This is a genomic window from Pseudomonas sp. 5.2, assembly GCF_059025405.1.
On the sequence record NZ_JBYBHH010000008.1, the window covers coordinates 172459 to 271348 of the forward strand.

General features: G+C 62.7%; 93 protein-coding genes (1 of these 93 cut by a window edge). 38 read left to right on the forward strand and 55 right to left on the reverse strand.

The genetic code is table 11. From position 1 onward, the window contains the following. From alaS to acs, 14 genes are all read right to left on the reverse strand, one after another. Nucleotides 1-618, reverse strand: partial view of an alanine--tRNA ligase gene (gene alaS, locus AC5PZ0_RS14690; protein WP_085272489.1) — the start only. 2007 nt of this gene lie to the left of the window's left edge; the window shows 618 of its 2625 coding nt (coding positions 1-618); the start codon lies at nucleotides 616-618; the stop codon falls past the left edge of the window. Between the two features lie 393 nt (nucleotides 619-1011). After that, nucleotides 1012-2019 (reverse strand): succinylglutamate desuccinylase, encoded by a 1008-nt coding sequence (astE, locus tag AC5PZ0_RS14695; RefSeq protein ID WP_493855274.1) that lies wholly within the window; start codon nucleotides 2017-2019, stop codon nucleotides 1012-1014. A 10-nt stretch (nucleotides 2020-2029) separates the two neighbouring features. Beyond that, on the reverse strand, nucleotides 2030-2320 hold the full coding sequence (locus tag AC5PZ0_RS14700; protein ID WP_027593079.1) for a hypothetical protein: 291 nt from the start codon (nucleotides 2318-2320) through the stop codon (nucleotides 2030-2032). Between the two features lie 14 nt (nucleotides 2321-2334). After that, nucleotides 2335-3684, reverse strand: coding sequence for an N-succinylarginine dihydrolase (astB, locus tag AC5PZ0_RS14705; protein WP_274885209.1), 1350 nt, complete (start codon nucleotides 3682-3684; stop codon nucleotides 2335-2337). 23 nt (nucleotides 3685-3707) lie between these two features. Beyond that, on the reverse strand, nucleotides 3708-5171 hold the full coding sequence (astD, locus tag AC5PZ0_RS14710; RefSeq protein ID WP_238215455.1) for a succinylglutamate-semialdehyde dehydrogenase: 1464 nt from the start codon (nucleotides 5169-5171) through the stop codon (nucleotides 3708-3710). Beyond that, complete coding sequence (gene astA, locus AC5PZ0_RS14715; RefSeq protein WP_493855250.1) at nucleotides 5172-6200, reverse strand: arginine N-succinyltransferase; 1029 nt, start codon at nucleotides 6198-6200, stop codon at nucleotides 5172-5174. A gap of 86 nt (nucleotides 6201-6286) precedes the next feature. Then, nucleotides 6287-7306: an arginine/ornithine succinyltransferase subunit alpha gene (aruF, locus tag AC5PZ0_RS14720; RefSeq protein WP_027593083.1), complete on the reverse strand. Its 1020-nt coding sequence runs from the start codon at nucleotides 7304-7306 to the stop codon at nucleotides 6287-6289. 142 nt (nucleotides 7307-7448) lie between these two features. Further along, on the reverse strand, nucleotides 7449-8669 hold the full coding sequence (locus AC5PZ0_RS14725) for an aspartate aminotransferase family protein (RefSeq protein WP_027593084.1): 1221 nt from the start codon (nucleotides 8667-8669) through the stop codon (nucleotides 7449-7451). A gap of 532 nt (nucleotides 8670-9201) precedes the next feature. Further along, on the reverse strand, nucleotides 9202-10182 hold the full coding sequence (gene argR, locus AC5PZ0_RS14730; protein ID WP_027593085.1) for a transcriptional regulator ArgR: 981 nt from the start codon (nucleotides 10180-10182) through the stop codon (nucleotides 9202-9204). A gap of 104 nt (nucleotides 10183-10286) precedes the next feature. Next, the gene (aotP, locus tag AC5PZ0_RS14735; protein ID WP_027593086.1) at nucleotides 10287-11051 is read right to left on the reverse strand and encodes an arginine/ornithine transport ATP-binding protein AotP; all 765 of its coding nucleotides are present in this window, start codon (nucleotides 11049-11051) and stop codon (nucleotides 10287-10289) included. A 22-nt stretch (nucleotides 11052-11073) separates the two neighbouring features. After that, the gene (locus AC5PZ0_RS14740; RefSeq protein ID WP_027593087.1) at nucleotides 11074-11772 is read right to left on the reverse strand and encodes an ABC transporter permease; all 699 of its coding nucleotides are present in this window, start codon (nucleotides 11770-11772) and stop codon (nucleotides 11074-11076) included. Continuing rightward, nucleotides 11769-12458, reverse strand: a complete 690-nt coding sequence (locus AC5PZ0_RS14745) for an ABC transporter permease (protein WP_027593088.1) — start codon at nucleotides 12456-12458, stop codon at nucleotides 11769-11771. The genes AC5PZ0_RS14740 and AC5PZ0_RS14745 overlap by 4 nt, the downstream gene beginning before the upstream one ends. Before the next feature lie 88 nt (nucleotides 12459-12546). Next, nucleotides 12547-13332 (reverse strand): ABC transporter substrate-binding protein, encoded by a 786-nt coding sequence (locus AC5PZ0_RS14750; protein WP_027593089.1) that lies wholly within the window; start codon nucleotides 13330-13332, stop codon nucleotides 12547-12549. Nucleotides 13333-13938: 606 nt separating this feature from the next. Then, a complete protein-coding gene (acs, locus tag AC5PZ0_RS14755) occupies nucleotides 13939-15900 on the reverse strand; it encodes an acetate--CoA ligase (protein ID WP_027593090.1) in 1962 nt (653 codons plus the stop codon). A gap of 408 nt (nucleotides 15901-16308) precedes the next feature. Here acs and AC5PZ0_RS14760 point away from each other — a divergent pair, with 408 nt between their 5' ends. Continuing rightward, nucleotides 16309-16563, forward strand: coding sequence for a DUF2790 domain-containing protein (locus AC5PZ0_RS14760; protein WP_027593091.1), 255 nt, complete (start codon nucleotides 16309-16311; stop codon nucleotides 16561-16563). Between the two features lie 72 nt (nucleotides 16564-16635). On the opposite strand, the gene AC5PZ0_RS14765 is transcribed toward AC5PZ0_RS14760, so the two are convergent. Further along, nucleotides 16636-18195: a sigma-54-dependent phenylalanine hydroxylase transcriptional regulator PhhR gene (locus AC5PZ0_RS14765; protein ID WP_027593092.1), complete on the reverse strand. Its 1560-nt coding sequence runs from the start codon at nucleotides 18193-18195 to the stop codon at nucleotides 16636-16638. 256 nt (nucleotides 18196-18451) lie between these two features. Between AC5PZ0_RS14765 and phhA the strand changes: the two genes are divergently transcribed. The 4 genes from phhA to AC5PZ0_RS14785 all read left to right on the forward strand — a co-directional run bounded on the left by phhA (nucleotide 18452) and on the right by AC5PZ0_RS14785 (nucleotide 21347). Next, on the forward strand, nucleotides 18452-19240 hold the full coding sequence (gene phhA, locus AC5PZ0_RS14770) for a phenylalanine 4-monooxygenase (protein ID WP_493855251.1): 789 nt from the start codon (nucleotides 18452-18454) through the stop codon (nucleotides 19238-19240). Between the two features lie 37 nt (nucleotides 19241-19277). Further along, nucleotides 19278-19634 carry a 4a-hydroxytetrahydrobiopterin dehydratase gene (locus tag AC5PZ0_RS14775; RefSeq protein WP_027593094.1) on the forward strand — a complete coding sequence of 119 codons (357 nt, stop codon included), beginning with the start codon at nucleotides 19278-19280 and terminating at the stop codon, nucleotides 19632-19634. 289 nt (nucleotides 19635-19923) lie between these two features. Further along, entirely contained in the window at nucleotides 19924-20052 is a 129-nt protein-coding gene (locus AC5PZ0_RS14780; protein WP_256214942.1) for a hypothetical protein, read from the forward strand. A 95-nt stretch (nucleotides 20053-20147) separates the two neighbouring features. After that, nucleotides 20148-21347, forward strand: coding sequence for an MFS transporter (locus AC5PZ0_RS14785; protein ID WP_493855252.1), 1200 nt, complete (start codon nucleotides 20148-20150; stop codon nucleotides 21345-21347). A gap of 119 nt (nucleotides 21348-21466) precedes the next feature. On the opposite strand, the gene ydiJ is transcribed toward AC5PZ0_RS14785, so the two are convergent. Next, nucleotides 21467-24487 (reverse strand): D-2-hydroxyglutarate dehydrogenase YdiJ, encoded by a 3021-nt coding sequence (gene ydiJ, locus AC5PZ0_RS14790; protein WP_493855253.1) that lies wholly within the window; start codon nucleotides 24485-24487, stop codon nucleotides 21467-21469. A 151-nt stretch (nucleotides 24488-24638) separates the two neighbouring features. Between ydiJ and AC5PZ0_RS14795 the strand changes: the two genes are divergently transcribed. After that, on the forward strand, nucleotides 24639-25523 hold the full coding sequence (locus AC5PZ0_RS14795) for a LysR substrate-binding domain-containing protein (protein WP_027593098.1): 885 nt from the start codon (nucleotides 24639-24641) through the stop codon (nucleotides 25521-25523). Nucleotides 25524-25642: 119 nt separating this feature from the next. Here AC5PZ0_RS14795 and AC5PZ0_RS14800 read toward each other — a convergent pair whose 3' ends face one another. The 6 genes from AC5PZ0_RS14800 to AC5PZ0_RS14825 form a co-directional block, all read right to left on the reverse strand. Then, nucleotides 25643-27061 carry an amino acid permease gene (locus tag AC5PZ0_RS14800; protein ID WP_172960378.1) on the reverse strand — a complete coding sequence of 473 codons (1419 nt, stop codon included), beginning with the start codon at nucleotides 27059-27061 and terminating at the stop codon, nucleotides 25643-25645. A gap of 659 nt (nucleotides 27062-27720) precedes the next feature. Further along, a complete protein-coding gene (gene rluB / locus AC5PZ0_RS14805; RefSeq protein WP_027593100.1) occupies nucleotides 27721-28821 on the reverse strand; it encodes a 23S rRNA pseudouridine(2605) synthase RluB in 1101 nt (366 codons plus the stop codon). Between the two features lie 271 nt (nucleotides 28822-29092). Next, complete coding sequence (gene scpB, locus AC5PZ0_RS14810; protein WP_099430132.1) at nucleotides 29093-29872, reverse strand: SMC-Scp complex subunit ScpB; 780 nt, start codon at nucleotides 29870-29872, stop codon at nucleotides 29093-29095. Continuing rightward, the gene (locus AC5PZ0_RS14815; RefSeq protein ID WP_493855254.1) at nucleotides 29859-30713 is read right to left on the reverse strand and encodes a segregation and condensation protein A; all 855 of its coding nucleotides are present in this window, start codon (nucleotides 30711-30713) and stop codon (nucleotides 29859-29861) included. Before AC5PZ0_RS14815 ends, scpB begins: the two co-directional genes overlap by 14 nt. Continuing rightward, nucleotides 30710-31339: an L-threonylcarbamoyladenylate synthase gene (locus AC5PZ0_RS14820; protein ID WP_033694002.1), complete on the reverse strand. Its 630-nt coding sequence runs from the start codon at nucleotides 31337-31339 to the stop codon at nucleotides 30710-30712. The genes AC5PZ0_RS14815 and AC5PZ0_RS14820 overlap by 4 nt, the downstream gene beginning before the upstream one ends. 13 nt (nucleotides 31340-31352) lie before the next feature. Then, complete coding sequence (locus AC5PZ0_RS14825) at nucleotides 31353-32213, reverse strand: PHP domain-containing protein (protein ID WP_099430134.1); 861 nt, start codon at nucleotides 32211-32213, stop codon at nucleotides 31353-31355. A gap of 67 nt (nucleotides 32214-32280) precedes the next feature. On the opposite strand from AC5PZ0_RS14825, the gene AC5PZ0_RS14830 reads away from it, so the two are divergent. From AC5PZ0_RS14830 to AC5PZ0_RS14850, 5 genes are all read left to right on the forward strand, one after another. Then, nucleotides 32281-32874, forward strand: a complete 594-nt coding sequence (locus tag AC5PZ0_RS14830) for a septation protein A (protein WP_027593105.1) — start codon at nucleotides 32281-32283, stop codon at nucleotides 32872-32874. 1 nt (nucleotide 32875) lies between these two features. Further along, nucleotides 32876-33175, forward strand: a complete 300-nt coding sequence (locus tag AC5PZ0_RS14835; RefSeq protein WP_027593106.1) for a YciI family protein — start codon at nucleotides 32876-32878, stop codon at nucleotides 33173-33175. 206 nt (nucleotides 33176-33381) lie between these two features. Then, entirely contained in the window at nucleotides 33382-34059 is a 678-nt protein-coding gene (locus AC5PZ0_RS14840) for a response regulator (RefSeq protein WP_493855255.1), read from the forward strand. Nucleotides 34060-34294: 235 nt separating this feature from the next. Continuing rightward, nucleotides 34295-34711, forward strand: coding sequence for a Spy/CpxP family protein refolding chaperone (locus tag AC5PZ0_RS14845; RefSeq protein WP_493855256.1), 417 nt, complete (start codon nucleotides 34295-34297; stop codon nucleotides 34709-34711). 60 nt (nucleotides 34712-34771) lie between these two features. Continuing rightward, on the forward strand, nucleotides 34772-36109 hold the full coding sequence (locus AC5PZ0_RS14850; RefSeq protein ID WP_493855257.1) for a sensor histidine kinase: 1338 nt from the start codon (nucleotides 34772-34774) through the stop codon (nucleotides 36107-36109). Between the two features lie 89 nt (nucleotides 36110-36198). Here the strand turns inward: AC5PZ0_RS14850 and AC5PZ0_RS14855 are convergent, their stop codons facing one another. Then, on the reverse strand, nucleotides 36199-36756 hold the full coding sequence (locus AC5PZ0_RS14855; RefSeq protein ID WP_027593110.1) for an NAD(P)H nitroreductase: 558 nt from the start codon (nucleotides 36754-36756) through the stop codon (nucleotides 36199-36201). A 102-nt stretch (nucleotides 36757-36858) separates the two neighbouring features. Here AC5PZ0_RS14855 and AC5PZ0_RS14860 point away from each other — a divergent pair, with 102 nt between their 5' ends. Continuing rightward, a complete protein-coding gene (locus AC5PZ0_RS14860; protein WP_238215485.1) occupies nucleotides 36859-38313 on the forward strand; it encodes a TrkH family potassium uptake protein in 1455 nt (484 codons plus the stop codon). On the opposite strand, the gene AC5PZ0_RS14865 is transcribed toward AC5PZ0_RS14860, so the two are convergent. Continuing rightward, nucleotides 38270-39331 (reverse strand): AraC family transcriptional regulator, encoded by a 1062-nt coding sequence (locus AC5PZ0_RS14865; RefSeq protein WP_027593112.1) that lies wholly within the window; start codon nucleotides 39329-39331, stop codon nucleotides 38270-38272. The two genes, AC5PZ0_RS14860 and AC5PZ0_RS14865, sit on opposite strands and share 44 nt — an antisense overlap. 153 nt (nucleotides 39332-39484) lie before the next feature. On the opposite strand from AC5PZ0_RS14865, the gene AC5PZ0_RS14870 reads away from it, so the two are divergent. Beyond that, a complete protein-coding gene (locus AC5PZ0_RS14870; protein ID WP_027593113.1) occupies nucleotides 39485-39796 on the forward strand; it encodes an Mpo1-like protein in 312 nt (103 codons plus the stop codon). Here the strand turns inward: AC5PZ0_RS14870 and AC5PZ0_RS14875 are convergent. After that, on the reverse strand, nucleotides 39793-40602 hold the full coding sequence (locus AC5PZ0_RS14875) for a UDP-2,3-diacylglucosamine diphosphatase (protein WP_493855258.1): 810 nt from the start codon (nucleotides 40600-40602) through the stop codon (nucleotides 39793-39795). The two genes, AC5PZ0_RS14870 and AC5PZ0_RS14875, sit on opposite strands and share 4 nt — an antisense overlap. 128 nt (nucleotides 40603-40730) lie before the next feature. On the opposite strand from AC5PZ0_RS14875, the gene AC5PZ0_RS14880 reads away from it, so the two are divergent. After that, nucleotides 40731-41504, forward strand: coding sequence for a helix-turn-helix domain-containing protein (locus AC5PZ0_RS14880; RefSeq protein WP_493855259.1), 774 nt, complete (start codon nucleotides 40731-40733; stop codon nucleotides 41502-41504). 173 nt (nucleotides 41505-41677) lie between these two features. Next, complete coding sequence (locus AC5PZ0_RS14885) at nucleotides 41678-42568, forward strand: DMT family transporter (protein ID WP_027593116.1); 891 nt, start codon at nucleotides 41678-41680, stop codon at nucleotides 42566-42568. Here the strand turns inward: AC5PZ0_RS14885 and AC5PZ0_RS14890 are convergent, their stop codons facing one another. After that, entirely contained in the window at nucleotides 42569-42850 is a 282-nt protein-coding gene (locus tag AC5PZ0_RS14890) for an Rdx family protein (RefSeq protein ID WP_027593117.1), read from the reverse strand. Nucleotides 42851-42917: 67 nt separating this feature from the next. Between AC5PZ0_RS14890 and AC5PZ0_RS14895 the strand changes: the two genes are divergently transcribed. Then, a complete protein-coding gene (locus tag AC5PZ0_RS14895; RefSeq protein WP_493855260.1) occupies nucleotides 42918-45104 on the forward strand; it encodes a patatin-like phospholipase family protein in 2187 nt (728 codons plus the stop codon). Between the two features lie 27 nt (nucleotides 45105-45131). Here AC5PZ0_RS14895 and AC5PZ0_RS14900 read toward each other — a convergent pair whose 3' ends face one another. Both AC5PZ0_RS14900 and recQ read right to left on the reverse strand, forming a co-directional pair. After that, nucleotides 45132-45569 carry a MarR family transcriptional regulator gene (locus AC5PZ0_RS14900; RefSeq protein WP_027593119.1) on the reverse strand — a complete coding sequence of 146 codons (438 nt, stop codon included), beginning with the start codon at nucleotides 45567-45569 and terminating at the stop codon, nucleotides 45132-45134. A 150-nt stretch (nucleotides 45570-45719) separates the two neighbouring features. Continuing rightward, on the reverse strand, nucleotides 45720-47864 hold the full coding sequence (gene recQ / locus AC5PZ0_RS14905) for a DNA helicase RecQ (protein ID WP_027593120.1): 2145 nt from the start codon (nucleotides 47862-47864) through the stop codon (nucleotides 45720-45722). A 246-nt stretch (nucleotides 47865-48110) separates the two neighbouring features. Here recQ and AC5PZ0_RS14910 point away from each other — a divergent pair, with 246 nt between their 5' ends. The 3 genes from AC5PZ0_RS14910 (at nucleotide 48111) to AC5PZ0_RS14920 (ending at nucleotide 50822) form a co-directional block, all read left to right on the forward strand. Further along, on the forward strand, nucleotides 48111-48698 hold the full coding sequence (locus AC5PZ0_RS14910) for a YecA/YgfB family protein (protein ID WP_027593121.1): 588 nt from the start codon (nucleotides 48111-48113) through the stop codon (nucleotides 48696-48698). Between the two features lie 7 nt (nucleotides 48699-48705). Next, nucleotides 48706-49068 (forward strand): YbaN family protein, encoded by a 363-nt coding sequence (locus AC5PZ0_RS14915; protein ID WP_085272474.1) that lies wholly within the window; start codon nucleotides 48706-48708, stop codon nucleotides 49066-49068. A gap of 380 nt (nucleotides 49069-49448) precedes the next feature. Next, on the forward strand, nucleotides 49449-50822 hold the full coding sequence (locus AC5PZ0_RS14920) for a TolC family outer membrane protein (protein ID WP_027593123.1): 1374 nt from the start codon (nucleotides 49449-49451) through the stop codon (nucleotides 50820-50822). 137 nt (nucleotides 50823-50959) lie between these two features. Here AC5PZ0_RS14920 and AC5PZ0_RS14925 read toward each other — a convergent pair whose 3' ends face one another. The 3 genes from AC5PZ0_RS14925 to AC5PZ0_RS14935 all read right to left on the reverse strand — a co-directional run bounded on the left by AC5PZ0_RS14925 (nucleotide 50960) and on the right by AC5PZ0_RS14935 (nucleotide 54230). After that, on the reverse strand, nucleotides 50960-51559 hold the full coding sequence (locus tag AC5PZ0_RS14925; RefSeq protein ID WP_493855261.1) for a tRNA-uridine aminocarboxypropyltransferase: 600 nt from the start codon (nucleotides 51557-51559) through the stop codon (nucleotides 50960-50962). Between the two features lie 75 nt (nucleotides 51560-51634). Beyond that, nucleotides 51635-53200 carry a methyl-accepting chemotaxis protein gene (locus tag AC5PZ0_RS14930; protein ID WP_493855262.1) on the reverse strand — a complete coding sequence of 522 codons (1566 nt, stop codon included), beginning with the start codon at nucleotides 53198-53200 and terminating at the stop codon, nucleotides 51635-51637. Nucleotides 53201-53336: 136 nt separating this feature from the next. Continuing rightward, on the reverse strand, nucleotides 53337-54230 hold the full coding sequence (locus AC5PZ0_RS14935; protein WP_027593126.1) for a LysR family transcriptional regulator: 894 nt from the start codon (nucleotides 54228-54230) through the stop codon (nucleotides 53337-53339). A 224-nt stretch (nucleotides 54231-54454) separates the two neighbouring features. On the opposite strand from AC5PZ0_RS14935, the gene speB reads away from it, so the two are divergent. After that, nucleotides 54455-55405 carry an agmatinase gene (gene speB / locus AC5PZ0_RS14940; RefSeq protein WP_027593127.1) on the forward strand — a complete coding sequence of 317 codons (951 nt, stop codon included), beginning with the start codon at nucleotides 54455-54457 and terminating at the stop codon, nucleotides 55403-55405. A gap of 154 nt (nucleotides 55406-55559) precedes the next feature. Beyond that, nucleotides 55560-56939, forward strand: coding sequence for a sodium:solute symporter family protein (locus tag AC5PZ0_RS14945; RefSeq protein ID WP_454243110.1), 1380 nt, complete (start codon nucleotides 55560-55562; stop codon nucleotides 56937-56939). A 78-nt stretch (nucleotides 56940-57017) separates the two neighbouring features. On the opposite strand, the gene AC5PZ0_RS14950 is transcribed toward AC5PZ0_RS14945, so the two are convergent. Both AC5PZ0_RS14950 and ptrR read right to left on the reverse strand, forming a co-directional pair. Next, a complete protein-coding gene (locus tag AC5PZ0_RS14950; protein WP_256214945.1) occupies nucleotides 57018-57146 on the reverse strand; it encodes a PA1414 family protein in 129 nt (42 codons plus the stop codon). Nucleotides 57147-57270: 124 nt separating this feature from the next. After that, nucleotides 57271-58164 (reverse strand): putrescine utilization regulator PtrR, encoded by an 894-nt coding sequence (gene ptrR / locus AC5PZ0_RS14955; protein ID WP_265968464.1) that lies wholly within the window; start codon nucleotides 58162-58164, stop codon nucleotides 57271-57273. A gap of 106 nt (nucleotides 58165-58270) precedes the next feature. Between ptrR and AC5PZ0_RS14960 the strand changes: the two genes are divergently transcribed. Continuing rightward, nucleotides 58271-59452 carry a YbfB/YjiJ family MFS transporter gene (locus tag AC5PZ0_RS14960; protein ID WP_493855263.1) on the forward strand — a complete coding sequence of 394 codons (1182 nt, stop codon included), beginning with the start codon at nucleotides 58271-58273 and terminating at the stop codon, nucleotides 59450-59452. A gap of 133 nt (nucleotides 59453-59585) precedes the next feature. On the opposite strand, the gene AC5PZ0_RS14965 is transcribed toward AC5PZ0_RS14960, so the two are convergent. After that, on the reverse strand, nucleotides 59586-60512 hold the full coding sequence (locus AC5PZ0_RS14965; protein WP_493855264.1) for a DMT family transporter: 927 nt from the start codon (nucleotides 60510-60512) through the stop codon (nucleotides 59586-59588). Nucleotides 60513-60617: 105 nt separating this feature from the next. Beyond that, nucleotides 60618-61013, reverse strand: coding sequence for a hypothetical protein (locus AC5PZ0_RS14970; RefSeq protein WP_027593132.1), 396 nt, complete (start codon nucleotides 61011-61013; stop codon nucleotides 60618-60620). A 130-nt stretch (nucleotides 61014-61143) separates the two neighbouring features. Here AC5PZ0_RS14970 and AC5PZ0_RS14975 point away from each other — a divergent pair, with 130 nt between their 5' ends. The 3 genes from AC5PZ0_RS14975 (at nucleotide 61144) to AC5PZ0_RS14985 (ending at nucleotide 62115) form a co-directional block, all read left to right on the forward strand. Continuing rightward, a complete protein-coding gene (locus tag AC5PZ0_RS14975) occupies nucleotides 61144-61446 on the forward strand; it encodes a type II toxin-antitoxin system RelE/ParE family toxin (protein ID WP_493855265.1) in 303 nt (100 codons plus the stop codon). Continuing rightward, nucleotides 61439-61732, forward strand: coding sequence for an addiction module antidote protein (locus tag AC5PZ0_RS14980; RefSeq protein WP_027593133.1), 294 nt, complete (start codon nucleotides 61439-61441; stop codon nucleotides 61730-61732). Before AC5PZ0_RS14975 ends, AC5PZ0_RS14980 begins: the two co-directional genes overlap by 8 nt. A 110-nt stretch (nucleotides 61733-61842) precedes the next feature. After that, nucleotides 61843-62115 (forward strand): hypothetical protein, encoded by a 273-nt coding sequence (locus AC5PZ0_RS14985; protein ID WP_027593134.1) that lies wholly within the window; start codon nucleotides 61843-61845, stop codon nucleotides 62113-62115. Nucleotides 62116-62171: 56 nt separating this feature from the next. Here the strand turns inward: AC5PZ0_RS14985 and AC5PZ0_RS14990 are convergent, their stop codons facing one another. Continuing rightward, nucleotides 62172-63533 carry a DEAD/DEAH box helicase gene (locus AC5PZ0_RS14990; protein ID WP_027593135.1) on the reverse strand — a complete coding sequence of 454 codons (1362 nt, stop codon included), beginning with the start codon at nucleotides 63531-63533 and terminating at the stop codon, nucleotides 62172-62174. A gap of 104 nt (nucleotides 63534-63637) precedes the next feature. Between AC5PZ0_RS14990 and AC5PZ0_RS14995 the strand changes: the two genes are divergently transcribed. Then, entirely contained in the window at nucleotides 63638-64924 is a 1287-nt protein-coding gene (locus AC5PZ0_RS14995) for a mechanosensitive ion channel family protein (RefSeq protein ID WP_085272469.1), read from the forward strand. Nucleotides 64925-65038: 114 nt separating this feature from the next. Here AC5PZ0_RS14995 and AC5PZ0_RS15000 read toward each other — a convergent pair whose 3' ends face one another. The 4 genes from AC5PZ0_RS15000 to AC5PZ0_RS15015 all read right to left on the reverse strand — a co-directional run bounded on the left by AC5PZ0_RS15000 (nucleotide 65039) and on the right by AC5PZ0_RS15015 (nucleotide 68160). Beyond that, nucleotides 65039-65974: an AEC family transporter gene (locus tag AC5PZ0_RS15000; RefSeq protein ID WP_493855266.1), complete on the reverse strand. Its 936-nt coding sequence runs from the start codon at nucleotides 65972-65974 to the stop codon at nucleotides 65039-65041. A 1-nt stretch (nucleotide 65975) separates the two neighbouring features. Beyond that, nucleotides 65976-66851: a carboxylate/amino acid/amine transporter gene (locus AC5PZ0_RS15005; RefSeq protein ID WP_085272467.1), complete on the reverse strand. Its 876-nt coding sequence runs from the start codon at nucleotides 66849-66851 to the stop codon at nucleotides 65976-65978. Between the two features lie 283 nt (nucleotides 66852-67134). After that, nucleotides 67135-67734 (reverse strand): FMN-dependent NADH-azoreductase, encoded by a 600-nt coding sequence (locus AC5PZ0_RS15010; RefSeq protein ID WP_454243108.1) that lies wholly within the window; start codon nucleotides 67732-67734, stop codon nucleotides 67135-67137. 108 nt (nucleotides 67735-67842) lie between these two features. After that, nucleotides 67843-68160, reverse strand: coding sequence for a 3-phosphoglycerate kinase (locus AC5PZ0_RS15015; protein WP_085272465.1), 318 nt, complete (start codon nucleotides 68158-68160; stop codon nucleotides 67843-67845). A gap of 48 nt (nucleotides 68161-68208) precedes the next feature. Between AC5PZ0_RS15015 and AC5PZ0_RS15020 the strand changes: the two genes are divergently transcribed. The 4 genes from AC5PZ0_RS15020 (at nucleotide 68209) to AC5PZ0_RS15035 (ending at nucleotide 72404) form a co-directional block, all read left to right on the forward strand. Further along, a complete protein-coding gene (locus tag AC5PZ0_RS15020; RefSeq protein ID WP_027593141.1) occupies nucleotides 68209-69132 on the forward strand; it encodes a LysR family transcriptional regulator in 924 nt (307 codons plus the stop codon). A 13-nt stretch (nucleotides 69133-69145) separates the two neighbouring features. Further along, entirely contained in the window at nucleotides 69146-69958 is an 813-nt protein-coding gene (locus AC5PZ0_RS15025) for an alpha/beta fold hydrolase (RefSeq protein ID WP_027593142.1), read from the forward strand. Then, entirely contained in the window at nucleotides 69952-70509 is a 558-nt protein-coding gene (locus AC5PZ0_RS15030) for a peptidylprolyl isomerase (protein ID WP_493855267.1), read from the forward strand. Before AC5PZ0_RS15025 ends, AC5PZ0_RS15030 begins: the two co-directional genes overlap by 7 nt. 62 nt (nucleotides 70510-70571) lie before the next feature. Beyond that, nucleotides 70572-72404 (forward strand): ABC transporter ATP-binding protein, encoded by a 1833-nt coding sequence (locus AC5PZ0_RS15035; protein WP_493855268.1) that lies wholly within the window; start codon nucleotides 70572-70574, stop codon nucleotides 72402-72404. Between the two features lie 181 nt (nucleotides 72405-72585). On the opposite strand, the gene AC5PZ0_RS15040 is transcribed toward AC5PZ0_RS15035, so the two are convergent. Beyond that, the gene (locus AC5PZ0_RS15040; protein ID WP_412765376.1) at nucleotides 72586-73713 is read right to left on the reverse strand and encodes a GNAT family N-acetyltransferase; all 1128 of its coding nucleotides are present in this window, start codon (nucleotides 73711-73713) and stop codon (nucleotides 72586-72588) included. A 263-nt stretch (nucleotides 73714-73976) separates the two neighbouring features. Here AC5PZ0_RS15040 and AC5PZ0_RS15045 point away from each other — a divergent pair, with 263 nt between their 5' ends. Continuing rightward, nucleotides 73977-75221, forward strand: a complete 1245-nt coding sequence (locus tag AC5PZ0_RS15045) for a putative porin (RefSeq protein WP_027593146.1) — start codon at nucleotides 73977-73979, stop codon at nucleotides 75219-75221. A gap of 195 nt (nucleotides 75222-75416) precedes the next feature. On the opposite strand, the gene AC5PZ0_RS15050 is transcribed toward AC5PZ0_RS15045, so the two are convergent. Together AC5PZ0_RS15050 and hrpA are read right to left on the reverse strand one after the other, a co-directional pair. Beyond that, nucleotides 75417-76538, reverse strand: coding sequence for a beta-ketoacyl-ACP synthase III (locus tag AC5PZ0_RS15050; protein ID WP_099430154.1), 1122 nt, complete (start codon nucleotides 76536-76538; stop codon nucleotides 75417-75419). Nucleotides 76539-76712: 174 nt separating this feature from the next. Continuing rightward, a complete protein-coding gene (gene hrpA, locus AC5PZ0_RS15055) occupies nucleotides 76713-80618 on the reverse strand; it encodes an ATP-dependent RNA helicase HrpA (protein WP_265968484.1) in 3906 nt (1301 codons plus the stop codon). Between the two features lie 554 nt (nucleotides 80619-81172). Between hrpA and AC5PZ0_RS15060 the strand changes: the two genes are divergently transcribed. Then, nucleotides 81173-82537 carry a glutamine synthetase family protein gene (locus AC5PZ0_RS15060; RefSeq protein WP_238217015.1) on the forward strand — a complete coding sequence of 455 codons (1365 nt, stop codon included), beginning with the start codon at nucleotides 81173-81175 and terminating at the stop codon, nucleotides 82535-82537. Nucleotides 82538-82562: 25 nt separating this feature from the next. After that, nucleotides 82563-83870, forward strand: a complete 1308-nt coding sequence (locus AC5PZ0_RS15065) for an NAD(P)/FAD-dependent oxidoreductase (protein WP_099430156.1) — start codon at nucleotides 82563-82565, stop codon at nucleotides 83868-83870. A gap of 101 nt (nucleotides 83871-83971) precedes the next feature. Here the strand turns inward: AC5PZ0_RS15065 and fadD1 are convergent, their stop codons facing one another. Both fadD1 and fadD2 read right to left on the reverse strand, forming a co-directional pair. Beyond that, on the reverse strand, nucleotides 83972-85669 hold the full coding sequence (fadD1, locus tag AC5PZ0_RS15070) for a long-chain-fatty-acid--CoA ligase FadD1 (RefSeq protein ID WP_027593151.1): 1698 nt from the start codon (nucleotides 85667-85669) through the stop codon (nucleotides 83972-83974). Nucleotides 85670-85933: 264 nt separating this feature from the next. Continuing rightward, nucleotides 85934-87622 carry a long-chain-fatty-acid--CoA ligase FadD2 gene (fadD2, locus tag AC5PZ0_RS15075; RefSeq protein WP_274885189.1) on the reverse strand — a complete coding sequence of 563 codons (1689 nt, stop codon included), beginning with the start codon at nucleotides 87620-87622 and terminating at the stop codon, nucleotides 85934-85936. A 230-nt stretch (nucleotides 87623-87852) separates the two neighbouring features. On the opposite strand from fadD2, the gene AC5PZ0_RS15080 reads away from it, so the two are divergent. Continuing rightward, nucleotides 87853-88797, forward strand: coding sequence for an alpha/beta hydrolase (locus AC5PZ0_RS15080; RefSeq protein WP_493855269.1), 945 nt, complete (start codon nucleotides 87853-87855; stop codon nucleotides 88795-88797). A 34-nt stretch (nucleotides 88798-88831) separates the two neighbouring features. Continuing rightward, a complete protein-coding gene (locus tag AC5PZ0_RS15085; protein ID WP_265968488.1) occupies nucleotides 88832-89302 on the forward strand; it encodes a MaoC family dehydratase in 471 nt (156 codons plus the stop codon). A 133-nt stretch (nucleotides 89303-89435) separates the two neighbouring features. Here AC5PZ0_RS15085 and AC5PZ0_RS15090 read toward each other — a convergent pair whose 3' ends face one another. The 7 genes from AC5PZ0_RS15090 to AC5PZ0_RS15120 form a co-directional block, all read right to left on the reverse strand. Next, a complete protein-coding gene (locus tag AC5PZ0_RS15090) occupies nucleotides 89436-90674 on the reverse strand; it encodes an RNA polymerase sigma factor (protein ID WP_493855270.1) in 1239 nt (412 codons plus the stop codon). After that, nucleotides 90674-91159 carry an SRPBCC family protein gene (locus AC5PZ0_RS15095; RefSeq protein WP_027593156.1) on the reverse strand — a complete coding sequence of 162 codons (486 nt, stop codon included), beginning with the start codon at nucleotides 91157-91159 and terminating at the stop codon, nucleotides 90674-90676. The genes AC5PZ0_RS15090 and AC5PZ0_RS15095 overlap by 1 nt, the downstream gene beginning before the upstream one ends. A 21-nt stretch (nucleotides 91160-91180) precedes the next feature. Continuing rightward, entirely contained in the window at nucleotides 91181-91525 is a 345-nt protein-coding gene (locus tag AC5PZ0_RS15100; RefSeq protein WP_027593157.1) for a YciI family protein, read from the reverse strand. Between the two features lie 44 nt (nucleotides 91526-91569). Next, nucleotides 91570-91995: a YybH family protein gene (locus tag AC5PZ0_RS15105; protein WP_027593158.1), complete on the reverse strand. Its 426-nt coding sequence runs from the start codon at nucleotides 91993-91995 to the stop codon at nucleotides 91570-91572. Nucleotides 91996-92420: 425 nt separating this feature from the next. Continuing rightward, nucleotides 92421-93065, reverse strand: a complete 645-nt coding sequence (locus AC5PZ0_RS15110; RefSeq protein ID WP_027593159.1) for a LysE family translocator — start codon at nucleotides 93063-93065, stop codon at nucleotides 92421-92423. A 79-nt stretch (nucleotides 93066-93144) separates the two neighbouring features. Continuing rightward, entirely contained in the window at nucleotides 93145-93477 is a 333-nt protein-coding gene (locus AC5PZ0_RS15115; protein WP_008098794.1) for a type II toxin-antitoxin system HicB family antitoxin, read from the reverse strand. 54 nt (nucleotides 93478-93531) lie between these two features. Beyond that, nucleotides 93532-94497, reverse strand: a complete 966-nt coding sequence (locus AC5PZ0_RS15120; RefSeq protein WP_027593160.1) for a threonine dehydratase — start codon at nucleotides 94495-94497, stop codon at nucleotides 93532-93534. 91 nt (nucleotides 94498-94588) lie between these two features. Between AC5PZ0_RS15120 and AC5PZ0_RS15125 the strand changes: the two genes are divergently transcribed. Further along, on the forward strand, nucleotides 94589-95935 hold the full coding sequence (locus AC5PZ0_RS15125) for an aminotransferase-like domain-containing protein (RefSeq protein WP_493855275.1): 1347 nt from the start codon (nucleotides 94589-94591) through the stop codon (nucleotides 95933-95935). A gap of 66 nt (nucleotides 95936-96001) precedes the next feature. Here AC5PZ0_RS15125 and AC5PZ0_RS15130 read toward each other — a convergent pair whose 3' ends face one another. Next, nucleotides 96002-96259 (reverse strand): DUF2790 domain-containing protein, encoded by a 258-nt coding sequence (locus AC5PZ0_RS15130; RefSeq protein ID WP_027593162.1) that lies wholly within the window; start codon nucleotides 96257-96259, stop codon nucleotides 96002-96004. 340 nt (nucleotides 96260-96599) lie between these two features. On the opposite strand from AC5PZ0_RS15130, the gene AC5PZ0_RS15135 reads away from it, so the two are divergent. Further along, the gene (locus AC5PZ0_RS15135) at nucleotides 96600-97004 is read left to right on the forward strand and encodes a GNAT family N-acetyltransferase (protein WP_493855276.1); all 405 of its coding nucleotides are present in this window, start codon (nucleotides 96600-96602) and stop codon (nucleotides 97002-97004) included. Here AC5PZ0_RS15135 and def read toward each other — a convergent pair. Both def and AC5PZ0_RS15145 read right to left on the reverse strand, forming a co-directional pair. Further along, nucleotides 96959-97495 carry a peptide deformylase gene (gene def / locus AC5PZ0_RS15140; RefSeq protein ID WP_027593164.1) on the reverse strand — a complete coding sequence of 179 codons (537 nt, stop codon included), beginning with the start codon at nucleotides 97493-97495 and terminating at the stop codon, nucleotides 96959-96961. The two genes, AC5PZ0_RS15135 and def, sit on opposite strands and share 46 nt — an antisense overlap. Continuing rightward, the gene (locus AC5PZ0_RS15145) at nucleotides 97492-98445 is read right to left on the reverse strand and encodes a YihY/virulence factor BrkB family protein (protein ID WP_027593165.1); all 954 of its coding nucleotides are present in this window, start codon (nucleotides 98443-98445) and stop codon (nucleotides 97492-97494) included. Before AC5PZ0_RS15145 ends, def begins: the two co-directional genes overlap by 4 nt. 261 nt (nucleotides 98446-98706) lie before the next feature. Between AC5PZ0_RS15145 and AC5PZ0_RS15150 the strand changes: the two genes are divergently transcribed. Continuing rightward, the coding region (locus AC5PZ0_RS15150) for a transposase (protein ID WP_493855271.1) at nucleotides 98707-98890 on the forward strand (184 nt) is incomplete at its 3' end.

Sequence of the window (98890 nt, forward strand, 5' to 3'; positions counted from 1 at the left end):
GTAGCGGTCGCCGTCTTCTTCCGGCGAGCCGGGTGGGCCGCCCCAGATGTCGGCGCCGTGGTCGTAGAAGATCTCGGTGCAAGGGCCGCACGGGCCGGTATCGCCCATGGTCCAGAAGTTGTCGGACGCGTACGGGGCGCCTTTGTTGTCACCGATGCGCACCATGCGCTCGGCCGGCACGCCGATTTCCTTGGTCCAGATGTCGTACGCTTCGTCATCGGTGGCGTAGACGGTGACCCAGAGCTTTTCCTTCGGCAGGTTCAGCCACTTGTCCGAGGTCAGGAAGGTCCAGGCGTAGGTGATCGCGTCGCGCTTGAAATAGTCGCCGAAGCTGAAGTTGCCCAGCATCTCGAAGAACGTATGGTGACGCGCGGTGTAGCCGACGTTTTCCAGGTCGTTGTGCTTGCCACCGGCGCGTACGCATTTCTGGCTGCTGACGGCGCGGGTGTAGGCGCGCTTTTCCTGGCCGAGGAAGCAGTCCTTGAACTGGTTCATGCCGGCGTTGGTAAACAGCAGGGTCGGGTCATTGCCCGGGATCAGGGAGCTGGAGGCAACTCGGGTGTGTCCCTGCTCTTCGAAGAAGCGAAGGAAGGCTTCACGGATTTCTGCGCTTTTCATAGGTTCTTCCACGGAAACGGCGGCCCTGGTGGGCAAACGCGTCGACGAAACGACGGCAAAGGGCCGCATTATATCGGTCCTGCAAACTCGGTGCAGTGTGTTTATGCGATGGAAAACGTCGAATAGACGGTTTTCAGGCGGTTGCAAACGAAAATGACATGATCGGATGCTAATTGCAGCCTTTCGCCACTGGCAAGCCCATTACGGCCGAAGGGAAGGGAAAATGGAATAGACGGTGAATTAAAAGGTTTTCATGGTGAAACAGGATCCAATAATCCTGCACTTCCGGTAGGCGCAGCCTTGTGCTGCGAAGCGGCCAGTGCAAGCACAATGAATGCTCGCTGCTTGCACTGGCCGCTTCGCAGCACAAGGCTGCTCCTACAAGGAGGGTATTCAGCCTAGGCGCTGGCCCGAATCCGGTACTACCAGAATTCCCGCGCGCAGCCCGTTTTTTACCTTGGGGTTGGGGAAGATGATCCGCGCGCCCTCCTCCTCGACCACCCAGCGCGTTTCGGCCAGGTCTTCGGCCAGCAGGTAACCCTTGCTCAACTCGGAGAAGTTTTCGATATCCGCCGGCAAGTGCAGGTGGAAGTTGTCACTGTGCTTGATGATCTCGCGGGCGACGCTGAACAGTTTCAAGCCCTCCAGCGAGTCGTCAGTCTCAGGCTCGGTGCCTTCGATGATCTGGATCAGGCGCTCTTCCAGCTTGTCGAGGTTGACCTGCTCGTTCTGCCCGAACGGCCGCGCCTTGCCAAGCTCCAGGGTGAACGCCTCGGCGTCGAGCTGCTCGTAAGTGAAGGCGCTGAAGGTAATGGACGACTTGCTCTGCAACAGCACGGCCTCCATACCCGCTGCGGCCAGGCGCGCCAGCTCCCGGCGGGAATGCTTGCGCCCTTCCTTGTAGGGGTACAGGGCAAACTGCTCGATCTTCGAGCCACGGATGGCGGTATGCAGGTCGTAATGCAGGCGGGGGCGGCCCGGCTTGCTGAAGAACACCCGGGCAAACTGTTCAAGCTCGGCGGCGCGCAGCGCCTCGAAACCACTGGACAGCTCGTGGCGACCATTGAACAGGCGGTTGATGTCCTGCTCGACGAAGCGCTCGCCCTTGCGGATGGCCGCCGGGTTGCCGAACAGGAACAACACCCGCGAACGCGGCTTGATCTTGCCATTGGCCACGCCATGCAACAGGCGCTCGAGCAACTCGATCGGCGCCGTTTCGTTACCATGGATACCGGCCGACAGCAGCAGGTCAAGCCCACTGTCCTCATGCTCGGGTGGGCGCACCTCAAGGGCGCCCTCCCCCAGCCAGCGCAAACGCACGCCCTTGGGTGTAACTTGGGTCTTCTCGGCCGGTTCGTGATCGGTCAAGGTCAGCTCAAGCAATTTGCCGAGGGCGAGCATAGGCACTTCCTTAGTGGTGGTGGCCGCAATCAGGGCCATGGACGTGATCGTCGCCATCAGCGGCTTCAGCCAGCTCCATTTCCAGCTGCAGGCTGACCAGGTTGGTAGCCATCGGGCGCAGCAGCAGGTTGGCATACTCGGTGTCGTTTTCATCGACATCCACGCCAATCAGCAACTGGCCGCGGCCGTCCTGCTGAATCCACACTTCCTTGCCTTGCCAGACCACAGCAAAACGGGTGCAGGAGGTTTCCAGCTGGGTGCCGTCTTCGTCTTCGAGGATCAGGCGCAGGGCATCGGTCATTACTTAGTCTCTCTTCAAGGTTGGCGTTGGAACGGATAGACCGAACCCAATTTCAGAATCTGGGTCAACTCATCCAGTGCCGTACGGCATTCGACCAGCAGTTGCGGATCGGCCAGCTCCGCTTCGCCAAGGCGATCGCGGTAATGCTTGTCGACCCATTGCAGCAGGGTGTCGTACAGCGGCGCGGTCATGATAACGCCTGGATTCACCGCCGCCAGTTCCGATTCCTTCAATGCCACGCGCAGACGCAGGCAAGCAGGGCCTCCGCCGTTCTGCATGCTCTGCTTGAGGTCGAACACTTTGACCTCTTTGACCGGGCCGCCCTGCTGGGTCAGTTGTTCCAGGTAGGCCCAGACGCGCTCGTTACTGCGGCACTCTTCCGGCACTACCAGCAGCATGGAGCCGTCGTCACGGCTGAGCAGCTGGCTGTTGAACAGGTACGAACGCACGGCGTCGTCTACTGCCACCGCCGCACGCGGCACACGGATGGCCTGGAAGTTGCCACCCTTGTTGGCCAGTTTAGCTTGCAGCTGGCCAAGCACCGCATCGGTCTCGAGGAAGGCGTCCTCGTGGTAGAACAGCACCTCGCCGTTGCCCACCGAAATCACGTCGTTGTGGAACACGCCCTGGTCGATCACTGCCGGGTTCTGTTGAGCGTAGACCACGCCGTCATCGCGCAGGCCGTGCAGCCGCACCACGGCCTGGGACGCCTCCAGGGTTTGCCGCGCCGGGTACTTCTGCGGCGCAGGGTAGCGGCTGTCGAAGGCGCTTCGGCCGTAGACGAAGAATTCGACGCCCGCCTCACCATAGCTGCGGCAGAAGCGAGTGTGGTTGGCCGCGCCCTCGTCACCGAACTGCGCCACCGCCGGCAATGCCTCGTGGTGGGCGAAGTGCTTGGCATCGGCGAACATCGCCCCCAGCACACGGCTGGTGGTCGGGTGCTCGATGCTGCGGTGGTATTTGCAGTTGAGGTTGGCAGCAGTGAAATGCACGCGGCCATCGGCGGTGTCGGCACTGGGGCTGACCGTGGCAGCGTTGGCCACCCACATGCTTGAGGCCGAGCAGCTGGCCACCAGCAACGGCATGGCCTCCTTGGCGGCGCGCTGGATCACTTCGGCATCGCTGCCAGTGAAGCCCAGGCGGCGCAGCGCAGCCACGTCCGGGCGCTCCTGCGGGGCCAGCACGCCCTGCTTGAAGCCCATGTCGGCCAAGGCCTTCATTTTTGCCAGGCCCTGGCGCGCCGCTTCACGCGGGTTGGACGCCTGCTGGCTGTTGCTTTGCGAAGCCACATTGCCGTAAGACAAGCCGCCATAGTTGTGGGTAGGCCCCACCAGGCCATCAAAATTCACTTCATAGGATTTCATCGGCTAGGCTCCGAGACCGTTTGTTATAGGGTGACGCCCGGCGTCAAGGTTGCCGGCAAGGCGAGGCTGGCGGTCTCCAGCGAAGCCACGGGGTAAGCGCAGTAGTCGGCCGCGTAATAGGCGCTGGCGCGGTGGTTGCCGCTGTTGCCGACACCCCCGAACGGCGCGCTGCTGGCGGCGCCGGTCAACTGTTTGTTCCAGTTGACGATGCCCGCCCGGCTGCGCAGCCAGAAGTACTGGTAACGGGCGCGGGAGTCGGACAGCAGCCCGGCGGCCAGGCCGTACTGGGTGTTGTTGGCCTCATCGATGGCGGCCTCGAAATCGGCGTAGCGAATCACCTGCAGCAACGGGCCGAAGAACTCTTCGTCCGGGCGGTCGGCAACGGCGCTGACATCGAGAATGCCCGGTGTCAGCAACGCGGCATCAGCCTCGGGCTGGGTCATTTCCAGCAACTTCACGGCGCCCTTGCCCACCAGCTCGGCCTGGGCTGCGATCAGCGCCTGCGCTGCCTGCAGCGAAATCACCGAACCCATGAACGGCGCTGGCTGCTGGTCGAAAGCGCCAACGGTGATGCTTTTACACACCTCGACCAGCCGCGTGATCAACGAATCGCCCCACGCCCCTTGCGGCACCAGCAGGCGTCGTGCACAGGTGCAGCGCTGGCCAGCAGAAATGAAGGCCGACTGGATGATGGTGTACACCGCAGCGTCCAGGTCCTTGACCTCGTCCACCAGCAACGGGTTGTTGCCGCCCATCTCCAGCGCGAGGATCTTGTCCGGGCGCCCGGCGAACTGCTGGTGCAACAGGTTGCCAGTGCGGCTGGAGCCGGTGAAGAACAATCCGTCGATACCCGGGTTGGCCGCCAGCGCCACGCCTGTTTCGCGCGCGCCCTGGACCAGGTTGAGCACTCCGGCAGGCAAGCCGGCGGCGATCCAGCAGTTGACCGTCAGTTCGGCCACCTTGGGCGTCAGCTCGCTGGGCTTGAAGACCACGCAGTTACCCGCCAGCAGTGCCGGCACAATGTGCCCATTGGGCAAGTGGCCGGGGAAGTTGTAGGGCCCGAACACCGCCACCACACCGTGGGGCTTGTGCCGCAGCACGGCCGTGGCATCGGCCAGTGGGCCGCTTTTTTCACCGGTGCGCTCGCGGTAGCTCTGTACCGAAATCGCCACCTTGTTGATCATGCTGGTGACTTCGGTCGCCGATTCCCACAGCGGCTTGCCGGTTTCTTCGCCGATGCAATGCGCCAGCGCTTCAGCATGCTGCTTCAGCTGTTCGGCAAACTTTTCCAGCACATCGATACGTGCCTCCAGGCTCAACTGTGCCCAGGCCGGAAAGGTCTGGCGCGCAGCCTTCACGGCAGCGTCAACCTGGCTGGCGTCGGCGCCCTGCCCGTCCCAGACAACGGCCTGGGTCACGGGATTGAGCGATTGCAGGGGTGCTCCCTGGCCGGCCTGCCAGTGGCCGGCAATGTAATGCGTGGTCATTTACTGGGCCTCCCGGCTTGCCGACAGCGGCACGGCACGCACGTTGTCGCCAGCCCCCATGCGCAGGCGCTTGGCGGTCAGCGGGTCGACCACCAGGGTGCCAGCCGCCAGGCGTGCAGGCGCGGCCGTGATGCGGCAGTCGTCGCGTTTGCGGTTGTGGATGATGTAAGGGGTGGCGTCATCGCCCGGGGTACCGACCGCCAGCACCAGGGTCTGGCTTTCGCGCACGGCACGAATCTTCGCGGTCTCGCACTCGATGGCGGGGCCTGCGTCGAAGATGTCGACATAGCCCTGGTAGCTGAAACCTTCCTGCTTGAGCATGGCCAGCGCAGGCTCGGTGTCGGTGTGCACACGCCCGATCACGTTGCGCGCGGTTTCGGAGAGGAAGCAGGTGTACAGCGGGAACTTGGGCATCAGCTCGGCGATGAACGACTTGTTGCCCACCCCGGTCAGGTAGTCGGCCTGGCTGAACTCCATCTTGAAGAAGTGCCGGCCCAGGCTTTCCCAGAACGGCGAGCGACCCTGCTCGTCGGACATGCCGCGCATCTCGGCAATGATCTTCTTGCCGAACAGCTCCGGGAACTCGGCGATGAACAACATCCGCGCCCGCGACAGCAAGCGGCCATTGAGGCCGGAACGGTAGTCACTGCGCAAAAACAACGAGCACAGCTCGGAGTTGCCGGTCAGGTCGTTGGCCAGGAACAGGGTGGGGATCTCGCGGTAGATGTTCAGCTCCTGCGAGGCGCTGACGGTGAGCCCGACCCGGTAGTTGTACCAAGGCTCACGCAGGCCGACGGCCCCGGCGATTGCACTGATGCCCACCACCAGGCCCTCGTCGTTTTCCAGCACGAACAGGTAGTCGGTATCGCCCCGCTCGGCTTCGCCACGGAAGCTCTTCTCGGCCCAGCCCACGCGATGCCCAAGGCGCTCTTCATTGGCTGGCAGCGTGGTCAGCCCGGTGGTACCGGTGCTGCGAGCCAATTCGATCAGCGCGGGTAAATCGCTGCTGCGTACGGGACGAACGATCATGCTATCTCCTTGAGCGGCGACCTCTGCCACCGCGAAACGCTTCGTTTCGAGCTTGCTGTTTCGAGCTGCCTGCGCAGGCTCACGCCTTAGACGGCAACCAGCCGCACGCTTGCACCCTCACCGACCCCCAGGGCCTCGGCTGCGTCGCGCCCCAGGCTGACCGGCTTGCCGGGCACCCAGTCGAGTTCCAGCAACACCGCGCGGTAGTCCTGCAACTGGCCGTTGCACACCAGGTACGGGCGCCCCCCCTTGGCCGGGGCCTCCTCCAGCTTGACCGGTACTACACGGCTCTGGGCAATCGAGCGGATGCCCGAAGCCCGTGCGTGCAAGGTCGGCCCGCCGTCGAAGATGTCGATGTAGTGCTCGGTCTCAAAGCCTTCACGCATCAGGATGTCGAAGGTGATCTGCGCCCGCGGATGCACTTGGCCCATGGCCTCCTGGGCTTCGTCGGGCAGCAGCGGCACGTAGATCGGGTAGTGGGGCATCAGTTCGGCCAGGAAGGTACGGCTCTTCAGCCCGCACAGGCGCTCGGCATGGGCGTAGTTGAGGTCGAAGAAGTTGCGGCCTATGGCATCCCAGAAGGGCGACTCGCCCTGATCGTCGCTGTAGCCCACGATCTCGGTCACCACCGAATCGGCAAAACGCTCCGGGTGCGAGGCCATGAACAGCAGGCGGCCACGCGAGTTGAGCTCGGCCCAGCCGCTGCCGACCAATTCGGGCAGCACGTAGAAGCTGGTCAGCAAGCTGTTGCCAGTCAGGTCGTGGCACAGCGAGAGAACGTGGATCTTGTTGTGGATCTTCAGCTCGCGCGAGGCGTGCACGAAGGTCTCGTTACGGAAACTGTAGAACGGCTCGGAGTAACCGGCCGAGGCGACGATGGCCGAGCAGCCGGCAAGCTTGCCGGTGTCGCTGTCTTCGAGCACGAAGAAGTAGCTTTCTTCGCCATTGAAGCTGACCTCGGCGGCGAAGGAGGTTTCCGACGCGGCGATCTTGTCGCCCAGACGGGCAGTATCGTCCGGCAGCGAGGTGACACCAATGGGGCTGTCGGCAGCCATGCGCTGCACTTCGTTCAGGTCAGCCATTTGCGCGGGGCGCATCACCAGCATGGTGTCACTCCTTTGGTAAAGCGGGCCGTTCGTGACGGCACGAAAAAACGGCGGGCGCGTGATTGAAACGGCAAGCACGCGCCCGCACTGGAATTCAGCTATCGCCGGCCCGCTAAGGGCCGGCGAAGGGACCGCAGGCGAATCAGCCTTGGGTCAGTTTGGCCACGGCGCGCTCGAAGCGGTCCAGGCCTTCATCGATGTCGGCGTCTTCAACCACCAGGCTAGGCGCGAAACGCACCACGTCCGGGCCGGCCTGCAGCACCATCACACCTTCTTTCTCGGCGGCGTTGAGCACGTCCTTGGCCTTGCCCTGCCAGGCGTCGGTCAGCACGCAACCGATCAGCAGGCCGACGCCACGCACCTGGGAGAACAGGCCGTACTGCTGGCCGATCTGCTCCAGGCGGGTTTTGAAACGCGTGTGCTTGGCCTTGATGCCGGCCAAGGTTTCAGGGGTGTTGATCACGTCCAGGACGGCGCAGGCGACGGCGCAACCCAGCGGGTTACCGCCATAGGTGGTGCCGTGGGTGCCGACGGCCAGGTGTTTGGCCAGCTCGGTGGTGGTCAGCATGGCGCCGATTGGGAAGCCGCCACCCAGGCTTTTGGCACTGGTCAGGATATCCGGGGTTACACCGTAGTGCTGGTAAGCGTACAGCGAACCGGTACGGCCAACGCCGGTCTGCACTTCGTCGAAGATCAGCAGGGCATTGTGCTCATCGCACAGCTTGCGTGCGCCTTCCAGGTACGCCTTGTCGGCCGGTACCACACCACTTTCGCCCTGGATCGGTTCGATTACCACGGCGCAGGTCTTGTCGGAAATCTGTGCTTTCAGTGCTTCCAGGTCGTTGTACGGCACATGGCTGATGCCGGTGATCTTCGGCCCGAAGCCATCGGAGTACTTCGGCTGGCCACCGACGCTGACGGTGAACAGGGTACGCCCGTGGAAGCTGTTCACGGTGGCGATGATTTCGTGCTTTTCAGGGCCGAAGCGGTCATGGGCCACGCGACGGGCCAGCTTGAAGGCGGCCTCGTTGGCCTCGGCGCCGGAGTTACAGAAGAAGGCACGGTCGGCAAAGGTCGCGTCTACCAGCTTGTGCGCCAGGCGCAGGGCCGGTTCGTTGGTGAAGACGTTGGACACGTGCCAGAGGGTGTTGGCCTGCTCGGTCAGCGCCTTGACCAGTGCCGGATGGCAGTGACCCAGGGCATTGACGGCGATACCGCCAGCAAAGTCGATCAGCTCGCGACCCGACTGGTCCCAAACCCGGGAACCCTCGCCTCGGACAGGAATGAAGGCCGCCGGCGAATAGTTGGGAACCATGACCTGGTCGAAATCGGCACGTTGCACCGGGGCTTGCTCAACGGACATCTGAGTCTCCTGAAGAGGAACGCTGGCCTGGAAGTGGCGAGCGATGGGGGGATTGTAAGGACTGATCAGCGCCTGTCCTTGCGGCCAAGCGACAACTTGTTACAGCGCAAAACCCAGTTTTACCCAGGCTTTCGGCAATGCGACAAACACTGTCGCAATCGCGCAGTGTAACGGGAGTGGGTGGCTGGGTGAACGGGTGTTCACACGGAATTGGGCGGGGGGGCGGCGCGGGTGTAGGGCGAAGATGTGGCGGTGGCGCGGAAATCGAGCGCCGCCCGCGCGGCGCTTCGCAGCACAAGGCTGCTCCTACATCTGTTTCGGGCCAGTTACGCCTGTACCTACGCGCGCGACCGCCTTGTTTGTTCCGCACGATATCGAGGTGGACGCCAAAGGGCCGCGCGCCTCTGCCTCAGGACTCATTGGCCCGAAACAGATGTGGGAGCAGCCTTGTGCTGCGAAGCGCCGCGCGGGCGGCGCTCGATTTCGGCGCCACCCTCACCCCCAAGGCATTCGCCCGAACCCAACCAAAATCTCAGCCCTTTTCAGCCGGCGCCGAGCTCAACTCGAACGGGCTGCTGTTACGCCGCTGGTTGCGATCTTCCCGCGGCGTCGCGCCAAAGAAATTGCGGTAGGCACTGGAAAAATGCGGCCCCGAAGAGAACCCGCACGACAAGCCGATCTGGATGATCGACTTGCTGGTCTGCATCAGCATCTGCCGCGCCTTGTTCAGCCGCAACTCGAGGTAATACTGGCTGGGCACGCGGTTCAGGTACTGCTTGAAGATCCGCTCCAACTGCCGACGCGACACGCACACATGCTGGGCGATCTCGTCGGTGGTCAGCGGCTCTTCGATGTTGGCTTCCATCAGCAGCACAGCCTGGGTCAGTTTGGGGTGGCTGGAGCCCAAGCGGTTTTGCAACGGAATGCGCTGACGCTCGCCGCCCTCGCGAATGCGCTCGACCACCAGCTCCTCGGACACCGCACCCGCCAGCTCCGCGCCATGATCACGCGCCAGCACGGCCAGCAACAGGTCGGTCACCGCCATGCCACCACAGGCAGTCAGGCGGTCACGGTCCCAGTCGAACAGGTGGCTGGTAGCGATGACCTTGGGGAAGCGCTCGGCAAAATCATCCTGCCAGCGCCAGTGCACCGCCGCGCGGTAACCGTCGAGCAGGCCAAGCTGCGCCAGCGGATACACACCGGCAGACAAGCCACCGATCATGCAACCACTGCGCGCCAGTTGCTTGAGTGCAGTCGAGAGCACCGAACCCACGGCCTGCGGCGGCTCGTCGGCCAGCAACAAGAGCTTCTGGCACCCTTCGAGGCGGCCATTCCACGGCTCGCCCGGCAGGCGCCAGGCGCCCTCCACCGCCGGCTCGGCCTGCAGAAACGCCAAGTCGTAGACCACATCCGGATGCACCCGCTGGGCCACCTGCAACACTTCCTCGGCCAGCGCCAGGGTCAAGGGCTTGGTGCTGGGCCAGATGAGAAAACCGATTCGCTGGGTGGTCATAGGGTGCGGTCCGAAACCTTGGGGGGCGTTCACGTCAGTGGCACAGGGTCAGGCTGCGCTCGCTGCGCAGCATGCCCTATTCTGGTGCAAAGATGCAGCCTACTTTACTTGAGGCTGCCGGAGAGGAACTGCTTGAGCCGCTCCGATTGCGGGTTGGCCAGCACCTCGCGCGGGCAGCCGGTCTCTTCGACCAGGCCCTTGTGCAGGAACACCAACTGGTTCGACACCTCGCGGGCAAAGCCCATCTCGTGGGTCACCACCACCATGGTCCGGCCTTCCTGGGCCAGCGCCTGCATGACCTTGAGCACATCGCCCACCAGCTCGGGGTCCAGGGCCGAGGTCGGCTCGTCGAACAGCATCACCTCAGGCTCGACGGCCAGGGCACGGGCAATCGCCACGCGCTGCTGCTCACCACCGGACATGTGCCCCGGGAAGGCATCCTTGCGGTGGGCCACACCCACCTTGGCCAGGTAGTACTCGGCCTTTTCCAGGGCCTCTTTCTTGCTCACCCCGAGCACGTGCACGGGGGCTTCGATGACGTTCTCCAACGCGGTCATGTGCGACCACAGGTTGAAATGCTGGAACACCATCGACAGGCGCGAGCGCATGCGCTGCAACTGGCGCGCGTCGGCCGCCTTGAGCGCGCCATCCTTGCCGGCAACCAGTTTCAGCTCTTCGTTATTGAGCAGGATCTTGCCGGCGTGGGGCTGCTCCAGCAGGTTGATGCAGCGCAGGAAGGTTGACTTGCCCGAACCGCTGGAGCCGATGATGCTGATCACATCGCCTGCCTTGGCCGCCAGGGACACGCCCTTGAGCACTTCATGGCTGCCATAGCGCTTGTGCAGGTCTTGGACTTCGAGTTTGTACATGCTGTCGATTCTCACAAAGCGGTCAGTGCTTGCGCGGCGCCAGGTAGCCGAGCCAGCGGCGTTCGGCCATCTTGAACAGGCGCACCAGGATGAAGGTCAGGCACAGGTAGAACACGCCCGCCGTGATGTAGGCCTCGAAAGGCAGGTAGTACTGGGCATTGACCGTGCGCGCCGCACCCGTGATGTCGATCAGGGTGACGATCGACGCCAGGCTGGTGGTCTGCAGCATCATGATCACTTCGTTGCTGTACTGCGGCAATGCCCGGCGCAAGGCCGAGGGCAGCAGGATGCGGCGGTACATCTTGAAGCGCGACATGCCCATGGCCTTGGCCGCTTCGATCTCGCCATGGGGCGTGGCCTTGAGGCTGCCGGCGATGATTTCTGCGGTGTAGGCGCTGGTGTTGACGGCAAAGGCCAGGCAAGCGCAGAAGGTCGCACTGGACAGCAGCGGCCAGAAGATGCTCTCGCGCACCGCTTCGAACTGGGCCAGGCCGTAGTAGATCAGGAACAACTGCACCAGCATCGGCGTACCGCGGATCACATAGGTGTACAACCAGGCGGTGAGGTTCACCAGCGGCTGCTTGGACACCCGCATCAGCCCCAACGGAATCGCCGCGAGCAAACCGAACAACAGCGACAGCGCCAGCAGCTTCAGGGTGGTCAGCAACCCGCCCAAGTACAGCGGCATGGCCTCCCACACCACGTTGTAGTCGAAGATCATAGCTCAACCACCTTGACGCCTACCGAGTAGCGTTTTTCAAGATACTTCAGCGCCAGCAGCGAGACACTGGTCAGCACCAGGTACAGGGCCGCCACCGCCAGGAAGAAGGTGAAGGGTTCACGGGTAGCGTCCGCCGCCTGCTTGGCCTTGAACATCATGTCCTGCAGGCCGACCACCGAAATCAGCGCCGTGGCCTTGGTCAGCACCAGCCAGTTGTTGGTGAAGCCCGGGATGGCCAGGCGGATCATCTGCGGCACCTGGATGCGGAAGAACACCTGACGGTTGCTCATACCATAGGCCACGCCGGCTTCGGCCTGGCCCTTGGGGATGCCGAGGAAGGCGCCGCGGAAGGTTTCCGACAGGTAGGCGCCAAAAATGAAGCCCAAGGTCCCGATACCCGCCGCCAGCGGATTCAGGTCGATGTAGTCTTCGTAGCCGAGCAGCGGCGCTACCCGGTTGATGATGTCTTGCCCGCCGTAGAAGATCAGCAGGATCAGTACCAAGTCCGGAATACCACGGATGACCGTGGCATACATATCGCCCAGCCAAGCCAGCCAGCGCACCGGCGACAAGCGCAGCGCCACACCGATCAGGCCGAGCACGATGGCCAGGGCCATCGACGACAGGGCGAGCTGCAGCGTCAGCCACGCCCCGTCGAGGATGACTGCCCCGTAGCCTTTCAACATGATGAGGTCCTCGACCTAGAGAATGAAAAATGGTGCAAACCTCAGAGCCTCTGCTGTTTGCACCATTGCACAGGTTTAACCCGACGTCTTACTTCGAGTCTGGACCGTAGATATCGAAATTGAAGTACTTGGCTTCGATTTGTTTGTACTTGCCGTTGGCACGGATGGCGTCGATGGCCGCGTTGATGCGGTCGACGTTGGCCTTGTCGCCCTTGCGCACGGCAATGCCGATGCCGTCACCGAAGTACTTGGCGTCGGTGAATGCGGGGCCTACGAACGCGAAGCCTTTGCCAGCGTCGGTCTTCAGGAAGCCATCTTCCAGCAGGGTGGCGTCAGCCACGGTGCCATCGAGGCGACCGGCCGCGACATCCAGGTAGATTTCGTTCTGGGTGCCGTAAGGGACCACGGTGGCACCTTTGGCGCCCAGTACTTCCTTGGCGAAGCGGTCATGGATCGAGCCACGCTGCACGCCGATCTTCTTGCCCTGCAGTTCGTTGAGGCTGTCGCTGACGGTGGTGCCTTCCTTCATGACCAGGCGCGCTGGGGTCAGGTAGTAGCGCTTGGTGAAGTCGACCGATTTCTTGCGGTCTTCGGTGATCGACATCGACGACAGGATAGCGTCGATCTTGCGCACCTTCAGTGCCGGGATCAGGCCGTCGAACTCTTGCTCGACCCAGGTGCACTTGGCTTTCATCTCTTCACACAGGGCATTGCCGATGTCGTAGTCGAAACCGGCGATGCTGCCGTCGGGCTGCTTGAAGGCGAAGGGTGGGTAAGCGGCTTCGATGCCGATTTTCAACGGTTTTTCATCGGCCTGCGACACCAGGGAAAACACGGACAGCGCCAGGGCGCCAAGCAGTGCGAGCTTCTTCATCAGGTAACTCCATCGGTACGGGGCAATACAAGGCAGGGTAACAACTGCCCGATATGCGAATGGGTACAACGCGAGCCGCGCAGGGTTCGACCAAGGCCGCAGACCACGAGCGAGTGAGTGGCATTTTAACGACAGCCCGGTAGTCGATATTTCTTCAAAGCGACAACTACTTACAGAAGCGCTTGAAACCACTGCGGGCGATGTTGACAGCCATTGCAAAACATGCAAAGGCGCAAGGAAAATAACCTATAGACCTAGCAATTACTGGGCCTATTATTCGCAAAGCCTTGTACGACGGCAAGTGTAGCGTGCTGTGTTGCAGAAAATGGCTCGGCGAACGCACCGAAACAGGTCATGACTGTTTCCGCTCGCCCCGTGCCTGTGCGTAATCGGTGACAGAAGAGTTACCGATGAATGTCGGGTAACAGTAAAGCAAAAAACCCCGCCGGTTGCCCGTGCGGGGTTTCTACTTGGAGGGGACTGCGCTGCAGTCCAATCGCCGGCAAGCCGGCTCCCACAGGTTCGGCGGTGCTCCTGAAAACTCTGCGCCCCCTGTGGGAGCCGGCTTGCCGGCGATAGGGCTGCAAGGCAGCCCCGCTCATAGCATCAGGCCGTAGCCAGGTTCATGGCCTTGTGCGTGTCGATCAGATGCTGCACCACACCCGGGTCCGCCAGGGTCGAGATATCACCCAGCGAGCCGTATTCTGCCGTGGCGATCTTGCGCAGGATACGCCGCATGATCTTGCCCGAGCGTGTCTTCGGCAACCCTGGCGCCCACTGGATCACATCCGGCGAGGCAATCGGGCCGATCTCCTTGCGCACCCAGTTCTTCAGCTCCAGGCGCAATTGCTCGCTAGGCTCCACGCCGGCATTGAGGGTGACATAGACATAGATGCCCTGGCCCTTGATGTCGTGCGGCACGCCCACCACTGCCGCTTCGGCAACCTTGGAATGGGCAACCATGGCGCTTTCGATCTCGGCAGTACCCATGCGGTGGCCAGACACGTTGAGCACGTCGTCAACACGCCCGGTGATCCAGTAGTAGCCATCCTCGTCGCGGCGCGCGCCGTCGCCGGTGAAGTACATGCCCCGGAAGGTTTTGAAGTAGGTGTCGACGAAGCGGTCGTGGTCGCCATACAGCGAGCGCGACTGGCCCGGCCAGGAATCGAGAATCACCAGGTTGCCTTCGGCAGCGCCATCGATCAGGTTGCCCAGGTTATCCACCAGCGCCGGCACCACGCCGAAGAACGGACGGGTCGCCGAACCCGGCTTGAGACCAGTGGCGCCCGGCAGCGGGCTGATCAGGATGCCGCCGGTCTCGGTCTGCCACCAGGTGTCGACGATCGGGCAACGCTCCTTGCCGACGGTCTTGTAGTACCAGTTCCACGCTTCGGGGTTGATCGGCTCGCCGACCGAACCCAACAGGCGCAGGCTGGAACCATCAGCACCCTCTACCGCAGCCTGCCCTTCGGCCATCATGGCGCGGATTGCGGTCGGTGCGGTGTAAAGGATATTGACCTTGTGCTTGTCGACGATCTTCGACACACGGGTGATGTCCGGGTAGTTCGGCACGCCTTCGAACAGCAAGGTGGTGGCGCCGTTGGCCAGCGGGCCGTAGACGATGTAGCTGTGGCCGGTGACCCAGCCAACGTCGGCGGTGCACCAGTAGACTTCACCTGGGCGGTAGTCGAACACGCGCTCGTGGGTCAGCGCGGCGTAAACCAGGTAACCCCCGGTGGTGTGCAGCACGCCCTTGGGCTTGCCGGTGGAGCCGGAGGTGTAAAGGATGAACAGCGCTTCTTCAGCGCCCATCTCTTTCGGCGCGCAGTGGCTGGAGGCCACTTTCATCAGGTCTTCGTACCAGATGTCGCGGTGTTGGTGCCAGGCGATATCGCCACCGGTGCGCTTGCACACGATGATCTTCTGCACGCTGCTGGTCTCAGGGTTGGTCAGCGCCAGGTCGACGTTGCCTTTGAGCGGCGTACGGCGCCCGCCACGCACACCTTCGTCGGCGGTGATCACCACCTTGGACTTGCAGTCGATGATTCGGCCAGCCAACGCCTCAGGGGAGAAGCCGCCGAATACCACCGAGTGGATTGCACCGATGCGGGCACAGGCCAGCATGGCGACCACGGCCTCGGGGATCATCGGCATATAGATAGTCACCACATCGCCACGGTGCACGTCTTGGCCACGCAGGGCGTTGGCGAACTTGCAGACCTGCTCGTGGAGCTCGCGGTAGGTGATGTTGCGGTGCTCGGAAGGGTCGTCGCCCTCCCAGATAATCGCCAGTTGGTCGCCACGCTCTTCGAGGTGACGGTCCAGGCAGTTGGAGGAAACGTTCAGAGTGCCGTCGGCAAACCACTTGATATCGACATGGTGGTCATCGAACGAGGTCTGCTTGACCTTGGTGAACGGCTTGATCCAGTCGAGACGCTGGGCCTGCTCGCGCCAGAAGCCGTCCGGGTTGATCACCGATTGCTGGTACATGGCCTTGTAGGTGGCCTCGTCGGTCAGGGTAGTGGCCGCAACCTCGGGACGAACGGGATACAGTGGAGCCGCACTCATCTGTGTTACCTCGGTGTAATAGTTGTTTTTGTATGGAACCGTTTGTAACTGTACCAGAGCGGCAAAAGCCATTCGACGTTGGTAGTAAAGCAGCGGATTTTGGTACTGACGTACGAGCAAAGCGCTCTAGTACGCGGCTCGCAGCCCTGGGCAGAAAGAATCGCGGTTTTTTTCGCGCGATTGTTACGGATTCTGTCAAAACACTTTATCAAAAGTCCCACTGTTTCAGCGGTTGCCACCTGCCTAGAATTCATCTCGCCAACAACGGCAAGGCGATTAACTTCTGGCAACAGCCCCCACGAAGGCAAGCGTTAATCACCCGCTAAATCCCGATCGTTAAAACTAGCAGTACTCGCGGCGCCACAAGCGCCGCGCACCCCCTCACGACCTTAGACAGGTAAATAGAAAATGAAAGCGTTACTGGTATTGGTACTTGGCAGTCTTTGCGGCGCGGCAATGGCCGGCGAAGCAAACGATGCCGAGCAGATTCCGGTTGAACAGTACAGTTACTCGCAGCACTTGGACATTGCCCGCGTCATCTCCATGAGCGAAGTGCCCAACGTCTGTGAAGTCGTGCCCGCCCGCATGACCTACGAGGACTCCCAGGGCCAGAAGCACATTCTTGAATACCGCGTGATGGGGAACGGTTGCTCTAACGGCTAACCCTTGAGATCGGGGCCCCGCTGGGGCCCTTCGCGGGTTTCCCCGCGAACAAATAAACCCAGTCGGCTGGCATTATTCAGTTGACTTGCCCAACGCATAATCCCGCAACTTATTGGCAATCGTGGTGTGCGAAACACCCAGTCTTTTGCCCAGTGCGCGACTACTTGTAAATTCCCCCATCAAACTTTCCAGCACGGCTTTTTCAAAACGGCCGACAATCTGTGAAAGGTCCCCTTCCAATGAAAACTCCCCCAACGGCTGCCGCACACCGTAGTCCGGCAACCGTATATGTTCGCTTTTAACTACACCGCCTTCACATAACGAAACCGCCTGAAACAATACGTTCTCCAGTTGCCGTACGTTGCCTGGCCAGTGGTACTGGCTTAGTTTATCCATCGCGGCCGGTAATAACCGTGGCAAGGCGCAGCCGATCTGCCGGCTGGCCTGGTCGAGAAAGTGCTGCACCAATCCTTCCAGCCCGTCCATGCACTCACGCAATGGGGGAATGTGCAGCGACAGCACGTTGAGGCGATGGTACAGGTCCTGGCGGAACTCACCGCGCGCGCACAGCTCGGACAAATCCACCTGGGTGGCGCAGATCACCCGCACATCCAGGTACACCTCTTCATCACTGCCTACGCGGCGAAAGCAACCGTCCTGCAGAAAGCGCAGCAGTTTCACCTGTAAACGCGGGCTCATCTCCCCTACCCCATCAAGGAACAGCGTGCCGCCGGCCGTCAGCTCCAGCAGGCCCAGCTTGCCCTCGGCCCGCGCACCCTCGAAAGCACCCGGCCCGTAGCCGAACAGCTCGGTCTCGGCCATGGATTCTGGCAACCCCGCACAATTGAGCGCCATGAGCGGCGACTGCCCGCGCGGGCTGGCCAGGTGGCAGGCACGTGCCAGCAACTCCTTGCCGGTACCGGTCTCCCCTTCGATCAGCAAAGGGGCATCCAAGGGCGCCATGCGCCGTGCCTCGCGCACCACCGCCGCCATCACCCGCGAGCTCTGGAAGATACTGTCAAAACCGCGCAGCTCCTGCTTGCGCACGTTGTAGATGCGCTCACCGATACGATCCGCGCGGTGCAGGGTCAGCACCGCGCCGGCCAGCGCCTCGCTGTCGTCATGCTCGGATTGCAAGGGGGCGATGTCGGCGAGAAACACATCCCCTTTTACCTTGACCCGCAGGCCATTGATGCGCGACTTGTTGGCGCGCACCAACTCGGGCAGGTCGAAGTCTTCCACATAACGCGCCAGCGGCATGCCCGGCACCTCGTCGACGCGCACCCCGAGCAACTGCGCCGCAGTGCGGTTGGCGGCGACGATGCTGCCGCCCATGTCGATCGACAGCACCGGAAAGTCCAACGCACCTAGCAACGCATTTAGCTCCATGTGCCGGCGCTCGCTGGGCATCAAGCCGACGCGTTTGACGCCGAACACCCCGGCAATGGCTTCAAACTTGGGCCGCAGTGCCTGAAACTGCAGGTTGATCAGGTTCGGGCAGTGCAGGTAGATGGCGTTGCCATGGTCGCCGCCCACCTCACCACGCAGTACGTTGATGCCGTACTCCACCAACAGGTTGAGGATGTCGCGAAGGATGCCGATGCGGTTCTGGCAATGCACTTTGATACGCATGAACGCTCTCGAAGCGCCGAAGTTTTTCAACCCGACGCAGAAAATTCGTAAAGATAAGCTGACAAAAACCCGTAAACCATCAGCCCTTTGCCCCGGATTTTCCGACACCTACGCCTTTTTGTAAAATTATCGTTACGAACCAGGGCCGATCCTGGCCCCAGGTGGCCACCCTACCCCAGTGCAAATCGGGCAATGAGGGGATATTCCTTAGGTATGTCGTGGACATAACAAGAAAAGCCCTCACCAGGAGAGCCACATGAAACAGACGCAATACGTGGCACGCGAGCCCGATGCGCATGGTTTTATCGACTACCCGCAGCAAGAGCATGCGGTGTGGAACACGCTGATCACGCGTCAGCTGAAAGTCATCGAAGGCCGTGCCTGCCAGGAATACCTGGACGGCATCGATCAGTTGAAGCTGCCCCACGACCGTATCCCGCAATTGGGCGAGGTCAACAAGGTCTTGGGCGCCACCACCGGCTGGCAGGTTGCCAGGGTGCCAGCGCTGATCCCCTTCCAGACGTTCTTCGAACTGCTGGCCAGCAAGCGCTTCCCGGTCGCCACGTTCATCCGCACGCCGGAAGAACTCGACTACCTGCAGGAGCCCGACATCTTCCACGAGATCTTCGGCCACTGCCCGCTGCTGACCAACCCGTATTTCGCCGAATTCACCCACACCTACGGCAAGCTCGGCTTGGCTGCGACCAAGGAACAGCGCGTGTACCTGGCGCGCCTGTACTGGATGACCATCGAGTTCGGCCAGATGGAGACCCCGCAAGGTCGCAAGATCTATGGCGGCGGCATCCTCTCTTCGCCGAAAGAAACGGTCTACAGTCTGTCCAACGAACCGGAACATCAGGCGTTCGACCCGATCGAGGCGATGCGCACGCCGTACCGTATCGACATTCTGCAGCCGCTGTACTTCGTGCTGCCGAACCTCAAGCGCCTGTTCGACCTGGCCCATGAAGACATCATGGGCATGGTGCAGCAGGCCATGCAGTTGGGCCTGCACACCCCCAAGTTTCCACCCAAGGTTGCTGCCTGAAGCCACCTGATAACAACTCGAACTGGAAAAAGACACCATGAATGCCTTGAACCAAGCCCACTGCGAAGCCTGCCGCGCCGACGCCCCGAAAGTCAGTGACGAAGAGTTGGCCGAGCTGATTCGCGAAATCCCGGACTGGAACATCGAAGTGCGTGACGGCCACATGGAGCTGGAGCGCGTGTTCAAGTTCAAGAACTTCAAGCACGCCCTGGACTTCACCAACGCCGTGGGTGAAATCGCTGAAGCCGAAGGCCACCACCCCGGCCTGCTGACCGAGTGGGGCAAGGTCACCGTGACCTGGTGGAGCCACTCGATCAAAGGCCTGCACCGCAACGACTTCATCATGTGCGCGCGCACCGACAAGGTCGCCGAGACGGCCGAAGGCCGTAAGTAACAAGCGAAAACGGGGCCGCTGTGCGGCCTTTCGCGGGCAAGCCCGCTCCCACAGGTACCGCGCAAGCTTCAGCTGTTCGCGCCTCCTGTGGGAGCGGGCTTGCCCGCGAAAGGCAGCGCAGCGGCCCCGTTTTTTGTAAGGCAAATGTCCGCTATTCGCCCGTAAAACCGACAAACGAACGGGAAAAATTTCAAACTGTCATCCAGACTGCTGTATCCTGCCCCAGCTTTTTAAAGCCCCACACGCGCCTGGCGCAGCCTTTTCACTCACACTTGCGAGGAACGACGAGATGCATGAAATCCCGAATCTTCCCTTCCCAAGCCTGAACCCAGAAGAGCAAACCGTTACCGTCCATGCCGAGCCGACGCCTGCCGTCGATCAGGATGGTGACGATCAATCCAGCGCTGACCAGGAATAACTGCGCATCCCCCGACTGTGTGAAAACGGCTGACCTGCGGGCCACCCCCGTCATCACGTTTTCACACCGTCCAGAACTCTGCCACGAAGGCCCCCATGCCCCACTCACCGCGCCCTCTTGCGGTCACCCTGCAAGTCGTCTCCATCGTCCTCTTCACCTTTATTGGCTACCTGAACATCGGCATCCCCCTGGCCGTATTGCCCAGCTATGTGCATAACGACCTGGGCTTCAGCGCCGTGGTCGCTGGCCTGGTGATCAGCGTGCAATACCTCGCCACGTTGCTCAGCCGCCCGACGGCCAGCCGCATCATCGACAACCTCGGCAGCAAGAAGGCGGTGATGTATGGCCTGGCCGGTTGTGGGCTCAGCGGCGTATTCATGCTGGCTTGCGCCTTTCTCACCCACCTGCCCTGGCTGAGCCTGACCTGCTTGCTGATCGGCCGCCTGGTGCTGGGCAGCGCCGAAAGCCTGGTGGGCTCTGGCGCGATCGGCTGGGGCATCGGCCGAGTGGGCGCTGAGAATACCGCCAAGGTCATCTCCTGGAACGGCATTGCCAGCTATGGCGCTCTGGCCATTGGCGCGCCGCTGGGGGTGCTGATGGTCAAGACACTGGGGCTATGGAGCATGGGCGTGAGCATCATGCTGCTGTGCGCGGCCGGCCTTCTGCTGGCCTGGCCCAAGCGCGCGGCGCCCATCGTCAGCGGCGTGCGCCTGCCATTCCTGAGCGTATTGGGCAAGGTGTTCCCGCATGGCTCAGGCCTGGCCTTGGGCTCGATCGGCTTTGGCACCATCGCCACGTTCATCACCTTGTACTACGCCAGCCGCGACTGGCCGAATGCCGCACTGACCTTGAGCCTGTTCGGCGCCAGCTTCATCAGTGCCCGCTTGTTGTTCGGCAACCTGATCAATCGCATCGGTGGTTTTCGCGTGGCGATCGCCTGCCTTTCGGTGGAGACCGTGGGGTTGTTGATGCTGTGGCTGGCCCCCAGTGCCGAGCTGGCATTGGCAGGTGCGGCACTGAGTGGGTTTGGTTTTTCGCTGGTGTTCCCGGCGCTGGGCGTGGAAGCGGTGAACCAGGTGTCGGCGGCCAACCGCGGCGCTGCGGTTGGCGCGTATTCGCTGTTCATCGATTTGTCGCTGGGGATTACCGGCCCGCTGGTGGGCGCAGTGGCGGCGGGGTTCGGGTTTGCTTCGATGTTCTTGTTTGCGTCAGGGGCTGCGGCGTGCGGGCTGGTGTTGAGCCTTTACCTGTACAGGCAGGCGCGCCGGGCTCGGGATACCCTGCAGCAGTCCTGATTATGCAGTGGCTGTACCGGCCTCTTCGCGGGCAAGCCCGCACACAGGAATCACCACAACCGTCAAGTCAACGGTCTCCCTGTGGGAGCGGGCTTGCCCGCGAAGAGGCCGGTGCAGGTTTAACGCTGCGCGTACTGCAACACCACTTCCAGCGGATGGCGCATCTGCCGTTCGGTCATGCGCTTGACCTGGCTACGGCACGAATACCCCGTCGCCAGCGGCTCGTCTTGCTTGTCCAGCTTGGTCGCCCAGGACTGCTCGAAGATGGTCCGCGAGGTCTCCTGGTTTCGCGCTTCATGCCCATAAGTACCGGACATGCCACAGCAACCCGTAGCCTCGGTCACCAGCTTCAAGCCCAGGCGGGCAAACACTTGCTCCCATTGCCGGGTGCTGGCCGGTACGTTGGTCTTCTCGGTGCAGTGCGCCATCAGGCGGAAGCTGCCAGCATTGGCAGCCGCTTGCTCGGGCAATGCATCCATCAACCATTCCTGCGGCAACAGCACCTTCGGGCAGTCTTCCAGGCCTGGTACCTTCTGGTACTCCTGGCGATAGACCAAGGTCATCGCCGGGTCCAACCCCACCAGCGGTACACCACAATCGGCCAGTGCCTTGAGCTGGGTGCCATTACGGATCGCCGCCTTGGCGAACGCGCCAAGGAAGCCCTGTACGTGCAGCGGTTTGCCGTTGGCACTGTACGGCGCCAGGAACACCCGGTGGCCAAGGCGGTGCGCCAGGTCGATGAACGCGGCCAGCAGCGGCGTCTCGAAGTAACGGGTGAAGGCATCCTGCACCAGCACGATGCTGCGCTCACGCTGGGCCGGGGTCAGCTCGCGCAGCGCTGGCACGCTGGCCACGCCAACGCGGCAGCGGGTCAGGGTCGCCTGGAAGTTGAAACGGCTGATCAGCGGGCTGTCGACCATGCCGACCTTGTCGGCCAACAGCTTGCTCACCCACTTCGAGCCCATCACCGCGTTATACAGCCCCGGCGCATGCGCCAGGTACGGAATGGTGAACTCCAGCGAACCGATCAGGTAATCCCGCAATGGGCGCTGGTAGCGGCCGTGGTACAGCTCGAGAAAACGCGAGCGGAAGTCCGGCACGTTGACCTTGATCGGGCACTGCCCCGCGCAGGACTTGCACGCCAGGCAACCGGCCATGGCGTCGTAGACCTCGTGGGAGAAATCCGCCTGCCCCTGGTCACGCCCGCGGTTGTTGCGCAGCCGTGCCGGCAGGCCCTTGAGCCAGGACACCTTGTTACGCGCTGCCGCCAGCACGTCGATATCCGCCGCGCCTTGCAAACGCAGCCACTCACGCATCAACGAGGCACGGCCCTTGGGCGAATGCTGACGCTCTCGGGTGGCCTTCCACGACGGGCACATGGCATCGTTGGGGTCGTAGTTGTAGCAGGCGCCATTGCCGTTACAGTGCACAGCGCTGCTGAAGTCCTGCCAGACACGCTCGTCGATGGTGCGGTCGAGGTCGCCGCGCAAGGTCACGCCATCGACCCGGGTCAGGCCTTCGGCGCTGTCGGGTGGGGTGCAGATCTTGCCGGGGTTGAGCTGGTTGCGCGGGTCGAAAGCGCCTTTCAGGCGCTGCAGCGCCGGGTACAGCTCGCCAAAATATTCGGGCACGTATTCTGAACGCAGGCCCTTGCCGTGCTCACCCCACAGCAGGCCGCCGTAGCTTCTGGTCAGCGCCGCCACGGCATCGGAGATCGGCTTGACCAGCGCGGCCTGGGCCGGGTCTTTCATGTCCAGCGCCGGGCGCACGTGCAGTACACCGGCATCGACGTGGCCAAACATGCCATAGGCCAGGCCGTAGCCATCCAGCAATGCGCGGAAGTCGGCGATGTAGTCGGCCAACTGCTCCGGCGGTACTGCGGTGTCTTCCACGAACGGCTGCGGGCGCACCTCGCCCTCGACGTTGCCCAGCAGGCCCACCGAGCGTTTACGCATGGTGTAAACGCGGGTGACCGCCTCGGCGCCCTCGGCCAGGGTGTGCCCCAGGCGCTCGACGCTGGTGTCGTTTTCCAGGTGCTGGATGAACGCCTGCACCCGTGCATTGACCTCGTCCGGCTGATCGCCGCAGAACTCCACCAAGTTGATGCCCAGGGTCGGGCGCTCGGGGTCAGCCGGGAAATACTCGGCCACGCTGTGCCAGACGATGTCCTTCATGGCCAGCATCAGCACCTTGGAGTCGACCGTTTCGATCGACAGCGGCTTGTGCGCCATCAGCGCATTGGCGTCACGCAGGGCGTCCATGAAGCTGGTGTAGCGGACGTTGACCAGTACCGCGTATTTCGGGATCGGCAGCACATTGAGCTTGGCTTCGACCACGTAGCCCAGCGAGCCTTCCGCGCCGCACAGCACGCTGTTGAGGTTGAAGCGCCCCTGTTCATCGCGCAGGTGTGCCAGGTCGTAGCCCGTCAGGCAGCGGTTGAGCTTGGGGAAGGTGCTTTCGATCAGCTCGGCCTGGGTTTCCTGGATCTCGCGGGCCACGCGGTAGACCTCGCCAACCCGGCCAGGCGCGGCGCAGGCCTGCGCCAGCGCAGCGTCATCGATGGGCAGGCTGTGCAGGCGCTCACCACCGAGCAGCACGCTGTGCAGTTCGAGCACGTGATCGCGGGTCTTGCCGTAGGTGCAGCTGCCCTGGCCGCTGGCATCAGTGTTGATCATGCCGCCAACAGTGGCGCGGTTGGAGGTGGACAGCTCAGGGGCGAAGAACAGCCCGTGGGGCTTGAGCGCGGCATTGAGCTGGTCCTTGACCACACCGGCCTGGACCCGCACCCAACGCTCCTCGGCGTTGATTTCGAGGATGGTGTTCATGTGCCGCGACAGGTCGACGACGATGCCATCGGTCAGCGACTGGCCGTTGGTGCCGGTGCCGCCGCCACGCGGGGTCAGCTTGACCTGGGCAAAGCGCGCCTCGGCCATCAGCGTGGCGACCCGCGCCACGTCATCGGCGTCACGCGGGAACACCGCTGCCTGGGGCAGGCGCTGGTAAATCGAGTTGTCGGTGGCCAGCACGGTACGGGTGGCGTAATCGGCACTGATCTGGCCACGGAAGCCGCTGTTACGCAGGGCCTCGAGGAATTCGGGGTAGTTGGCGGTCGGTGCACTGGTCGGCAGCTGGGCGATCATCGACGGATGGCCTCTTGATATGGGCTAATTCACGGAAAACCTGTCATGCCGGCATGGGTTGTTTCACACCAGATGACGAATAGGCCAATGTTCCTGTAGTTTCGCGCCAAGGGCAAACGGATAATCCTGCCGCTATCGATGACTTTTATGAATGAATTACCGCCACCTGACACCGTCCATGTCGCTGCTGCTGGCGTTCGAGGCTGCCGCCCGGCATGAAAGCTATACCCGCGCCGCCGCCGAACTGTCGTTGACCCAAAGCGCTGTCAGCCGCCAGGTGCAGGCACTGGAGCAGCAATTGGGGCTGACGCTGTTCCGCCGTGAAGGGCGCCAGGTGCAGCTGACCGACGTCGGCCGGCTGTACCAGCGCGAGCTGAGCGAAGCCTTGGGGCGCATCCGCAGCGCCACCTTGCAGGCGCTGGCCTACCAGTCGGGTGTCGGCACGTTGCGCCTGGCCACCCTGCCCACCTTCGGCTCGAAATGGCTGCTGCCGCGGCTGCATGCGTTCTACAGCGCCCACCCGGGCATGCTGGTGCATATCCATTCACGGATCGAAGCGATCAACTTCGACACCAGCGAGATCGATGCGGCAATCGGCGTGGCGAGCCACGACCTGCCGGGGCTGATCTGCCACCGCCTGCACGCCGAAGAACTGCTGGTGATTCTGCCGCCAGAGGCCGGCGCCGACGCGCATGGCTGGAGCCCTGCCCGGGTTAGCGAAGAAGTGCTGCTAAACGTCGCCAACAACCCGCATGCCTGGGGCGAGTGGTTCTCGCACCACAGCCTGCCGCACCGGGCGATGCGCCTGGGGCCGAGCTTCGAGCTGACGTCGCATTTGATCCAAGCGGTACGGGCCGGCATCGGCATCGGCCTGGTGCCGCGGATACTGGTGGAAGAGGAACTGGCCAAGGGCGAGCTGTTCAGCCCCGGCGAGGCGTTTGCCAGCCAACGCAGCTATTACCTGATCTATCCGCCACGCAACGAAGCGCTGCCGTCGTTGCGGGCGTTTCGCAGCTGGTTGCTGGAGCAGATCTGAGTTTTGTGCTGGTTGCACTGGCCTCTTCGCAGCACAAGGCTGCTCCTACAAGGGGCGCATAACCCAAAAAACCCGATGCCAGTCACCTGGCATCGGGTTTTTCTTGCCGCCTATGGCGATTACTTGGCCACAGTACCGGCAGCCCCGTTAGCCTGTGCGTCACGCTTAGGCTTGATGAGGTAGAAGAGGAACATCACCACCACCCACACCGGGATCGCATACACCGAGATCTGGATACCCGGGATCTGCAGCATGATGCCCAGGATCAGCACCACGAAAGCCAGGCAGATGTAGTTGCCGTAGGGGTACCACAGCGCCTTGAACAGCGGCTTCTGGCCGGTGCGGTTCAGGTGCTGGCGGAACTTCAGGTGCGAGTAGCTGATCATCGCCCAGTTGATCACCAGGGTCGCCACGACCAGCGACATCAGCAACTCCAGCGCATTCTGCGGGATGAAGTAGTTGAGCAGCACGGCAATCAGGGTCACCGCCGCCGAGACCAGGATCGAACGCACCGGCACACCGCGCTTGTCGACCTTGGCCAGGGCCGCCGGGGCATCACCCTGCTCGGCCATGCCCAGCAGCATGCGGGCGTTGCAGTAGGTGCCGCTGTTGTACACCGACAATGCTGCGGTCAGGACCACGAAGTTCAGCAGGTGGGCGGCCACATCGCTGCCCAGCAGGGAGAACACCTGCACGAACGGGCTGCTGCCGTAGCTGCCGCCGGACGCGTCGATGCTGGCGACCAGGTTGTCCCATGGGGTCAGCGACAACAGCACGACCAACGCGCCGATGTAGAAGATCAGGATGCGGTAGATGACCTGGTTGATAGCCTTGGGGATCACGGTTTTCGGTTTGTCGGCCTCGGCTGCGGTAAAACCGAGCATCTCCAGGCCACCGAAGGAGAACATGATGAACGCCAGGGCCATGACCAGGCCGCTGACACCATGCGGGAAGAACCCACCGTGTGCCCACAGGTTGGTCACCGACGCGTCCGGGCCACCGCTGCCGCTGGTCAGCAGGTAGGCACCCAGGCCGATCATGCCGACGATGGCCACGACCTTGATGATCGCGAACCAGAACTCGGCCTCACCGAATACTTTCACGTTCATCAGGTTGATGAAGTTGATCAGCAGGAAGAAGCCCGCCGCCGTGACCCAGGTCGGGATCTCTGGCCACCAGTAGTGGATGTACTTGCCGACCGCCGTCAGTTCCGACATGCCCACCAGGATGTACAGCACCCAGCAGTTCCAGCCCGACATGAAGCCTGCGAAACCGCCCCAGTATTTGTGGGCAAAGTGGCTGAACGAACCGGCCACCGGCTCTTCGACGATCATCTCGCCCAACTGGCGCATGATCATGAAGGCGATGAAGCCGCAGATGGCGTAGCCAAGGATCATCGACGGGCCGGCGGATTTCATCACGCCTGCCGAGCCGAGGAACAGACCCGTACCAATCGCACCACCGAGAGCGATCAACTGGATGTGGCGGTTCTTCAGGCCCCGCTTTAGCTCGCCTGAATGCATGTTTTGTCCACTCATGAACGAAGTCACCTGCATTGTTTTTATCTGTGACGAAATCGGACCCACCGCGCTCGTGGCGCAGCGGAATGGGCAAGGTGGTTACCTTGGGTTTCTTGAACGCGGGCGCCGCCGAGGCGGTTCAGCCGGGTGTGATCAAGAGTGCGCGGTACGCAAGAGGGTCACAGGTAAAACGCGGCGCACTGTATACCCCTGCAAGCGCGCAGGCGTCAACGCGTTGCGTCATTTCCTTGGGAAAAAACGCAGCGATCCTGTGGTGTGAGCCTTGAAAGGCGGAGTGATCGGCGTACATGGCGCCTCCATTTGTTGTTTTGTCAGCACGCCTCTGTGGGCGAGCTCTTGCACACGGCAATGCCTGCTATATCAGCGTGCGGCGGGGGTTTGGGCAATAGGTAGGCAGGGTAGACGGGGTGTGCTGGCGACGTGGGCGCGGCAAGTTCTGTTTACAGGTCTAGGAAAATACGCATTCGATGGCCAGAAAGGGATGATTTTGTATAAAAAACGTTACACGGTGGTTTGCCAGCTTTCCACTCGTCAGAAAAAGGGTGATTGATCAATGAGTTGGGGCCGCTTCACGCCCCAGGTCCGCGCTTCATTCGGGTTGGGTGGAGGCGAAAAAAAACCAGCCCGAAGGCTGGTTTTTTATCTCACGCTGCGGATCAACCGCGCGGCTTGCCGCGGCCACGGCCTGCCGGCTTGTCGCCCTCTGGCTTGCCGGTACGCTTGCGCATCTCGCTCGGGCGCTCGGCCACCGTGCTGCCACGGTTGCCTTTGCGTGGCGCTTCATCACGCGACGGGCGCGCTGGGCGCTCGGCGGCGGTGTCACGCGGCTGACGCGCTGGACGCTCGCCAGCCGTCGCATCGCTGGCCGGGCGCAGGTTACGCACGCGCTCGCCACGCCCCATCGGACGGCTCGACTTGCGCTGCATGCGCTCCATCTTGTCCTTGGCCTTGAGGTTCAAGGTCGGCAGCGCAACCGGCTGCAGGCCCACTTCGGCGGCCAGGATGTCGATTTCGCCCTGGGTCATTTCGCGCCAGCGGCCCATCGGCAAGTCGGAGTTGAGGAACACCGGGCCGAAACGCACGCGCTTCAGGCGGCTGACCACCATGCCCTGGGACTCCCACAGACGACGCACTTCGCGGTTACGGCCTTCCATCACCACGCAGTGGTACCAATGGTTGAAGCCTTCGCCGCCCGGGGCCTTCTGGATGTCGGTGAACTTGGCCGGGCCGTCTTCGAGCATCACGCCCGCCTTCAGGCGCTCGATCATCTCGTCGTCGACCTCACCCCGTACACGCACCGCGTATTCACGGTCCATCTCGTAGGACGGGTGCATCAGGCGGTTGGCCAATTCACCGTCGGTGGTGAACAGCAACAGGCCGGTGGTGTTGATGTCCAGGCGGCCGATGTTGATCCAGCGCCCTTCTTTCGGGCGTGGCAGGCGGTCGAACACCGTCGGGCGGCCTTCCGGGTCGTCACGGGTGCAGATTTCGCCGTCGGGCTTGTTGTACATGATCACGCGGCGGGTGGCCTCGGCGGCTTCCTCGCGCTTGATCAGCTTGCCGTCGACAGCGATGGCATCGTGCAGGTCGACGCGCTGGCCGAGGGTGGCGGCAACGCCATTGACCTTGATCCGGCCCTGGCTGATCCAGGCCTCGACGTCACGGCGCGAACCGACGCCGATGCGCGCCAATACTTTCTGCAGCTTTTCGCCGGATGGAGGGGTAATTTCGGTATTTTGCAGGTCTTGCTCACTCATCTGGGCACCTCCCGGTGTAGGAATGAAAAAGGGGTCTTGGCGACGAACGCGCCAAAGGGCCGCGCATCATACGCGGTTCGTGTCGGGAACGCACTGGAGCGTAGTGGGTTTTGTGGGGGGGGGGGCGGTGATTTTCAGCCCAGTGGTTCTTTAGTGGGCTGTACCGGCCTCTTCGCGGGTAAACCCGCTCCCACACAGAATGCCTGAAGCTTGCTACTTACCTGTGGGAGCGGGCTTGCCCGCGAAGAGGCCGGCACTGGTTGTAGAGGGCTCAGGGCTGTACCGGGTCTTCACCCTCAACCGAAGGCTCAGGCTCAACCACGTCCTGCTCACGCAAATCATCGAAGTCGGTCTTCAACCCTTCTTCCATCGCATCCAGCTCCACCAGCAAGCTGCGGAAGCTGGTCTCATCCTTCGGCGCCTCGGCTTCAGCCTCATCCCCAAGGCTTGCATCGGCCAACGCCTGAAGGTGTGCAGGCACCGGCGCCTCGTCGGGGTCGAGCAAGGGTTCGGGCTCCATCTCGCGCAACTCGGCCAACGCCGGCAGTTCCTCGAGGCTCTTGAGGTTGAAGTGGTCGAGAAAGGCCTTGGTGGTAGCGAACATCGCCGGCCGGCCCGGCACTTCGCGGTAGCCGACGATGCGGATCCACTCGCGCTCCATCAGGGTCTTGATGATGTTGCTGTTCACCGCCACACCGCGCACGTCTTCGATTTCGCCACGGGTGATGGGCTGGCGGTAAGCGATCAGCGCCATGGTCTCGAGCAGCGCACGGGAATAGCGCTGCGGCCGCTCCTCCCACAGGCGCCCGACCCAAGGGGCAAAGTCTTCGCGGATCTGCAGGCGATAACCGGTGGCCACTTCCTTGAGTTCGAAAGCGCGGCCGTTGCATGACTTGCCAAGTACTTCCAGGGCCTTCTTGAACACCTTGGGCTCCGGGCGCTCCGCCTCTTCGAACAACTCGTACAGGCGCTCAAGGGACTGCGGTTTGCCCGAGGCAAGCAGAAAGGCTTCGATCAGCGACGCCAGGTCGCGGGGTTCATTCAGGTTCATCAGGTTCTTCAACAAACTCGGCGCGAAGCCGCACGTGGATCGCGGCGAAAGCCTCATTCTGCACCAGTTCGATCAGCGATTCCTTCACCAGCTCAAGAATCGCCATGAACGTCACCACCACCCCCAGCTTGCCCTCTTCTGCCGTAAACAGCTCGACAAAGGGCACGAAAGCGCCGCCCTTGAGGCGGTCGAGCACCTGGGTCATGCGCTCGCGGGTCGACAGCGTCTCGCGGGTGATCTGGTGGCTTTCGAACAGGTCATTGCGGCGCATGACGTCGGCCATCGAGACCAGCAGCTCCTCCAGGCTGACCTGTGGCAGCAGCTTGCGCACCTTGGCCTGGGGGGCCTCCAGGCGTGGCACGACAATGTCGCGGCCCACCCGTGGCAACCCGTCGATACCTTCAGCCGCCGCCTTGAAGCGCTCGTATTCCTGCAAGCGGCGGATCAGCTCGGCGCGCGGGTCGCCCTCTTCTTCCTCGACCTCGATGGAACGCGGCAACAGCATGCGCGATTTGATCTCGGCCAGCATGGCAGCCATGACCAGGTATTCGGCAGCCAGTTCCAGGCGCACGCTTTTCATCAGCTCGACATACCCCATGTACTGGCGGGTGATCTCTGCCACGGGGATGTCGAGGATGTCGATGTTCTGTTTGCGGATCAGGTAAAGCAGTAAGTCCAGCGGCCCTTCGAACGCTTCAAGAATGACTTCCAGGGCGTCCGGTGGGATGTACAAGTCCACCGGCATCTCGGTCAGGGCTTCGCCGTAGACCAGGGCCAGTTGCAACTGTTGAGGCGACTCGACCTCCTCGGCCGGCGCCTCGGGCGCTTCCACCTGGCTCACGCGTTGACCAGGAACGGGGTCGGGTCGCCGCAGCCTTCGCGGATCAATGCAGGCTCATCGCCCGTCAGGTCGATCACCGTGGACGCCTTGAGGTCCCCGAAGCCGCCATCGATGATCAGGTCGACATGGTGTTCCAGGCGTTGGCGGATCTCGTAGGGGTCCGTCATGGGTTCTTCGTCGCCCGGCAAGATCAGGCTCACACTCATCAACGGCTCGCCCAACTCCTCGAGCAGCGCCAGGACGATGGGATTGGAGGGCACGCGCAGGCCGATGGTGCGGCGCTTCTCGTGCATCAAGAGCCGCGGCACTTCCCGGGTGGCATTGAGGATAAAGGTATAGGGCCCCGGAATGTGCGCTTTGAGCAGACGGAACGTGGAGGTATCGATCTTGGCAAACAGGCCCATTTGCGACAGGTCGCAGCACAACAGGGTGAAATTGTGTTGCTTGTCCAACTGGCGCAGGCGGCGGACCCGTTCGATGGCGTTCTTGTCACCGATCTGGCAGCCCAGTGCATAGGCCGAGTCGGTGGGGTAGACCACCACACCGCCCTTGCGAATGATTTCGACGGCCTGTTTGATCAGGCGCGCTTGCGGGTTCTCCGCATGTATCTGGAAAAATTGGCTCACATAGTCGTCCTGTTCATACCGCCATAGGCTGTTCATGGCTGAATCGGCGCCACAGAGGTGGCAGGTCCTCGGGCAAAGGCCGGTAGGCACCGATCTCTCCCCAGGTGCCGGGGCCGTGGAAGTCACTGCCAGCGCTTGCCAGCAGGCCGAACTCACGGGTGAGGATGGACATCGTGCCCACCTGCTCGGCTGGCATCATCCCGTTGACCACCTCAAGCGCTTGCCCGCCTGCCTGAATATAGTCGGCAATCAGCCGTCTGCGCTTGCTGCGGGTCAGATCGTAATGCATCGGATGGGCCAGGCTCACCCAAGCGTTGGACTGGCGAAGGGTCGCAACGGTTTCGTCCAGGGTCGGCCAATGCTGCTTGACGTCGCCGAGCTTGCCGGCGCCCAGCCACTTGCGGAAGGCCTCGCCGCGGTCCTTGACGTGCCCTGCGCGGACCAGAAACTCGGCAAAGTGCGGGCGCGCTGGGGCGTTGCCGCTGTCGCCGAGTTCTTGTTGCACCGCCCTGGCACCGTCGAGCGCACCCGGCATGCCCTTGGCCGCCAGCCGTTTGTCGATTTCCTCGGCGCGCAGCCAGCGGCCACGGTGCAACGCCTCGATGGCGTCGAGCAAGGGCGGTGCGTCGAGCGGGAAGTCATAGCCCAGCACATGGATGGTTGCCCCGCCCCAGGTGCACGACAGCTCTACCCCGCTGACCCAGTGCATGCCGTGCGCGTGGCAGGCCTGGCGTGCTTCGACGAGCCCTTCGAGGGTGTCATGGTCGGTCAGTGCCAGCGTTTGCACCCCGTGCTCATGGGCCCGGGCGACCAGGACCGTGGGCGACAGGGCGCCGTCGGAGGCCGTGCTGTGACAGTGCAGATCAACATTCATGGAGGAGCGCTACCGCTGGAATCGATGTTTGTTATTATGCCGTCACATCCCGATTCTGGCTGCCATTGTGAAACAATTCATCGATTTCATCCCGTTGCTGCTGTTCTTCATCGTCTACAAGCTCGACCCGCGGCCCATGGAGGTCGCCGGCCACAGCTTCGAATTCGGCGGTATCTACAGTGCCACGGCCATGCTCATCGCCAGTTCCCTGGTGGTGTACGGTGCCCTGTTCCTGCGCCAGCGCAAGCTGGAAAAAGGCCAATGGCTGACCCTGGTCGCCTGCCTGGTATTCGGCGGCCTGACCCTGACCTTCCACAGCGAAACCTTCCTCAAATGGAAAGCGCCAGTGGTCAACTGGTTGTTCGCCCTGGCGTTCGCCGGCAGCCACTTCATCGGTGACCGGGTGCTGATCAAGCGCATCATGGGCCACGCCCTGACCCTGCCCGACGCCATCTGGACCCGCCTGAACCTGGCCTGGATCTGCTTCTTCCTGGTCTGCGGCGCGGCCAACCTGTTCGTCGCCTTCACCTTCCAGGCCTTCTGGGTCGATTTCAAGGTGTTCGGCAGCCTGGGCATGACTGTGATCTTCCTGGTTGCCCAAGGTGTCTACCTGTCGCGTCACCTGCACGACGACCCTTCTACCTCCAAACCCAAGGATTGACATGCTCTACGCCATCATCGCCAGCGACGTCGCGAACTCCCTGGAAAAGCGCCTGGCTGCCCGCCCTGCGCACATCGAGCGCCTGCAGCAACTCAAGGCCGAAGGCCGCGTGGTGCTGGCCGGCCCACACCCTGCCATCGACAGCAACGACCCAGGTGAAGCCGGTTTCAGCGGTAGCCTGATCGTGGCTGAGTTTGATTCCCTGGCCGCTGCACAGGCCTGGGCCGATGCCGATCCGTACATTGCCGCGGGCGTGTACGACAGCGTCATCGTCAAGCCATTCAAGCAAGTTCTGCCTTGATTCAAGGCCGTGTCGCCTGCTTTCGCGGGCAAGCCCGCTCCCACAGGGACAGCGCAAGCTTCGCGCTTTGCGCAAACCTGCAGGTGCGAGCTTGGCCGCGAAAGCAGGCCACGCGGTGCTGCTGGTTACACACTTGCCATCAGTCTGCGGTATCTTTGCCACTGGCGGACCAATATGACGCCGTCGATGGTTGAGTTGAGTGAGTCATGAGTGAGCTGTTACTGATTGATGATGACCAGGAGCTGTGCGAGCTGCTCGGCAGCTGGCTGACCCAGGAAGGTTTTTCTGTACGTGCCTGCCACGATGGCCTGAGCGCACGTCAGGCCCTGGCCGCGCATGCGCCAGCGGCGGTGGTGCTGGATGTGATGCTGCCTGACGGCAGCGGCCTGGAGCTGCTCAAACAACTGCGCAATGACCATGCCGAACTGCCGGTGCTGATGCTGTCGGCGCGCGGCGAGCCGCTGGACCGCATCCTTGGCCTCGAACTGGGCGCCGACGATTACCTGGCCAAACCCTGCGACCCCCGCGAGCTCACTGCCCGCCTGCGCGCCGTGTTGCGCCGCAGCCACCCGGCCGCCGCCACCACCCAGGTAGAGATCGGCGACCTGATCTACAGCCCGGCACGGGGCGTGGCCAGCATCGATGGCCGCGAGATGACCCTGACCCTGTCCGAAAGCCGCATCCTCGAAGCCCTGCTGCGCCAGCCCGGTGAACCGCTGGACAAGCAGGAACTGGCGCAGATTGGTCTTGGCCGCAAGCTGACCCTGTATGACCGCAGCCTGGACATGCACGTCAGCAACCTGCGCAAGAAAATCGGGCCCCATGCCGATGGCCGCCCACGCATCGTTGCGTTGCGTAGCCGGGGCTATTACTACAGCTTGTGAGATCGCTGGGGGCCGCTGCGCAGCCCATCGCCGGCAAGCCCCACATGAGCAGTGCAGTGTTCAAGGGCAGCGCTATCGCTGTAGGAGCTGGCTTGCCGGCGATGGGCTGCGCAGCGGCCCCAAAATCTCAGCCACCATCTTTACCCAGCCTTTACCCTCCCCTGACCGCCCTTGACGGTGAGCTGCGTAGACTGTGCTCATCCGGTAACCACCGGCCTATGAAAGGAGAGACACCATGCGCAAGACCCTTATCGCCCTGATGTTCGCCGCCGCCCTGCCGACCGTGGCCATGGCCATGCCTGAAGGCGGCCCGCGTCACGACGGCCCGCATCATCGCGGTGATGCGCCTTTCGCCCAACTGGACCTGAGCCGCGACCAGCGTCAGCAGATCGGCAAGCTGATGGGCGAGCAGATGAAGCAACGCCGCGACATCACTGAGCGCTACCTGTCCAAGCTGCCTGCCGCCGACCAGAAGGCCATGCAGGATGAACTCAAGGCCAGCCACGACAAGACCGACAACCAGGTCCGCGCCCTGCTCAAGCCTGAGCAACAAAAGCAGTTCGACGAACTGCAGAAAGAGCGGGCTGCGAAGAAAGCCGAATGGCAAGCGTTCCAGGCCTGGAAAGCTGAAAAAGCCGCCAAGGCCCAGTAAGCTAACCGCCCGACGCCCGGCCCGCACCCCTGCGGGCCGGGCTTTTCCCGTTTGCAGGAGGTGCACTTGCGTTCACTGTTCTGGCGCATCCTGGCCAGTTTCTGGCTGGCCATTACCCTGGTTGCCGGGCTGTCGATCCTGTTGGGCCACATGCTCAACCAGGACGCCTGGATCCTCAGCCGCCACCCGGGCCTCAACACCCTCGCCAGCCACTGGGCCAAGCACTACGAACAGGAAGGCACGGCCTCGGCGCAGCAGTTCCTCGAACGCCGCAAGCAGCGCTTCAAGATCGATGTACAAGTGCTCGACGACAGCGGCGAGGCTGTGGTGCCCGGCACCTTCCCGCGCCGCGCGGCGGCCTTCGAGGCGCGCCAGCACAATGACGAGCGGCGCTTGCCATGGCGGCGCCTGACCGAGGAATACACCAGCCCCTACAGCGGTGAGACGTACCTGCTGATTTACCGGATTCCGCACCCCGAGCTGGACGCGTGGCACCGCGAGAGCCTGCTCTGGCCACTCAGTGCATTGGGCATCGCCTTGGTGGTCCTGACCTTGTTCAGCCTGTTGGTGACCTTGTCCATCACCCGCCCCTTGAGCCGCCTGCGCAGCGCAGTGCACGACCTCGGCCAGACCAGCTACCAACAGAACAGCCTGGCGCGCCTGGCCGCCCGGCGCGACGAGTTCGGGGTCTTGGCCAACGACTTCAACAAGATGGGTGCCCGCCTGCAGAGCACCATCGGCAGCCAGCGCCAGTTGCTGCGCGACGTCTCCCATGAACTGCGCTCACCGCTGGCGAGGCTGCGTATCGCCCTGGCCTTGGCCGAACGCGCCGAGCCCGAGCAGCGCCAGGCGCTGTGGCCGCGCCTGACCCGCGAATGCGACCGGCTGGAAGACCTGATCAGCGAAATCCTTGCCCTGGCCCGTGTCGATGCCGAGCAGGCGCATGCCGAGCCGGTCGACCTCAACGCCTTGCTGGGCGGTGTGCGCAAGGATGCGTTGCTCAGCGCGCCGGAGCAGGAGGTCCGCCTGCAGGCGCAACCTGGGCTGACCTTGCAGGGTTGGCCAACCTTGATCGAGCGCGCCGTCGACAACCTGCTGCGCAATGCCTTGCGCTTCAACCCGGTCGGGCAGCCGATCGAAGTCAGCGCCGACCGTGAGCAGGGCCGCATTGTGTTGAGCGTGCGTGACCATGGGCCAGGGGTGGCGCCAGAGCACCTGGCGCAGCTGGGTGAGCCGTTCTTCCGGGCCCCGGGGCAGCAAGCCGCTGGGCATGGACTGGGCCTGGCGATTGCGCGCAAGGCGGCCGAGCGCCATGGCGGCAGCCTGGTGCTGGCGAACCATCCGCAAGGGGGATTTGTGGCACGGCTGGAGTTGCCTGTGGCACAGGTTGTGGGTTGAGCCTGGGGCGGGGCCGCTTTGCGCCCCATTCGCAGCACAAGGCTGCTCCTACACGGGTTACGCGATAGCGGCCCCAACAATCTCAGCGCTTACTCGCCCCAGGCACTGACAAAATCAGCAGTGTCCAGCACGGGCGCGGTACGCGGCTCGTTCACCGGCGTGCCGACATACAGGTAACCGATCAACTCCTCATGCTCGGCCAACCCCAGCCCTTTGTGCACATGCGCATCGAACGCCATGTCACCGGTACGCCACACCGCACCGACACCCTGGGCATGCGCCGCGATCAGAATACCGTGGGCCGCACACCCGGCCGCCAGGCGCTGCTCGGACTTGGGCACCTTGAAATGATCCTGCAGCTTGGCGATCACCACGATCAGCAACGGCGCACGCAGCGGCATGGCACGTGCCTTGTCCAGCGCTGCCTGGCTGGCATCGCCCTTGTGCTGCACCGCTTCGGCGAACAGCTCGCCCAGCTTCTCACGGCCCTGGCCTTCGATGGTCAGGAACCGCCACGGGCGCAGCTGGCCGTGGTCCGGTGCACGCAATGCAGCCTGGAACAACGCCTCACGCTGGGCATCATTTGGCGCGGGGTCGGTCAGACGTGGCACGGAAACACGGTTGAGCAATGCGTCGAGAGCCTCCATCGGCTACCCTCCTGGCTGGTGAATGTGCGGCCATTCTAGCGTTTACATCACCAGACCCATAGGTAGAATGGCGCCCTTCCGTTCAGAGTCAGAGCAGATCACATGGCGTTGCCGACCTTAAGGATCATTGGTTTCATCATCGGCATCTTCCTGATCACCCTGGCCGTCAGCATGGTCGTGCCCATGGCGACCCTGGTGATCTTCGAGCGCACTGGCGACATGCCGTCGTTCCTCTGGTCCAGCCTGATCACCTTCATCGCCGGCCTGCTCATGGTCGTGCAGGGCCGGCCCGAGCACGTGCACCTGCGCCCGCGCGACATGTACCTGTTGACCGTCAGCAGCTGGCTGGTGGTGTGCGTGTTCGCGGCCTTGCCGTTCCTGTTGACGCAACACATCAGTTACACCGACGCCTTCTTCGAGAGCATGTCCGGCATCACCGCGACTGGCGCCACGGTGCTCAGCGGCCTGGACAGCATGTCGCCGGGGATCTTGATGTGGCGCTCGATGCTGCACTGGCTCGGCGGCATCGGCTTTATTGCCATGGCCGTGGCGATCCTGCCGCTGCTGCGCATTGGTGGCATGCGCCTGTTCCAGACCGAGTCCTCGGACCGCTCCGAAAAGGTCATGCCGCGTTCACACATGGTCGCCAAGTCGATCGTCGGCGTGTACGTCGGTTTCTCCGTGCTCGGCGCGCTGGCCTTCTGGTGGGCCGGCATGCGGCCGTTCGATGCCATCAACCACGCCATGTCGGCGATTTCCACCGGGGGCTTCTCGACCTCCGACCAGTCGTTGGCGAAATGGGATATCCCTGCCGTGCATTGGGTCGCGGTGGTGGTGATGATCCTCGGCAGCCTGCCCTTCACCCTGTATGTGGCCACTCTGCGCGGCAACCGCCGGGCGTTGATCCGCGACCAGCAGGTTCAGGGGTTGCTCGGCATGTTGGTGGTCACCTGGCTCGTGCTGGGTACCTGGTATTGGGCCACCACCAACCTGCACTGGCTGGATGCCTTGCGCCACGTGGCGCTGAACGTGACCTCGGTGGTCACCACAACCGGCTTCGCCCTGGGCGACTACAGCCTGTGGGGCAATTTCTCGCTGATGCTGTTCTTCTACCTGGGCTTCGTCGGCGGCTGCTCCGGCTCGACCGCAGGCGGTATCAAGATCTTCCGCTTCCAGGTCGCCTACATCCTGCTCAAGGCCAGCCTTAATCAGTTGATTCACCCGCGCGCGGTGATCAAGCAGAAGTACAACGGGCACCGCCTCGACGAAGAAATCGTGCGCTCGATCCTGACGTTCTCGTTCTTTTTCGCGATCACCATCTGCGTGATGGCGTTGCTGCTGTCGCTGCTGGGCGTGGACTGGATGACCGCGCTGACCGGTGCTGCCGGCACCGTGTCGGGCGTAGGCCCAGGGCTGGGCGAAGTGATCGGCCCAGCCGGCAACTATGCGACGCTGCCGGACGCCGCGAAGTGGATCCTCGCCGGCGGCATGCTGCTCGGCCGGCTGGAGATCATCACGGTGCTAGTGTTGTGCATGCCGGCGTTCTGGCGTCACTGACCCCTTCAGGCTCCGCGCCCAGGCGGGCGCGGTATTCGCTGGGGGTGGCATCGAACCAGCGGCGGAACGCCCGGTAGAAATTGCTCGGGTCGGCGAAACCCAGCAGGTAGGCGGTTTCCAGCAGGGTCATGCCGGGCTGGGCCAGGTACTGCTCGGCCAGCTCACGGCGGGTATCGTCGAGCAAGGTCTGGAAGCTGGTGCCCTCCTCTTGCAGGCGCCGCTGCAAGGTCCGCTGAGACAGGTGCAGGGCCTGGGCCAGGGTTTCACGCTTGGGCTCGCCCTGGGGCAGGATGCGGCACAGCACCTGGCGCACCCGGTGGGTGACCCGGCTTTCCGAGAAGCGCGCCAGGTACTCTCCGGCAAAACGGTCGTGCAATATGGCCATGGCCTCGTTGGCCGTCGGCAGTGGCGCTTCCATGTCGGCACGCTCGAACACCAGCGCATCGTGCGGTGCATCGAACACCAACGGTGAATGGAAGGCGACCTTGTAGGGTTCGATGTTCTTCGGCTGCGGCCCCTGCACCAGTACCCGGCGCGGCTGGATGACGCGCCCGCTGAGCCAGGTGCACAACGACAGCGCGCACGCCAACGACGCTTCGGCGCTGTGCCGGGTCGGCGGCAGATGGTCGCCATGCACGGTCAGAATCAGCGAATAGCCCTCAGGGCCAAGGCGGAAGCTCAAGTCGGAGCTTTCGGCAATGATGCGCTGGTAACGCACCAGCCGCTCGAAGCCTTCGGCCAAAGTGCGGCTGGACATCAACGCATAGCCCACCACATGGAACGAAGCCGGGCGCACTACCCGCGCCATGTTCAGGCCGATGGCTTCGTTGCCCGACAGTTCCACCGCCAGCTGCCAGAGCCGGGTCATGGAATCCTGAGGGAAACGCGCGTCGGGGTCGTCGAGGGCGGCGAAGTCGAGCCCGAGTTGCTTGAACATGGCTGGGCAATCGAGCCCTTCCAGCTCGAGTGCCTTGACGATCCCTGATGCCCAGCTGGCTGACGTGGTTCTTTCACTCATGACAGGCTTCTTATGCTGACCGCTCCTGCGGTGAACCCCAAGGATACTCAATTGGCGCCTATTGTCACTGGTAGGCCCCGCCAATGACTCTAGACTCGATTCAGGCTCCACGCCGTGCATCTTATCCAGAAGTATTAATCCCGGAGCAGTGCCATGAACAGCACAGCGCAGTTTCGCAGTTTTGCCGAGTTCTACCCCTACTACCTGGGCGAGCACAGCAACCCCACCTGCCGCCGCCTGCATTTTGTCGGGACAAGCCTGGTGATTGCCTTGTTGGCGTACACCATCGGCAGCGGTAAATGGTTGCTGCTGCTGGCCGTGCCGCTGTTTGGCTATGGCTTTGCGTGGGTCGGGCATTTCTTCTTCGAGAAGAACCGGCCGGCGACGTTTACCTATCCGCTTTACAGCCTGATCGGTGATTTCGCCATGTTCCGTGACATCTTGCTGGGCAAAATCAGCCTTTAACTGGCCTGGGCCGCCTTGCGGCCTTCAGCATGTCGCGCCTGCGCATCCGCCAGGCGATACAGCTCGATGCTGCCATCCCAGTGCTCGATCAAGGCCGTGCACGACTCCACCCAATCCCCGCAATTGAGGTACTCCACCTCCCCCACCTTGCGGATCTCGGCATGATGGATGTGCCCGCACACCACCCCCTGAAACCCGCGGCGGGTGCACTCGTGGGCAATGGCATCCTCGAAGTCGCTGATGAAGCTCACAGCGCCCTTCACCTTGTGCTTGAGGTAAGCCGACAGCGACCAGTAGCCATAGCCGTAACGGGCACGCCAGTGGTTGAGCCAACGGTTGAGCACCAGGGTGAACTCATACGCGCGGTCACCTAGAAACGCCAGCCAGCGGTGGTAGCGGGTAATTACATCGAACTGGTCGCCGTGGATCACCAGCAGGCGGCGGCCATCGGCCGTCAGGTGCTCGGCCTCATCCACCAACTGGATGTTGCCCAGCATCAGCTTCGAATAACGGCGCAGGAATTCGTCATGGTTGCCGGTGACATAAATGACCTCGGTGCCTCGCTTGCTCATGGTCAACAGGCGCCGGATGACGTTGGTGTGCGCTTGCGGCCAATAGATGCCGCCACGCAGCTTCCAGCCATCGATGATATCGCCGACCAGGTAGATGCGGTCGGCCTGGTAGCCCTTGAGAAACCGCGACAGGTGCTCGGCCTGGCAGTCACGGGTGCCCAGGTGCACATCGGAAATCCACACGGTGCGCACACGTTGCTTGCGCGAGGGACGGCAGAGTTCAGCATGGGGCATGGGCGGGCTCCGGCGCAGTTTGCTGGAGACTGGCAGGCGCGGATGACAGCGCTGTGGCAAAACCATGACGGGTGATGGCCTGCAGTGAATGAGGCACAATACGCGTCTGCCTTGCGAGGACGCCCCCCATGACCACAGGCCCGATCCTCTCGCTGCGCCACTACCGTGACAGCCTGATCGCCCACAGCCACGAACACCCGCAACTGGTGTTTGGCCTCAGCGGCCGCCTGGAATTCGAGGTCCAGGGCCACGGTGCACGGGTAGATCGTCAGGCACTGATGGTGGTGCCGGCGGGTGCGCACCACACCTGCTCCAGCGGTGCTGGCAGCGACTGCCTGGTGCTGGATGTGCCTGGGGAGCACTGGTTGCGCGAGCAACTGGGCGAGCATGCCGATGCCAGCCGCCGGCTGCTCGATCGCCCCGCGGCCTTGGGCCTGGACGCTCGCCAGCAGCAGTTGGTGGACTGGCTGGCGGCCAGCCCCATGAGCGACCCGCTGATCGCCCGCCAAGGCGCGGCACTGCTGTTGGCCAGCCTTACCCCGCCGGCAGCCGCCAGCATCAGGGCCAGCCAGCGCCTGCCTTATGCAGCGTTCGATGCGCATATCGAGCAACATGCTGCCTACCCGTTGCAGGTCGCCGACCTGGCGCGCCTGGCCGGGCTGTCCACTGCTCGCCTGCATGCACGCTTTATTGCTGAATGCGCGATGACGCCGATGGACTACATGCGCCAGCGGCGCTTGCTAAAGGCGCGACAACTGGTGGAGCAGACGGTGCTGCCAATGGGGGAGATTGCGGCGCGGGTGGGGTACAGCTCGCAAAGTGCGTTTTCGGCGGCGATGTTGCGGGCGTTTGGCTGTACGCCTTTGGCGTTGCGGCGAGAGCCTGGCGATAACGGACGCTAGTTGGGCGACAGAACGGGTTTGCCTGAAGACCTACACTGTGCCTGCACTGGCCCTTTCGCGGGGCAAGCCCGCTCCCACAGGTACAAACCAACCCCAAGGCACCAGAAAACCTGTGGGAGCGGGCTTGCCCCGCGAAAGGGCCAGTACTGACATACTCTTGCTCAAGGACCACCATGAACCACCGCACAGCCCTAGGCGCCCTGCACATTGGCGCGCTGTTCTTCGGCCTTACCGGCGTCTTCGGCAAGCTGGCCGCCAGCGCCAGCCCGGCCATCATCGTTTTCGGCCGCGCCGTTTTTGCCGTCCTGGCCCTGGCCCTGTTCGCCAGTTTTGCCCGCCAAGGCTGGCACCGGCTCAGTGGCCAGGATGTGCGCCGCCTACTGCTTGGCGGCGTGCTGCTGGCGGGGCACTGGGTCAGCTTCTTCATCGCCGTCAAGGTGGGCGGCGTGGCCATCGCCACCCTGGGCTTCGCCAGCTTCCCAGCCTTTACCGTGATCCTCGAAGGCCTGCTGTTCCGCGAACGCATCCGCCGCAACGAAGCCGTGCTGGTGCTGCTGGTGAGCATCGGCCTGGTGCTGGTCACACCGGCCTTCGACCTGGCCAGCGAGGCCACTGGCGGCCTGCTCTGGGCGCTGCTGTCGGGGCTGTTGTTCTCGTTGCTGTCGCTGACCAACCGCGCCGGCTCCGGCCGCTTGCCCGCCGTGCAGGCAGCGCTGTGGCAAAACCTGGTGGTCAGCCTGTGCCTGTTGCCGTTCGCAGCACCCGGGCTGGGCGCGGTGACGCCGATGGACTGGTTGTGGATCGCCCTGCTCGGCGTCTTCTGCACGGGCGTGGCCCACAGCCTGTTTGTCGCCAGCCTGGCTGTGATCAAGGCGCGCACGGCTGCCGTGGTGTTCGGCATGGAGCCGGTCTACGGCATCGCGGTGGCCTGGGCCGTGTTCGCCGAAACGCCCACCGTGCGCATGCTGCTGGGTGGCGCGCTAATCATTTTCGCCATCGTGCTGTCAAGCCGCCTGGCCGCCGAACAACCCGTAAAGCCACGGCCGCTGGCCGAAGGGGCCTGATCAGCGATCGTTGTGGCCTAGGTCGCGCTGCGGGTCGATCTGGTCACGCACCCGCTGCTTGAGCACCTTGGCCTCTGGGAACCCACCGTCGGCCTTGCGCTCCCAAATCTGCACGCCATCACAGGTGATGCGGAAGATGCCACCGGTACCCGGCTCCAGCGCTACCCGACCAAGGTCGTCGGCAAAGGTGCTGAGCAGTTCTTGGGCCAGCCAGGCAGCGCGCAGCAGCCACTGGCACTGCGTGCAATACGTGATGACGATTTCAGGCTTGCTGATGGCCATTGCGAAGCATCTCCAGGTAAGGGGCCGCTTATACTAGCGGTCTTTTGCCCACGGTTTGAGACTCACGATGCGCCGTTTGCTGTTCTGTTTTTTGCTGATGCTGGTTGCTGCCACGGTCAATGCCGCCGAGCAGGTACGGCCCAAGGTTGGCCTGGTGCTCTCTGGCGGCGCTGCCCGGGGCCTTGCCCATATCGGCGTGCTCAAGGCCCTGGAGGAACAAGGCGTGCACATCGACGCCATCGCGGGCACCAGCATGGGGGCGGTGATCGGCGGGCTGTACGCCTCGGGTTACAGCGTCGAAGAACTGGAGAAGCTGGCCACTACCCTGGACTGGCAACAGGCCTTGTCGGATGCGCCACCGCGCAAGGACGTGCCGTTCCGGCGCAAGCAGGACGACCGTGATTTTCTGGTCAAGCAGAAGCTAAGCTTTCGCGACGACGGCAGCCTGGGCCTGCCGCTGGGCGTGATCCAGGGCCAAAACCTGGCGCTGCTGCTGGAAAGCAAGCTGGCCCATACCGCCGATACCCGCGACTTCGACAAACTGCCCATCCCCTTCCGGGCGGTGGCCACCGATATCGCCAGCGGCGAAAAGGTGGTGTTCCGCCGCGGCCACCTGCCCCAGGTGATCCGCGCCAGCATGTCGATCCCCGCGGTGTTCGCCCCGGTCGAGCTGGATGGCCGCTTGCTGGTGGATGGCGGCATGGTCGACAACATCCCGCTGGATGTGGCCCGCGACATGGGTGTGGACCTGGCCATCGTGGTCGACATCGGTACGCCGCTGCGTGACCGCAAGCAACTGGCCACGGTGGTCGATGTGCTGAACCAGTCGATCACCCTGATGACCCGGCGCAACTCTGAAGAACAACTGGCCAGCCTGCACCGCGACGACATCCTGATCCAGCCGACGCTGGCCGCGTTTGGCGTGACCGACTTCGGCCGCGCCCGCGAGATGATCGAGGCCGGCTACCGCGCCACCCGCCTGCTCGACCCGCGCCTGGCCGCTTTGCGCCAGCCCGAGGGCGACAGCAGCCTGGCCGTTGCCCGCTCGCCGCGCCAACGCACGCCGGTGATCACTGCGATCCGAGTGGAAAACGACTCCAAGGTCAGCGACGACGTGATCCGCTCCTATATCCGCCAGCCGATCGATGCGCCGCTGGAGCTCGACCGCCTGCAGACCGACATGGGCACGCTGTATGGCCTGGACTACTTCGACCGGGTGCAGTACCGCGTGGTGCACAAGGGCGCTGACAACACCTTGGTGATCAATGCCCGGGGCAGACGCGGCGGCACCGACTACCTGCGCCTGGGCCTGAACCTGTCGGATGACCTGCGCGGCGACAGCGCCTTCAACCTCGGCGCCAGCTACCGGGTCAACGGCATCAACAGCCTGGGCGCCGAATGGCTGACCCGCGCCCAGATCGGCGACCAGCAAGAGCTTTACAGCGAGTTCTATCAGCCGCTGGATGTGGGCTCGCGCTACTTCGTCGCGCCCTACCTGGACATAGGCTCGCGCAACATCGAGGCGACCTTGGACAACGACCCGATCGCCGAGTACCGCCTGGAACGCTATGGTTTTGGCCTCAACCTCGGCCGGCAGATCGGCACCTATGGCGAAGTGCGCCTTGGCGCGGGCAAGGCCTGGGGGGAAGCCGAAGTGCGTATCGGTGACCAGGACCTGCCCAAGGTCAGCTTCAATGAAGGGTTCTACGAGCTCAAGTACTCGTTCGATACCCTCGACAACGTGTACTTCCCGCACAGCGGCGAAGACATCGGCCTGACCCTGCGCAAGTACGACAAATCGCTCGACTCCGACCAGGACTACCGCCAGTGGCTATTCAACCTGGACAAGGCCATCAGCAGTGGCCCGAATACCTGGGTGCTGGGCGGGCGCTACGGGCGCACGCTGGATGATGCCGAGGTGGTGACCTCAAGCTTCGTGATGGGCGGCGCGCGGGAGCTGTCAGGGTTCCGCCAGGACTCGGTGTCGGGGCAGAACATCAGCTTGCTGCGCATGGTCTATTACCGCCGCCTGACGCCACGGGCCTACGTGCCGCTGGACTTCCCGTTGTACATCGGCGGCTCACTGGAGCGTGGGCGGGCGTGGAACAACGACAATGAGTTCGACAGTGGCTACATCAATGCGGCGAGTATCTTCCTGGGGCTGGAGACACCGTTGGGGCCGTTGAGCCTGAGCTATGGGGCCAACAGTGCGCATGAGCAAGCGGTGTATCTGAACTTGGGGCATACCTTCTGAATCAATGGGGCCGTATCCGGCCCGAAATCAGGATTTTTCGAGGTTACCCAGAATCTTCGCATGCACCCGCATGCACACTTCCAGGTCCGCCTCATCCACCCCGGTGAACAGCTCTACCCGCAGCGCGTTGGCAATGGTCTCGATCTGTTCGATCAGCGGCTTGGCCGGTGGGCACAGCAAAATCTTCTTCGCCCGCCGGTCTTCAAGCACTGCCTGCCTGCGCACCAAGCCCTGCGCCTCCAGGCTGTCGAGCAAGCGCGCCAGGGTCGGGCCTTCGACACCCACACTCTGGGCCAGCTCACGCTGGGTCGGTGCTTCTTCGAAACGGGCCAGGTGCAGCAACACCAGCCAGCGCGCCTGGGACAGGTTTAACCCGGCCAGGCGGCGGTCCAGCTCGGCACGCCAGCCCCGGGACATCTGGGCCAGCTGCATGCCGAAGCGGTGTTGGTTGTCGGTCAGGGGCATAAGCAACTCATTGAATAGATCTAATTATTAGGCAGCTAACCATGCCCCGGACCACGTGGCAAGGCTCGGGCGCTTGCCAGTGTTCGATAATCGTCAAAAAGCATGACAAAGGTCAGCAGTTGGCGGTTCTGGCCTCGAACCTGCCGGCTGTTAAACGTCGAACTCCGCGGCCAATGCTGCACGTATGCAATACAGCACCCCCTCCGGTACCCGTGGCCCGAATAAGGGCGCGATAGTCGACACCGGCGGCAGCTCACCTTCGCCGTCGAGGAAGGCGTCCTGCACCTCCATCATCAGGTCTTCCGGCAGGTCGAGGGCCTGATCGAGGCTCAGTTCCTGGCGGCCGATGGCCTCGGCCAGCAGGCTGTACACGTTCTTTTCGCTGCAATTGAGCTGGCCGGCGATCTGCGCGGGGGTCATGCCCGCGCGCGCCAGGCTGACCAGTTCGTGGCGCAGGTCGAGCACCACCTTGGGCGCCTCATCGGTGCCACCGCTATCGTTGAGCACCTCCAGGAAGGCCTGACCGTAGCGCTCCAGCTTGCGCGCACCCACGCCGCTGACCTGGGCCATGTCGCTGAGGCTGGCGGGCTGGCTGCGCAGCATTTCAAGCAGCGTCGAATCGGGGAAGATGACGTAAGGCGGCACGCTGTGCTCCTCGGCCAACTTGCGCCGCAGGGTACGCAGCGCCTCCCACAGCTCGCGTTCTTCGGCACGCACCAACTGGCTGGCCGGGCTGCCGCCGCTGCCAGCGCTTTTTGCCACCGTCTGCGGCTTGAGGTCGCGGCGCAGTTGCAAGGTCACCTCGCCGCGCAACAGCGGCCGGCAGCTGTCGGAAAGGCGCAGCCCCCCGTAGCCTTCAAGGTCGATATCTACCAGGCCGCGCGCGACCAGCTGGCGGAACAACGAACGCCACTCGACCTCGGCCAGCGACTTGCCGACACCGAACACCGAAAGCTTTTCGTGGCCGAAATTGCGCACTTTCTCGGTGTCCTTGCCCAGCAGCACGTCCACCAGGTGCCCGACACCATAGCGCTGGCCGGTACGGAATACGGCCGACAGCGCCTGGCGGGCAGGTTCGGTGGCGTCCCAGGTCTGCACTTGGTCGATGCAGTTGTCGCAATGCCCGCAGGGCTGCTCCAGGGTTTCGTCGAAATAGGCCAGCAACGACTGGCGGCGGCAGCGGGTTTCTTCACACAGGGCCAGCATGGCGTCGAGCTTGTGCTGCTCGACGCGCTTGTGGCGCTCGTCGCCCTCGGAGTTCTGCAGCATCTGCTTGAGCATCACCATGTCCTGCAGGCCGTAGGCCATCCAGGCATCGGACGGCAAGCCATCACGGCCGGCACGGCCGGTCTCCTGGTAATAGGCCTCGAGCGACTTGGGCAGGTCGAGGTGGGCGACAAAGCGCACGTTGGGCTTGTCGATGCCCATGCCGAAGGCAATGGTGGCGACCATGATCAAGCCTTCCTCGTTGAGGAAGCGGTGCTGGTTGGCGGATCGCGTTTCGGCAGCCAGGCCGGCGTGATACGGCAGCGCCGGGAAGCCCTGGTCGCAGAGGAAGGCAGCGGTCTCGTCGACCTTCTTGCGCGACAGGCAGTAGACGATGCCTGCGTTGCCGCGACGCTCACCGAGGAAGGCCATCAGCTGCTTGCGCGGCGCCTCCTTGGGCACGATGCGGTAGAAGATGTTGGGCCGGTCGAAACTGGAAAGAAAACGCTCGGCGCCCTGCAGGTGCAGGCGCTGGACGATCTCTTCGCGGGTGCGCATGTCGGCGGTGGCGGTCAGGGCGATGCGCGGCACATGCGGGAACAGCTCGGCCAGTTGGCCCAACTGCAGGTATTCCGGACGGAAATCGTGGCCCCATTGCGACACGCAGTGGGCCTCGTCGATGGCGAACAGCGAGATGTCCAGGTCGCGCAGGAAGTCGAGCATGCGCGGCTGAACCAGACGTTCAGGCGCCAGGTACAGCATCTTCAGCTCACCGCGGCGCATGCGCCCGGCCAGCTCACGTTGCTGCTCGGCGCTCAGCGTCGAGTTGAGTGCGGCCGCGGCCACGCCAAGCTCGTCGAGCGTGGCGACCTGGTCGTCCATCAACGCAATCAGCGGCGAAACCACCACGGTCAGGCCTGGGCGCAGCAGCCCCGGCACCTGGAAGCACAGCGACTTGCCGCCGCCGGTGGGCATCAGTACCAGCGCATCGCCGCCGTTGGCCACGCATTCGATGATTGCTGCCTGGCGCCCACGGAAACTGTCGTAGCCGAAGATATCCTTGAGAACGCGCTGAGCCTGTTCGAGCATGTGCAACTCCACAAATCGCCGTACCATCCTGGAGACAGGCTGGACGAAAAACCCGCCCCGCACACGCCGAATGCGTAAGCGGTTTTTACCAGACGGCCGACAAAGACCGCCCCTGGATGAAAAATCGCGGATTATACCCCAGTGCTAACCCACGCAGGGTGCCGCTGTGACAGACGTTCCCTTTGCCCCGCCAACGCTGCAAGGTGCTAGAATTCGGTATCGTTTATTCCCCAAGGTAGCCCTGTAATGTCCTTCGCCGAGCAACTCACCCGCCTGCAAGCCTTCCTCGACGCCGACGAGCTGCACGAAGAAGCGCTGGACTACGTCGCCGCTCACGGCTACCTCACGGCCCTGTCGATCAATGCCGAGGACGTACCTGAGCGCGAGTGGATCGACGCCCTGTTCGCCGAAGAACCCCACTACGCCAGCGATGCCCAGCGCACCGAGATCGAAGCGACCCTGGTGGCACTGAAGGCGCACATCGCGCGTCAACTGGCCAGCGACGAAGAATTCGACCTGCCATGCGACCTGGACCTGACCGACGAGCCGGACGATTCCGACCTGCGCGGCTGGTGCATCGGCTTCATGGAGGGCGTGTTCCTGCGTGAAGAGGCCTGGTTCGAGAACGCTGAAGAAGAAGTCAGCGAGATGCTGCTGCCGATCATGGTCGGTTCGGGCCTGTTCGACGAGCAACCAGAGTTCGCCGACATCGCCAGCAATGCCAACCTGCAGGACGACATGATCGTGCAGATCCCGGAAGCACTCAGCGCGCTGTTCCTACTGCTGCACGCTCCTGATGAGAAGCCGGCGCTGCTCAAGCCACGCCACCACTGAGTCGGCTGTGCGCTACCTGCTGCTGGCCGTTGGCTGGCTCAGCGTTGCGCTGGGGGTGCTGGGGATATTCCTGCCGGTGTTGCCCACCACCCCTTTTCTGCTACTGGCGGCGGCGTGTTTCGCGCGCAGCTCGCCCCGCTTTCACTACTGGCTGGTCCATCACCCGAAGCTCGGGCCGTGGATCCGTGATTACCTCAGTGGCGAAGGCATACCGCTAAAAGGCAAGGTCTACGCCATCAGCCTGATGTGGGCCAGCATTGGCCTGTCGTGCTACTTGGTACCGCTGTTCTGGGCTAGAGCGTTCATGCTCACCAGCGCGGTGCTGGTCAGTCTCTATATCCTCAAGCAAAAGACCCTGCGCAAGCAGTGATCAATGCTGCGTGCGCCAGTAATAGCACCCTCTTGGTGACCACATAGCGGGCCTAAATCCTTGCGCGTCATTTTTTTGTCGCCAAATATCTATTTCGCCTATCCAGCCTTTTTTTTAGCTGCAAAAGTTCTGGAACTCGCTGTAAACCTTGAAAAACGAGACTTTCGGCCGCTTTGATTTCGGTGGGACTTCAGCGTCGCCCGCGCCCTCTTAGACCGGATAAGTCAATTATCAATATCTGTTATGAGAAAATCTTCTTATCACTTTGATTGAATGTTCTTAGCTCTGTTGTTAAAAACCTGAAACGATTTGCATGATAACTATATCGTCATTTTTTTGGCGACCAGCAGGACTTATTTTAGGATCAGGGAGAGGTACCCATGCGCGTTTTGACCCCCATCACCAGTGCATTACTGTTGGCAATGGCGTGTGCCAACGTACAGGCGATGTCGATTACCGAGGCTGTTCAGAGCGCCGTGGACTACCATCCGCAGATCAGCTCCAACCGCAACAGCAAGCTGTCTGCCGATGAAGACGTGAAATTCGCGCGCGGCGGCTACTACCCTTCCGTTGACCTGGTCGCAGGCTATGGCCGCCAGCGTTCGGACAACCTCAATACCCGCGGCACCAACCCCGACGGTACGCGCAACCATGACAAGGCCACCCTCAGCTACACCCAGTCTGAGCTGCGCCTGCGGCAGATGCTGTTCGACGGCTTCAACACCTCGAACGAAGTAGGCCGCACCGAAGCGGTCGCCACCTCCCGCGCCTACTACACCCAGGCGGTCGCCCAGGATGTTGCCCTGCGCGCAGTGGAGGTTTACCTCGAAGTGCTCAAGCGCCGTGAGCTGGTGACGCTGGCCAAGAACAACCTGCAAGCCCACCTGCGGGTAAACGACCAGATCGGCCTGCGCACTGAGCGCGGCGTCGGCAGCACCGCCGACCTCGATCAGTCCCGCGCCCGCCGTGCCTTGGCGGAGAACAACCTGGACACCGCAGAAGTCGACCTGGCCGATGCCGAGGCCAACTTCTTCAGCGTCATCGGCAAACACCCCGACGAACTGGAAGGGCCGCAATCGATCAAGGTTGAAATTCCTGGCACCCTCGACGATGCCCGGGAAGGCATGCGCCAGAACAACCCTTACATCAAGTCCGCCCAGGCCGACGTCAATGCGGCCGAGCGGCAATATGAAGTGGCCAAGTCGACCTTCTACCCACGCCTGGACGCTGTGCTGGCCACGGGTGCCAACAACAACCTTGGCGGTGAGAAGGGCCACAGCAACAACGATTGGCAGGCTGGTGTCGAGCTGAACTACAACGTGTTCCGCGGCGGCAGCGACAAGGCCCGCCTGCAGTCCGATGCCCACAAGATCAACCAGGCCCTGGACATCCGCAACAACGCCCTGCGCGAGCTGACCGAGAACCTGAGCCTGGCCTGGAACGCCATGAACAACGCACGCAAGCAGACTCCGACTGCGCGTGAATACGCCGAAACCACCAAGCGCGTGCGCGCGGCTTACCAGGATCAGTTCGGCCTTGGCCAACGTACCCTGCTCGACGTGCTCGACAGTGAGAACGAGCTGTACAACGCCGACCGTCGTTACACCGAAGTGCGTTACACCGAGGAGTTCTCGATGTACCGCGTGTTGGCAACCATGGGTGAGCTGTTGAGCAAGCAGCGTATTTCGCTGCCGCCAGAAGCCATCGCCAGCAATGAGGTGAAGACCGACGCACAGCTGCCTGAGATGCGTTGATCAACAGTTGGGGCAACCTGACTGTTGGCTGATACGCGTGTAGGAGCAGCCTTGCGCTGCGAAGAGGCCGGTGAAAACAGCCAGGATTAACTGCGTTTTCACCGGCCTCTTCGCAGCGCAAGGCTGCTCCTACACGTTTATGGGGTGCCGTGATTGCGCTGGAACGTCTCGGCGCCCATGGCTTTGATCTGCCCCTCGATCAGGGCTTCGAACGGTTTGAGCAAGGCATCGAAGCTGACAGGTTGCTCCAGCACGTTCAGCGCCTCCACCACCGCCTCAAGGGTCGACAATGCCCCCGGCTCCGGCGCCTTGCGCAACCGATAGCGCGAAGGCGCGACCGCACCCAACGTCACACGCGGCAAGGCCTCCAGCAACGGATTCAGGTACAGCAGCTTGCGTGCCTTGCGCCAGGTACCGTCGGGCACGATCAACAGCAAGGGCCTGTCATCCCCCTCACCATGAGCCGTCAGCACCTGGGCATGCTCACCCGGGAACAGCAGCGCCGGCCGGTAGCCTGGTGTCTGCAGCAATTCAACGAGGTCGTCGAACACCTCGCCAACGCGCAATTCGGCATTGACCAGGCCAAGGGCGGCCAGGCGGGCGGTATTCAGGGCGTGCGCGCTTTCACTGGGGTGCTGCAGCAGAACCACGCGGGTGCGGCTGTCGAGCGAGGGTATCAGTGGGCAAAGGCAGTGGTCGAGCGGGCGCTGGCAGCGCTCGCAGCGGGGTCTGGGCATCGGCTTCTCCTTACCGGGCGCAGTGTGCCATAGCCCTGCAGAAAAGCCCCACTTCCTTGTGGGATACGCTGAACGTCAGCGGTTGAAACGCTCCGCCAAGCTATGCAGATACTCCGCCATACGCTCCAGGTCCTGGCTGATTTCCGCCCCTTGCCTGGCCTGTCCGGCGCTCTGATCACACAGCTGTGCAATCCTCACGATCTGCTGGTTGATATCCTCGGCAACATGGCTTTGCTGCTCAGAGGCCGTCGCCATCTGCTGGCTCATGCCGGTAATCCGGCTGACCGCCTGGGCGATACCGCTCAACGCCGCTTGCACCGCTTCGACACTGTGTACGCTGTCGCGCGAAATCTGCTCGCCGCGGCTGGCCGTGCTCACTGCCCGCTCTGCCCCTGCCCGCAACGAGGCGATGATCTGATGGATCTCCTCGGTCGAGGCACGGGTGCGCTGGGCCAAAGAGCGGACCTCATCGGCCACCACGGCAAAGCCGCGCCCCTGCTCCCCGGCGCGCGCTGCTTCGATGGCGGCATTGAGCGCCAGCAGGTTGGTTTGCTCGGCAATCGAGGTGATCGTATCGACCACGCTACCGATCGACTGGGTCTGCTCGGCCAACGCGTTGACCGCCTGGCCGATGTCGTTGACCGCATCGCTCATGCTGCCCATAGCCTTGAGACTCTGCTGGGCCAACTCACTGCCTTGCTGCGCCAACTGGTCGGCATCGCCTGCCGCATGGGCAGTGCTTTGCACGTTGTGGGTAACCTCTTGGATAGTCGCCGCCATCTGCGCGATTGCCGTGGCGGACTGGTCGGTTTCGTTGCGCTGGCGGTCAAGCATCTGCGCCTGGGCGTCGGACAGGTCAGCCGACTGCGCCGCCCGCGACTTCACCCCAACGCCGGCGTCCACCAGGCGGGTCAAGGCGGTTTGCAAGCGGGCCTCTTCGCTGATGATGGCCATGTCCAATTGACCCTGCAGGCCCAGGTTGTCGCTGTAGGTCAACGCCACCAACGGGCTGGTGAAGGCTTTCGGGTGCTCGCCAAGTGTGCGCCGAATGGCCTGGCTGTGGTGATGCTCGACCAGGTACCAGGCCAGCAACAGGCTGCTCATCAGCACCCCCAGGGCCGCGTAGGGCGGCAGCCACAGGTAGCTTGCCGCCGACAGCAGGCCCGCGCCGATCAGTGGCCAGCCGTGCCCCAATTCATGCCCTAGCCGCGCCGCCCACGACACCGGCGAACGGCCGGCACGCAAGCGCGCGTAAAGCGCTTCGGCACGGCGAATCTGCTCACGTGTCGGCACTGAACGCACCGACTCATAGCCACTGACCCTGCCCTGCTCATACACCGGGGTGACGTAAGCGCTGACCCAGTAGTAATCGCCGTTTTTGGCGCGGTTCTTGACCACGCCCATCCAGGGTTTGCCTTGCTTGATGGTGTCCCACATGTGCCCGAACACCGCCGGGGGCATGTCCGGGTGACGCACCAGGTTGTGGGTCTGGCCGACCAGTTCGTCGTAGGTAAAACCGCTGATCGCCACGAAGGCGTCATTGCAGTAGGTGATGCGGCTGTTGAGGTCCGTCGTGGAGATCAGGCGTTGATCGCTGGAGAAGGTTCTTTCGTGCTCAGTGACGGGCAAATTCATGCGCATCTTGGGCGATCCTTGCAGGATGAAATAGGGAGGAATCATCAGCGCAAGTTGATGTTTAGCAGAGCGCTATCAGGTTAGCGGTCATGTTCCGTAGGAATTGAGCCCGTCCCGACGGAATGCATGGACAGGCTGTGTATCAACCCACGTTGAGCTGGCTTTTAAGCAAGTCGCGGAACGTCTGAATCAACGGCTCGCGGCTGCGGCCACGACGAATAATCAACGAAAAGGGCGCCTGATAGCCGAAGGTAGAGGGCGACAACACCCGTAGATCGCCCTTCTCCACCCAAGCCTGGGCGTAATGCTCTGGCAGGTAGCCAATGTAGGCACCGGAGAGAATCAGGATCAGCTGCGCCTCCATGCTTTCCACCGTCGCCGCACTGTGCTTGAAGCCATGCCGGGCCAGCTCTGCCTGGCTCCAGTAGCCGCGCCCGACCATGCGCTGCTGGGTCACCACCTGCTCAGGGATGCGCCGCTCGTTGAACAACGGATGGCGGCTGCTGCAGTACAGCCAGTGCTGCTCACGGTACAGCGGCTGGTAAACCAGGCCGCTCATGCGCGAAGAGAACGCCCCGATGGCCAGGTCGAGGCGGTTGTCCTGTACACCCAATTGCAGTTCGTACGGGCTGGACACCGACAGGTGCAAGTGCACCGCCGGGTGCTCCTGGCTGTAGGCGCCGATGGCTTCGGCCAGGGGCAGCGCACGGTCACCCACGGTGGAGTCGATCACGCCTAGGTTGAGCGTGCCGCGCAGTTCACCCTTGAGGGCTGCGGCATATTGCTCAAAGCCATCCAGTTCGGCCAGCAGGCGCAGGCTCTCCTGATGAAACAGCTCGCCCTTGCTGGTGAGGCTGAAACCGCCGCGACCACGGTGACACAGCACAATCCCCAGCCCGCCCTCCAGCTGGCTCATGTAGGTGCTGATGGCTGACGTCGACAGGTTCAAATCGCGCTGGGCGTTGGCGAAGCCCTGGTGACGCACCACGCTGACGAAGATGCGTAGCAGTTTCAGATCGGGCAGGGTCGAGGTCATGGTGCAACGGTTCCGCAACAGTAAATGCGTGAAGTCTAACCGGTTGCGCGGGCATTAGTTCAGAAATTCCTGAAGTAAGTATTTGCCGGTAGCGATTCTTCCTACGCACTACCTTGCGCAAACTCGGCCGAAATGTCCTGCCCGCCGGCACAACCAGACTACACAGGCGCGCCGCGGCACAGGTTCGAACAAACACAACAATCGACCGACTGATGAGGCCCACCGTGGACAAGACTCTCCACCAACCACTGGGCGGCAACGAAATGCCGCGTTTCGGCGGCATCGCCACCATGCTCCGCCTCCCCCACCTGCAAAGCGCCGCCGGCCTGGATGCCGCATTCATCGGCGTGCCCCTGGACATCGGCACTTCGCTGCGCTCCGGCACTCGCTTCGGCCCGCGTCAGATCCGCGCCGAGTCGGTGATGATCCGCCCGTACAACATGGCTACCGGGGCTGCGCCATTCGACTCGCTGTCGGTCGCCGACATCGGTGACGTGGCCATCAACACCTTCAACCTGCTCGACGCCGTGCGCATCATCGAAGAAGCCTACGACGAAATCGTCGAGCACAACGTTATCCCGATGACCCTGGGCGGCGACCACACCATCACCCTGCCGATCCTGCGCGCCCTGCATAAAAAGCACGGCAAGATCGGCCTGGTGCACATCGATGCCCACGCTGACGTCAACGACCACATGTTCGGCGAGAAGATCGCCCACGGCACCACCTTCCGCCGCGCCGTGGAAGAGGGCCTGCTCGACTGTGACCGCGTGGTGCAGATCGGCCTGCGCGCCCAAGGCTACACCGCCGACGACTTCAACTGGAGCCGTCGCCAGGGCTTCCGCGTGGTGCAGGCCGAGGAATGCTGGCACAAATCGCTGGAACCGCTGATGGCCGAAGTCCGTGAAAAAGTCGGCGGCGGCCCGGTTTACCTGTCGTTCGACATCGACGGTATCGACCCCGCTTGGGCCCCTGGCACCGGCACGCCTGAAATTGGAGGCTTGACCACGATCCAAGCGATGGAGATCATTCGCGGCTGCCACGGCCTGGACCTGATCGGCTGTGACCTCGTCGAAGTCTCCCCGCCTTACGACACCACCGGCAACACCTCGCTGCTCGGCGCCAACCTGCTGTTCGAGATGCTCTGCGTACTGCCGGGCGTCGTGCGTCGCTGATCCTGGCGATAGCACGGCACCGCTTGACTGCAATACCCCGGCAGGAGCCATGAGGGAGGGCCACTGAGGCCCGCCAACACAAGACTAGACCGCCGGGTGGCGCTAAGCCCGTGCGGTCGATCTCGCCATAATAAAGATAATCGGGAGACCCCCAATGGCCTTGGACATCATCGTTGTAATGATCTATACCGCCGGCATGCTCGGGCTTGGCTGGTATGGCATGCGTCGGGCAAAAACCCAGGAAGACTACCTGGTGGCCGGACGCAACCTCGGCCCGACCCTGTACATGGGCACCATGGCCACTACCGTACTCGGCGGCGCCTCCACCGTCGGCACTGTGCGCCTGGGCTATGTCCACGGCATTTCTGGCTTCTGGCTGTGCGCAGCCCTGGGCCTGGGCATCATCGCCCTCAACCTGTTCCTCGCCAAACCGCTGCTGCGCCTGCGCATCTACACCGTGACCCAGGTTCTGGAGCGGCGCTACAACCCAATGGCACGCCAGGCCAGTGCGGCGATCATGCTGGCGTACGCGCTGATGATCGGCGTGACCTCGACCCTGGCCATGGCGACCGTGCTGCAAGTGCTGCTCGAGTTGCCGTTCTGGATGTCGCTGATGCTCGGCGGCGGCGTGGTGGTGCTGTACTCGACCATCGGTGGCATGTGGTCGCTGACCCTGACCGACATCGTCCAGTTCGTCATCAAGACCGTCGGCCTGATGTTCATCCTGTTGCCGGTGTGCCTGTACAAGGCCGGTGGCTGGGACACCCTGGTGGCCAAACTGCCTGCGGCCAGCTTCCAGCTGACCACCATCGGTTGGGACACCATCATCACCTACTTCCTGATCTACTTCTTCGGCATCCTCATCGGCCAAGACATCTGGCAGCGCGTATTCACTGCCCGTGACGAGAAGGTCTGCCAACGTGCCGGTACCACCGCAGGCGTCTACTGCGTGGTGTACGGCCTGGCCTGCGCCCTGATCGGCATGGCCGCGCACGTACTGATGCCCGACCTGGCCAACCCAAACAATGCCTTTGCGGAGATGATCAAGAGCACCCTGCCCGATGGCATTCGTGGCCTGCTGATGGCGGCGGCCCTGGCGGCCATGATGTCGACTGCCAGCGCTGGCCTGCTGGCCGCGTCCACCACCCTGACTGAAGACCTGCTGCCCAAGCTGCGTGGCGGCAAGCAGTCGAGCCTGGCCATCAGCCGTCTGTTCACCCTGCTGACCGGCCTGGTGGTACTGGGTATCGCCTTGGTGGTGAACGATGTGATCAACGCCCTGACCTTGGCCTACAACCTGCTGGTCGGCGGCATGCTGATCCCGCTGATCGGTGCGATCTTCTGGAAACGCGCAACCACCGCAGGCGCCATCGCCAGCATGTCGCTGGGCTTCGCTACTGCGCTGCTGTTCATGTTCAAGGACGGGCTGGAAGCCAACACGCCGATCTACTACAGCCTGACAGTTGGCCTGGTGAGCTTTGTCGCAGTCAGCCTGATGTCGCGTAAATCGATGGCAGCAGTCAAGCTGGCCTGATACGCGCTAGGGCATACAGACGATTCACCGCAACAAAAAGGCCGCCGCATCAGCAATGATGCGGCGGCCTTTGTCATTTCAGCGACGGCGCGGTTGGCGCTTGCGCTGCTCTTCATCAGTCGGGATCGGCACCGGCTGCAGGGGGGGTGGAATCAACCCCAGTGCGACAGCCAAGTCGTGGAGCCAGTTGAACAGTGGTTTCTTCATAGTGCCCCCTTGACGGGTCAGCCTCACGGTCAATCAATCCAGTGATGTTTCATACAGATCATAGCCCGATGTCCTGTATTGCGCATGCATCTGGTCCTAGAGATAAGGGCCATTTTGACGCGGATCAAGCCTGAACGGCGCATTCCGACGATTGGTTAATCGTTTCGCTTTGTTGCAGATCGATCCAGGCCTGCAAATTTGCGCCGCGCATGCCCTGGCGCCACATCAACCACGTGACCGCCTGATCGAAGGGTGCCTGCAGCCGGTGGACCCGCACCCGGTCGCGCCCAGGCAGGCTGTCGAGCATGGACTGCGCCATCATGGCCACACCTGCGCCGGCAATCACACAGGCCAGCATGCTCTGGTACGACTCGATCTCCATCACCCGCCCCATCGGCGTATGAGCGTGGGCGTACCAGGCCTCCAGGCGCATTCGGTACGAGCAGCCTTGGCGGAAAGTGAACACCGCCTTGCCTGCCACGTCTTTTGCCGTGTGCACGGGCGGGTGTTCGGGGCTGGTGATCAACACCAGCTGTTCGTCGCACAGCGGCACACCGTCCAGCCCTGCCAGGCTCGGCGGGCCATCCACCAAGGCCGCGTCCAGGCCATGGCTGAGCAAGCCCTCGAACAGCTCACCGCTGGGCGCTGCACGCACCTGCAGGTTCACCGCCGGGTACGCCTGGTGATAACGCGCCAACAACGCCGGCAGGTGGGTGGCTGCGGTGCTGTACATGGTGCCCAGCACAAACTCCCCGGCCGGCTGGCCACCTTGCACGGCCGCCATCGCCTCGTCACGTAGCGCCGACAAGCGATTGGCGTAGTCCAGCAGCACCTTGCCCGCGGGCGACAATTGCAGGCGCTGGCGCTCGCGCAGAAACAGCTCCACGCCCAATTGCTCTTCGAGCTGGCGCAGGCGCGTCGACAGGTTCGACGGCACCCGATGCAGGCGCTCGGCGGCGCGTGTGACCGAACCTTCCTCGGCGACCGCCTGAAAGATGCGCAGCTGGCTGAACTCCATACCATTCTCCAAAACAGAACAACTTCATCATCATTATTCAATTTTATTGAACGCGAAAGCCCCCTAACCTGCCATCCATCGCTTACCAACGTGCAGGAGCCCTTCCATGTCGCCCCGTATACAACTGCTGGCCAGCGCCGTGGCGCTGATGATGGCCATGGGCATCGGCCGCTTCGCCCTGACCCCACAACTGCCGCAACTGATCGCCGAAGGCCAGTTCGACCTCACGGCCGCCGGGCTGGTCGCGGCGGCCAATTACCTGGGTTACTTCATCGGTGCGGTGGATGGCATGTTCGCCCGCAAGCCTGCCCAGGTACGCCTGCGCCTGCAGGGTGGCCTGTGGCTGTGCGTGCTGTTGACCTTGGCCTCGTGGGCCGCCGATGGCTTCTGGAGCCACCTGCTGTTGCGCTTCGGTACCGGCGTGGCCAGCGCCTGGGTATTGGTGATGATCACCAGCCTCAGCCAGCAGGTTGCCAACGCACACCATCAACCCCGCTTGGGCGCTTTGGTGTTTGCCGGGCCGGGCCTGGGGATCGCCGTTACCGGGCTGCTGGCACTGGTTGCGCATGGGTTGGGGCTGGGTTCGGCAGCGCTGTGGCTGATCTACGCGGTGGCGGCGCTGATGATGCTGTTGGCCGTACGGCCCTGGTTGCCGCAGGCGCAAGCGCAAACGGTGCACCCGGCCACTGCGCAGCCCGGTAGGCTAGGTAACGCCGGGATTGCGCGCCTTGGGCTGGTCTATGCCTTGTACGGCGTCGGTTACATCCTGCCGGCCACCTTCTTGTCACAGATGGCCAACCAGCAGTTTCACGGCCAGTGGATGGCCGACCTGTTCTGGCCGGCCTTTGGCCTGGCAGCCGCGCTGGGCGTGCTGCTGGTGAGCGTGCGCCGGGCCGGCCGGACCTCTGCCTGGCTGACCGCCACCCTGTGGCTGCAAGGGCTCGGTGTGCTCGCATGCCTGATGGGCGGTGGCCTTGGCTTGGGGTTGGGTGTGGTGCTGTGCGGCGCGCCGTTCCTGGCCTGCATGCAGCTGGTGATGCAGCGCTCGCGAGAGCTGGCGCCACACGCGACGCAGCGTAATGCCGGGCTGCTCACTGCGTGCTTTGCGCTCGGGCAACTCAGCGGGCCGTTGTTGGCGGCAGTCAGCAACCACTACTCGGGGAGCCTGGAGTTGGCATTGCTGCTGGCTGCGAGCGGGTTGGCAGTGGCCGGGGTGTTGGTGCTGACTGCAGCGCATGCCAACCCCAGCTGCCTGGCAGCCCCTTCAACCACCGCGCAATCCGTGTAGGAGCAGCCTTGCGCTGCGAAGAGGCCAGTGGCAACAACGTAGATGCTCGCTGCTGCCACTGGCCTCTTCGCAGCGCAAGGCTGCTCCTACAGGGGTTTCGGTTGACGGTCAGTGAAGCCTAGGGCAGCGGCTATCACCCCACCCATTTGCGCAATTGCTGCTTCACCCAAGGCTCGGCGCTCACCAGCACCACACCCAGCAACACCATCACCGCGCCAAGTACAAAGTTCACGCTCAGCGGCTCATCCAGCAGCAGCACGCCGAATGTCACGCCGAACAGCGGCGTGATGAACGAAAACACCGCGAGGTTAGACGCCAGGTATTTGCGCAACAACCAGAACCAGGTCAGGTAGCTGACAAACGACACCACGATCCCTTGGAACAGCACACTGCCCACCGCCAAAGGCGTCAGCGACACCGCGCCGATCTGGCCGCTGAGCAAGGCAATCAGCAGCAGCCCGGCAAAGCCCACCGCCAACTGATAGAACAGGGTCAAGGTCGCCGGCGCTTCCGAAAGCCGGGAACAGCGCACCACCACCGTCGTCGCACCCCAGGCCAGCCCCGCCACAACGCCAAAGGCATCGCCCAGCAACGTGCGGCTGTCCATTTCTTCAAACGACATGCCACCGGCAAACGCGGTGGCGATCCCACCGAAGGCCAGCAAGATCCCCAACCACTGCAGCAGCCGCAGCCGCTCACTGGGCAGCATGAAGTGCAGGCCCAACGCCGTGAAAACGGGTGCCGTGTAGAGGAAGACCGACATGTGCGCTGCCGACGTCAGCTTCAACCCTTCAGCGATGAACAGGAATTCGACACCAAACAACCCGCCCGCCAACAGCCCGGCGCGCCAAGTGCTGCCCACCTGCTCCCAACCACCGCGCCAGCAGATCATCAGGCCCACCAGCCCGGCGGCGATGCAGTTGCGCAACGCGGCCTGCATGACCGGAGCGATGTCGACGGCAGCCGTCTTGATCAGCACTTGCTGGCAGCCCCAGATCAGGCACAACCCAAGCATGACCTGGAAAGCGAAGGCGTCGGGGTTCTTCCGGGCCGCGCTCATCGGCGGGCCTTTGGGGTAAACATTGGCATGGGATCAGCTCGGCAGTCTTCAAAGACTGCCGATTATCGGGTTTACAGGCCCACCCGTGCCACCCTCAAAACGACCTCAAGCAATCTGTGCCTTCGATGACACCTGCTCAAAGGTCGCTTCATCCAACGCATCGGCTTGTTCATCCAAGACCTGACGCGGGTGCTCGAAGCCCGGAATGCTGCTGTCGATCAGGCTCAACAGGCGCGAACCGCGTTCGCTGAGGACGAAGTTTTCGCCGTTGCCCCCCTCTTCATCAGGACGACTTTCGATGAAGCCGCGCTCGAACAGCAGTTTCTCGTATTCGCAGGCCCGGGTCTTCAAGTGGTCCAGATCGCCTATCGGCTGGCCTTTGGCGGCTAGCGCTGCGGCGTGCTGCTCGGCGTAGGGGCGTGGCGTAAAGCTGTGACCGGCGCTGTTCTGCACTTCATGCAGCAAGCGTTCGATCAAGTCCCAGTCGTAGGTGGTGCTCATGGCGGCAGGCTCCTGCTGTGGACGGAAGGGGTACACAGGTTGGGACCTGCCTGCGGCGGGTCGTGTTCAGAAAAAAACAGAAACCATTTGATGCGCTAGCCCAGTGTGATTTATAAACTACATTCACCCAATGAAGAAGATCGAATCCAGCAGTTTCAGACATTGGGTGCATGGGCTCCGGGACGAAATGGCGCGTATCCGGATCATTGCTCGTATTAACCGTTTGATGGAGGGCCTGCCTGGTGACGTCTTGGCAGTTGGCCACGGCGTGAGTGAACTCCGAATTCACCATGGTCCGGGCTACCGGGTGTACTTTCACCAAGCAGGCGATACGTTGGTAATACTGCTTTGCGGCGGGGACAAGAGCAGCCAGCGGCGCGACATCAAAGCGGCTCACGAAATCCTGCGTTCCTGGAGGATGCAAAATGACTGAAACATTTTTTGAGTTCGATGCGGCCGATTACCTGACCACACCGCAAGCCATTGCTCAATTCATGTCCGATGCGCTGGAGACGGGTGATGCCAGCTACGTGGCCAAAGCCGTTGGCGTAGTGGCTCGTGCAAAAGGGATGAGCGATCTGGCGAAAGAAACCGGCTTGTCTCGTGAGCAACTTTACCGGTCGTTCAGCGAACACGGCAATCCGACCCTTAAATCGTTCCTCGCAGTCATGAAGGCGTTGGGTATAGACATGACGGCAAAACCTCACCTTGCACACTAACTGTTGGTTATCTTGCACCTGCGGGTTATCGAGCCCGCCGGTCGTCCAGGCTGAACTTCAAGGCATGTACCGCCCTCCACCAGGCATAGCCAATGCCGGAGGTATGAAGGATGAAATCACTGCTGCGCATCACTTGTGCAACCGCCCTGTTCTGCGCCCTGCCCGCTTGGGCCTGCACGCCGGAGGAGGCCACTCAGAAGCGCGAAGAACTGGCCGGGCTGGTCAGCCAGCTGACCGAACAGAACCCGCAGAAGGCCAAGGAGATCAACGATGAGCTCCAGGGTATGGAGCTGGGGACGGCGAGTAAGGACCTGCCGGACAAGTGCCAGCTTATCGATACGCGAATCAAGGAATTGAAGACAGCGGAGAAAAAAGCGGAGTGACGCAGAGGCGGTAAAGGCCCTATCGCCGGCAAGGCGGCGATAGGGCTGCAGACGGCTTACTCAGCCGCTGGCGTGCGCTTTTTCAGCGGCGCCATGCCGTCGGAGCTGGCCAGTGGCGCGTTGGCCTTTGGCTTGGCGGTCGGCTTGCGCTTAGCGCCAGCCTTCTTGTCACCCGACTTCTTCTCGACCTTTTTCTTCTTGGTACCGGCAGCCTTGCCCGAAGCCTTGACCTTTTTAGGCCCGTTGTAGGTGCCTTTGACTTCCTTGATCACCCGGCGCTCGAACTGCTGCTTGAGGTAGCGTTCGACGCTCGACATCAAGTTCCAGTCGTTGTGGGTGATCAACGAGATCGCCAGGCCTTCGCCCCCCGCACGCCCGGTACGGCCAATACGGTGCACGTACTCGTCACCGCTGCGTGGCATGTCGAAGTTGATCACCAGGTCCAGGCCGTCGATGTCCAGGCCACGGGCGGCAACGTCGGTTGCCACCAGCACGTTGGAGCTGCCCTGCTTGAAGCGTTCAATGGCCAGCTTGCGGTCTTTCTGATCCTTCTCACCGTGCAGGACGAAGGCCTTCACGTCCTTGGCCACCAGGTGACCATAGATGCGATCGGCCAGGGCACGAGTGTTGGTGAAGATGATCGCCTTCTGGTAGGTCTCGTTTTCCAGCAACCACTGGACGATCTTCTCTTTGTGCTGGTCGTGGTCAGCCATGATGATCTGCTGACGGGTGCCTTCGGCCAGCTGCGAGACGCTGTTGAGCATCAGGTGCTCAGGGTCTTTCAACACCTTGCCGATGATGTCGCGCAGGGCCGCGCCGCCTGTGGTGGCGGAGAACAGCAGGGTCTGCTCACGGTTCTCACACTCCTTGCACAGGCGCTCCATGTCTTCGGCAAAGCCCATGTCGAGCATGCGGTCGGCTTCATCGAGGATCATGACCTTGACGTGGGACAGGTCCAGGTTGCCGGCGTTGAGTTGCTCGAGCAGGCGGCCCGGGGTGCCGATCAGCACGTCCGGCACCTTGCGCAGCATGGCGGCCTGTTCCTTGAAGTCCTCACCGCCGGTAACCAGGCCAGCCTTGATGTAGGTGAACTGGGAGAACAGTTGCACCTGCTTGAGGGTCTGTTGTGCCAGCTCACGGGTGGGCAGCAGGATCAGCGCACGGATTTCCACGCGCGGGCCGCTCAGGTCGACCAGGCGATTGAGCATTGGCAGGACGAATGCCGCGGTCTTGCCGCTGCCGGTCTGCGCGGTCACACGCAGGTCACGCCCTTGCAGGGCCAGGGGGATGGCCGCTGCCTGCACCGGGGTCGGCTCGACAAATTTAAGCTCGGCCACGGCTTTAAGCAGGCGTTCGTGCAGGGCGAATTGGGAAAACACGGAGGTAACCTCAGGCAAGTGCGGGAAATTCAGTTGCATAGGGTAACGTTTTCTGCCGCCATAGCCGAATTTCTTTTGGCAACTTTATCGGCATCCGCGCTCTAATGGCGCTTCGTTTGGCAATACAGACTGTTCAAAACCCCATGGATATCCAACGAATCTGGCGTGACTCCCTCGACCTCTGGGGCACCCTCGATCAACATCCCATGCTCCACGCCGCCATCGGCCTGGCCGTCCTGCTGCTGATTTCTCTAGTCGTCGGCCGCCTTTCGCGCTTCCTGATGCTGCACGGCACCCGCCTGCTGGCGCGCCAACAGGCGCTGAAATGGCTGGATGACCTGCGCCACAACAAAGTGTTGCACCGGCTGGCCCAGACCACACCGTCGCTGGTGCTGCAGTTTGGCCTGAAGTTGGTGCCGGAACTGTCCGACACGGCGCAGCACTTCCTCGGCAACGTTGCCCTGGCCTTTACCCTGCTGTTCATGACCATGGCCCTGTCGTGCCTGCTGGATGCCTTGCTCGACATCTACGCGCGCACCGAGCATGCCCGCACCCGCTCGATCAAGGGCTATGTGCAACTGGCCAAGATGATGCTGTGGATCTTCGCCTCCATCGTCATCGTCGCCACGCTTATCGACCGCTCGCCGTTGCTGCTGCTGTCGGGCCTGGGTGCCATGTCGGCGGTGCTGCTGTTGGTCTACAAGGACACCCTGCTGTCATTCGTGGCCAGCGTGCAATTGACCAGTAACGACATGCTGCATGTGGGTGACTGGATCGAAATGCCACAGGTCGGTGCCGATGGCGATGTGGTGGACATCACCTTGCACACGGTGAAGGTGCAGAACTTCGACAAGACCATCGTCTCGATCCCGACCTGGCGTTTGATGAGCGAATCGTTCCGCAACTACCGCGGCATGCAGCAGTCAGGCGGCCGGCGCATCAAGCGCAGCCTGTTCATCGACGCGGCGGGTGTGCGTTTTCTGACCCGCGAAGAGGAACAGCGCCTGACCCAGGTGCGCCTGCTGGGCGACTACCTGGCTGGCAAGCGCCAGGAACTGCAAACCTGGAACGAAGCGCTGGGGCCGGTGGCCGAGCTGTCCGCCAACCGCCGCAAGCTGACCAATATCGGCACCTTCCGCGCGTTTGCGCTGGCTTACCTGAAGAACCACCCCAATGTGCATCAGGGCATGACCTGCATGGTCCGGCAGATGCAGACCGGCGCCGAGGGTGTGCCGCTGGAAATCTACTGCTTCACCACTACCACGGTGTGGGCGGAGTACGAGCGGATTCAGGGGGATATCTTCGATTACCTGCTGGCGGTGTTGCCGGAGTTTGGCTTGAGCTTGTATCAACAGCCGAGTGGCAATGACATGCGGGTGGGGTTGAGCGGGCGAGTGCCGCACCGGTTGGAAGAGATGAGCGAGGCTTGAGATCGCCGGGGCTGCTTTGCAGCCCATTCGCAGCACAAGGCTGCTCCTACAGGAGGTACGCGCTCCCTGTAGGAGCAGCCTTGTGCTGCGAATGGGGCGCAAAGCGCCCCCGAATCACCCCGCATACCCCAGCAGGTACAACAACCCGGTCAGGGTCACCAACGAAGCCACGGTCGACAACAGGATCGTCCGCGAAATCAACCCCGCCTCGCGGTTGTAGTACTCCGCCAGCATGTACGGCCCGGTCCCGGTCGGCAGCGCCGCCAGCAGCACCGCCGAAGCCGCCCACATGCTCGGCAGGCTGAACACCTTGTACGCCAGCACCCAGGTCAGGGCCGGCTGCCCAACCAGTTTCAATCCCACCAACGGCCACGGGCTGGCTTGCGCACCCGCGCGCTTTTCTGCCAGGAATGCGCCCAGCGATATCAAGGCGCACGGCGTGGTGGCCAACGCCAGCATGTCGAGAAAATGCATCACCGGCTCGGCCAGCCCCAACCCGCTCATGGCCCACCCCGCCCCCACCACCGGCGAAATCACCAGCGGGTTCTTCGCCAGCGCCTTGCTCACCACCAGCACCGCCCGGCCGACCTGCCGCTCTTCCTGCAGCCCGACCTCAATAAAGGTCAGCGAAATGGCGAACACCAGGCACACCACGATCAACGACGAGATCAGCGCCGGCTGCAAGCCCGCCTGGCCGAACAGCAACAGGCACAGCGGGATGCCGATGTAGCCGGTGTTGGCATACCCCGCACTGAGCCCGTCGATGCTCGCCGCGACCAGGCTATGGCCGCTGTACATCCGCCACGCCAGCGTGATCACGAACATGGCCAGGGCGCCCGTGCCAAACGCCACGATGAAGCCTGGGTGCCAGATCTCGCTCCAGGTCGCAGTGGCGGTCACCTTGAACAGCAAGGCCGGCAAGCAGAGCCAGACCACCATCTTGTTGATTTCGGCTGCGGCCTTGTCGCCGAGCTTGTTGGCGCGACGGCACAGGTAGCCGACCAGGATGAGGGCAAAGATCGGCGCGACGATGACAAAGAGGGTATGCATATCAGGCCTTGCGGATCAGCGCGGCGTCAGTGCGGCTACCCAACCGGCTCATCCACACCGACGCCAGAATCACCGCGCCGCCAATAAGCAACCGCCCCAGTGGCTCGTGCTGGTTCCAGATCAACAGGTTGAGCAACAGCCCCACCGGCACATGCAGGTTGTTCATCACGGCCAGCGTCGCCCCGGAAACCAGGCATGCGCCCTTGTTCCACCAGTACAGGCCCAGCGCGGTCGGGCACAACCCGAGGAACAACAGCACCAGCCATTGCACATCGGTGCTTGGCAGGTGCTGGGCATTGCCGAACAGCAAAAACGCCGGCAGCACGACGATCAAGGCCCCGAGGTAGAAGTAGCCGAAGCGCTTGTAGTGCGGCAGGTCGCTGGGGTTTCGGGCGATCAGGTGACGGTACAGCACCTGGCCGGCGGCATAGGTGAAGTTGGCCAGTTGCAGCAGCAGGAAGCCGATGAAGAACTCACCACTGATGCTGTCGAAACGAATCACCGCGGCTCCCGCCACGGCCACCAGCGCGGCCAGCAACGCCCATGGGTTGAAACGCCGGTTCAAGGCATCTTCGATCAGGGTCACGTGCAACGGCGTGAGGATGGTGAACAGCAGCACTTCCGGCACGGTGAGCACGCGAAAGCTCAGGTACAGGCAGACATAGGTAATGCCATATTGCAGCGCACCGATCAGCAGCATCGAACGCATGAAGCGCGGCTCGACCTGGCGCCAGCGGGTCAGCGGCAAGAACACCAGGCCCGCCAGCAGCACCCGCGCGAGCACGGCAAAGTAGCTGTCGACGTGCCCAGCCAGGTACTCGCCGATCAGGCTGAAGGAAAACGCCTGAATCAGCGCGACGATAATCAGGTAGCCCATGGTTGCCTCTCGTGGATCAAGGCGGCGACCTTAGCGGGTTGCGCCGCGTGAGTTCAACCATGAGAAGTGTGGGGGCTGTGCCGGCCCTTTCGCGGGCAAGCCCGCTCCCACAGGTACACCACGGGCCTTGAGAACAGTGAATTCCCTGTAGGAGCGGGCTTGCCCGCGAAAGGGCCGGCACAAGCAACCGAGAAATCCCAGGCAAAAAAAACCCGGCCATTAGGCCGGGCAGGTACACCCAAAGGAGCAAAAACAGGTGTCAGGGTTGGGAATTCGTTGACGCTCAGGCCACCGCAGCCAGCTTGGCCTTGGCCTGGTTGATGCCCTTCTCGTGGAAGTCGCCGCTCATGTTCAGGCCTTCGGCATGGATGAAATTCACATCGTGAATGCCGATGAACGCCATCACCTGGCGCAGGTAGGGCTCTTGGTGGTCGCTGGTGGCGCCGGCATGAATGCCACCGCGGGCGGTCAGGACGATGGCGCGCTTGCCAGTCAGCAGGCCCTGCGGGCCGGTCGGGGTGTACTTGAAGGTGATGCCGGCGCGCAGCACGTGGTCCAGCCAGGCCTTGAGGGTGCTGGGGATGGTGAAGTTGTACATCGGCGCAGCCATCACCAGCACGTCGGCCGCCAGCAGTTCATCCGTCAGCTCATTGGAGCGGGCCAGCGCTTCGAGCTCGGCGGCATTGCGCTGCTCTTCGGGCTTCATCCAGCCACCGAGCAGGTTGGCATCCAGGTGCGGCACCGAGGTCACAGCCAGGTCACGTACGGTGATCTCATCGCTCGGGTGGGCGGCCTGCCATTGCTGGATGAAGTCGCGGGTCAGTTGACGGGAAACGGAATCCTGCTGGCGGGCGCTGCTTTCGATGATCAGTACGCGGGACATGGGGTGCCTCCATCGGCAAAAAGGGTGCGATTCGATGGAGGTGAGATTAAGGCTTGACCTATCGATAAAAAAGCGTAAAAAGTGGGTTCAATCAATCGATTAATCCGTTTATTCCGCTGTACAGTTCACGCTGATCCGCAATTTGATGATCTGGCGATTGAACTTGGCGGTGACGTCGACGCTTTTACCTGCCGGCACGTTCACCCGGCGCACCCGCGGCGCTTCCGGGCCGTTGCGGAACATCACCTTGCAAGCTGCAGGCACCTGCCCATAGTTGTTGAGGGTGATGGCGCCAATGTCGTAGGCGGTATCGTAGGCTGTGTAGTCGAGCTTGACCCCGTCCTTCAATTGCTTCTCCACATCGATGGGGTAAGCCATGGCACCGAGGGGCAGGCACATCAGTATTGCCGCACAACATTTCTTCATGGGGCGCTCTCCTTGGAAGAGCGCAGCTTAGGACAACAGGAGCGAAACATGAAAGCGCCGCGCGTAACCCTTGATCAGTGGCGAACACTGCAAGCAGTGGTCGATCACGGGGGGTTTGCCCAGGCCGCCGAGGCGCTGCACCGTTCGCAGTCGTCGGTCAGCTACACCGTGGCCCGCATGCAAGAGCAGCTCGGTGTTCCGCTGCTGCGCATCGATGGGCGCAAGGCGGTGCTCACCGAGGCTGGCAACGTGCTGCTGCGCCGTTCACGCCATTTGGTCAAACAGGCCAGCCAGCTCGAAGACCTTGCCCATCACATGGAGCAAGGCTGGGAAGCCGAGGTGCGCGTGGTGGTCGACGCCGCCTACCCCAGCGCCCGGCTGGTCCGTGCGCTGAGTGCGTTCATGCCGCAAAGCCGCGGTTGCCGGGTACGCCTGCGTGAAGAGGTGTTGTCGGGCGTCGAGGAAGTGCTACGCGAAGGCATCGCCGACCTGGCCATCAGCAGCTACAGCATCGGCGGCTACCTGGGCGCCGAACTGAGCGCGGTAGAGTTCATCGCCGTTGCCCACCCCGAACACAGCCTGCACCGCCTGGGCCGTGAAATTACCTTCCAGGACCTGGAAAGCCAGCTGCAGGTGGTGATCCGCGACTCTGGCCGCGCACAACCGCTGGATGTCGGCTGGCTGGGCGCAGAACAGCGCTGGACCGTCGGCAGCTTGGGCACCGCCACCACCTTCGTCAGCAGCGGCCTGGGCTTTGCCTGGCTGCCGCGGCACATGATCGAGCGCGAACTGCGTGAAGGCGTGCTCAAGCCGTTGCCACTGGATCAGGGTGGCAGCCGTCACCCACTGTTCTACCTTTATTCGAGCAAAGAGAAGACCCTGGGCCCGGCTACGCAGATTCTCATCGACCTGCTGCGCAACTTCGACACCGCGCCTCTGGACGTGCCCTTCGCAGCCCCCCCACAAGCCTGAGAGGACCGCGCCCATGGCCTATTTCGAACACGAAGGATGCTTACTGCATTACGAGGAATACGGCCAGGGCGAACCCTTGGTGCTGCTGCATGGCCTGGGCTCCAGCTGCCAGGACTGGGAGCTGCAGATACCGCTGTTGAGCCGCCACTACCGGGTCATCGTCATGGACATCCGCGGCCACGGCCGCTCCGACAAGCCCCGTGACGGCTACCAGATCGCCACCTTCAGCGAAGACCTGCTGGCCCTGCTCGAACACCTGCAGACCGGCCCGGTACACTTCGTGGGCCTGTCGATGGGTGGGATGGTCGGCTTCCAGTTTGCCGTCGATCACCCGCGCTGGCTGCGCAGCCTGTGCATTGTCAACAGCGCCCCAGAGGTGAAGCGCCGCACCCGCAGCGACTGGGCCTGGTGGGCCAAGCGTTGGGGCCTGGCACGCCTGCTCAGCGTCGAGACAGTGGGCAAAGGCCTGGCCCAGCGCCTGTTCCCCAAGCCCGGCCAAGCTGACCTGCGCCAGAAGATGGCGCAGCGCTGGGCACGCAACGACAAACGTGCCTACCTCAAGAGCTTCGACGCCATCGTTGACTGGGGCGTGCAGGAACGCATTGGGCAAATTCGCTGTCCCACGCTGGTGATTGCCGCCGACCACGATTACACGCCGATACATCTGAAAGAGCGCTACGTAGCCCTGATGCCGCAGGCCAGGCTGGTAGTCATCGACGATTCCCGGCACGCTACGCCCCTCGATCAACCCGAGGTCTTCAACCAGACCCTGCTGCAGTTTCTTGCAGCTGCTTCCACCTCTCAAGGATCTTTGAGCCCATGCTGAAAAAACTCCTGCTCACCGCCTGCTTGGTCGCCTTCGCCACCAGCGTCATGGCGTCCGACAAGACCCCTCACGTGTTGCTGGACACCAGCTTCGGTCAGGTCGAAATCGAGTTGAATGCCGAGAAGGCGCCGATCAGTACCAAGAACTTCCTGCAGTACGTCGACAGCGGCTTCTACAACAACACCATCTTCCACCGCGTGATCCCGGGCTTCATGGTCCAGGGCGGCGGCTTCACCGATCAGATGGTGCAGAAAGACACCAAAGATCCGATCCGCAACGAAGCCAGCAATGGCTTGCTGAACACCCGTGGCACACTGTCCATGGCCCGCACCTCGGACCCGAATTCGGCCACCAGCCAGTTCTTCATCAACGTGGCTGACAACGACTTCCTCAACCCAGGCCGTGACCGTGGCTATGCCGTGTTCGGCAAGGTGACCAAAGGCATGGAAGTGGTCGACCAGATCGTCAATTCACCGACCACCGTGAAAAAGGGCATGCGCGACGTGCCGGCCGATCCGGTCTATATCAAGTCCGCCAAACGTATCGACTGAATGCAGGTTTCACAGGGACGTGAACCCGCCTGAAGGCCGGACCAACAGGAGTGTTGTCACCCATGCTGTACCGCCGTTTCGAACGACTCATCGACATTTTTCGCGAGGCACCGAGCGAAGCACCGCCAAGCACGGTGTGGCCGTTCTACCTGTATTACCTGCGCCAGGTCTGGCCAAGCTTCGCCGCCCTGCTGGTGGTCGGCCTGGTCGCTTCGTTGATCGAAGTGGCGATGTTCAGCTACCTGAGCCGTATCATCGACCTGGCCCAAGGCACGCCCAATGCCAACTTCTTCAGCGAACACAGCGGTGAGCTGATGTGGATGCTGGTGGTGATCCTGCTGCTGCGCCCGCTGTTCTTCGGCCTGCACGACCTGCTGGTGCACCAGACCATCAACCCAGGCATGACCAGCCTGATTCGCTGGCAAAACCACTCCTATGTGCTCAAACAGAGCCTGAACTTCTTCCAAAGCGACTTCGCCGGGCGTATTGCCCAGCGCATCATGCAAACCGGCAACTCGCTGCGCGATTCGGCGGTACAGGCAGTGGATGCCCTGTGGCACGTGCTGATCTATGCCGTCAGCTCGCTGGTCCTGTTCGCCGAGGCCGACTGGCGCCTGATGCTGCCACTGTTGGCGTGGATCGCCTGTTACATCGCCGCGCTGTTCTACTTCGTGCCGCGGGTTAAGGCGCGTTCGGTGATTTCGTCAGACGCACGCTCCAAACTGATGGGGCGCATCGTCGACGGCTACACCAACATCGCCACCCTCAAGCTGTTTGCCCATACCGACTACGAACAGCAGTACGCCCGTGAGGCGATCCGCGAGCAGACCGAAAAAACGCAACTGGCCTCGCGGGTGATCACCAGCATGGACGTGGTCATCACCACCCTCAACGGCTTGCTGGTGGTCGGCACCACCGGCCTGGCACTGTGGCTGTGGAGCCAGTCGCTGATCACCGTGGGGGCAATTGCCCTGACCACCGGGTTGGTGATCCGCATCGTCAACATGTCGGGCTGGATCATGTGGGTGGTCAACGGCATCTTCGAGAACATCGGCATGGTCCAGGACGGCCTGCAGACCATCGCCCAGCCGGTCACCGTCACTGACAAGCCCAATGCGCCGGCATTGAAGGTGAGCCGTGGTGCGGTGCATTTCGACGATGTGGACTTCCACTACGGCAAAGCCAGCAACGTGATCGAAGGGCTCAATCTGAACATCCGCCCGGGCGAGAAGATTGGCCTGATCGGCCCTTCTGGCGCGGGCAAATCGACCCTGGTGAACCTGCTGCTGCGGCTGTATGACGTGCAGGGTGGGCGCATCCTCATCGATGGCCAGGACATTGCCGAAGTGAGCCAGGCCAGCCTGCGTGCGCAGATTGGCATGATCACCCAGGACACCTCGCTGTTGCACCGCTCGATCCGTGACAACCTGCTGTACGGCCGCCCAGAGGCCAGCGAAGCGGCACTGCTTGAAGCCGTACGCCGCGCCCGCGCCGACGAGTTCATTCCGCAGTTGACCGACGCCCAAGGGCGTACCGGCTTCGATGCGCATGTGGGCGAGCGTGGGGTCAAGTTGTCTGGCGGCCAGCGTCAACGTATCGCGATTGCCAGGGTGTTGTTGAAGAACGCACCGATCCTGATCATGGACGAGGCCACTTCAGCGCTGGACTCTGAGGTTGAAGCCGCGATCCAGGAGAGCCTTGAGACACTGATGCAGGGCAAGACCGTGATCGCCATCGCCCACCGGCTTTCGACCATTGCCCGGATGGACCGGCTGGTGGTGCTGGACAAAGGGCATATCGTCGAGAGTGGCAGCCACAGTGAGTTGCTGGCGCAGCAAGGGTTGTATGCGCGGTTGTGGCATCACCAGACCGGCGGGTTTGTTGGGGTGGATTGAGATGAGCGGTTGCCTGCGCCGGCCTCTTCGCGGGGCAAGCCCGCTCCCACAGGTTCATCACTGGTTTTGAGTGCAGTGATATTCCTGTGCAGCCCACAGATCCATCACTGGTTTTGAGGGCAGTGATATTCCTGTGGGAGCGGGCTTGCCCGCGAAGAGGCCGGCGCAGGCAACGTGTTATTCAATCCCTGCGGTAAGGCAACATCCCCCGCGCCTCTTCGGCATACCCCTGCACCCCTTCCCGCTCCTGCAACAAAAACCCTTCCACCGCCCGCCGCAACCCGGGATGCAGCAGGTAATGCCACGACCGCGTCAGCACCGGCTCGAACCCTCGGATCAACTTGTGCTCACCCTGAGCCCCTGCATCGAACCGCTGCAGGCCTTCAGCAATGGCAAAGTCCATGCCCTGGTAGAAGCACGTTTCAAAGTGCAGCCGGTCGAACTCATCCAGGCATCCCCAGTAACGGCCATACAGGCTGTCACCGCCCACCAGGCTCAGGGCCATGGCCACGTCACGCCCGCCTTGCCTGGCCATCACCACACGCAGCGCCTCGGGCATGCGCTCGGCCAGCAGGCTGAAGAACTCACGGGTCAGGTACGGCGCGCGCCGGCGCACTGCATACGTGTTGGCGTAGCACAGGTAGACGAAGTCCCACTGCGCCTCATCCAGTTCATCACCCCGGTACCACTGAAAGTCGATGCCCTGCCCGGCCACTTGCTCGCGCTCTTTGCGCATCTGCTTGCGCTTGCGCGAGCTGAGCGTGTCGAGAAAATCCTGGAAGTCCCGATAGCCTCGGTTGCGCCAGTGGAACTGGCAACCCAGCCGCTCCATCCAGCCTGGCAAGCCGGCCATCTGCTGGTCCAGTGCCGGGTCGGTGAAGTTGATGTGCGCGCCAGAGAGCCCGCCCTTGCCCAGGTACTCGGGCAATGCTTGCAACACCAGCAGGCCATCGGCGGGGTCGGCGGCCAGCAGGCGCGGGCCGCTGACCGGGCTGAACGGCACAGCGCCCAGTAGCTTGGGGTAGTAGGCAATGCCTGCCCGCTCACAGGCATCGGCCCAGCCGTGGTCGAACACGTATTCGCCAAACGAATGCCACTTGCGGTAGGCCGGCAGCACGGCGCGTACCTGCCCTTCACGCTCCAGCACCAGGTGCTCGGCAGCCCAGCCGGTGGAGCGGGCAACGCTGCCACTGTCCTCCATCGCGCTGAGAAAGGCGTGGCGCAGAAACGGTTGGCCCGCAGGCACCAGGGCATCCCAGGTGGCCGCCGGAAGATCACGCAGATGAGCAAGGCTGTACAGGCTGGTCACGGTTTCGACTCGCTGTCTTGAGGCCCTCAGTATCCCGGAAGAATGGCCCATCACTCAAATGACGATCACCTGGCCAATCCGTTCATTGCCGATTACTTAACAACAGTGCCACTAATTAGACATTAATCTGTCATTCCCCCCCGCAATACTTGCGCCTGTTTTCCGGAACCCCAGAACCTGTCTATTCAGGCCCTTTCCGAAGACATGCCAACACAGGGGCGGGCGCTGAGCCTCCCCCATTTTTTTCTAGTAGGGAGAACCTTATGCGTCTTGTTTCCACACTTACCGGAGTGAGCCTCACCGGCATGATGCTGGCTCTGAGTACTCCGGCCAGTGCTGCTGTCGACGCCAAGCTGCTCGAAATGCTCCGCGCCAATGGCTCGATCAACCAGGCGCAGTACAACGAACTGCAAGGCGATCTGGCAAAAGAGACCAAGGAAAAGGCCGACCAGAAAGCGCAGTCCGAGCGTATGAGTTCCTTTGAACAAAAAGTGGCATGGGCCGCCAAGACCCAGATCAAGGGTGATGTGCGCCTGCGTTACGAAGACGTCAACGTTGACGACCCGAACAGCAGCAGCGGCAACCAGGACCGCCAGCGCGTCCGTGCCCGTGTCGGCTTCTACAGCGAAATCAACCCGCAAGTCGATGCTGGCGTGCGTATCGCCACCGGTAGCAGCGCCGACCGCCGCTCGACCAACCAGAGCTTCGACAACTATTTCGACAAGAAATCGCTGTGGGTCGACCTGGCCTACCTCGACTGGCACCCGACCGCAGTGCCAAACCTGCACCTGATCGGCGGCAAGATGCCACAGCCGTGGGTGAGCATGGGCGATATCATCTGGGACAGCGACATCAACCCGGAAGGCGTGGCCGCGACCTACAAGGCTGACCTGGGCGGCGCCGAAGTGTTCGCCAGTGCCGGTCAGTACACCCTCAAAGACAACGTCGACGGCGACGGCGTGCAGTACAAGCACGATGCGCAGGTCTACCACGGCCAGCTGGGCGCCAAGTTCGCCCCTGCCGACGTGCTGAAAGTCACTGTGGGTGCGAGCATCTATGGCTACGACAACGACAAGGAAGCGGCCATTCTGCAGTCGTTCGGCAACACCACCAATGAGTTCAACCTGGTGGAAGGCTTCGGTCAGCTCGACTTCACTGGCTTCGCCATCCCGCTGTCGGCCTACGGCCAATACGTGAAAAACACCGAGAGCACCGACGGTGAAGACCAGGCCTGGCTGGCCGGTCTGAAAACCAAGGTCGGCGCTTGGAGCCTGGACTACAACTACCGCGATGTTCAACGTAACGCCGTGGTCAGCCTGTTCACCGACTCCGACTTCGGCAACGGCTTCACCGGCTCTCGTGGCCACAAGTTCAAGGTCGGTTACGAGATCGACAAGAACTTCTCGCTGGGCGCGGCGTACCTGATGGCCAAGACCGATCTGTCGCAGCTGCCGAACAGCAATGCTGACGTAGACACGCTGCAGGTAGACCTGGAAGCCAAGTTCTAAGCAACCGCTTCACTGCTTCACTCAAGGCGGGAAATGCCGACCCCATCCGGTATTTCCTGCCTTTTTTTGTGTGTGACATTGTAGGGGGCTGCTTTGCAGCCCATTCGCAGCGCAAGGCTGCTCCTACCGGTGCGGTTCGCGTTCCCCTGTAGGAGCAGCCTTGCGCTGCGAATGGCCGCAAAGCGGCCCCGGCAATCAGCGTTTGCGCAAAATCACGCTACCCACCGAATACCCCGCGCCAAACGAGCTCAGCACGCCCACCGCACCCTCGGCCAGGTCATCCTGGTACAGGTGGAATGCAATCACCGACCCCGCCGAACTGGTGTTGGCATAACGGTCCAGAATCACCGGTGCCTCTTCCTCGGTGGCTTCACGCCCCAGCAGCTTCTTGACGATCAAGTGGTTCATGCTCAGGTTGGCCTGGTGCAACCAGAAGCGCTTGACGTCGCTCGGCTGCAGGTCATTGGCTTCAAGGTGCTCACCGATCAGCTCAGCCACCTTCGGGCACACTTCACGGAACACCTTGCGGCCTTCCTGGATGAACAACTTGTCCGCAGCACCTTCCCCCTCCTCCGCCGCGCGGTTGAGGAAGCCGAAGTTGTTACGGATGTTGTTGGAAAAGCCGGTCCACAACTTGCTGCTGACAATCTCGAACTGGTGCTTCGAGGTGGCCTGGTCGGCACGCTCGATCAGCACGGCGGTGGCGGCATCACCGAAGATGAAGTGGCTGTCGCGGTCGCGGAAGTTCAGGTGGCCGGTGCAGACCTCGGGGTTGACCATCAGTACCGAACGCGCCTGGCCCAGCTGCACGCTGTTGGCGGCGGTCTGGATGCCGAAGGTGGCTGACGAGCAGGCCACGTTCATGTCGAAGGCAAAGCCCTCGATGCCCAATGCATTTTGCACTTCGATGGCAATGGCCGGGTATGGGCGCTGCAGGTTGGAGCACGCGACGATCACCCCATCGACGTCGGCGGCGGTACGGCCCGCGCGTTCAAGTGCTTGGCGAGCAGCGGCCACCGCCATTTCACACAGAATCGACGGCTCGTCATTGGAGCGCTCTGGCAGGCGTGGCTTCATGCGTTGCGGGTCGAGGATGCCGGCCTTGTCCAGCACGAAGCGGCTCTTGATGCCCGAGGCCTTCTCGATGAAAGCGGCGTCGGACAGCGGCGCTGCCTCGACCTCGCCGCGCTCGATGGCGGCGGCGTTGTCGTGGTTGAACTGCTGCGCCCACGTGTTGAAGGACTCCACCAGTTCTTCGTTGGAAATGCTCTGGGCCGGGGTATACAGGCCGGTGCCGCTGATCACGACGTTATGCACGGTCGTTCCTCTGGTCAAAGGCCATCGCCACGGGGCGCTGGCTGGAAAATGCGTAGTAGCACTTTAGTGCCAACTCGAAGGCGAGGGCGTTGCCCTCGTTCGCGGGTAAACCCGCTCCCACAGAGGCCGCTAGGCGGCCCCAAATTGCATCAATATTGCCACATCTTCTGCGGTTTAGGCTTCCACCTGAGCCCACTGTTTGCTGAGACGCTTGTCAGAAATCGGCACTTTGGTACCCAACTGCTGAGCGAACAACGACACCCGGTATTCCTCCAACAACCAACGGTACAGCGTCAGTTGCTCATCACGCTTGCCCTCCTGGGCGTGCTTGTCGGCACGTGTCTTGTACTGGGCCCAGAGGTTTGCCAGCTCGCCACTCCAGACGCGGTCCTTCTGCACCTGCGAGCCGAGCTTCTCCAAGCGTAACTCCACGGCCTTGAGGTAACGCGGCAACTCCTTGAACCAGGCGCCCGGGGTTTCGCGAACGAAGCCCGGGTACACCAGGTTGGCCAGCTGTTGCTTGATGTCGTTCAGCGCCACCGCCTGGCTCAGGTCGATCTTGCCTTTGAAGCGCTTCTGCAGCCCGTGCCACAACTTGAGCACTTCCAAGGTCTGGCGCGCCAGGCGTTCAGCGTGCTCGGCCCAACTGCCACGTTTGCGCTCGGCCAAGCCGGCCAAGGCGGCACCGTCGCGCGGCAGCGGGTGTTCACCCTCGAGGATGCAGCTGTCCAGGCTGGCCAGCAGAATGTCTTCGACCAGTGCCTCGACACGGCCCAGCTCGCGGTACAGCAAGCCCAGTTCGGTCAGCCCGGGCAACTTGCCACGCAAAAACTTGGCAGGCTCCGCCAACTGCTGCAGCAACAGGCGCTGCAAGGCGCGACGGTGCTGAAACTCGGCTTCGGCCTGGGTCGAGAAACGCCCTTCGCGCACGGTGCCGTTTTCGTCCACCAGCGCCGGGTAGACGGTCATCGACAGGCCGGCGATCTTCTGCTGGGTGCTCTGCGCCACTTCACTGAAGGCCTTGGCCTGCACCGGGCGTTCGGCGTTCTCGCTGCGTGGCACGGCCAATGCGGCCTGGCTGGCGGCGACAAAGCGTGCGGTCAGCTCGGCCAGGTCGCGGCCTTCGCCGAGGAACTTGCCCTGGCCATCGACCACTTCGATGTTCATCCGCAGGTGGCCTTCGACCAAGTTGACCGATTCTGCCCAGGCCTCGTCGGACACACGCGCACCGGTCATGCGCAGCAGCTCCTGGCCCAAGGCCTGGGGCAACGCGCCCTGGCCGAAGGTCATGCGCGCCAGCGCGGCCTTGACGAAGTCCGGTACCGGCACGAAATTCTTGCGCAGGGCCTTGGGCAGGTTGCGCACCAGCGCCACGCACTTGGCTTCGATCAGGCCCGGCACCAGCCACTCCAGGCGTTCGCCAGGCAGGCTTGGCAACAGCGGCGCCGGAACGCGCACGGTCACACCGTCGCGGGGGTGGCCCGGCTCGAAGTGGTAAGTCAACGACAGGCGCAAGTCCCCTACCTGCAGGCTGTCCGGGTACTGCGCCGCGGTGACTTCGCTGGCTTCACGCGCCAGCACGTCTTCTTCGCGCATGATCAGCAGGTTGGCGTCCTTCTGGCTGGTCATGCGGTACCAGGCATCGAAGGTCGCGGTCTGGTGGATTTCCTCGGGCAGGCGCGCTTCGTAGAACGCGTAGAGGGTCTCTTCATCGGCGAGAATATCGCGCCGACGGGCCTTGGCCTCCAGTTCGTCGAGCTGTTCAAGCAAGCGTTTGTTGGCCGCCAGGCACTTGGCCCGCGACTGGATCTCGCCGCCCACCAGCCCCTCGCGGATGAACAGCTCGCGGGAGGTCACCGGGTCGATCGGGCCAAAGTGCACCGGCCGGCGCCCCACCAGAATCAGCCCATACAAGGTGATCTGTTCAAAGGCCACCACTTGCCCGCGCTTTTTCTCCCAGTGCGGTTCGAAGTGGTTCTTCTTGACCAGGTGGGTGGCCAGCGGCTCGATCCAGTCGGGCTCGATCTTGGCGACCACCCGCGCATACAGTTTGGTGGTCTCTACCAGTTCGGCAGCCATGACCCACTGCGGGCGCTTGCGGCCCAAGCCCGAGGACGGGTGGACCCAGAAGCGCCGCTGACGGGCACCTTGGTAATCGCCCTCTTCCGTCTTCTGGCCGATCTGGCTGAGCAGGCCGCTGAGGATGGCCTTGTGCATGCGCTGGTAATCGGACGGTTCCTTGTTGACCGTCAATTGCAGGTCACGGCAAATCAGCGCCAGCTGGCGGTGGGCATCGCGCCATTCGCGCAGGCGCAGGTAATTGAGGAAATTCTTTCGGCACCAGTTACGCAACGGGTTGGCCGTCAACGCCTGGCGCTGTTCTTCGAAGCCACGCCACAGGTTGACCAACGCGGCGAAATCGGAATCGACGTCCTTCCACTGAGCATGCGCCTGGTCGGCCGCCTGCTGGCGCTCCGGCGGCCGCTCGCGCGGGTCTTGCACCGACAGAGCGCTGGTCACGATCAACACTTCCTGCAGGCTGCCCTGGCGGGCGCCTTCAAGCAGCATGCGGCCCAGCCGTGGGTCGATTGGCAAGCGCGCCAGCTGTCGCCCAAGCGGGGTCAACTGGTTCTCGCGGTTGACCGCCGAAAGCTCCTGCAACAGGTTGAAACCGTCGCTGATGGCCTTGCCATCCGGCGGCTCGATGAACGGGAACGCGTCGATCGCACCCAGGCGCAGGTGCAGCATCTGCAGGATCACCGCCGCGAGGTTGGTGCGCAGGATCTCTGGGTCGGTGAACGCCGGCCGGCCGTTGAAATCCTCTTCGCTGTACAAGCGTACGCAGATGCCCGGTTCGACCCGGCCGCAGCGGCCCTTACGCTGGTTGGCGCTGGCCTGCGACACCGCCTCGATCGGCAGGCGCTGAACCTTGGCGCGGTAACTGTAGCGGCTGATGCGGGCGGTGCCGGTGTCGATCACATAACGAATGCCCGGCACGGTCAGCGAAGTCTCGGCGACGTTGGTGGCCAGGATCACGCGGCGCCCGGTGTGCGACTGGAAAATGCGCTGCTGCTCGGCGGGCGACAGGCGCGCATACAGCGGCAGAATCTCGGTATGGCGCAGTTGCGCCTTGCGCAAGATCTCGGCGGCGTCGCGGATTTCCCGCTCGCCCGGCAAGAAAATCAGCACATCCCCAGGGCCCTTGCCCTCGCTGCGCTCATGCTGCGCCAGTTCGTCCAGGGTGGCGAGGATCGCCTGGTCGACGGTGAGGTCTTCCTCGATCTGGTTGCCTTCCTCGTCCTGCTCGCTGGTCAGCGGGCGGTACCAGGTTTCGACCGGGAAGGTGCGCCCCGACACTTCGATGATCGGTGCGCCATCGAAGTGCTGGGAGAAACGCTCAAGGTCGATGGTCGCCGAGGTGATGATCAGCTTCAGTTCCGGGCGGCGGTGCAGCAGGGTCTTGAGGTAGCCGAGCAGGAAGTCGATGTTGAGGCTGCGTTCGTGAGCTTCGTCGACGATGATCGTGTCGTAGCGTTCGAGGAAGCGGTCGTGCTGGGTTTCGGCCAGCAGGATGCCGTCGGTCATCAGTTTGACCAGGGTATTGGCATCACTCTGGTCTTCGAAACGCACCTGGTAGCCGACCAGCCCGCCCAGCGGCGTGCCGAGTTCTTCGGCGACACGGGTAGCGACGCTGCGCGCGGCGATACGGCGTGGCTGGGTGTGAGCGATCAGGCCATGGCTACCGCGCCCCAGCTCGAGGCAGATTTTCGGCAACTGAGTGGTCTTGCCCGAGCCGGTCTCACCGGCAATCACCAGCACCTGATGCTCGGCCAGCGCCTTTTTGATCTCGTCACGCTTGGCAGCAATCGGCAGGCTGTCGTCGTAGCGCACAGTTGGCACGCTTTGCTGGCGTGCGGTGACCTGCGCGCAGGAGGCCTGGACCTTTTCCACCCACTGGGCGAGCTTCGCTTCGTCCGGGCGTTTGCGCAGCTCGTGCAGTTGCCGACGCAGACGGTGGCGGTCGGCGATCATGGCGTGGTCGAGGTTTTTCAGGAGCTGGTCGATGGCTTGGTCTGTCATGGGGCTTTTTAGTGATGCAGGTGAGCCTGCTTTTTCATGATCGGCATTTGAAGAGGCGCAATTGTCGCAGATTTGAGGGTTCTTTGCTGTCCGCGCTGGCCGCACCTTTGTGTGTAGGAGCAGCCTTGTGCTGCGAAGAGGCCGGTGACAACAAAGGTGATGTCGGTTGCTATCACCGCCCTCTTCGCAGCACAAGGCTGCTCCTACAACGATCAGGCGGGCGCGCTATGTTTAGTGAAGGCTGATGTAAAGGTTGCCATTCACTGCTTTAATCAACCTTACGCCGCATGTGAGTATCAAAGGCATGACTCCCGCCCAGCCTATCGCCCCACCGTCGTCCCGCCCTTCGCTGCCGAAGGCCAGGAGCCGTGCTGGGGAAAATCCGCTGGTCCACATCATCCTCGCCTTCTGGGCTTTGTGGCACTGCCGTCACGCGCGCCCACCGGACACTTCGCTCACGCCATTGTGACCCAACCCGGCCACCGCCTGGCCGTTTGACTCAACTGGGCCGCCAGCATGCGCGGTGGCCCTGTGCGCCCGTGAGCGAATTCATCATGCACTTTGCACCCGTAGAGCACGCCAGCCAATTCCTGGCCGACAACCCCGATATCGAGCTGTTCGAGCTGTTCATCCTCGACGCCAATGGCGTCCCCCGCGGGAAGCTGCTGCACCGCGAGGAACTGCTGGCGGTCTACCAGACCGGCCGCCCGCTGCCCAGCACCATCCTGGGCCTGACCCTCAATGGCGATGACGTCGAAAACTCTGGCCTGGTCTGGGACGTTGGCGACATCGACTGCCGCGCCTACCCGCTGGAAGGCAGCTTGGTGCGCCTGCCCTGGCGGCGCGTACCCACCGCCGCAGTGCAGGTCAGCATGCACCCCAGCGAAGGCCTGCCGGCGAGCATTGCCGACCCACGCCATGTGCTGTTGCGCACGATCGAAGCGCTCAAGGCCGATGGCTACCACCCGGTGATGGCGTGTGAGCTGGAGTTCTACCTACTCGACCAAAAACGCGATGCCCAGGGCCGCCCGCAGCCGGCCCTGGACAACGACGGTGGGCGCCCGCGCAGTACGCAGGTGTATGGCCTGCGTGAACTGGAACAGATCGAGCCCTTCCTCGCCGACCTTTACGCCGCGTGCAAAGCCCAGGGTATCCCCGCCCGCACGGCAATCTCCGAGTACGCACCTGGCCAGGTGGAAATCACCCTTGAGCACGGCGATGCGCTGCTGGCCATGGACCAGGCCGTGCGCTACAAGCGCCTGGTCAAAGGCGTGGCCCATGCGCATGGCATGCAGGCTTGTTTCATGGCCAAACCCTTTGCACAACTGGCCGGCACCGGCATGCACATGCACCTGAGCCTGGCCGACAGCGCCGGCAACAACCTGTTCGCCAGCGAGGACAAGGCCGGTACGCCGTTGTTGCGCCAAGCGGTGGCCGGCATGCTGCGCCACCTGCGCGATTCGCTGCTGCTGTTTTGCCCCAATGCCAACTCGTTCCGCCGCTTCCAGGCCAACAGCTACGCGCCACTGGCGCCCACCTGGGGCGTCGACAACCGCACGGTCAGCCTGCGCGTACCGGGCGGCCCGGCCAACAGCCGACACGTGGAGCACCGCATCTGCGGTGCCGATGCCAACCCGTACCTGGCCGCAGCGGCCATCCTCGCCGCCAGCCACCGCGGCATCCGAGAACAGCTGGACCCCGGCGCCCCCGTTGAAGGCAACGGCTACGCCCAGGCCACCGAGCACTTGCCCACCGACTGGCTGACCGCCCTGGATGCCCTGCAGCATTCGGGCTGGGCCCGGGAGGCACTGGGCGATGAATTTCTTGGGGTATACCTGAAGGTCAAGCGCGCTGAGTACCGCCAGTTCATGGCCGAAGTCAGCGAACAGGACTGGCGTTGGTACCTGCACCAGGCCTGAGCCCCACTCATAACAAGGAACACCCATGAACGCAGCATTGAACAAGGGACCGGCCCAACGCGCGCCGTCCTATTACAGCGCCACCCTCAATGACCACACGCAGTACCCGACCCTCAAGGGCACCGTGCACGTCGACGTGGCCATCATCGGCGGTGGGTTCACCGGCGTTGCCACCGCCGTGGAGTTGGCCGAGCGCGGCCTGAAGGTGGCCATTGTCGAAACCAACCGCATCGGCTGGGGCGCCAGTGGGCGTAATGGCGGCCAGGTGACCGGCAGCTTGTCGGGCGACGAAGCCATGCGCACGCAAATGCGCGATCGCCTGGGCAGCGAGGTGGATGATTTCATCTGGCACCTGCGCTGGCGCGGGCACCAGGTCATCGAGCAACGGGTGGCACGCTACGGCATCGACTGCGACCTCAAGCGCGGCCACCTGCATGCCGCGATGAAGCCGTCGCACTTGAACGAACTGCGCGGTTTCGCGGCCGAGGCGGAGCGTCGCGGCATGGGCGATCAGGTCGAGATGCTCGACCGCAGCGCCATGGCCCAGCACCTGCAGAGCCCGCTGTACCTGGGCGCCTTGAAAAACCGCCGCAACCTGCACCTGCACCCGCTCAACCTGTGCCTGGGCGAGGCCCGCGCCGCCCACAGCCTGGGCGCGTTGATCTTCGAGCATTCAGAGGTGCTGGACATCGTCCACGGCCCGCGCCCGGCAGTGGTGACCGCCGAGGGGCGCATCGAAGCCCGCCAGGTGATGCTGGCCGGCGATGTCTACCACAAGCTGGAGCAACGCAAGCTCAAGGGCAAGATTTTCCCGGCCATGGGCGGCATCGTTACCACTGCGCCGCTGGGTGAACTGGCCGAGCAGATCAACCCGCAGGACCTGGCGGTGTATGACTGCCGCTTTGTCCTCGACTATTACCGCCTGACCGCCGACAAGCGCTTGCTGTTTGGCGGCGGCGCCAACTACTCCGGGCGTGATTCACGCGACATCGAAGGTGAACTGCGGCCCTGCATCGAACGCACCTTCCCGGCGCTCAAAGGGGTGCCGATCGAGTTCCAGTGGAGTTGCGCCATGGGCATCGTGGTCAACCGCATCCCGCAACTGGGCAAGCTCTCGGACAATGTCTGGTACTGCCAGGGTTACTCCGGGCATGGCATTGCCACCAGCCACATCATGGGCGAGATCATGGCCGAAGCGCTGACCGGGACACTGGAGAAGTTCGACACCTTTGCGCAGTGCAAGCACGTGCGGGTGCCGATGGGGGACTTGCTGGGGAATCCGCTGTTGGCGGCAGGGATGTGGTACTACCAGATGCTCGAGAAATTGCGCTGATTTCACCGGCCCTTTCGCGGGCAAGCCCGCTCCTACAGTGAGATACCTGTGGGAGCGGGCTTGCCCGCGAAGGGCCAGCAAAGCCAGCCCAGAATACAGGCTCAAGCGATCTTCTTGAGCCCTTGCTTCTTCAGCTCTTCATCGCGCAACTCACGGCGCAGGATCTTGCCCACGTTGGTGGTCGGCAACGTATCGCGGAACTCGATGTAGCGCGGCACCTTGTAGCCGGTGACATTGGCGCGCATATGCTCCATCACCTGCTCCTTGGTCACGGTCATGCCCGGCTTGACCACGATGAACATCTTGATCACTTCGCCCGACTTTTCGTCCGGCACGCCGATGGCCGCACACTGCAGCACACCTGGCAAGCCGGCCAGCACGTCTTCCAGCTCGTTGGGGTACACGTTGAAACCGGAGACCAGGATCATGTCCTTCTTGCGGTCGACGATACGCATGTAGCCGTCCGGCTGGATCAACGCGATGTCGCCGGTCTTGAGCCAACCCGCGCTGTCGAGGATCTCGGCGGTGGCGTCTTCGCGCTGCCAGTAGCCCTTCATCACTTGCGGGCCCTTGATGCACAGCTCACCCACCTCGCCCAGCGGCAGTTCATTGCCACTGTCGTCGATGATCTTGCACAGCGTCGAAGGCACCGGAATACCGATGGTGCCAACCTGGTTGGCCTCGGACGGGTTGACGGCGGCCACCGGGCTGGTTTCGGTCATGCCGTAACCTTCGCAGATGGCGCAACCGGTAACGGCCTTCCAGCGCTCGGCCACGCTCAATTGCAGGGCCATGCCGCCAGACAAGGTGATTTTCAGCGCAGAGAAGTCCAGCGCGCGGAACCCCTCGTTGTTGCACAGGGCGACGAACAAGGTGTTGAGGCCAACGAAGCCGCTGAATTTCCACTTGCTCAGCTCTTTGACCATCGCCGGCAAATCACGCGGGTTGCTGATCAGCACGTTGTGGTTGCCGATCAGCATCATCGCCATGCAATGGAAGGTAAAGGCATAGATATGGTAAAGCGGCAGCGGTGTGATCAGGATTTCGCAGCCTTCATGCAGGTTCGAGCCCATCAGCGCCCGGCATTGCAGCATGTTGGCCACTAGGTTGCGGTGGGTCAGCATCGCGCCCTTGGCCACGCCCGTGGTACCGCCGGTGTATTGCAGCACGGCGACATCATTGGGTTGCGGGTTGGCCTCGGTGACCGGCTGGCCCTTGCCCAGCGCCAGGGTGTCGTTGAAGCGCACAGCACGCGGCAGGTCATAGGCCGGCACCATCTTCTTCACGTACTTGATCACACTGTTGATCAGCAGGCGCTTGAGCGGCGGCAGCAGGTCGGCCACTTCGGTGACGATGACATGCTTGACCTGGGTCTTGGGCACTACTTTTTCGGCCAGGTGGGCCATGTTGGCCAGGCACACCAGCGCCTTGGCACCGGAATCGTTGAACTGGTGCTCCATCTCCCGCGTGGTATACAGCGGGTTGGTATTGACCACGATCAGCCCTGCACGCATGGCGCCGAATACCGCTACCGGGTATTGCAGGACGTTTGGCAGTTGCACGGCAATGCGATCACCCGGTTTCAGGTCGGTGTGTTGCTGCAGCCAGGCGGCAAACGCCCCCGACAGCGCATACAGCTCGCCATAGGTGATAGTCTTGCCCAGGTTGCTAAAGGCCGGTTTGTCGGCAAAGCGTTGGCAGGATTGCTTGAGTACCGCCTGGATATTGGGGAATTCGTCAGGATTGATTTCCGCCGTAATCCCGGCTGGGTATTTATCCTTCCAAAAATGTTCGATCATGGAAGCCCACTCCTTCAGCAACAGCGAAGTTCGATTCACGCGTCGATGCGCTTATTATTGATATGTGATGGCGGCTCATTGCAAACCGGATCATCTGAAAGCGGCCCGAGAGTAACAGCTTTGCCAGGGGTCGCCTAGAGGCCAAAACAGGCCTCACGGTCACAAAAATGACTCAATGAACGATACAAGTCATTTTTAGAGTATTTATCCAAAATGTCGCAAAACGGGCCAAAAGGCCCGTTCCAGAGGTATCCTGCACCGCTATCAAGCGATGTCACGTAACTCGCGCCGCAAGATCTTGCCCACTGGTGTCATCGGCAACGACTCGCGCAGCACGATGTGCTTGGGCACTTTGTAGCCGGTGAAATTGGCTTTGCAGTACGCCTTCAGTTCATCGATGCTCAAGCCGCCCTCGCGCGGCACCACGAACAGTTTCACCGCCTCGCCAGAACGCTCGTCCGGCACGCCGATGGCCGCGCAGTTGGCCACCTGCGGATGGCCCATGATCACATCCTCGATTTCGTTGGGGTACACGTTGAAACCCGAGACGATGATCATGTCCTTCTTGCGGTCGACGATGCGGGTAAAGCCATCCGGGTCGATCACCGCGATATCACCCGTCTTCAGCCAGCCTTGTGCGTCCAGGGTCTGCGCGGTGGCCTCGGGTTGCTGCCAATAGCCCTTCATCACCTGCGGGCCCTTGATGCACAGTTCACCCCGCTCGCCTAGCGGCAGCTCGTTGCCGTCGTCGTCGATTACCTTGAACGCCGTGCCTGCCACCGGGATACCCACCGTGCCCAGCCGCGCCAACTGGCCATAAGGGTTGGTACTGGCGACCGGCGAGGTTTCGGTCAGGCCATAACCTTCGACGATGCGGCAGCCCGTGAGGCTCTCCCAGCGCTCGGCGGTGGCCTTGACCAGCGCGGTGCCACCGGAGTTTGTGACCTTCAGCGCAGAAAAATCCAGTTGCCGGAAGCCGGGGTGGTCCATCAGCGCGACGAACAGCGTGTTGAGCCCCAGCAGGCCGGAAAAACGCCACTTGCCCAACTCCTTGATGAAGCCGGCAATGTCCCGCGGGTTGGTGATCAACACATTGTGGTTGCCGGTGACCATCATGCACATGCAGTTCGCGGTAAAGGCATAGATGTGATAAAGCGGCAGGGGCGCGATCATTACCTCCTGGCCTTCTTTGATCATCTTCTGCCCGTCTGGCCCATGCTGCGAGAAACACGCCAGCACTTGGAGCATGTTGGCCACCAGGTTGGCATGGGTGAGCATCGCGCCCTTGGCCAGGCCGGTGGTGCCGCCGGTGTATTGCAGCACGGCGATATCGTCCAGGCTAAGCGGCACCGGCTTGTGGCTGAGCGAGCGGCCCTCGCGCAGCACCTGCTTGAATGACACCGCCTGGGGCAATTGATAGGCCGGCACCATCTTCTTCAGTTTGTCGACCACGGTGTTGATCAGCCAGCCCTTGGCGGCGGGCAGCAGGTCGCCCATCTTCGCCTCGATCAAATACTCGATACCGGTATCGGGCAGCACCTCCTGCACGCGCTTGCCGAACATGTTCAGGTAGACCAGCGCGCGGGCGCCGGAGTCCTTGAACTGGTGGCGCATTTCACGCTCGGTGTAGAGCGGGTTGGTGTTGACCACGATCAGCCCCGCACGCAACGCGCCGAAGACCGCGATGGGGTACTGCAGGACGTTGGGCATCTGCACGGCGATGCGGTCGCCCGGTACCAGGTCCGTGTGTTGCTGCAGCCAGGCGGCGAAGGCTGCCGAATGGCGCTCCAGCTCGGCGTAGGTCAGGGTCACGCCCAGGTTGCTGAACGCCGGGCGGTCGGCGAAGCGCTTGCAAGAGCGCTCGAACACCTCGACGACGGAGGTGTAGGCATGGATGTCGATGGTGGAAGGCACGCCCGCCGGGCGCTTGTCATTCCAGAAGTCGGCTTGCATTTATTATTGTTCCTCTGCCTGGACCTGCTGCGGGGGGTGTAGCGGGTCGTTTAGTCCTTTGACCTGATCGCCAATGGCAAACAGGCGTTTAACCGACGTTAGCAGGTAAGCCCAAGGCGGCATATACGCCAAGCTCCGCCATTAACATTGTGAATCTTATTTGTGCCCTTCCTGCAATCCAGCCGGTTGCGCATACACTGTGCTCGTACCCCCCGCGCAAAGGACCGGCCATGCCCCACGACGCCTTCTGGCTGCCCGCCAGCGAGCATTGCAGCCTGTACGTACACCAATGGCTGCCGGCCACGCCGGTCAAGGCCGTGGTGCTGCTGGCCCATGGCATGGCCGAGCACGCCGGGCGCTACCAACGCCTGGGCCATGCGCTGAGCGAGGCCGGCTTCGCCCTGTTCGCCCCCGACCTGCGCGGCCACGGGCGCACCGCCGAACTGGGCAGCCTCGGCCTGTTCGCCCGCCATCATGGCTGGAATGTCGTGGTCAATGACCTCGGCTTGCTCGCCCAGCACATCGGCCAGCAATACCCCTGCACGCCGCTGTTCCTGTTCGGCCACAGCATGGGCAGCTACATTGCCCAGGCGTACCTGCTGCACCACAGCGCCAGCCTGCACGGGGCGATCCTCAGCGGCTCGAACTTCCAGCCGGCGGCGCTGTACCGCGTGGCGCGGCTGATCGCCCGGGTCGAGGCCTGGCGCCAAGGGCCGCTGGGCAAGAGCGCGCTGATCGAGTGGCTGTCGTTCGGCTCGTTCAACAAAGCCTTCAAGCCCAACCGCACCGCCTTCGACTGGCTAAGTCGCGACCCTGGCGAGGTAGACCTGTACGTAAATGACCCCCTGTGTGGCTTTCGCTGCAGCAACCAGTTGTGGCTCGACCTGCTGCAAGGCTTGGCGCAGATCAGCCAGGCAAGTAACCTCGCGCAGATCGATCCGAACCTGCCCCTGCTGGTGATTGGCGGTGAATGTGATCCGGTCAGTACCGGCAAGCGTCTCACCCATCTGGCCGACGCGTTACGCGCGACCGGCAACCAGCATGTACAGCTGCGCATCTACCCAGAGGCACGGCACGAAGTGCTCAACGAAACCAACCGTGACGAGGTCACCGCCGACATTCTCGGCTGGCTCGAACAGGCGCTGGCCCTTGGCCGCCCTGCGCGCAGTGAATGATAGCCGCCCTCGCCCACCGCTTAAGGAAGCCCCGATGTCCCAGGTCACCAACACGCCTTACGAAGCCCTTGAAGTCGGCCAGACAGCCAGCTATGAAAAGTCTGTGGAAGAACGTGACATCCAGCTGTTTGCCGCGATGTCCGGTGACCACAACCCGGTGCACCTGGATGCCGAGTTCGCGGCCAAGAGCATGTTCCGTGAGCGCATTGCCCATGGCATGTTCAGCGGCGCGCTGATCAGTGCGGCGGTGGCGTGCACGCTGCCTGGCCCTGGCACCATCTACCTGGGCCAGAAGATGAGCTTCCAGAAGCCAGTGAAGATTGGCGACACCCTGACCGTACGCCTGGAAATCCTCGAGAAGCTGCCCAAGTTCAAGGTGCGGATCGCCACCAATGTGTACAACCAGAACGATGAGCTGGTGGTCGAGGGCGAGGCCGAGATCCTGGCGCCGCGCAAGCAGCAGACGGTCGAGCTGGTATCGCCACCGAATTTCGTGGCCAGCTGATCACGTTTTTTCAGCCGGTTTTTGATGTAACCGGCACAGGCGCTATTCGCTGGCAAGCCAGCTCCCACACGGTTTGTGCAGACTCCAAACCTGTGGGAGCCGGCTTGCCGGCGATAGGACCTGTGCTGCCCGCTCATTTCAGGGCCTGGAGCCGCCGCTCGATATGCCGCCGCTCCGGCGCCTGCCGGGTCAACGCCAACGCCTGCTGCCACGCCGCACGGGCCTCTTCGACATGGCCCAGTTGAGCATGCAGCTCCGCCCTTGCCGCATGCGCCAGGTGATAGTCGTGCAGCTCACCCGCCGCCAGGATCGCTTCAACCGCCGCTAACCCCACCTGCGGCCCATCCCGTTTCGCCAGCGCCACTGCCCGGTTCAGCGCGACCACCGCCGACGGCCAATGCCGTTGCAACACGTCATACAGCCCGACGATCTCGTCCCAGTCCGTGTCATCCGCCGTGGCCGCCTCGGCATGCACCGCGGCTATCGCCGCCTGCACGGTATAGGCGCCATAGCCGCGGCTTCGCAGGGCATGGCGCACCAGCTCACAGCCTTCTTCGATGCGCTCACGGTCCCACACGCTGCGGTCCTGCTGTTCAAGCACCACCAGGTTGCCCTGCGCGTCGATGCGCGCACGCTGCCGCGATGCCTGCAACAGCATCAGCGCCAGCAAGCCGATCACCTCCGGGTCTGGCAACAATTGCCCCAGCAGGCGGCCGAGCCGGATCGCTTCGTCTGTCAGGTCCTGCTGCAGCAAGGCGTCGCCGGACGAGGCCGAATAGCCTTCGTTGAACACCAGGTAAATCACCCGCAACACGCTCTCGAGGCGCTCGGGCAACTCATCGAGCGCTGGCACCTGGTAGGGGATGCCCGCGTCGCGGATCTTGGCCTTGGCGCGCACGATGCGTTGGGCGATGGTTGCCGGGCTTTGCAAAAACGCCCGGGCAATCTGCTCGGTGGTCAGGTCGCAGACCTCGCGCAGGGTCAGCGGCACCTGCGCGTCGGCGGCCAAGGCCGGGTGGCAGCAGGTAAAAATCAGCCGCAGGCGATCATCGCTGAGCAACGCTTCTTCGCTGGGGTCTTGCACCTGGCCTTCCAGCAGCATGATCAGGTCCGCCTGAGAGCGGTCGAAGCGGGCACGTCGGCGCAACGCATCAATGGCCTTGAAGCGGCCGGTCGACACCAGCCATGCCCGAGGGTTAGCGGGGATACCATCGCGCTGCCAGCGCTCAACAGCGATGAAGAACGCATCGTGCATGGCCTCCTCGGCCAGGTCGAAGTCGCCCAACAAGCGGATCAAGGTCGCCAGGATGCGCCGCGAATCGCGACGGTACACCGCCTCGACTTCGGCGCGCACCTGCGCCAGCCCTGCCATCAGTCCGGCATCCGCTGGGTCACCACCTCCACCAGGCGGTCCAGGCTTTCTCCCCAGCCTTGGTGAAAGCCCATTTCTTCATGGGCTCGGCTGTCGGCGGCGCTCCAATGCCAGGCGCGGGCGGTGTAACGGGTCTTGCCGTGCTCCTCGTCGAAGGTCACCACAGCGGTCATGAACGCTTTGTCAGAAGGTACCCAGCCCGGCCCGAAGGCGTCGGTAAACACCAGGCGCCTCGGCGCGGCAATCTCCAGGAATACGCCCTGGGTCGGGTACTCGGTGCCATCCGGGGCCCGCATCAGGGTGCGGAACAGGCCACCGACCCACAGTTGCATTTCGCATTCCGGGGTGGTCATGCCGTGCGGCCCCCACCATTGCATCAGCCACTGGGGCTCGGTCCAGGCGCGGAACACCTTGGCCGGGGGCGCGTCGATCAATCGGCTGATGGACAACTCGTGCTGCGCTTGCGCAGGGTGTGCAAGGCTCATGCTGGTGGTTCTCCGTGAGTGTCAGGGTTGCAGTTCGCGCACAGGTCGCACTTCAACGCTGCCGACCCTTGCGGCGGGGATGCCTTTGGCGATGTTCAGCGCCTCGTTCAGGTCTCGGGCATCTACCAGATAAAAGCCGGCCAGTTGTTCCTTGGTTTCGGCGAACGGGCCATCGGTGAGGCTCATGTGCCCACTGCGCACACGCACCGTGGTGGCGGTTTGCACCGGCTTGAGCGCCTCGGCCGCGAGCATGCGCCCAGCGCCCTGCAACGCCTCGGCATAGGCCATGCATTCGGCGTCTTCCGGGCTGTCGGGCAGGCTGTGCAGCAGCCCTTCGTCACAATAGACCAGGCACAGGTATTTCATGGTCGCCTCCAGGGCATTGGCAAAGTGCGTTTGGCGATATCAGATCAGGGCTTCAGATCGAACAGGGCTTTTTGCGTTTCCATGTCGAACGGTGCCGACCAGTGTTCATGGATGACTTGCCATTGCCCGCCCTGGCGACGATAGCCGACCGTGGCGCGCATGAAGCCGCATTGGCTCTCGTCGTCCGACGGGCCGCAGCGGTTCAACCAGTGCGCCAGGCCCAGGTCGCCGTCGGCGTATACGGTGAGCTCGGCCAGCTCGAAGATCATCGGGCCGGTGCACAGGCCCATGCACATTTCCCAGTGGGCCTGGTAAACAGCCTTGCCTTTGAATTGCAGGGTTTTGATGGCATCGAAGGCGACGATGTCGTCGGCATAGGGCGCAGTGATGCCGGGGATGTCACGGTCGCGCACGGCCTGCATCCAGCGGTCGATCAATTGGCGGAGTTCGTTTTCGGCTGCGGTGCTCATCGGTGGGGCCTCCGATCGTTTGTCAGGTTTGGGCACAAGTGGTGCCTGTGCTTTCAACTGTTAGTCGAACGGTAGCGGGGGAAATCGACAGGTCGGTGAAAATAAATGGGCTTGAGGTTGGGTGAGGGCTACCAGGTGCTTGCCTCGGGTTATTTAGCGCCTGGGAGATCGAGCGCCGCCCGCGCGGCGCTTCGCAGCACAAGGCTGCTCCCACATCTGTTTCCGGCCAGTAAAGCCTGTGAGAGAGGCGCGCGACCGCCTTGTTTGTCCGTCTCGATATCGTGTCAGGCGCCTAGGGACCGCGCGCTAATGCCTCAGGAATAATTGGCCCGAAACAGATGTGGGAGCAGCCTTGTGCTGCGAAGCGCCGCGCGGGCGGCGCTCGATCTCCCAGGCGCTGAAAGACCCAAGGCAAGCACCCTGCCTTACACCCCAGGGCTGGCGAGAATGAACTCGCGATACCCCGAAACAATCACGTAAACCGCGAAATAGCAGAAAATCGCCGCCGACAGCAGGTACGACCAGGTCAGCAATCGATCCCCCAGCAATCGCCCTCCGTGGCTGGCAATGCCGCACAGGCTCAGGCACCAGACCAACCCCGCCGCAAAAAAACCGCTGAGGAACAACCCGGCCTCCAGCAAGCTGCCACCACCGGAACGGGAAATCAGCACCCCACCCACCGCCGCGAACCACAAAATCGCGGTGGGTGAGGACATGGCCAAAAAGATCCCGCGCAAGAACTCGCGCCAGCCCGACTCCACCACCACGTCTGCCCGCGTGTCCATGTGCCCGCCGCGCCACGCCGCCAGCAGCATCTTCACTGCGAACCACACCAGCAGCGCAGAACCGCCCAGCCACAAGGTCCAGCGCACGCTTTCAAACTGCAGCAGCACGGTCATCCCGGCCAGTGCGGCAACGGCATAGATCAAGTCCCCCACACAGGTCCCCAGCCCCAGCCAGAAACCCTTGAGAAAACCACGCTGCATGGCCAAGGTGATCATGGCGATGTTGGCGATGCCGATGTCCAGACACAGGGACAGGCTGAGGAGAAAACCATTGGAGAAAGGCATTGAGCACTCGATGACCGGCCAATTAAGCGCCGTAGAGCCTGCCACGAGTGATCAGGGGATGGGAAGAAGAAGTGTTCGATCAGGCAAAGGCCGCCTGCTCGAATACCTCATCCGCCCATTGGTTCAGGCTCTTGCCGGCGGCCCGGGCGGCAATGCTGGCAGCCGCGTGGACTTCTGGCCGGATACGCAGCATGACCTTGCCTGATGCCGGCTTTTCAGGGGTGATGCCCTGTTCTGCACAATCAGCGAGATAGTCCTCGAGCGCTTCACGGAAGGCTTCATGCAACTCAGGAACGGAGCTTGCGTGAAAGCTGATGATGTCGCGCATGCCAAGCACGCGACCCACGAAAATGTCGTCACGCTCATCGTATTCGATTCGGGCGGCATAGCCCTTGTAGCGCATGCAACTCATAGGCTGACTCCTGCCAAGTGCTATCAAAATACGATAGCACTTATAGCGTGTCATTCAGGATTTTTCATCACCCGCCAGCACGCGCGCATAACGCGCGCGATCTACGTTCGCCCCGCTCAGCACCACGGCCACCCGCCGGCCCACTTGCCGCTCGCGCTCCTGCATCAACGCCGCCAGCGCCGCAGCGCCCGCACCTTCGGCGGTGTTATGCGTGGCCTCGTGGTACACCCGCATGGCTTCGGCGACTTCACTGTCACTCACCCGCACGATGCGCGCGGCATGCTCGCACACCAAGGCGAACGCCTCCGGGTGCGGTACCCGGCAGGCCATGCCATCGGCGAAGGTGTCGGCAGTGGCAGTGGTGACGATGCGCCCGCGCTCGAAGCTTTGCGCATAGGCATCGGCCGCGCTAGACACCACCCCCACGATCTCGGTCTTCAACCCCAGCAGGTTGCGTGCCTGGATCAGCCCGCAGATGCCCGACCCCATGCCGATAGGCACGTATACACAGTCCAGCTCAGACACGGCCTCGAACAGTTCCAAGGCATAGGTGGCTACCCCGCGCACCAGCTCCGGGTGAAACGACGGCACCATCATGTAGCCCAATTCGTCAGCCAGCCGGGCCGCCTCTTCACGGGCCACATCAAAATCGACACCGTGCTCTACCAGCTCGGCACCCAGGGCGCGCATGGCGGCGTTCTTCTCGGTGGAGTTGCCTTCGGGCACGACGATCACCAAGGGTATGCCCGCCTGGCGTGCGGCCAGTGCCATGCTCTGGCCATGGTTGCCGCGCGTGGCGGTGACCAGGCCACGGGGCGGCGCGCCATCCGCCAGCAGCGAACGCACGTAGACCAACCCGCCCCGCACTTTGAACGCCCCGGTGGGCGCGTGGTTTTCATGTTTCACCCACACTTGGCAGCCCAGCCGCTCGGCCAGCAAAGGCCAGGCGTGCTGGGGCGTTGCGGGCACATGCTGGTGAACGAAATCGGCGGCTTCGCGCAGGGCTTTCAAGTCGAACATGGCGATCATCCCTCATCGGTAGGTGGTTGATCCGATCCTAAGCGCCGGGCATTGTATGGGTACAACCTTATATTGCATGGGTAGCAATTTCGTGTGGATCCCAACGCTTGTGGATGATGACCAACCCCGCTACCTGGCCTTGGTCGATGCGATTGCCGACGCCATTGAGCGCGGCGAGCTCAAGGTCGGCGACCGCCTGCCACCCCAGCGGCGCCTGGCCTGGAAGCTCGACCTCAACCCCAGCACCACCCAGCAGGCCTACCGTGAAGCTGCCGCGCGCCACCTGGTGGCAGGTGAAGTCGGCCGCGGCACCTACGTGCTGGCGGGCAGCAAGGAAGCGACGCTGTTTCGGCTCAAGCACCACGATGGGCAACAGCCGTTGATCGACCTGTCGACCAACGTCCCGGTGGCCGACCCGCACAATCAGGACCTGCAAAGCAGCCTGCGTAACCTGCTGGAACGGCACGAGAGTGGCCTGCTGGATCATTACCTGGGGCCCGAGCAGTTACTGCTGGGCCGCATTCATGGCGCGCAATGGCTGGCCAATCGCGGCTTGGCCCTGCCCCCGGACGCACTGCTGCTCAGTAGCGGTGCGCAACAGGCACTGACCCTGGTGCTGCAGTCGTTCTGCCAGGCCGGTGAGCCGGTCATGCTCGAAGCCTTGACCGCACCCGGCATCAAGGCGGCCTGCCGGCAGTTGCGCATGCCCGTGCATGGTGTGGCGTTGGACAGCCAAGGCCTGCGCCCCGACGACCTTGACCGCGTCGCCCGCGCCAGCGGTGCCCGTGTGCTGGTGACCACACCCACCCTGCACAACCCTACCGGCGCCTGCATGGATGACGCTCGCCGCGAAGCGCTCGCTGCGGTCGTCAAACGCCTGGGGCTGCTGGTGATCGAGGACGACGTCTATGGCGCACTCAGTGACAGGCCGCCGCTCTACCCCCTGTTGGGCGAGCAAGGGATTTTCATCAGTAGCTTGTCCAAGACCGTGGCTGCCGGGTTGCGCCTGGGGTGGATCGTGGCCAGCCCACAGTTGCTGGCACAGGTCGACCCGCATGCCCAAGCCAGCCACTGGCCTGTATCGCCGTTGAACCTGCACATCGCCTGCCAGTGGATCGAAGACGGTACGGCTGCGCGGCGGCTGGCCTGGCAGCGGGCGGAAATTACCGAGCGTTGGCGCCTTGCGCGAAGGCTGCTGGGCGATGGCCTGCACAACACAGCGCAGCCTTCACCCCACGCATGGTTGGCCACACCGCAGGGTGCGGAGGGGGTGGTAAGACGGTGTCGCGAGCAGGGTGTGGAAATCGTCCCGGCCAGTGTCTTCGCCATTGGTGCGACCGAGGTGCAGGCGGTGCGTATCAGCCTGTCGGCGGCGGCTAGCCGGGCCGAGCTGAAACGCGGGCTGGAGGTGGTGCGCCAGGTAATGTCCAGCCCATGACACCGAGGCCGGCCTGGCCACCTCTTCGCGACGGCTCGGCGCGAAGAGGCGGTTGGCGTTGCAGTATCAACCCTGCTGGCAACCCTCGCCCATGGCGCGATACTGAATAGTGTGCACCTGGCCTTGGTGGTCTTCGTAGGTCATGGTCGCAGGCACTACTTCGCAGACATTGGGGATGGTCGACAGGTTGATGACCCGCTTGATATCCAGGTTCATGGAGTAGTCGTATTGCTGGGCCACGGGCTCGTTGGAGACAGGTTTGACCTCATCGGCGAGGGCGAACGAGGACATACCGACCAATGCAAGAATCAGTAATGGTTTCATGTGGGTTTGCCTATAACGCAATCAAGCTGATCGATTGACTTCTAATGCCGTCACTGGCGCGGAGAAGTTGTCATCGACTGCAAAGATGACACGAAGTACCGATCCCGCTTCGTCGTACTGCTGGTGGGATGAGTAAAAGTCTACTCCCGGTTTGCAATAGTTGAACCCCGAAGTCGGATATTCACCCTTGCCGGTTTTGCAACAATCTGCGACATAATGGGTTGAAAATAGTGGGATAGAGCCTTTGGCATGAACTTGCCGGTGTTGGCCGTTTAAACAAGGGATACACGCCATTTCTGATTATCTGCATTGCTCCGAGTTGTCGGACACGGAGCGTCGCCTGCTCGATCACTTCTACCGCCAGCACGGCTCCCCCATGCGCGCAGCACGTGATGCTGCACTGTGGGTGGCGCGGGCCAGCGGCATCATTGCAGGCATGAGCCTGACCGCTGTCGGCGATGGCTTCTGGCTGACCGGGCTGTTCGTCGCCCCGCCACAGCGTGGCCAGGGTGTCGCCGGGCGGCTGATCGACAGTGCGTTGGCGCAAGCGGCTGGGCCGACCTGGCTGTTTTGCCACCCCGACCTTGTGCCCTTTTACCAGCGCCTGGGCTTCGACGAGGCGCAAACGCTACCCGAGCCCCTGGCCGCGCGCCTGCAGCGCTACCAACGCAGCAAGCGCCTGGTGGCCTTGGTGCGCGATCAGTCGTCGCTCGCGTCCAGCCCGGGGAACAGCACCTCGGTGTAACCGAATTTGGCGAAATCCTGGATGCGCGAGGGGTACAGCCGGCCGATCAGGTGGTCGCACTCGTGCTGCACCACACGCGCATGGAAGCCATCGGCAAAGCGGTTGATCGGGTTGCCCTGAGGGTCGAGGCCTTCGTAGCGAATGTGCTGATAACGCGGTACTACACCGCGCAGGCCGGGCACCGACAGGCAGCCCTCCCAACCGTCCTCGACCTCGCTCGACATCGGCGTGATCAGCGGGTTGAGCAGGATGGTCTGCGGCACCGGTTCGGCATCCGGGTAACGCTCGCTGCGTTCGAAGCCGAAGATGACCAGTTGCAGGTCGATGCCGATCTGCGGCGCAGCCAAACCCACTCCCCCGACATGGCGCATGGTCTCGAACATGTCGTCGATCAGTTGCTGCAGCTCAGCGCTGCCGATCATCTGCGGGGGCACGGGCGGAGCGATGCGCAGCAAGCGCTCGTCGCCCATCTTGAGAATGTCACGGATCATCGGGGATTCGGCTCGGTGGTTTGCGGCTCGACGGGGTGTTCATGGCCGAGCACAGTGATGGTTTCCTTGGGCTTATCGCCGTCGAAATCCTTTTCGCCAGGGTTCTTGCCCTCGGCCGACATGTGTTCGATCACGGCGTTCATTTCCGCGCCAAGCAACAGCACGGCGGCAGAAATGTAGAAATACAGCAACAGCACGATGATTGCACCGATGCTGCCATACATGGCGTTGTAATCGGCAAAGGTTTTCACGTAGTAGGCAAAGCCCAGGGAGGCGACGATCCACACCACCACGGCCAGCACCGAGCCTGGGGTGATGAAGCGAAACTTCTGCTTAACATCGGGCATCACGTAATAGATCAACGCCACCGCCACCATCATCAGGATGATGATCGCCGGCCAGCGCAGGATGGTCCACACCGTGACGATGACTTCCTGCATGCCGACCTGGGCGGCAATCCACTCCATCACTTGCGGCCCCAGCACCATCAGCGCGGCGGCGGCCAGCAGCATGACGGCGATGCCCACGGTGTAGAAGATGGACAGCGGTATGCGCTTCCATACCGGGCGGCCTTCGGGTACGTCATAGGCGGCGTTCATGGCGCTCATCATCAGCCGCACACCTGCCGAGGCAGTCCACAGGGCAATCACGATACCCACCGACAACAGCCCACCCTTGGACTGTTGCAACTGGTCGATCACCGGGTTCACCTGTTCCAGGGCCTGGGGCGGCAGCACCAATTCTGATTGCAGGCGCAGCCAGGAAAAGAAATCCGGCAAATGCAGGAAGCCGATCAGGGCAATCAGGAACAACAGGAAGGGGAACAGCGAAAACAGCATCTGGTAGGCCAGCGCGGACGCATAGGTGGACATCTCGTCGTCAAGAAACTCTTTGACGGTGCGCACCAGCACGCGGTGCAAGGGCAAACCTTGCAGGGCGGAAAAAATCATAGCGTCTCCTTTCGCCGCTCGATCGATACAACAGACAAGTCTAATAGACCACGCCGTTGCTGTGCTGCTCCCGAGGGTTTAAAAGAAAATGCCTACGTTAAACACAATCCTTGTAGGAACAGCGTTGCGCTGCGAAGAGGCCCGTAGCAACTTACATGATAGTCATTGCTATCACTGGCCTCTTCGCAGCACAAGGTGAACTGGCCTAATGATCCCGGACACCTCTTAAGGGCGATATGATTCGCCCAATCAGGAGGTTCCATGCAAGAACGAAAGACCTATACCCGTGAGTTCAAGCAACGTGCTGCAAGCATGGTTCTTGATGACAACTGCTCGATTCCTGACGTCTGCGCATCAATGGACGTCGGCCCTACGGCGCTGCGCCGTTGGGTGGATCAGGTGCGAAAAGAGCGCCAGAAAGGCCAGCCAGTGGCAGGCACCAAGG

Coding starts and splice junctions, on each gene's coding strand:
- AC5PZ0_RS15145 (WP_027593165.1), bottom strand. CDS start 98,445: ATGATTTTTTCCGCCCTGCAAGGTTTGCCCTTGCACCGCGTGCTGGTG.
- AC5PZ0_RS15080 (WP_493855269.1), top strand. CDS start 87,853: ATGCCCCACGACGCCTTCTGGCTGCCCGCCAGCGAGCATTGCAGCCTG.
- AC5PZ0_RS14930 (WP_493855262.1), bottom strand. CDS start 53,200: ATGCGCATGAATTTGCCCGTCACTGAGCACGAAAGAACCTTCTCCAGC.
- AC5PZ0_RS15000 (WP_493855266.1), bottom strand. CDS start 65,974: ATGCATACCCTCTTTGTCATCGTCGCGCCGATCTTTGCCCTCATCCTG.
- AC5PZ0_RS15035 (WP_493855268.1), top strand. CDS start 70,572: ATGCTGTACCGCCGTTTCGAACGACTCATCGACATTTTTCGCGAGGCA.
- AC5PZ0_RS14745 (WP_027593088.1), bottom strand. CDS start 12,458: ATGTTGAAAGGCTACGGGGCAGTCATCCTCGACGGGGCGTGGCTGACG.
- aruF (WP_027593083.1), bottom strand. CDS start 7,306: ATGCTGGTGATGCGCCCCGCGCAAATGGCTGACCTGAACGAAGTGCAG.
- ptrR (WP_265968464.1), bottom strand. CDS start 58,164: ATGGAGTTCAGCCAGCTGCGCATCTTTCAGGCGGTCGCCGAGGAAGGT.
- AC5PZ0_RS14900 (WP_027593119.1), bottom strand. CDS start 45,569: ATGCCCCTGACCGACAACCAACACCGCTTCGGCATGCAGCTGGCCCAG.
- AC5PZ0_RS15090 (WP_493855270.1), bottom strand. CDS start 90,674: ATGGCAGGGCTGGCGCAGGTGCGCGCCGAAGTCGAGGCGGTGTACCGT.
- AC5PZ0_RS14855 (WP_027593110.1), bottom strand. CDS start 36,756: ATGGAGGCTCTCGACGCATTGCTCAACCGTGTTTCCGTGCCACGTCTG.
- AC5PZ0_RS14965 (WP_493855264.1), bottom strand. CDS start 60,512: ATGAGCGCGGCCCGGAAGAACCCCGACGCCTTCGCTTTCCAGGTCATG.
- AC5PZ0_RS14935 (WP_027593126.1), bottom strand. CDS start 54,230: ATGACCTCGACCCTGCCCGATCTGAAACTGCTACGCATCTTCGTCAGC.
- AC5PZ0_RS14990 (WP_027593135.1), bottom strand. CDS start 63,533: ATGCAACTGAATTTCCCGCACTTGCCTGAGGTTACCTCCGTGTTTTCC.
- AC5PZ0_RS15015 (WP_085272465.1), bottom strand. CDS start 68,160: ATGAAGAAATGTTGTGCGGCAATACTGATGTGCCTGCCCCTCGGTGCC.
- astA (WP_493855250.1), bottom strand. CDS start 6,200: ATGATCGTTCGTCCCGTACGCAGCAGCGATTTACCCGCGCTGATCGAA.
- AC5PZ0_RS14725 (WP_027593084.1), bottom strand. CDS start 8,669: ATGTCCGTTGAGCAAGCCCCGGTGCAACGTGCCGATTTCGACCAGGTC.
- AC5PZ0_RS14785 (WP_493855252.1), top strand. CDS start 20,148: ATGCCCCACTCACCGCGCCCTCTTGCGGTCACCCTGCAAGTCGTCTCC.
- AC5PZ0_RS14980 (WP_027593133.1), top strand. CDS start 61,439: ATGACTGAAACATTTTTTGAGTTCGATGCGGCCGATTACCTGACCACA.
- astE (WP_493855274.1), bottom strand. CDS start 2,019: ATGCTCGCCCTCGGCAAATTGCTTGAGCTGACCTTGACCGATCACGAA.
- AC5PZ0_RS15005 (WP_085272467.1), bottom strand. CDS start 66,851: ATGGGCTACCTGATTATCGTCGCGCTGATTCAGGCGTTTTCCTTCAGC.
- AC5PZ0_RS15115 (WP_008098794.1), bottom strand. CDS start 93,477: ATGAGTTGCATGCGCTACAAGGGCTATGCCGCCCGAATCGAATACGAT.
- AC5PZ0_RS15025 (WP_027593142.1), top strand. CDS start 69,146: ATGGCCTATTTCGAACACGAAGGATGCTTACTGCATTACGAGGAATAC.
- AC5PZ0_RS15020 (WP_027593141.1), top strand. CDS start 68,209: ATGAAAGCGCCGCGCGTAACCCTTGATCAGTGGCGAACACTGCAAGCA.
- AC5PZ0_RS15085 (WP_265968488.1), top strand. CDS start 88,832: ATGTCCCAGGTCACCAACACGCCTTACGAAGCCCTTGAAGTCGGCCAG.
- AC5PZ0_RS14800 (WP_172960378.1), bottom strand. CDS start 27,061: ATGAGTGGACAAAACATGCATTCAGGCGAGCTAAAGCGGGGCCTGAAG.
- AC5PZ0_RS14775 (WP_027593094.1), top strand. CDS start 19,278: ATGAATGCCTTGAACCAAGCCCACTGCGAAGCCTGCCGCGCCGACGCC.
- AC5PZ0_RS15110 (WP_027593159.1), bottom strand. CDS start 93,065: ATGCCTTTCTCCAATGGTTTTCTCCTCAGCCTGTCCCTGTGTCTGGAC.
- hrpA (WP_265968484.1), bottom strand. CDS start 80,618: ATGACAGACCAAGCCATCGACCAGCTCCTGAAAAACCTCGACCACGCC.
- fadD1 (WP_027593151.1), bottom strand. CDS start 85,669: ATGATCGAACATTTTTGGAAGGATAAATACCCAGCCGGGATTACGGCG.
- AC5PZ0_RS14740 (WP_027593087.1), bottom strand. CDS start 11,772: ATGATCTTCGACTACAACGTGGTGTGGGAGGCCATGCCGCTGTACTTG.
- AC5PZ0_RS14860 (WP_238215485.1), top strand. CDS start 36,859: ATGGCGTTGCCGACCTTAAGGATCATTGGTTTCATCATCGGCATCTTC.
- AC5PZ0_RS14950 (WP_256214945.1), bottom strand. CDS start 57,146: ATGAAGAAACCACTGTTCAACTGGCTCCACGACTTGGCTGTCGCACTG.
- AC5PZ0_RS14795 (WP_027593098.1), top strand. CDS start 24,639: ATGAATTACCGCCACCTGACACCGTCCATGTCGCTGCTGCTGGCGTTC.
- AC5PZ0_RS15120 (WP_027593160.1), bottom strand. CDS start 94,497: ATGTTCGACTTGAAAGCCCTGCGCGAAGCCGCCGATTTCGTTCACCAG.
- AC5PZ0_RS14750 (WP_027593089.1), bottom strand. CDS start 13,332: ATGAAGAAGCTCGCACTGCTTGGCGCCCTGGCGCTGTCCGTGTTTTCC.
- AC5PZ0_RS14845 (WP_493855256.1), top strand. CDS start 34,295: ATGCGCAAGACCCTTATCGCCCTGATGTTCGCCGCCGCCCTGCCGACC.
- recQ (WP_027593120.1), bottom strand. CDS start 47,864: ATGCTCGAACAGGCTCAGCGCGTTCTCAAGGATATCTTCGGCTACGAC.
- AC5PZ0_RS14765 (WP_027593092.1), bottom strand. CDS start 18,195: ATGCGTATCAAAGTGCATTGCCAGAACCGCATCGGCATCCTTCGCGAC.
- def (WP_027593164.1), bottom strand. CDS start 97,495: ATGATCCGTGACATTCTCAAGATGGGCGACGAGCGCTTGCTGCGCATC.
- astB (WP_274885209.1), bottom strand. CDS start 3,684: ATGAAATCCTATGAAGTGAATTTTGATGGCCTGGTGGGGCCTACCCAC.
- AC5PZ0_RS14995 (WP_085272469.1), top strand. CDS start 63,638: ATGGATATCCAACGAATCTGGCGTGACTCCCTCGACCTCTGGGGCACC.
- AC5PZ0_RS14970 (WP_027593132.1), bottom strand. CDS start 61,013: ATGAGCACCACCTACGACTGGGACTTGATCGAACGCTTGCTGCATGAA.
- AC5PZ0_RS15100 (WP_027593157.1), bottom strand. CDS start 91,525: ATGAAATACCTGTGCCTGGTCTATTGTGACGAAGGGCTGCTGCACAGC.
- ydiJ (WP_493855253.1), bottom strand. CDS start 24,487: ATGATCGCCCAGCTGCCGACCAGTGCACCGACCGCCAACTACCCCGAA.
- AC5PZ0_RS14890 (WP_027593117.1), bottom strand. CDS start 42,850: ATGGCCATCAGCAAGCCTGAAATCGTCATCACGTATTGCACGCAGTGC.
- acs (WP_027593090.1), bottom strand. CDS start 15,900: ATGAGTGCGGCTCCACTGTATCCCGTTCGTCCCGAGGTTGCGGCCACT.
- astD (WP_238215455.1), bottom strand. CDS start 5,171: ATGACCACGCATTACATTGCCGGCCACTGGCAGGCCGGCCAGGGAGCA.
- AC5PZ0_RS14760 (WP_027593091.1), top strand. CDS start 16,309: ATGAAAGCGTTACTGGTATTGGTACTTGGCAGTCTTTGCGGCGCGGCA.
- fadD2 (WP_274885189.1), bottom strand. CDS start 87,622: ATGCAAGCCGACTTCTGGAATGACAAGCGCCCGGCGGGCGTGCCTTCC.
- AC5PZ0_RS14880 (WP_493855259.1), top strand. CDS start 40,731: ATGACCACAGGCCCGATCCTCTCGCTGCGCCACTACCGTGACAGCCTG.
- AC5PZ0_RS14870 (WP_027593113.1), top strand. CDS start 39,485: ATGAACAGCACAGCGCAGTTTCGCAGTTTTGCCGAGTTCTACCCCTAC.
- AC5PZ0_RS14840 (WP_493855255.1), top strand. CDS start 33,382: ATGAGTGAGCTGTTACTGATTGATGATGACCAGGAGCTGTGCGAGCTG.
- AC5PZ0_RS15060 (WP_238217015.1), top strand. CDS start 81,173: ATGCACTTTGCACCCGTAGAGCACGCCAGCCAATTCCTGGCCGACAAC.
- AC5PZ0_RS14945 (WP_454243110.1), top strand. CDS start 55,560: ATGGCCTTGGACATCATCGTTGTAATGATCTATACCGCCGGCATGCTC.
- AC5PZ0_RS14875 (WP_493855258.1), bottom strand. CDS start 40,602: ATGCCCCATGCTGAACTCTGCCGTCCCTCGCGCAAGCAACGTGTGCGC.
- AC5PZ0_RS14835 (WP_027593106.1), top strand. CDS start 32,876: ATGCTCTACGCCATCATCGCCAGCGACGTCGCGAACTCCCTGGAAAAG.
- AC5PZ0_RS14925 (WP_493855261.1), bottom strand. CDS start 51,559: ATGCCCAGACCCCGCTGCGAGCGCTGCCAGCGCCCGCTCGACCACTGC.
- rluB (WP_027593100.1), bottom strand. CDS start 28,821: ATGAGTGAGCAAGACCTGCAAAATACCGAAATTACCCCTCCATCCGGC.
- aotP (WP_027593086.1), bottom strand. CDS start 11,051: ATGTACAAACTCGAAGTCCAAGACCTGCACAAGCGCTATGGCAGCCAT.
- AC5PZ0_RS14825 (WP_099430134.1), bottom strand. CDS start 32,213: ATGAATGTTGATCTGCACTGTCACAGCACGGCCTCCGACGGCGCCCTG.
- AC5PZ0_RS15010 (WP_454243108.1), bottom strand. CDS start 67,734: ATGTCCCGCGTACTGATCATCGAAAGCAGCGCCCGCCAGCAGGATTCC.
- AC5PZ0_RS14975 (WP_493855265.1), top strand. CDS start 61,144: ATGAAGAAGATCGAATCCAGCAGTTTCAGACATTGGGTGCATGGGCTC.
- AC5PZ0_RS14700 (WP_027593079.1), bottom strand. CDS start 2,320: ATGACCGATGCCCTGCGCCTGATCCTCGAAGACGAAGACGGCACCCAG.
- AC5PZ0_RS15030 (WP_493855267.1), top strand. CDS start 69,952: ATGCTGAAAAAACTCCTGCTCACCGCCTGCTTGGTCGCCTTCGCCACC.
- scpB (WP_099430132.1), bottom strand. CDS start 29,872: ATGAACCTGAATGAACCCCGCGACCTGGCGTCGCTGATCGAAGCCTTT.
- AC5PZ0_RS14885 (WP_027593116.1), top strand. CDS start 41,678: ATGAACCACCGCACAGCCCTAGGCGCCCTGCACATTGGCGCGCTGTTC.
- AC5PZ0_RS15065 (WP_099430156.1), top strand. CDS start 82,563: ATGAACGCAGCATTGAACAAGGGACCGGCCCAACGCGCGCCGTCCTAT.
- phhA (WP_493855251.1), top strand. CDS start 18,452: ATGAAACAGACGCAATACGTGGCACGCGAGCCCGATGCGCATGGTTTT.
- AC5PZ0_RS14865 (WP_027593112.1), bottom strand. CDS start 39,331: ATGAGTGAAAGAACCACGTCAGCCAGCTGGGCATCAGGGATCGTCAAG.
- AC5PZ0_RS14960 (WP_493855263.1), top strand. CDS start 58,271: ATGTCGCCCCGTATACAACTGCTGGCCAGCGCCGTGGCGCTGATGATG.
- AC5PZ0_RS14910 (WP_027593121.1), top strand. CDS start 48,111: ATGTCCTTCGCCGAGCAACTCACCCGCCTGCAAGCCTTCCTCGACGCC.
- AC5PZ0_RS15105 (WP_027593158.1), bottom strand. CDS start 91,995: ATGAGCACCGCAGCCGAAAACGAACTCCGCCAATTGATCGACCGCTGG.
- AC5PZ0_RS15095 (WP_027593156.1), bottom strand. CDS start 91,159: ATGAGCCTTGCACACCCTGCGCAAGCGCAGCACGAGTTGTCCATCAGC.
- AC5PZ0_RS14895 (WP_493855260.1), top strand. CDS start 42,918: ATGCGCCGTTTGCTGTTCTGTTTTTTGCTGATGCTGGTTGCTGCCACG.
- AC5PZ0_RS14920 (WP_027593123.1), top strand. CDS start 49,449: ATGCGCGTTTTGACCCCCATCACCAGTGCATTACTGTTGGCAATGGCG.
- argR (WP_027593085.1), bottom strand. CDS start 10,182: ATGACCACCCAGCGAATCGGTTTTCTCATCTGGCCCAGCACCAAGCCC.
- AC5PZ0_RS15130 (WP_027593162.1), bottom strand. CDS start 96,259: ATGAAACCATTACTGATTCTTGCATTGGTCGGTATGTCCTCGTTCGCC.
- AC5PZ0_RS14985 (WP_027593134.1), top strand. CDS start 61,843: ATGAAATCACTGCTGCGCATCACTTGTGCAACCGCCCTGTTCTGCGCC.
- AC5PZ0_RS14780 (WP_256214942.1), top strand. CDS start 19,924: ATGCATGAAATCCCGAATCTTCCCTTCCCAAGCCTGAACCCAGAAGAG.
- AC5PZ0_RS15045 (WP_027593146.1), top strand. CDS start 73,977: ATGCGTCTTGTTTCCACACTTACCGGAGTGAGCCTCACCGGCATGATG.